Origin of the sequence: Nocardiopsis sp. NPDC058789, from assembly GCF_042745575.1 — a bacterium.
Taxonomy (GTDB): domain Bacteria; phylum Actinomycetota; class Actinomycetes; order Streptosporangiales; family Streptosporangiaceae; genus Nocardiopsis; species Nocardiopsis eucommiae.
This window is the reverse complement of the sequence record NZ_JBHYOW010000002.1, coordinates 131,373-246,715: the sequence shown is the minus strand read 5'-3', so window position 1 is coordinate 246,715 and position 115,343 is coordinate 131,373. Positions and strand designations below refer to the sequence as shown.

The window sequence follows — 115,343 nt, the reverse complement described above, 5'->3', positions numbered from 1 at the left end:
CTGCTCTCGGGGCTGTACACGCCCCAGGAGGGCAGCGTGTGCTGGGACGGCACCGACCTGTCCGGCGTGGACGGGGTGAGCCTGCGCGAGCAGATCGCGGTCATCGCCCAGGACCACACCCACTGGCCGCTGACCGCGCGCGGCAACACCGTGATGAGCAGCGCCCGGTGCGCGGAACGCTTCGCCCGGGCAGCGGCCGCGTCGCGGGCCGACAGCGTGGTCGCCGGCTTCCGGAACGGTTGGGAGACCCTGTTGGACAAACGCTTCGCCCACGGTGTGGAGCCCTCCGGCGGTCAATGGCCCGCCCGTCGCCCTCCACCACCCTCAAACGACGCCTTCGGCGCAGTGACTTCCCTTTCGCCGCGGCGCGCTCCTTCTACCGGGGCGACGACGGGAACGCGGTGCCCCTGCTCATCGCGGACGAGCCCACCGCCGCCATGGACGCCCGCGCCGAGCACGGCTTCTTCGAGTCCGTGCACGCCCACGCCCGCCGCACGGGCGCGGCCGTGGTCCTCATCACGCACCGGCTGGCCTCGGTGCGGATGGCGGACCACATCGTGGTGCTCGAACGTGGCCGGGTGGTCGCCCAGGGCACGCACGCCCAACTGATGGAAGAGGACGGCCTGTACCGGGAGCTGTGGGAGCTTCAGGCCAGCGCCTACCGAACCCCCGCCGTGCCGGAGCCCCGCACCCCCTGACCTGAGGTGGGAGGGGCCCCGCCACCCCGGGCCCCTCCTCGCAGGGGATTCGTTTTGCGCAGTGCCCCGCCGCTCTGTAGGCTGGTCGCAGCCAGGAGGATTCGCCTAGAGGCCTAGGGCGCCGCACTGCTAATGCGGTTGGGGGGCAACCCCCTCATGGGTTCAAATCCCATATCCTCCGCCGGTCAGAAGGGGTTCCTGCCCACGTGGTAGGGGCCCCTTCGTCGTGTCCGGAGTCAGCTGGCGCGGGATCCACGTCAGGCAGCCCCCACCCCCAGCCCCACCGACGACGAACCAGAAACCGCCACCAATCGACATGAGCGTGGCGAGCTCCGTTCTCCGGGCCCCCGAGGACGCTCGGCAGGGCCGCTGGGCGACTGGGGCCGAACTCAGCGGAGGAAGCAGTCCTCGCGTAGGGATCCGGGGATCGGGTTCTGGTGCTGAGACTTGGGGAGCTCGGGGTTCCGACTTTGGTCGGGTGAACCGAACCGCTCGTACGATGTGCGGCGCCGGCCCGCGTCTCTAGCGTCGGAGGCATGCCCAAAGCCGGTCACCTCCCGGTCGGACCATCCGCTCCGACACCGCACTCCGAACGCCTGCTCGCCCCGGACCTGGCACGGGGGATGATGCTGCTGCTCATCGCCCTCGCGCACTCCCGGATGCTGCACGCGGGCGGTCTCTCGTTCACCGCGCCAGCGGGCGGCGGCGCGGTCGACGTCGCCGTCCAGTGGCTGCTCACGTCGCTCGTCGACGGGCGGTCCGCGCCTCTGTTCGGGCTCCTCTTCGGGTACGGCCTCGTGCAGATGACCCGGCGTCACTCCGGGGACCCCGCGCAGGGGCGGCGACTGATCCGCCGACGCGGCCTCTGGTTGGTGGTGTTCGGAGCCGCCCACGTCGTCCTGCTCTACAGCGGTGACGTCATCGGGGCCTACGGTGCGTTCGCCCTGGTCCTCGCCGGGGTGGTGTCCTGGTCCGGCCGTCGGTTGTGGTGGGTGTCCGTGACCGCCCTCGTGCTGGGGACGGCCGCCACCACCGCACTCCAGCTGGTCGCCGGGAGCGACGCGCCGCTGGCCGTGGGAGCCACTCTCCTGGACAGCGCGTTGCTGCGGATCACGGTGCTCCCCCTGCTGCCGGTCGCCGCCCTGTCCGTGGTCCCCTCGGCCCTGATCGGGGTCTGGGCCGCCCGGACGCGTGTCCTGGAACGGCCCGACCTCCACGGGCCACTCCTGCGCCGTACCGTCGTGATCGGGTTCCCCGTGGCCGTGTTGGGCGCGCAGCCGGTCGCCCTCCAGGCCGTGGGTCTGTGGACGCCGAGCACAACCGGGGTCGGTGCGCTGGCCCTGGTCTCGTTCGCGGCGACCGGCATCGTCGGCGGGCTGGCCTTCGCTGCGGCCATCGCGCTCGTCGCGGCGCGTATCGGGGACCGGCGCGGGCCGGTGACGACGGCGCTGGTCGCGTGCGGCCGCCGGTCGATGACCTTCTACATCGCCCAGTCTCCGGTGTGGCTGGTGGCCACCGAACCCTCGCTGCTCGGCCTGGCGGGTGCGTTGGGCGCCGCGTCCGCCGCCGGGGTCGCCGTCGTCACGTGGGCCGTCACAGTGGTCATGGCGGACGTCCTCCGCCGCGCGGGACGGCGCGGACCGGCCGAGGCCCTCCTGAGGTACCTGACGTATCGAACCGCGGAACCCGCACGGACCCAGCCAGCGCCCCTCGGGGCGGAGGCCCCGGGGTGACGCCACGTCATGTGCGGGGGTGACGCGGCGCCACTGTCCCGCGGGTGCCCGGACTGCTTGGATCGGGGTACGGCGGGCCTCCCGGCTCGTGACCGGACCGGACGACGCCAAGGAGGGCACCGCTCGTGTCGGAGACCCCCGGAGGACACGCCCTGATCGCGGAGGACGTCCTCCTCATGCTCTTCCAGCCCGCTTCGGGGACGATCGCGGGTGAGAACGTCCTGTACTACGTGCTGGGCGGCGCGGTCCTCACCGAGCTGGCCCTGCGCGACCACGTCACGGTGCGCGGGTCCGTGGTGCACGCGGGATCCGTGGCGCCGACCGACGAGGTGCTGAGGTCCGCGTGGGACTACGTCGACAGGAAGCCGCACAGTGTGCACACCGTGATCGCCGCGATCGGACCGCGACTCCGGGCCACGCTGCTGGACCGCCTGGTGGAGCGGGGGCACGTCGAGCGCGACGACCGGAGGGCGCTGGGCTTCATCCCCCGAACCGTCCTCACGCTCGGCCGCTCCGGCCGGCACGAGGAACTCTTCGAACGGATGCGTTCCGTCCTGGTCGACCGGACCGAACCCACCGAGCACGTCGCGGCGGTGACCGCCCTGGTGTCGGCCAGCGGGACGCTTCCCCACCTCGACCGGCGGATCCCCTGGAACTCGGCCGTGTTCGGTCGGGCGCAGGAGTTGGAGCGGGGCGACTGGGGCGCGGGGGCGGCGGCCTCAGCGGTGATCCGCGCGAACACGGCCGTCGTCATCAACGCCATGGTCGTCTCCAGCGTGCTCGCGACGCGGTGACCGACCCCCGCGACTCACCGCGCCACAGGAGGTCACGGACCCGACACGCGGCGTAGGTTGACCCCATGCGCGTACTTGTCACGGGTGGGGCCGGGTTCATCGGATCGCGGGTGGCGGAGGAACTCCGCCTGGCCGGGCACGAGGCGGTGACCCTCGACGCCTACCTTCCGCTGGCGCACGCGGGGCGCGAGGGGGCGCCCGTGGACGTCGTGGCCGACGTCCGGGACGGCGCGGCCGTGGAGCGGGCGCTGCGGGGGGTGGACGCGGTCTGCCACCAGGCGGCCATGGTCGGCCTGGGGTCGGCGGACTTCCTGGACGCGCCCGACTACGTGGGCTGCAACGACCTGGGCACGGCGGTCCTCCTGGCGGCCATGGCACGGGCCGGGGTCCGCCACGTCGTGATGGCCGGTTCCATGGTCGTCTACGGGGAGGGCCGGTACACCTGTCCCGAGCACGGCGACGTCCGCCCCGGGCCGCGGGCGGAGGCCGACCTCCGGGCCGGGGTGTTCGACCCCCCGTGCCCCCGGTGCGGGACCGCGCTCGTCCCCGGTCTGGTGCGGGAGGACGCGCCGAGCGACCCCCGGAACGTGTACGCGACGACCAAGCTGGCGCAGGAGCACCTGTGCGCGTCGTGGGCGCGCGCGGTGGGCGGGCGGGCGCTGTCCCTGCGCTACCACAACGTCTACGGCCCGGGCATGCCCCGCGACACCCCCTACGCGGGGGTGGCCTCCTTCTTCCGGTCGGCGCTGGCCCGGGGCGAGGCGCCGCGTGTGTTCGAGGACGGCCGCCAGCGGCGCGACTTCGTGCACGTGCGGGACGTGGCCCGCGCCAACGTGGCGGCGCTGGAGGCGCTGCCGGACCGGGCCGAGGGCGCGCTGTCCGCGTTGAACACCGGGAGCGGCACCCCGCACACCATCGGGGAGATGGCCCGGGCGCTGGCGGACGCGCACGGCGGACCCGCCCCCGTGGTCACCGGCGAGTACCGGCTCGGGGACGTCCGGCACATCACGGCGTCCTCGGACCGGCTGGTCCAGGAGCTGTCCTGGCGTCCGAGGGTCGGATTCGCGGAGGGCATGGCGGAGTTCGCCCGCTCCGAGCTGCGGGGATCGGTCGGCACCGGCGTTCCGGGGTGATGACCGATACGCCCGCGTGTCGTGAGCGCCTTCACTGGCTGTCCCTTTATCGCTTCGTAACGTAACCAGGGTGATCAACGAACCTCACGTGAACGAACCAGCCCCGGTCGACGTGGTGCTCCCCTGTCTGAACGAGGCCGCCGCGCTCCCCTGGGTCATGGAACGCGTCCCGCCGGGCTGGCGGGCGATCGTCGTGGACAACGGCTCGACCGACGACTCGGCGGCCGTCGCCGAGAAGCTGGGGGCCGTGGTCGTCCCCGAGTCGCGCCGGGGCTTCGGAGCGGCGTGCCACGCGGGTCTGTCGGCCGCCACCGCCGAGTACGTCTGCTTCTGCGACTGCGACGCCTCCCTGGACCCGGGCCTGCTCCCCGGGCTGGTGGACCGGGTGCGGCGGGGTGAGGCGGACCTGGTCCTGGGGCGGCGCCGTCCCACCCGCAGGGGTGTCTGGCCGCCGCACGCGCGGGTCGGCAACGCCGCCGTCGCCCGGATGCTGCGCTCGCGGACGGGGGTGCGGGTCCGCGACATCGGCCCGATGCGCGCCGCCCGCCGGTCGGGGTTGGTGGGGCTCGGGATGATCGACCGCCGCTCGGGCTACCCCCTGGAGACGGTCGTGCGGGCCGCCGACGCGGGCTGGCGCATCGCGGAGGTGGACGTCCCCTACCTGCCGAGGTCCGGGGCGTCCAAGGTGACCGGGACCTGGCGCGGGACCTGGACCGCCGTGCGCGACATGACCTCGGTGCTGCGCGAACCGCCGACCGGGGCGCGCACGAGGGAAGGGGAGCGATGAGCCCGGCCACCACGACCCTGCTGGTGATCGCCAAGGAACCGGTCCCCGGCCGGGTCAAGACGAGGCTGACACCGGAGTACTCGCCCGAGGAGGCCGCGGCGATCGCGGAGGCCGCGCTGGCGGACACGCTCGACACGGTGCGCTCGCTCCCGGCGCGACGGCGTCTCCTGGTGCTGGAGGGGCGGCCGGGCCCCTGGCTGCCGGACTCGGGGTTCGAGGTGGTCCCGCAGTCGGGCGGTGGCCTGGACGAACGGATCGCGCACGCGTTCTCCCTGTGTACGGGACCCTCCCTGCTGATCGGCATGGACACGCCCCAGGTCACCGCCGGGCACCTGGCGCCCGCTCTGGCCTCCTGGGAGCACACCGACGCGTGGTTCGGCGCGAGCGAGGACGGCGGGTTCTGGGCGCTCGGGATGGCCGACCCCGATCCCGGACTGGTGCGCGGCGTACCGATGTCCACCCCGCGTACCGGGCGCCTCCAGAGAGCGCGGCTGCTGGACGCGGGGCTGCGCGTGGGCGACCTGGACGTGCTCAGTGACGTGGACACGCCACGGGACGCCGCCACGGTGGCCCGGCTGGTGCCCGGGAGCCGCTTCGGCAGGGCCGTCGGAACGGGGGTCCGGTCGTGAGCGCGCCGGAGACGGGTGTCGGTACCAGGGCGGCCCCGTGGCTGTGCGACCCGTACACCCGGGCGCTGGCCAACGGGCACGGCCCCCTGTACCTGCGCAGGTCCGACGGGTGGATGCTCCCGTTGGAGGTCGAGCGGTGGTGCGGGGAGACGGACGCCGCCGACGAGAGCGTGCTGGAGCGCGCCGAGGGCGACACCCTCGACGCGGGCTGCGGCCCCGGCCGCATGGTCCTCTCGCTCGCCTCCCGGGGGCACCGTGCGCTGGGCGTGGACACGAACCCGGTGGCCGTCTCCCGCGTGGTCGAGGCGGGCGGGCGAGCGGTGCGCGCCTCGGTGTTCGACCCCCTGCCGGAGGAGGGCCGCTGGCACACCGCGCTGTTGATCGACGGCAACATCGGGATCGGCGGGACCCCGTCTGCGCTGCTCGCGCGGATGCGCGAACTCGTGTCGCCCCGGGGGCTGCTCATCGTCGAGACCGCCGACCCGGACGTCCACGAGTGCGTGACCGTGCAGGTCACCGACGGTCGGGGGAAGCCGGGAGCCCCCTTCATGTGGGCGCGGCTGGGACTCCCCGCCCTGCGCTCCTACGCGGAGGGCGCCGGATGGCGGTGGTCGGACTCCTGGCAGGTGCGGGAGCGCTGGTTCGCGGCGCTGCGCGCGCCCCGCTGAACCGTGGTCCGGGCCGTCGTCAGGCCGCGCGGTCCCGGCGCGCCCGCCGGTGCCGGACCGCTCCCACCGCCGCCGAGGCCGCGAAGAGCGCTGCGCTGACCAGGAGCCACCGTGCGGCGAACGGTTCACCGGTCAGTCCCGTCTTGGCGACGTAGGTGTGGGAGGGCCCGAGGATCAGCGGGAGGTAGACCAGGAGCAGGAGCCCGGAGGCGACCGCAGGGACCAGCACGAGGTGCCCGCGTCCGACCAGCCGGAGGGCCCGGCCCACCAGCGTGTAGGCCGGGACGAGGACGAGGTCGTGCAACAGGGCGGCGCCCACGAACCAGAGCGCGATGCCCCACGGGTCTCCCCCGTGCAGCAGGCGCGTGCCCGCGTAGGCGACGAGGGCCAGAACGCCGACCATCAGGAGCAGGTGCCAGGGCGAGGCGCCGTACGCGCGGCGCACGAGCGCGGTCACACCGCACCGAAGCTGAGCCGGGTGACCCACTTGGTGTTGTGCACGCCCGGGCACGCGGGCACGATCACCCGGGCCGGGTACCCGTGGTCGATCGTCAGGTCCGCCCCGTCGACGCGCAGGGCCAGCAGTGAGCGGGGGTCCGCGACCTGGTTGTCGCGGAGCGCGGCGCTGGCGAAGGACCCGGAGGTCTGCGCCGACTCCACGAGGACCCCGGGCGGCCCGTGGGCTCCGACCAGCGCGGCGAGGTCGGCCAGGCGCACGCCCTCCCAGTCGAGGTTCCGTGTGGACCACCCCTCCACACAGGCGATGGGCAGCGCGGACCGGTGCTGGGGAAGGTCGAGCAGCTCCCGCCGGGTGAGCACCACCTCCCGTCCCTCCCCGCGTACGGTCAGCCGCCAGTCGGGGCCGGTGTCGGCCTCGGTGACGCCCGCGTAGGCGGCGGTCGTGTTCACCGGGAATCCGTCGGCGCCCTCTCCGGGCAGCCTCCCGTGCGGAGCCAGGACCGCCGTCGGCCGCAGCGCGCCCCCGAGGCTCTGCCCGACCGTCGTCAGCAGGAGCGCCAGCGAGCCCAGGCCCACCGCGCCGAGCAGGGTGCGGCGCGACGCCGCCGCCGGGTCGGGGTCGGGCGCGACCAGGTCGCCCCGCTCCGCGCGGCCCCGGTGCTCCAGTGCCTGGCGGAGTCCGCGTGCGCGCAGCTCCCGCACCACGGTCGGCAGTTTCAGCACGACGTGGGAGAACAGGGCCGCGACGAACACCCAGGCTCCGTAGAAGTGCAGGGGGTAGAAGGAGCCGGGGAAGAGGTACTCCAGTTGGATGTTGAGGATGCCGGTCGCGAAGACGAACAGCGCGCCGCCCACCAGGAACAGGACGGTCAGGCGCTCGAGCGCTTGGGCGGCGGAGGCGACCGGCGGCCAGCGGAAGAGGAGCGGCACGACCGACCACAGCTTGGCCAGGAGCACGGGGACCAGCGCGATCCCGAGCGTGACGTGCACGCCCTGGGTGAGGCGGTAGAGCCACGGGGGATCGGTGGGCCAAGGGAAGAGGTAGAACCCGAGCAGGCCCTTGTCGGGGGTCTTGTCGTTGGGTCCCAGGTCCGGGTTGTAGGCCGCGTAGGAGAGCAGACCGGTGACGAACAGGATCGGGAGCCCGACGAGCAGGACCGAGCCCAGCAGCGACGTCAGCCACGGACCGCGCGAGGGGCTGCGCCAGAAACCGGGCCGGGTGGGTCCGAAGGGGGGTCCGTCCCGCAGGAGTCCCCGCAGCCGCCCGCCCCGCGCCCCGGGCTCGCCTCCGTCATCGCCCGGGGACACCGGAGGTGTCCCCCCACCCTGGTCGTCCTCGTTCACGCGATCGGTCGCCTCTCGGTCCGACGGGCCGGCTCGCGGTCATGCTAGGCCGCGCCCCTCGGTCAGGGCCGCAACACCGTCCTCGCGGTGTGTCACCCGAACCGCTGGTCAGACCGCATCACACCGGGCTCCGCGACACGCCCCGGCACAACCGGGCCACGGGGGCGCACCTGACCTACGGTGACGGCGTGACGCAGCCCGAACTCCACAGGAGGGTCCGGGGCGGGGCCGACACGGACCGCGCCCCGTTCCGCACCGACCTGGTCGTGGCCGCCCTGGCCGTGCTCCTCTTCACGACCGCCGCCGTGGTCGGCACCCGGATCCAGGACGCCCACGGTGTCCTGTACGTGGCCTGGCCGCCGTTGTACGCGACGTGGCTCCCCCACACCGGCCCCGGCACGTTCCCCGCCCTCGTCCTGGCGGCGGCGGTGGTCCTGTACGGGCCCGTGGTGGCGCGGTCCCTGCCGTGGCGGCCCCTGGTGTGGTCCGTCTGGGGCGCCTCCGTCCTGTGGACCACCGCCCTCGCGCTCGTCGACGGCTGGCGGCGCGGGATCGCCGACCGCCTCCTCTCCCCCCACGAGTACCTGGCCTCGGTCGACCGGTTCCACGACGTGGGCGCCGCCCTGAGCACGTTCACCGAGCACGTGCTGGTGGGGCAGCCGGACAACTGGCCCACGCACGTGGCCGGGCACCCGCCGGGCGCGGTCCTGACGTTCGTCGCCCTGGACCGGATCGGTCTGGGCGGTGGGGCGTGGGCCGGGATCTGGTGCGTGGTGGTCGGCGCCTCGGCCTCGGCGGCGGTCCTGGTGGCCCTGCGCGCGCTCGGCGCGGAGGGCGCGGCCCGCCGGGCGGCCCCGTTCCTGGTCGTGGTGCCCGCCGCCGTCTGGGTGGGGGTCTCGGCGGACGGCTACTTCGCGGCGGTCACCGCGTGGGGGCTGGCACTGCTCGCCGTGGCGGCGGCACCCGGGGCCCGTGCGCCGCGCTCCGCCGCGCTGGCGGCGGGGGTGCTGCTGGGGTGGTCGGTGTACCTGTCGTACGGACTCGTGCTCATCGGCCTCCTGGCCGTGGCCGTGCTCCTGTGCGCGCGGAACGCGCGCCCCCTCCCCTACGCGCTGGGGGGCGCCCTCGCGGTGGCCGCCGCCTTCACCGCCGCGGGTTTCTGGTGGTGGGAGGGGTACCAGCTGCTCGTGGAGCGCTACTACCAGGGGGTGGCGGCGGTCCGCCCCTACGGCTACTGGGTGTGGGCGAACCTGGCCACCGTGTGCGTGACGGCGGGGCTGGCTGCCGTGGCGGGGGCCCGCCGGGCACTGGCCCGGGTTCCGGAGGCGGTGCGGGGACTGCGCCGGGCACCCTCACGGGAGGACGCGGCGGTGGCCCTGCTGGTGACCGCCGCGCTCTGCGCGGTCGCCGCCGCGACCCTGTCCGGGATGAGCAAGGGCGAGACCGAACGCATCTGGCTGCCGTTCGTGCTGTGGATCGTCCCCGCCGTCGCCCTCCTGCCGACCGGCCACCGGCGTGCCTGGCTCGCCGTGCAGGCGGCCACGGCCCTCATGGTCAACCATCTGCTCCTCACCGGGTGGTGACGGCGCGGACCGCCCCTCGGGTTCGTCCCGTGCACCCGAACCGGCCGGGCCGCGCACCGACGACGACACACGGCCTCGCAAAGAGGACTTAAAGCGGCAAAAGGCATGTTTCGGGCTCCCCTCCGAGCGAGCAGGGTCCCCTACGAGACCGAACCCGTCCGGAGGGCACGGGAGCTCCTCGAAGGCTCTGCTCCTGCTTCTGGCTGGGAACACGACCGGAGGGAAACACCATGGGTTACGCGACCACGAACCCCTACACGAACGAGACCCTGGCGACGTTCGCGGAGATCGGGGACGAGGAGCTGGACCGTGCCATCGGCACCGCCCAGAGGACCTTCGAGTCGTGGCGCACCAGGTCCTTCGAAGAGCGCGGGGCGGTCGTGCGGCGGGCCGCCTCGATCCTGCGCGAACGACCCGACGACTTCGCCCGGCTCCTCACGCTGGAGATGGGCAAGCTGTTCGAGGAGAGCCGGGGCGAGGTGGAACTCGCGGCCTCGATCCTCGACTACTACGCGGAGAACGCCGAGGAGTTCCTGGCTCCCGAGAGGGTGGCGACCGAGGACCCGAAGGCCGGTGAGGCGGTGGTCGTCAGCGATCCGATCGGGGTGCTGTTCGGTGTCCAGCCGTGGAACTTCCCCTACTACCAGCTGGCGCGGTTCGCGGGGCCCAACCTCATGGCCGGGAACGTCGTGATGGTCAAGCACGCCTCGATCGTCCCGCAGTCGGCCGCGGCCTTCGAGTCCCTCTTCCGGGAGGCCGGTGCACCCGAGGGCGCCTACACCAACGTCTACGCCAACAAGGACCAGGTCACCCGGGCGATCAGGGATCCGCGCGTGCGCGGCGTCGCCCTCACCGGCAGCGAGGGGGCGGGTTCCAGTGTCGCGGCCCACGCGGGCGAGCAGCTGAAGAAGAGCACCCTCGAACTCGGGGGGAGCGACGCCCTCATCGTCCTGGCCGACGCCGACCTCGACCTCAGCGTCGAACGCGCCCTCTGGGGGCGGCTCAACAACGCCGGTCAGAGCTGCGTGGCCTCGAAGAGGATCATCGTCGTCGAGGAGGTGGCGGACGAGTTCCTGCGCCGCTTCGGCGAGGGGTTCGCGCGGCTGCGGGCGGGTGACCCGTTCGACTCCGGCACGACCCTCCCTCCGCTCTCGTCGCAGAGCGCCGCCGACGACCTCCAGGAACTCGTGGACGAGGCCGAGGCGCACGGCGCGACGGTCATCACGCCGGGCGATCCCGTGCCGGAGCAGGGTGCGTTCGCGCAGCCGAGGATCATCACCGGCATCACCAGGGACAACCCGGTCTACGACAAGGAGTTCTTCGGCCCCGTCGCGCTCTTCTTCCGAGCGGAGGACGAGGACGACGCGGTGCGGATCGCCAACGACTCCACCTTCGGTCTGGGCGGGTCGGTGTTCACCGAGGACGTCGCGCACGGGGCGGACGTCGCCCGGCGGATCGACACCGGCATGGTCTTCGTGAACCACCCCACCTGGACCCGGCCGACCCTGCCGTTCGGCGGTACCAAGAGGTCCGGCTACGGAGAGGAGCTCTCCGCCGCGGGCATCCAGGAGTTCGTCAACAAGAAGCTCATCACCGTGATGCCGACCGGATAGCCCGTCGCGGGGCGCTGAGGGCCGCGCGGCCCCGCGCGGCTCTCCGAAAACCCCACCGGCCACCCCTGTCACCTGGCATCGTCACTTCCTGTGACTGTCATACGACGAGGGGAGAGGTGTCGCGGTGAGTGAGGCTGACGACGTCGCGGTCAGTGTGGGACGGATGAACGGGTCCCCGGTCGCGGGGCAGCGCACGGAGGCGCCCCTGTCGAGGATCGTCTCCTCGGCCATGTTGATCCACGCGGTCTCCGCGATGGTCGAACTGGGCGTGGTGGAGCGGATGTCGGACGGGCCGCGCCCCGTCTCGGAGCTGGCACGGGAGGTCGGGGTTCCCGAGGAGCGCCTGCTCGTGGTCCTGCGCGCGGTGACGGCGGCCGAGCTCGTGGTGCAGACCGCGCCCGGGGTGTTCGCGCTGAGCCCCGCCGGGAACCACCTGCGCCCCGACGACCCCCTGGGCCTGCGCGACCTGTTCCGCATGTGCACGTACGGGGACCTCTTCCAGGCCTGGACCCGCCTGGGCCGGTCGGTGGGCACGGGCCGCGCCGCGTTCGAGATCCACACCGGCAGCGCGCTCTTCGACTACCTGAGCGAGAACCAGGACGCGGCGGAGGTGTTCAACAGGGCCATGAACGCCTCCACCCCCGCCGGAACCCTGCTGCGCGCCGCCGACCTGGAGGACGCCGGGACGGTGGTGGACCTCGGCGGCGGGGAGGGCGCCACGCTCGCCGCCGTCCTGCGGGCCCGCCCCGGCGCGACCGGGACCCTCTTCGACCTGCCGGAGGTGGTGGCGGGGGCACCGGCGCTGCTGCGCGACGCGGGGGTGGACGACCGGTGCTCGGTGGTGGGCGGCAGCTTCTTCGAGGGGGTCCCGGAGGGGGCCGACGTCTACGTGATGGCGCGGGTGATGCAGAACTGGTCCGACCGCGACGCGGTCCGCATCCTGGCCAACGTCCGGGCGGCGATGTCGGCGGGCTCGCGGCTGCTGATCGTGGGCCACCTCCCGGAGCGCGACCGGCCGAGCGCGTTCGTCGAGGCCATCAGCCTGAGCATGTTCGTGCTCTACGGGGCGCCGCTGCGCTCGGCGGAGGAGTACGAGGAGCTGTTCGCCGAGGTGGGCCTGGTCCTGCGCTCCGTGCACCGGGTGCCCGACGGGGAGTCCGTGATGGACGTGCGTCCCGTGTGACCCGTGGGGCGGGTCGCCGACCGCCCCCGCCCCACGCGCCTATCTCGGCTGGAGGACGAGGTGCCCCTGCCCCGGATGGAGACAGGAGGTGTCCCCTCCCAGTTCGACCAGGAGCGGCAGGAGCTCGTGGTAGCAGCACACCGACGAGGGCACCGACAGCACCTCGGGTGTGCTGAGCAGGAAGGGCAGTTCGGCGCGCAGGTAGGACATCCCGGCCGCGAAACGGGCGTCCGGCGCCGCGACACCGCCGCCGACGACCCGGCGGACGTGCTCCTCGCACGCCCGCCGGACCCTCGGGTCCTCCCCGATCCGCCGGTCGACCCGTTCCAGTGCCGACCGGTAACCCGGCAGGTCGACCGTCTCCGACAGGGCCAGGACGCGCACCCTGGCGGGCACGTCGGAGGCCGCCTCCACGGCACGCCGCACACGGCGCCGCACGTCCCGGAGGGCCCGGGCGGTCCTGCGCGCGGCGTGCGCCCCGTCGTCGCCCGACGCCAGGTACATCGTGTCGAGGTGCAGGTCCGCGTAGAGGAGGTCCACGGCGGTGAACCGGTGGCCCGTCCAGGTGAGGAGCTGGGCGAGCCGTTGCTGGCTGAAGTAGCCGTTGCCCGCGCTGATCCCGATGAGGGCGTGGTCGCCGCGCTCCACGAGGAGCCCGCAGCTCGGGGTGAAGGGGCTCGCGCGGAACACGTCCTCGGCGCCTTCCGGAGATCGGATCTCCCCCTCGGGGCCGGGGCCCTGCGGCAGCGTCGACTCAGGCGGATACGGCACCGGGCTCCTCCAGGGCGGCGGCGAGCCGGTCGCACAGCTCGTCGAGCAGCACGTCCAGTTCCCGGTCGGCCATCGCCCCGCACATGACGTCGTCCAGGCTGGCGCGCAGGGCGGTCAGCTCCGGACTGTCCGGGTAGCCGAACCCGGACCGCAGGGCGAGGACACGGCGGGCGGCGTCGAGGCAGCGGAGCGGGCCGTACGCCTCCGGTTCCTCCAGAAGCCCTCTGCCGCTGCTCAGCAGGTACGCCGCGAGCAGCGCCAGCTCCTCTCCGACGCGGTCGTCATTCGCCCCAGTACTCATGGCTGATCACCTCGTTCCGATCGCGCCTCGGCGCGGTCTCGGGGGTTCGGTCCGGGTGCCCGATCGACACCAGGAGCAGTGGCAGGAGATGTTCGGGAAGTCCGAGGAACCTGCTGACGGGGCCCTTCCGGAAGCTGGCGGAGGGACAGCCCCCCAGACCGAGGGCGTGCGCCGCGAGCAGCAGGTTCTGCACGGCCATCGAGACGCAGAGCATGCCCTCGTCCCAGGCGCCGCCGCCCACCGACCGGGAGCGGTCGAAGCAGGCCGCCACGACCAGGGGCGGGCGCTCGATGATGCCGGGAGAGAAGGCGTGCACCAGTTTCAGGGTGCGCGGACGGCGAACGGTGACGAAGGCCCACGCCTGCTTGTTGGACGCGGAGGGGGCCGCGACCATGGCGTCCAGGAGGGGTTCCAGGAGGTCGTCGTCCACGGGTCTGTCGGTGAAGGAGCGGACGGCCCTTCTCGTGGTCAGGACGTGGAGCGCCTGGGAGGCCCGGCCATCGGAGGGGAGCCCCGGTTCTTCGGCCGCCACAGCCATACCAACTCTCTGTAGTGGGTAAAATCCACGGAGTAATATAGCGTGCCGACTGGCCTTGCGGAGGCCGTTGGATCACCCGGCCGACCAGCGGCCGAGGGCAGTCGTCGAAAGGTCCCCGACACCTGTGTCCACTCCTTCCCTCTCTCCGGCGCACGATGGCCCGAAGCCGCTGAGCGGCTCCGCCGTCCGACTCTTCGAGCTGATCACGTACAGCTGGGTGGCGGCCGCGGTCAGCGCCGCCGCCGAGCTCGGCGTCGCCGACGCGATGTCCGCCGCCCCGACTCCGGTCGACGAGATCGCGAAACTGGTCGAGGCCGACCCCGACGCCCTCCACCGGCTGCTGCGCGCCTGCGCCGACCTGGACCTCGTCGAGGAGCTACCGGGGCGCACCTACGCGCTCACCGAACTCGGCCACGCCCTGCGCTCGGACTCCCCCGACTCCATGCGCGGCTACGCCCGCTGGCTGGGCAGCCCGGCCGAGCGCTCCACGATGGCCCACCTGGCCGAGGCGGTGCGCACGGGCGGCCCGGTGTTCGAGACCGTCCACGGAACCCCGGTGTGGGACTACATGCGGAGCAACCCGGCCTCCGCCTCGGTGTTCGACCAGGGGATGACCGACATCTCGTCGCAGCTCACGCGCTCACTGGTGCACGGGTACGACTTCGGTGACACCGAGTGCCTGGTGGACGTCGGCGGCGGGAGGGGGCGGCTCCTGTCCCTGGTCCTGGCGGCCCACCCGCACCTGCGCGGCGTGCTCTACGACCGGCCCGAGGTGGTCTCCCGCGTCGATCCCGCACTCACGCGGGAGGGCGTCGCGGAACGCTGCCGTGTCGAGTCCGGGAGCTTCCTCGACGCCGTGCCGGAGGGTGGTGACGCCTACCTGCTCGCCAGCGTGGTCCACAACTGGAACGACGACGACACCGTCCGGGTCCTCACCCACTGCCGCGAGGCCATGGCGCCCGGCGGGCGGGTCCTGCTCGCGGAGGTGCTGGTGCCGGACGGCCCCGCGCCCGAGCGGACCGCGAAGTTCATGGACCTGAGCATGCTGGTCCACTGTGACGGAAAGCAGCGGACCCGGGCCGAGTTCGCGGCGGTGGCCGAGCGCTCCGGCCTCCGGTTGGAGCGGGTCGTGCCGGGGGCCGTGGCCAGTGTCGTGGAACTGGTGCGCGCCTAGGGCACGCGCGGTTCCGCCGCCTCGGGGCGGGGGCGTCCGGTAACACGTCCCGGTCCGCGCGGACGCCGCCCCCCGGTCCGGTCGTGCACCGGCCGGGAGGGCGGCGTGCCATGTCAGGGCACGTCGGCGGGGGTGAGCAGGGTCAGGTCGTCGCGGGTGGGATCGGGGAGGGCGATGGTGCGCCCCGCCTGACGGGTGATCATCCGCTCCAGGACCTGGCGCGCGTAGCGGGCGTTGCCGAAGGACTCCGTGCGCGGCACCCCGGCGAAGTGCGTTCCGAGCGCGGCGGCGGTCTCCTCCGGGACGGTGAACCCGCCGTCGGAGGCCATGCGCTCCACGATGGCGACCAGTTCGGCGTCGGAGTAGTCCGCGAACTGCACGTGGTGGGAGAAGCGCGAGGCCAGACCCGGGTTGGAGTCGAGGAAGCGCTGCATCTCCGCGTTGTACCCGGCGACGATCACGACCACCTCGTCGCGGTGGTCCTCCATCAGCTTGACCAGGGTGTCCACGGCCTCCTGACCGAAGTCGCCGTTGGCCGCCCCGGACGGGGTGAGGGTGTACGCCTCGTCGATGAACAGCACCCCGCCGCGCGCCTTCTCGAAGGTCTCCAGGGTGAGCTGGGCGGTGTGGCCGATGTAGCGCCCGACCAGGTCCTGCCGGGCCGCCTCCACGGTGTGGCCGGTGGGCAGCACGCCCAGGGCCCGCAGCAGCTGGCCGTACAGCCGGGCGACGGTGGTCTTACCGGTACCGGGCGGACCCGCGAAGACCAGGTGATGGCTGAGGGTGGGCGCGGGCATCCCGATCGCGCGCCGCCGCTCGGCGGCGACCAGCACGTTGACCAGGTCGTTGACGGTGGACTTGACCTCGGACAGACCGGTCAGCGCGTCGAGCTGGGCGCGCAGTCCAGCGACGTCGTCCCCGCCGGGCCCGGCCGTCTGCCCGGCGGCGGCCCCCAGGTCGTCGGCGGTGAGCACGGTGAGTTCGGAGGGGTCGGCGGGCGGGTCCTCCCCGAGTCTGTGCGCCTGGCGGTCCACCATCTCCTCGAAGACCTTGCGGGCCTCACGTCCGTTGCCGAACGCCGGACCCTTGGGCAGCGCCTCGAAGTGCTGGAGCAGCAGCGGGCGCAGGTCCGGGGCGAGGGTGTACTGGTGGACGGCGCCGAGGCGCTCCACGATGCTCACCAGTTCCTCGGCCTGGTAGTTGGGGAAGGTGACGGTCCGCGCGAAGCGCGAGGCCAGGCCCGGGTTCGAGGAGAGGAAGCCCTCCATCTCCGCCGCGTACCCGGCGACGATCACGACCACCTCGTCGCGGTGGTCCTCCATCAGCTTGACGAGGGTGTCGATGGCCTCCTGGCCGAAACCGCCGTTGTCCTCGGACGAGAGCGTGTAGGCCTCGTCCACGAACAGGACACCGCCCCGCGCCTTCTCGAACACCTCGGTGGTCTTGATGGCGGTGGCGCCGACGTACTGGCCGACCAGGTCCGCGCGGGCGGCCTCGACGACGTGCCCGTAGCGCAGGACGTCGAGGTCGGCCAGGACCCGGCCGTAGAGCCGGGCCACGGTCGTCTTGCCGGTGCCCGGAGGGCCCGCGAAGACCAGGTGCCGGGCGACCGGAGGCGACGGCAGGCCCATCTCGGCCCGGTGCCGGGCCATCTTGTTCCGGTTGATGAGCGTCGTGACCTCGTCCTTGACGCTCTCCAGGCCGATGAGCGCCTGGAGCTCGGCCAGCGGCCCCCGCTCCTCGTCGTCCTCCTCGTCGTCCTCGGTGGACGTTCCCGGGTTGGAGTCGACGGGGACGGCGTCGGGCCCGTAGCTGTCCTCGGCGCTGTTGTCCTCGCTGATCAGGGAGGTGGCCTGGACCTGGTCTCCGGCGACGGTCTGGCGGAGTCCCGCCCGGGCGTTGCCGCGCACGGTGCAGCCCTCGAGGACGACGTCCTTCCCGCTGCCGACGAGCACGCCGTCGCCGCCGTTGCCGACCAGTTCGCAGGTGCGCAGGACCGCGCGGGCGCCCGCGGCCACCAGGACACCGTTGCGGGTGTTCTCGTGCGAGCGCACGCGCAGCGCGATGATCTCGCCCTCGGAGTGCACGGCCACGCCGTCGCCGCCGCACTCGGAGGCCTCGCTGTCGCGGAGGTCGAGCACGGCACCGCCGGTGGCGGCGAGCCCGTTCTCCCGGGCGCCGATGACCCGCACGCCGCTCAGTGAGGCCCGGGCTCCGGCGGCCGCGTACACGCCCGTCCGCCGGGCGCGGGTGACCTCGAAGTCCTCGACGCGACCGCCGCCGCCCTCCCAGCGCACACCGTGGCTCCGGGCTCCGGTGACGGTGCCGTTGCGGAGGAAGGGAGCCGCCCCGGAGAGGATCTCGACGCCGGGCCCCGCGGTGCGGCCCACGGTGACGCGGTCGAACTCGGCGGTGGAGTCCTCCGTGACGTGGATTCCGGCGGCCTCCGTGCCGTGCACGGTCAGCCCGCTGAACGCGGTGGAGGAGCGGCCCGTGACACTGACCCCCTCCGCACCGGCGTCCCGGATCTCGCAGTCGCGGAGGTGGCCCTTGGCCTTGTCCTCGGCCAGGACGCCCACACCGCCGCTGCCGGTGACGCGGACCCGCTCCACGCGGGGGTCGGTCCCGGCGCGCAGGACCAGGCCCCGGCCGGTCGGCTGCTCGACGACGAGGTCGCTGATGGTCACGGGGGATCGGGTGGAGATCACGACGCCGTCGTCGGCGCCGCCCCGCACCCGGAGGTCGCTGAGGCCGGTGGCGGCGTGCTCGTCGATCACCACGGCGGCCTTGGTGGTGCCCGAGACGGTGCAGTCGCTGATGTGACCGGCGCCGCTGCCCGCGGCGTACACGCCGTTGGCTCCGGCGTCGCGGATCGTGCACCGGCGCACCTCGGGGGCGCCCTTGTCGTTGATGACGACACCGCTGGTGCCGACGTCCTCGATGACGCAGTCCTCGATGACGCTGGTCTGGGCGGAGGTGACGACGATGCCCGCACCGGCGGAACAGCGCACGGTGCAGCCACGGAGCGCCAGGGCCCCCTCGCCCCGGGCGAGCACCGCCGCCCAGGCGGCCCCCTCGACCTCGCAGTCGGCCAGTTCGACCTGCCCGGCGGCGGCGTCCACCACCGGGGCCTCGGAGTCCCGACCACGCAGGACGAGGCCGGTGAGCTTGACCGCCTCGGCCACGGAGGTGACCGCCGTGCCGGTGGAGCAGAGGATCTCGACGGTTCCGGGGCCCTCGGCGGCCATCAGGGTGACCACGCGCGAGAGCACGAGTTGTTCGTCGTAGCGGCCGGGGGCCAGTGACAGTACGGCGCCGTCACCAGCGCCGGCGAGGGCTTCGCCGATGGTGCGGAACTCGGCTCCGCCGGAGGGGTCGACCGCGCGCACGTGACGGTTCATCGCCTGTCGTCTTCCTTTCTGTGCCCGCGGGCCGGTGAGGCCCGCGGGCTTGTCCTACTCCGCCGGTAAGGGGGTTACCGGCGGCTACTCTCCCGTCAGCGGCACTCGGTCTCGACCACCGACAGGGGGAGCTGCGGGGCCTCTCCGCCTTCGGCGATGGGACCCCTGTTGCGGGCGCGCAGGGTGAACGAGTCCCCGACGTCCTGGAGCTCGGTCAGGGCCCAGTAGCGGCCGTCGTCGGGCTGGGTGACCTCGAAACCGCCGCGGAAGGAACCCCCGGCGTTCTCGCCGTCGAACAGCTCGTAGTGGGTCGGGACGCCGTTGGCCCACAGCGGATCGGGGCCGTTCTGCACGAGGATCTTGACCGTGCAGGTCGAACCGGCGCCGCCGGGCCAGAACGTCCACTCCGCGGAGGTGTCACCGCCGTCGGGGTCGCCGCTCACGGCCATGACATCGTAGCCGTCGTCGCATCCGGCACCGTCGTAGCCCGCGGGCCCCGAGCGCCAGACGCCCTCGCCGTGGATCTGGTAGCGGGCGCCCTCCGAGTCGCAGCCGGGACCGGCCACCGCACGGAAGGGCTCGGGCTCCGGCTCGGGCTCCGGGTCGACCTGGGGCTCCTGCTCCCGGTGGGTCTGGGGCACCGCCTCCTCGTCGGACCGGGGCTCGGAAGCGGACGCGGACTGCTGTTCCTTGACGTCGCTGAGCGGCTCGGACCTCTGGGCGCTGAGCGACTCGGACACCGCGCCGTCGGGGGCGTCGCCCTCGGAGCCGTCAGCGTCCTCGTCCGCCTTGGTGTCGGCCTTGGTGTCGTCCTCGGTGTCCTCCTCGGATCCCTTGCCCTTGCCGGACGCGGGCTCCTCGGACTCCTCGGTGTCGTCGTCCTTGCCGTTGCGCTCGGTCAGGAGGGTTTCGAGCAGCGACCCCTTCTCGACGGTCACGCCCTGGGGCTCGCCGGCACCGCCGGTGCCGTCGCCGCCCGTGCCGTCACCGCCGCGCTCGCCGCCGTCCTCGTCGTCGTCCTCCGTGGCTCCGGCGACCGGAGCTCCGGCGGGACCGCCGGACGAGGGGTCCACGGGCCGCTCGGGCAGGCCTCCACCCGCCGGGCCTCCGCCCCCCGCGGTCGCGGGGTCGGGGGCGGCCCCGGGGTCGGCCCCGGTGTCCGCGCCGGGCAGGACCGGTGCGTTCGGCTGTACCTCGGGGACGTACCCCTGGACGCCCGTCCCCGAAGCGGAGGCGGACGCGGCGGCACTGGACGGGTCAGCGAAGCTGCCCGAGGCGAGGTCGGTCTGGAGCGGTGTCCCGGTCTGGTGCTCCTTGGCCGCGGAGAGGCCGAACGGAGCCGCCACGAGCATCAGACCGGCGATGGCCGCGACCGCGAGGGTCGGACGCCCCGGACGATAGCGTTCCTCGGCCTTCTCGGTGCCCTCGGTGGTCCGGGAGGCGCCACCGCGCAGCGCCAGTGCGGCGAGCAGGGCGTTGCGTCCGCGCTCGGTGCCGTCGGCCTTGGCCTCGGTCGCGGCGGCGGTGTCCGTCGAGGAGGCCGCGGCCGGAGCGGGGACGGGGGCGAGGGCGGGGTTGGGGACGGTCTGGCCTGGGCCTCGCTCGGACGGGGCCCCGATGGCGTCCCTGGCCGTGGCCGAGGGCACCTCCCCCGTCGAGCTCAGCACGGGCCCCGTGCGGTGGGGACCGCGCGGTGCCTCGGTGTTGTCGGTCATCCTTCGTTCTTCCTTTCGGAAACCGGAGGTCCTCCGGCGTATCGGGGGCGGCCGCGAAAAGCGGCGCTGGTGGGGGTGGTCTGTGGGCCCGTCAGGAGGTCGGGTTGAGGGCGTTCATGAAGTTCGCCTGCATCAACGGGTTGACTCCTGTGGTGTTGGGCTGGGGGGGTGGTGCCGGAGGGGTGGGGTGGAAGGCCTCCCTCAGGGCCTGGAAGTAGGAGTCCAGGGCCGAACGGTGGGTGCGCAGGGCGTCGTGCAGCGCGTCGCGGCGCTCCACCAGATCACTCAGCGCCCTCACCGTGTCCTCTGACAGACCTTGGGGGGTACCAGCGGTGTTCCAGAGGTCGCGCAGCCCGTTCAGGGCCTCGCCGTGCCGCTCGGCGGTCTGCTCCACCGTACGGTTCCAGCCGCGGTCCTCGGCCCCGGAACCGAGGTAGTCACGGATCGCCTGGACGCTGTCCGCGGTCTCCGCCGACCATGATCTCGGGTTCAGCTCGGGCCCGAGGGCCAGCAGGTCGGTGGCCTGACGGGCGTGCCCCCGATCCGCCTCGGACCGGTGCAGACCGAGTTCGTTGTCGAGCGCGGTGCCGAGCGCCTTCTCGGAGTCGGCGGCGGCGCCCTGACGCACCGCGACAGTGTCCCATGCCGCGACGGATTCGGCACTCACGCCGGGTGCGATCTGACGAATCTGGTCCAGGCTCAGCCAGACGTCGACTGTCGAGGTCGTGCTCTCCGCCCTCGGCGGGGTGCCGGACTTGGTGTCCTGGGCGACGACCAGGACGTCGACGGGGAAGCGCACCAGGTAGCCGTTCCCCTTGACCGCGGCGTCGGCGTGGGTCTGCACGGCCGAGGTCGACTGCTTCCCGCCGCCCGCGGCCGAGCTCTTGGCACCGGCGTTGCTCGCGCCACCGCCGACGAGGGCGGCGCTCTCGTCGAAGCCGGAGGCCGACTGGTCCACGCCCTTGATGCCGGACATGTCCAAACCGCTGGTGAGCGCGGTCGAGCCCGCGTGGGCGACGGAGTCCTCGTCCCGGTGTGTGTTCTGGTTCTCGCCGCCCGTCGAGAGGTCCTTCACCGAGCCTATGATGCTGGCGCCACCGGGATCGACCTGGGTGAACAGCTTGGTCTCCAGGCCCGGTACGGCGAAGGGCCCCTGTTTGTCCAGCCCGACGAGGGTCGCGCCGTCGCCCGTGGACGAGGAGCCGAACAGCGTGGTCAGCACCTGCTGGTCCACGGCGGCTCCGAGCATGGGCCCGCGCGGGCCGGGGCGCCCCTGACTGAGGTGGTCCACGGCGTTGGTGACGTTCCGGTCTCCGGTGGCGGGCTCCCAGTCCAGGGCGCGCGCCTGGGCGATCACCGCGGCGTCGGCGATGGGGCCGCGCCCGACCGCCTCGACCGGCGGCAGGCTGACCTGCGGGCGGCCGAGTCCACCGAACCAGGCGTCGGAGATGGTCCGCACGTCGACGGTCCCGGGCTCGGTCCCGGGCGCGGGCGCGGGGGGCGGGACCGGCTGCGAGGTCACCGGAGGCGGGGCGGCCGCCGGCGGCTGGCCGGGGGGCGTGGGCTGGAAGGTTCCCGCAGGGTAGACCTCCGTACGGCTTCCCACGTCGGCGTGTGAGGAGAACACCTTCCCGTCCTCCACGGACACGGTGAAGTCGAACCTCGTCGGCGTGTTCCCGGTGGCTCCTGGTGCCTTGACCGTCCGGGACCTCGACTCCGTCTCGGTGTCCGAGGTCAGGTGCGTCTTGGTGGTCCCGCTCTCCAGGCCGGTCCCCGTGTTCGGGGCGAAGGACTGGTAACGGTCCTTCGGGAAGGTCGGGTCCCCGCTGCTGTCGGTCCCGATGGACTGGGTCGGGTTGACCCCTCCGTCCAGCGTGGCGGTCACTCCGTGCTTCTTCTGCTTGCCCTCGGAGTCGTTGTGTTCGGTGGACTGCGAGACCGAACGCTCCGAGGACATCCCCGACTCGACCGGACCGAAGACGGGGCCGCCGTCGGGGCCCAGCTTGAGCAGGATCCACCCGCCCTTGCTGGGACGCTGCTCCCCCATGAACTCGTTGCGGAACCTGACCTCCAGGGCCAGGCCCCCGGTCTGGTACCTGAGGTTGAGGCCCCGGGTGTTGTTCGGTGACAGGGCCGCCCGGATGTCCCGTTGGCTCTGGTCGGTCAGTTCGAGCCTGTTGTCCCGGACCGCCCTGTTGATGCTGTCCAGAGCGGCGGCGGAGTCGATGTTGTTGAGGGCGTGACCGGACCCCTCCCGACCGGGGACGACCCTGATGTCGTCCGGGACCGACCGGGACCGCTCCAGCGCGGAGTCCAGACCGGCGGTCCCCGGCAGGGCCCCCTTCTGGGCGAGGTCGAGGACACGGAAACGGGAGTCGGTCTGCCCGTTCGCGGTGTGATGGGCGGGGGTGACCTCCTCCTGAACCTGACCGTCCTGCTCGGGGTTCCGGTCGTTCCCCTCCTGGTTCTGGGTGTGGTCCTGGTCCTGGGTCTGGGTCTGGGGCTGGGGCTGGGGGGGCGGGTTGCGATCACCCAATCCCTCCGCGGCCGACCCCCGCCTCAGGACGTTGCCGTTCCCGTCGACGGTCTTGCTGAACGGCAGGGAGACCCCGAGGTTCCAACGGGTGCGGATCGTCGTGTCCACGTCGAAGCGGTCGAAGGTCGTGACGTCCACGGTGCTTCCGGGGAGGGAGACCTTGTTCTCCTCACCGAAGGAGGTCGAGTCGCCCTGGGTCTCCGTCTGCTTGGTGGCGAACGGGGTGAAGCCCACGGCGCCCCGTAGCCGGTTGTACCTGGAGTCGGCCTGGTTGAGGGCCGCCTCCCCCTTGAGCCCGACCGTCACGTTGTGGGAGGAACTCTCGCTCGTACCGACGACCCGGTCGGACTCGGCCTTGAAGGTGAGGTCGACCCCGCCGTCGCGCTGCACCCCCGAGATGTGCAACGACTCCCGTTCGGCGTGCACGTTGAGGGACAGGTCGGCGCGTCTGCGCCAACCGTCCTCGAACTGGCCCTGGAGGGGGAGCCCTCCGTCGTGCACGTCCATCTCGTGGGCGGCCAGGGTCCGGGGCGACCCGAGGACGCGCCAGGTGCCCATGACGGCCTCTCCCGACCGGGAGGCGGGCGTGAACCCGGGCGCGGATCTCACGGAGTCCACGAGGTTGTCCAGAAGGCCCGGCGACTCGGAGTGCTTGGGCGCGTGCGGCAGGCTGTCGAGATCGAGGTCGGGCCGGGGACGCGGGCCTCCGCCCCGGTTGTTCTGGGTCTGCTGGTTGTTCTGGGTCTGGTTGTTCTGGTTGCCCTGCTGGTTGTTCTGGTTGTTCTGGGCCTGTTGATCGCCCTGGTTCTGCTGGTTCCCCTGCGTCTGGGTGTTCCCCTGGTTCCCCTGTACCGGCGCCGCTGGGGGAACGTTGTTCGTCGGGTTCGGTGGGCGCAGACGCGCGTCACGTTCCAGCGCGAACCGGTGGTCCTCACCGCGCCCTCGTGCCGCGGCGGCGTCACCGTGCCTGAGCCGCTCGTTGTCGAGCGCCTGGGTGAGCCTCTCCTCCCTGCCGGGCAGGTCCCGCACGGCGTTCACCGACGCGTCGCGGTCGTCGCGAGCGGTGTCCACCGTGTCCCTCGCCTCGTCGGCGCGTCGAGCCGACTCGTCCGCGCGGGTACGGGCCTCGTCGGCCTTCCCCCGCAGATCGTTGGCGGTCTTCTCGCTCTCGTCGGCCTTGCTCTCGGCGGTGTCGGCCCTGGTGTCCTGGGCGCTGGCGTCACCGTCGAGACGCTCGGCGTCCCGCAGGGCATCCCGGGCGTCGTCGCGCTGCTCCCGCATCGCGGGCGGCGTCTCCGAGCGCGGCGGCGTGGTGGTGGCCGCACCGTCGTCGGCGCTCGGCCGGGAGGCTTCCCGGTGGTCCGCCTCGGCCTCCCTGACCGCTTCCACCGCCTCGTCCTTGGCGTCGACGGTCCTGTTCCAGTTGTCGACGGCCGTGCTCAGCAGGTCGTTGGCGGTGGTCTGATCCGTCTGCCCTGGGGCGGGAACGACCAGCGGTGTGAGATCGGGACCGCTGCCGGGTCCCTCCTCCCGCGCCGGACCGCCGGTCGCCTCCCGGAGCGCACTGACGTAGTCCCACAACTGCTGGACCGCGTCGGCCTGGCGCTCCGCCGCCTCCTGTTGGATCCGGGCGGCGTCCAGGCGGTCCTGGACGGCCTGCCGTCGGTCCGCTCCGGCCTGGTTCTCGGCCTTGGTGGCCGCTTCGTCCTTCTTCTGGAAGTCCTTCTGGTCCCCTTCAGCCTTCTTCTCCGCGGTCTCCAGGTTCGTCTCAGCCTCGGTCAACGCTTCCTGACGGTCGACGAGGGCGTTCGCCAGAGCCTGGACCCGGTTCCGCTCCGTCTCGGCGAGGTCCACCGCCCGCCGTGCCTCCTGGGCATCGGCCAGTGCCTGGCGGGCGGCGTCGCGGGCCGCCCTCGCGTCAGCCGAGCGGTCCGTGTTCGGTCCGGGGCGGTCGACTTCCCCCGGGACGGGCGTGGTCCTGGGTCCCTCCAACACGACCCGTGGGCCCCCCGCGTCGGGGCCCGCGCCCTGCGGTGTGACGTCGAGCCGCACGGGGGTGTTGCTGCCGATCGACGCGTCGAGGCGCAGCTCGTAGGACCAGGAGTCCAGGTCACCCTCGGATTTGGAGGACGCCTCGACACCCCCCTTGCGGTTGCCGGAGAACGGTTTCGCCGTCTCGTGCTCGTAGGTGTATCCACCACCGAGTTCGAGCACGCCCTTGGGCAGGCCACCCGCCGTGATCCCGAACCGCGCCTGGAAGGCGGCGGTGATCTCCCCGCCGTAGGCGATGGAGTTCTGCTTGCCTGATCCTTGCGCGGTCGACGCGCCGAGTCCGGAACTCAGGGAGCCGCCGCTGCGGGAGCCCTCGAAACGGGGGGCGCTGAGTTCCCCGCTCAGGTGGACCGTGAGGAAGTCCGAGCCGTCCCGGTCGTCGGTGCGTACCGACGACAACCCGGGGATCGCGCTGACGAAGTCACGCAGGGGGCCGGGGGCGGGCGTGAGTGCGTTGCGCAACCCACCGGTGCGGAGGACGATGTCGACACCGCTGGTCGTCAGGGCGTCGGCCCCCGAGACCGCCCTGCCGACCTGATCGTAGATCTCCAGGGTGTTCTCTGCGCGCAGGTCCGGGCCCCGCCACAGACTCCCCCAGAAGCCCCTTCTGGCTCCCGGAGCCCCGGAGGGGTCGTTGACGAGTTCGGGGTGCAGGGCGAACACCTGTTCGTGGAGCCGCCTGGCCGCGACGGTCATCGGCGAGTCGCCGTTGCCGTCCCGCAGACGGCCGTCGTTCCACTCGGCGCGCACCGGTGCCGCCTCGCCCAGGTGCCGCACGCCGTCCGCCGTGAGGCCGGGAACACTGGGCGCAGCCGGAGGGGTCGCGGCGGCCCGGTTGTCACCACCGCCCGCCAGGGTGCGGGCGTCGTCGGTGGACACCTGGTCGAGGGTGGTCAGGTCCAGGGTTCCCGGACGTACCAGCGGCTGGGGCTGCGGCTGGGACGAACGGTCACCGCGTTCTCCGCCGTTGCCCTCGGTGCTCGCCCCGGTGTCGTCCGTGTTCGTCGTGTTCTCGGCGGCGGGTGGTGCGGGCTGCGGCTCGGTTGTCGTCACACGGTAGGTGCGCTCCACCTGGTAGAAGGCGGAGTCGCCCTTGGCGCCGGGCCCGAACACGCGCTCACTGCCGTACTCGGTGCTGCGCGTGTGCTTCTGCGTGCCCTTGGCCCCGACGACCACCTCGGGTCCGGCGCGAAGGACCACGGACTCCCCGGGGAGGATGCCGCCGAGGAACCCGGCACCCGCCCGGACCTCCTGCTTGTCGGTGCGTGCCGCGCCGAACGTCGCGTTGCCGGAGGACTTGCCGGTGTCCGTGAAGGACGAGTCCTTCAGGTCCGGTCCGACCTTCACGTAGTTGACCGGGCCACCGCTGATCTCCAGGATCTGGGTCCTGCCCTTCGGGTCCGAGTAGGCGAAGCGCAGAACCTCCCCGTTGTCCGCCCGGGGCAGGTTGTCCAGCAGAGTCCGCGGGCTGACGGGGAAATCCGGGGGCAACGTACCGTCGATCAGGCCCAGCGTCTGTGCGAACCGGGGGGCGCGGATCGGCGTCCCGTCTCCGCCGTCGACACGGGAAGCGGGGTCGTCGGTGCGGAACTCCTGCGGGGCGGGCCGGTGGTCCGTCGTGGTCCCCCCGCCGTTGTCACGCAGGTGACCCGGCAGGACCAGGTCGAACGCGTCGTTCAACCGGTCGGAGAACTCGACCCGGACCGGCGGAACGGCGGGTTGCTGCTGACCAGCGGTGTCCTGTCCCGGTGGCTGCTGGACCGAGGGTCGCCGCTGGTCGCCAGAGGCCGCCTCGCCGGGGGGCGGAGAGGGTCGCTGTGGCGGTGGCGCGATGTCCAGGACCGCGTTGACCACGAGGTCGCCGGTGAAGCGGGCGGGATTGTCCCCGTCCACGTCGACCTTGCGCTTGTGGCGGCGCTCAGTACTCGTCTGGTACTCGGTGCCGCGCTGACGGACCGCGAACGACGCCTTCAGACGCGGGGTGATGAGCGCGGCCGTGCCCCCGATCTCACCGATCACGGCCGCGGGAAACGCCGGGTTGACGCTCTTGCGGCTCTGCTGGGCACCGCTGCCCACGGTCTTGGCCCGGTTCTCGGTCGCGTTCCCGGCGTCGACGCGACGGTCGGGCGAGTCCGTGATGTCGCGCCACGTGCGGTCCACCGACAGTTGTACGTTCCCTCGCGGGGGCGGCGTGTTCCGGTCGTCGCCGTCCCCGTCCCGACGGGGATCGTGCACGGGGACGTCGATCGTCTCCCCGGGGGTGGTCCGCCCTCCGCTGATGCGCTCGATGGCCTCGGTGAGCGCCGGACCGTCCGGCTCCACGCCCTGCCGCCGGATCTGGTCGAACAGCCGGTCCCGCAGACCGTCGACGTCAGCGTCGGGGTTCATCCGCATGCCGGAGTAGCCGCCGTGGTCGGCGTTGGGCCCGATGTCCGCGAGGACGTCGAGCACCTCGGCGGTCTCCTGCGTGACGGGCCTGGTCACGGGCGGCGGGTCCGGTGGCGTGAGGTCGGGCGTGACGACGATCTGCGGGGGGTCCTGCCGCGTGGTCTCACCGTCGACCTGCTGCTGCGTGTCGGTCGGCGCCACGGTCCCGTCCTGGACCTGAGGCGGGGGCGTCTCGCCCGTGGTGGTCGAGTTGGTCCCGCGCGGGGTCCGGGAGGAACCCTCGCCCCCGTCGTCGGTGACTCTGGTGCGACGACGCCTACGGCTCCCGTCGCCTTCGCGGTCACGCTGCTCCCCGAGGTCCCGCATCGGATGGCTCTCGGGCCTCCTGCGGTTCCGGCCGCCGCTGCCCCCGTCGTCCCTGCTGCTGCCTCCGTTGTCCCTGCTGCTGCCTCCGTTGTTACGGCTGTTGCGGCCGCCGCCCCCGTTGTTGCTGCTACTTCCGCCGCTCTTGGACTTGAAAGGGTTGAAGAGGGGTGAGGCGGCCCGGTGGTCTCCGCCCTGCGTGGTCACCGGAGTGGGACCGCTCGGCATCTGTGAGAGCGGCGCGTCCATGCCCGCGTCGCGCGCGGTGTCGAGGGCCTGGTCCCAACGCCCGTCCGAGGTCCACTCCCGGACCGTCTGGTCGAAGTCCTCCCGCAGCCGGGGCGGGAGGTCGGCGCGTACCTGGTCGTCACCGCGACCGCGCACACGGCTGTCGTAGGCGGCGCCGAACAGGGCCACGTTGTCGGAGTGGTTCCGGTTCCCGTCGGGGTCGAGCACCTGGGACAGGTCCCGGTGCACGGAGTCGGGAAGGTCGCCCACCCGGGCGGGCGGGTCGTAGCGGGAGGCCTCGTTCGCCTGGGTCTCGATCTGGTCCAGGTAGTGGTTGAGGATCTGCGGAGGCCGGTTGTCGCGCCCGCCGGGCGAGTCCATGTATCCGCCGACCTCGTGGACCGCGCTCGAGTTCGGCGAGTCGCGGAGCACGGCGCGGGGGCGACCGGACCCGTCCTGGGAACGGTCCTGGGACTCGTCGTTGAGACCGATCCGGTGCAGGAGCTCGTGCAGCCAGACGTCGGGGCCGTCGTCCATGCGCCAGTTGGCGGTGTCGCTGCGCCCGGGCAGGTCCGGGTTGTCGCGGACCCAGGACACGTTGGAGTGCGGTCGACCGTCGGGACCGACCGGTTCCACACGGACGTGGAGCTGGTCACCGCTGCCGGGCAGACGGTAGCGCTCGTTGACGACGTCGTTCAACCGGTCCAGGAAGACCTGCTGGGCCGTGTTCGCGTCCGACTGACTGACGTCGGGTCCGGTGTCGAAGTTGATCCGGACCGTCAGTTCGGTGACGTGCGTCGGCCCGTCGGGGCCGGGGTCCGGCAGCGGAATGCGACGCACGTCGAAGCCGCGATCCGCGATCGAGGTGATCGGGTTGTCCTTGCTGGATCCGTGCAGGATCTCGACACCGTCGGTGTCGACGCCGGAGCGGTCGCGGTTGCCCCCCACACGCGTGGGTTCGATGCTGTCCCGGATGTTCTGCCAGTCAGCGGGCGGGCGCATCCGGTCGGAGACGGGGGCCGGGGCGTCGGGGTCGGGACGCGGGCGGGACACCGGTGGGGTGTTGGTCTGGTTGCCGGGCGGGGGCTGACGGCGCCCGTCCCCCGTGGACTCCTGGCCACCCTGCGCGCCGGGGTGGAGCGGCGGGGCCATGACAACGGGCACGGGCGTGCCGTCGGGACGCGCGGTCGACTCGTTCGAGCCGTCGTCCTGGCGGACGGGCGCCCCGGAACCGTCCTCGTCACGCGTGGAGCCCTGGGAATCGTCGTCGTTCTGTCGTCCCTGCTGGTCACCGTTCTGCTGGACGGTCGCGTCGGAGTCCGACTCGCCGGAGGGCCGGTCCCCAAGGGGCCGGACGTCGGCGCCGGTGTCGTCCTGGGAAGTACGGGTGTCGTCCGATCCGGACTCGTGGTCCGTGACCGTCTCGGGACCGCCGTCGCGCCCGGATCCGTTCGGACGGTGGGTATTCGCGTTGCCGTCGCTCGAACCCTGTCCGCCCGCGTTCGGGGACGGCCCGGTCGAGGTCTGGCCGTTGCCGTCGGTGGCGTCCTGGGACCCCTGAGCCGGGCTGTCCTGGTCGGTGGACCGGCCGCCCTGGTCGTCGGTCGTCGGATCCGGTCGGCCGGTGTTGGACTCCTCCTGGTTCGGGGTCTCCCGAACCGGTGCGTCCTGGTTCGGGGACTCCTGAACCGGCACGTTCTGCTCGGGCGTCTCCCGGACCGGCGTGCCCTCAGGGCCGTTCGCGTCCTCGGAACCACCCGACTCCCGCACCACACCGTCACCGGCGGGCTGCTCCTGGACGGGAGACTCCTGGACGGGCGTGTCCTCGGCGCCGTTCTCACGCACCGGGCCGTCCGTGTCCCTGACCACGCCGTCACCCGACGTGTCCTCGACCGGCCGCTCCTGGACGGGAGGGTTCGGGTTCGGGGAATCCTGGGCGGGCTGCTCCTGGTTCGGCGTCTCCCGAACCGGGGCGGTGTCCCCGCCGTTCTCCCGCGCGGGACCGCCGCCACCGACCTCGCCGTCACCCGACGCGTCCTGGACCGGAGGGTTCGGGGTCGGGGTCTCCTGGACGGGGGTCTCCGACACGGGAGTTTCCTGGACCGGAGGAGCCGGGGTCGGATTCGGCGTCTCCTGGACCGGAGGAGCCGGGGTCGAGGCAGGGGACTCCTGGACGGGCGTCTCCTGGACAGGCGTTTCCTGGACGGGAGGGGCCGGATTCGGATTCGGGGCAGGCGTCTCCTGGACCGGAGGGTTCGGGGTCGGGGCAGGGGTCTCCTGGACAGGGGTCTCCTGAGCAGGGGTCTCCTGGACCGGAGGAGTCGGCGTCGGCGTCGGCGTCGGCGTCTCCTGGACGGGAGGAGCCGGGGTCGGGGCAGGGGTCTCCGACACGGGAGGCTCCTGGACCGGAGGATTCGGGGTCGGGGCAGGGGTCTCCTGGTTCTGGGACCCCTCCGCAGGTGTGTTCTCGGGCCCTCCCTGGTCCCCGTTCGGCGTCTCGGGGCCGTCCGCGGCCCCCGCACCCTCGCCGTCACCGGTCTGTTCGGGGGAACGGTCCTGTCCGCCGGTGTCCCGCTCCTGACCGCCGACGACCGGTGCGTCGCCCGGCCCACCGCCCTCCGAGTTCGAGTTCTCCTGGCCACCGCGGTTCAGGTGGTCGGAGTCGTCGCCACCCGTGTTCTCGTCAGCGTTGTCGACGGGGCGGTCGGATCCCCGCCCCGGGGAGTCCTCGGTGGCGGGCCCCTCGTTCGAGCCGTTGTTCTCGTTCGACGGCGGCTCGGGTGTGGCGGAGCCCGTGTTGTCCTGGTCGTTCGTGTCCGACGACTCGGTGGACACCCGCTGGGGCGGCGGCGGAGGAGGCGGGGTCGAGTTCTGCGAGCCGTCGCCCCGCCCGTCGCGCGATCCCCCGCCCGCCCCTTCCGAGGAGGAGTTGTTCGAGCCGGGTCCGTTCGAGGAGGACCCGGAGTCGGACGTGCTGACGTTCTCGTTCCCGTCCGGGGAACCGTCGCCGCCGCGGTGGTCGTTGAGGCCGTCGTCGGTCGGGCTCGGCGTCGGGGTGGGCGGCGGGACACCCTCGGGCAGACCCGCGTTCCTCAGGTGGTCGATGAGCAGCAGCCCGCCCTGGGTGAGGCTCTGCTGGACCGCTCCGGAGACGAGGCCCGAGACACCGGACAGCCAGGTGATGGAGAAGCTCTTCTCGTCGCTGAACAGCAGGTTGAAGAAGCCCTCGCTGAGCATCCCCTGCGCCGCGTTGGCGATGCCCTGGCCACCGAGCTGCGCCAGGAAGTTCTTCCAGTGCGTCCCCACGTCGGAGAGGCCGTCGCGCACACTGGCGGGCACGCCCGTGGTCAGGAAGTCACGCATGTTGGGGTCCAGGCCCCGCCCGTACTTGCTCACCACGTCGTTCAGCGCGTCGTCGAGCCCGTTCCTGCCCCAGTTCCGGGTGAACGCGTCGGCGTACGCGTTACCGAACTCCCGGGCCTGGTCCTTGCCCATCGACCCGCCGAGGGAGTTGGCGAACTGGTCTCCCATGTCGGTGCGGAAGCGTTCGCCGTCGATCGGACGGTTCCACCCGGGCCGGTTGTCCATGCCGTAGGGGCGCAGCAGCTCGTCGCTGTTGCGGCCCATCACACTGCCGATGCCCTCGGGCAGGCCGCCGGGGCCGCCACCGGGGCCGCCCGTCGGGAAGTTGTCGTCGAGATGCTTGGTGATGGAGGGCCCGGTGGTGTTGCCGAGCAGCTTGTTGAACTGGCCGGACAGTGCGCTGCCGCCGAAGACGGCGGCGGTGCCGAACAGACCGTCCAGCATGGCGCCCTTGGCCGCGTCCTCGGTGAGCTTGTGGTCCCACCCGTCGCGGTTGCCCTGGTCGATCTGGATGCGCTGGATCAGCGCGTCGAGGGTGAGCGCGAAGAACTGGCTGATCGCCATCTGCTGGAGCAGCGTGGAGAGCAGCCGGAACATGACCCGCCCGATGACGGTGCGGGCGATCGCCTGGAAGATCGGGATCTTGGCGAGGGAGGCGCCGAAGGTGTACGGCGCCATGGCGATCGCCCAGGCGATCTCCAGGGCCAGCTGGACGAGCTGGCCGATGATCATCCACTTCGCGTACTGCACCTGCGTGCCCGCGTTGTGGACGTACTCCTGGAGACCCCGGGCGACCTTCGTGCCCTCTCCGAGGTAGTTGTTCTGCCCCGCCGTGAACTCGTCCACCGACTGGTCGAAGAAGTCCGCCGCCGTGGCGTCGAAGTTCTCCCGCACCTTGTTCTTGATCCGGATGACGAGCTGCGGGAGCTCGACCTCCAGCTGGTCGGCGGTGGTGCCGTAGACCTGGGCGAGCTCCCACAGCCGTGTCTCGTCGGCGGTGGGCCACTCCGAACCGGTCAGGACCGAGAACAGGTTGCGGAGTTCGGCGGGCAGTTCCATTCCCATGGGAGGTCAGTGCCTCCCGCTGGTACCACCGAGGCCGCCCTGGATCCCGCCCAGGCGCGCCGCGGTGTCGATGCCGTACTGCTCGGAGCGGCCGAACTGCTTGGCGGTGTTGATGGTGGCCTCGGCGGTGTCCTCGAACGCCGTGCCGAGCGTCTTCAGGAAGACCGCGAACCCGTCCCGGTTGGGGACGTAGTTCTTCTCGAACGACTTGGCGACGGCGTCGCCGTCGCCCCAGCACTCACCCAGGGCATCACTCGAGGTGGTGAACCACTGGTCGATCCCCCGCACGTAGGCGGCGAGTTCGTGGATATCGGCACCGTCCCTGGCGACCGCCTCCGGGTCGATGGAGATGCGTTCCGACATGGCCCCTCCTTACTCGTCCTGTCTGTCTGCGTCGTCGCGGCCGGGTGCGGGGAGGGGGAGGAACCCCCTCCCCGCACCCGGCCGTATGTCACCTGGGCGGGTGCACGTTGCCCAGGCCCAGTTCCTCCAGCAGGGCGGAGGGGTCTCCGGCCACCGCCTGCTCACGCGCCGCCGAGTCGCCCGGAACCAGCCCGCCCATGGACGTCGAGACCTGCTGGGCGACGTCGCGCCGGGCTCGTTCGACGACCTCGATGACGGCCGCGGCGAGTTCGGCGGGCGCCATCATCCGGTACTTCTCGGTGTGGAACCTCATCTCAGCGATCTCGCCTCTGGCGTTCACCGTCACGCTGAGCATCCGATCCTTGGACACCGCTTCGGCGGTAACCGACTCCAGGTTTGCGCTTGCCTCCGCCAGCCGCTCCTGGGTCTGACGAAGTTGTTCGAGAGACCTCTCCATCTGACCCTGCAGGGACATGTCCAACGCTGCTCACTCCCTTGTCTTTTCGCGTTCCGGGGCGTCCCAGTGAGGCGGGGCCGCCCCGTGCGGTGGTGCCCCACACCTTCTCGTCCTCGGAGAGCCACGTGGTGCGGCTGCGCTCCTGTCCGCCGCCACCGCCACCACCACCGGCGCCTCCCATGCCGCCCGGAGGCATCATGGGCATACCGGGGGTGCCCGGTGTGCCGGGCGCCCCGGGGGTGCCAGGACCTCCGCCCGTCGTGGAGCCGTCTCCCTGGCCGCCGCCGAAGTTGCCGAACGGGCTGGTCCCACCCGGTCCGTTGCCCCGGCCGCCTCCGCCGCCGTCGGCACCGCCGCCCACGGAACCCGAGTCAGCGCGGGGGGTCATCCCGCCGCCGCCCGACCCCGGGCCGGAGCCGGAGCCGGAGCCGGAGTTCAGGTCACCGGGACCGCCGATACCACCGATGCCGCCGGGACCCGGGTACCCGCTGCCGCCGCCGCTGCCCGAGCCCGGGCCGGAGGAACTCAGGTCACCCGGACCACCGATGCCGCCGGGCGACGGGTAGCCGCTGCCCCCGCCGCCTCCGGAACCGCCGCTGAGGACGGGGGGATCGGGGAGCGAGGGCCGGTCGGAGCCGCCTCCGATCTCACCGGACCCACCCGGAACCGGAGAACCGGGCCCGTCACCGTTGCCGCTGCCGCCGGAACCACCCAGGGCGGGGGGATCGGGAAGCGAGGGCCGATCCGCGTTGCCCGGACCACCGATCTCACCGGTCCCACCCGGAACCGGAGACCCGGGCCCGTCACCGCTGCCGCCCGAACCACCCATGATCGGGGTGTCCGGCAGCCCGGGCCGGTCCGCGTTACCCGGACCACCGATCTCACCGGACCCACCCGGAACCGGAGAACCGGGCCCGTTTCCGCCCCCGCCCGAACCACCCGAGGAGAGGTCCAGGTCGCCCCCGGTGGGGACGCGAGCCGGGGGCGGCGGCACGCTGCCGCCCGCTCCGCCCGTGGAGGAGGAGAAGTCGAGATCACCGACACCGCCCGGGGGCGGGCCCCCGATGTTGGAGGGATCGCCGCTGCCGCCCTCGGCCCGTGAGCCGTCGGGGTTCAGGACGCTCCCGTCAGGTAGCCGAATGCTGCCGTCGGAGAGCCGGGCGCTCCCCTCCGGGAGTGGCGTGCTCCCCTCAGGGATCCGCCCGCTGCCGTCCGGCGGGCGCGTGCTGCCGTCGGGGCTCACGACGGTGCCGTCCGGCAGACGTGTGCTGCCGTCCGGGAGCAGGGCGCTGCCGTCGGGGAGCGGGGTCCCCTGCTCCCGGCGTCCCGAGTTGTTCGAGCCGCCGCCGGCACCACCGCCGCCCAGGCTGCCCATGCCGGGCGCCACCGGTGGCGGGATGAACCCGCCGCCCCCGCCCGAGGAGGAGGGGTCGCCGCCGATCCCGTCGAGGGGGCCTCCGCCGGGTCCGCCCACGCCGTCACCGGAGCCCCCACCACCTCCATCGAAGGTCATCGACCCGCCGACAGGGGTGAGGGGTGGCCCGTCCGGGGTGTCCGAACCGGGCGGGCTCGGCGGACCGTTGAGGTCACCCGACCCGGGCGAGGGCGGTCCGTTGAGCTCGCCCGAACCTCCGGGCACGGGTCCGCCGCCCTCGGGGATGTCCGACCCTCCGCTGTTGGGGCCCTGACCGTTCAGGTACTCCTCGACGATCTCGTCGATGGTGCGGCCGTCGCCCAAGGGCCCGTTGCCGTCCCCACCGCCGCTTCCGTCTCCGCCGCCACCGCTGCCGTCGCCGCCACCACCGCCTCCACCACCGCCGCCCTCACCGCTGCCGCCGTTGAGGTACTCGTCGATGATGTCCTGGATGGAGCGGTTGTCACCGTCACCGTCACCGTCACCGCCCCCACCGCTGCCGTCGCCGTCGCCATCGCCGCCGCCGAACAGCCTTTCGAGGATCTCGTCCACCGAGGGGGGACCGTTCTCGTCACCGCCGCCACCACCGCCGCCACCACCGCCACCGCCACCGGGCGGGGTGACCGTGACGGGAGTGAAGGGCAGGATCTCCGCCGCGGACGTGTTGTAGGTCGTCGAGACCGTGGAGATACCCTCCGTGGCCGCCTTGCGCAGGTCGGCCAGGTTGTCCCACCAGCGTTCCTTGATCTCGGTCTCGAAGGTCTCCCAGGTGGCCTTCTCATCAGTCCGCATACCGCGGATCTTGATGATGCTGTCCTCCCAGGTGACCTTGTCCCGCTGCTCCTCCCACCAGTTGCGGATGGTCGAGCGGGGACTCCGGTCGGAGCTGCTCTGCCAGGTGTTGAAGGCGCCGATCACCGCTTGGAGGTAGGTGGGGTTGGCGGCGAGGCGCGCCGAGTTCACGGCTCCGATGGCCGGTTCGACGTAGGTGGCGATGTTCTGGAACTCGAGGGCCAGCTTCCTGAGGTACCCACGCAGGGCCTCCGCTCCGGCGCCCTCGAACTTCTCGTTGCCCGGCTTCATCTCCTCGGCCAGGGCCCACATCTCGTCGTAGCGGGCGGTGGAGAAGTCCCGGAAGTCGCCGAGGTCGGTCTCGATGCGGCTGAGGACACTGCTGTTGAAGGTTCCCGTCCCGGGACCGGAAGCGGCGTTGAGGATGGTGCGCATCCGGTCGATGAAGTTGCCCCACACCGTGCCGTCGGTGTCCTTGACGGCGTCGTTGATGTGGATACCGGAGTAGACCGCGAAACCCCACTCGTAACCGCCGAGCTGTTCGGCATCGGAGGCCCGGCTGTCGAAACCGAACCACTCGTCCGCGCTCTTGGGGTTGTTGACGTTCCAGAAGTAGTTGCTCAGCCAGTTGGTGTCCTTCACCGCCTGGGCGGAGCCCATCGGAGGGGCCGATCCCTTGTCGTCCTCGTCGGCGAAGGCGTTGATGGCGTGGGCCATCTCCTTGACCTCGGCGGTACCGTCGGGCACCGCGGGGTCGGTCCCCTCCTTCTCGGGGAGGTCCTCGTCAGCCATGGAGTTTCCTCAGGGGCGGGTTCGTGGGGCGAAGGGGTGCTCGGGGGGACGCAGCGGACGGACGCTGTGCCGAGGGCCTCGGCTCAGGACGACTCGGGCGTCTCGTTGGGCGAATCGTTGGAGCCGTTGCCGCCGCCACCGTTACCGCCACCGCCGCCACCGCCGCCCGTGGGCGCACCGTTGGACATGATCTGGCCGACCTGGGTGGCGTCCAGCTCCGCGTCGGACTCCAACTCCTCGTAGGTGATGGCGCTGTTCCGGATCCCGGCGGACATCCCGACCAGGCGGGTCTCCAGGTCGGTGATCAGGGTGGTGAACTGCGACAGCACGGTGCCGACCTCCGAGGAGAGTCCGCCCGCGTAGTCAAGGAGCTTCGGATTCCCGAAGGGCACGTTGGGTGCGGAGGCGCCCTCGCCACCCGGGTAGAACTCGGCCGCCTGCGTCTTGATCTTCGAGACCTTCTCCCGAAGCGGATCGATGTGCGCCGTCTGCAACGTCTTGAGGTAGTCCAGCGTGACCTTGGTCTTCTCCTCTGACACGTCCTGCCCCGTCCTCTCCTGTCCAGCTCTTCGTCAAGCCGCGGTGCGGCGTCATCCGGTGTGGTGCGGTGTTCCCTCGGCCGCGGCGCCGCCGGACCGGCTCAGCGACCGCGGCCGAGGGTGCCGGTCAGCGGCGGGCGTTCCAGTTCCCGGCTTCCTGGAGGTCGCCGCGCCGGTAGCGCTCGGTGATGTCGCCCAGGGAGACCTGCGCGTGGCCCAGCAGCGCGCGCATGTCGGCGACGTTGCGCCGCCAGGACAGCAGCCGCTGGTCGTACTGCTCGGAGGCCTCACCGATCCAGTCGGACTTGACGGCCTGGACCTTGGCGTCCAGCTCGTTGATGGCCTGCTCGATGATGTCGGTCTGCTTCCGCAGGTCGATGCCCGCGTCGTCAGCACCGCTGTACTTGATCTCGAATCCGTCCACGGGTATGGCTCCGGTTTCTCTCGATGGTGCGCCCCCGGTGGCGGAGGCGTGCGAATCGGGTGGGGGGTCGGATCAGGTCAGCGAGCGACGTCGGCCTGGTTCGGGTTGAGCTGGGTGATCCAGTTGGCGGACAGCATGTTCTCGTCCTCCATGGCGTGGAAGTTGCGCTCGGTGCCGCCGAGGATGCCGATCATGTCGTTCATGTCGTTGGTGATCAGGCGCAGCTCCTCGAGCCACTTGACCAGCGCGGTGTCGTACTGGGTGGCCGCGCCGCCCTGCCAGTTGCCGCCGAGCAGGTCCCGCACGCCGTCCACGCTGGTGTAGACGCCGTTGCACGTGGTGTGGGCCGTCTCCATGGCGTCGCGGCCGGTCCGCATCGCCTGGTCGGTACTGCGCATCATCGACATGGGAGTCTCCTGGTTCTGTGGGGCGTCAGTCGGAAAGGCACCGGGGTTCCCCCGGTTCCGCGAGGGCGCCGACGGGTTCCGCGGCGGCCTGCGGGGTCAGGTCGGGCCCCGTGGGCAGCAGGTCCAACAGGGCGGTGGAGACCGCGGAGGCCCCGCCGGGGGCGTAGCCCAGCGTCTCGGCGGCCTTGGCGTCGGGCACCGGGTACTTGGCCCCGGTGTCGGTGACCAGGAAGTAGGAGCCTCGCAGCGCCGCCCCTCCGGCCGGGGCCGCTCTGACCAGGCCGCCCTCCCCGGACGGGATGTCGATGAGGTCGGGGGCGGTGCAGGCGGCCCTGCTGCCCGCCGGGGGCCGCGCGGCGCGGCCGCCGATGTCCGCCGGGGAGGTGAGCGCGAGCGCCAGGGCTCCGTCTCCCTGGTCGATGACGCACAGCGCCGCGCCCTGGGGGTCGGTCAGCGGCGGCGGTGTGGCGGGCAGGCCGTCACCGGTCACCGGCTCCTCGCCCGACAGGTGCGAGCGCAGCTCGTTGACGGTCAGCTCGACCGGCGCCGCCTCACCGCCCCCGTAGGCCTCCTCCACCGTGAGCGGGTGGCCCAGCAGCAGACGGGCGTGCGTGGCGTCGGTGGGGGTCAGTCCGTCCCGGGTGAGCACGTAGAACTGCTCGGCGCCGCCCTCCGTGGCCGGGACGCTGAAGACCTGTCCCACCCGGGTGTCCGCACCGCTGACGCGCGGCCCGTCCTCGCCCCGGCCGTCGACGTCGAGCGCGGAGAGCGCGGGTCCGGCGGGCACGCCGTCCAGGACGGAGGCAGCCACGGGGTGGGGCACCGCGGTGCCGTACCCCAGGGACTCCAGGGCACCGTTCTCCTCGTCGATGGCGAGGCGGTTGCCCTTCCACAGCAGGTGGACCCCGCCGCCCGGCCCCCGGACGAGGACGCCGTCGTCCGCCTCGACGGGGAAGCCGAACGGCGACCGGCCCAGGGTGAGCGAGGTGAGGGTCTCGACGCCGTCCCCGGTGTTGACGGTGGTGGCGCACACCTGCCAGACCATGGGGCCCTCCGCGTCGGCGGCGGGAAGTCCGTCGGGGGCCCCGGCGATGCCCAGCGGGGATCCGACGGGGGTGCCCTCCAGCGAGTCGGCGGCGACCTGGACCGGCTTGGGGTTGGACGCCAGCAGCAGGGCCGAGGCCTGGTTGGACACCGGCCAGAGCACTCCGTCGGAGAAGACGTAGCGGCCCGCGCCGCCCTTGACGGCCACGAGGGTCCCCTCGTTGCGCCACGAGGTGGAGCCGCCCGGGAAGATCAGGCCGAAGACGAGGAAGCCCACACACAGCAGCACCGCGAGGATCAGCCCGATGAAGGCGCCGTTCCGGGTACGGCGCAGGGGTTCCTCGGCCGCGTCCGGCGCGGCGGCGGCCATGGCCGTGGAGAGACGGCGCACCATGAACGAGTGCGCCTGTACCTGGTCGCGACGGGTCTGCATCAGACCACCCGCCTTCCGCTACGCGTCATCCGCCGATCCCCCTCATCAACGCCAGCAGCCCGAGGTTCCCCGGGATCAGGCACACGAGGACGATGGCAGCGAGGCTCTGAATGAGTTCCCCCGCCCGGCCCCAGTGCGGGATGGGGCGGGTGCCCGGCACGGACCAGGCGGCGAGGAGCAGCCCGAGTGCCGCGACCAGCAGCAGGCCGAACAGCACCATGCGAGCGGTGTCACCGCCCACGAGGCCGCCTCCCACGGCCATCGCCACCAGCCCGTACACGCCGGAGGCCAACAGGCACACGCGGTGCCACACACCGCTGAGCCCCCGCGACTGGAGCAGCAGGATCAAGGCGACGCAGACGCCCGCGGTGGAGGCCAGTCCGCTCGGGTGGGCGGCCAGCACGGTCATCGAGACGGCGCACACCACGGCCACGATGGCGAGCAGGGCGCCGAGGTAGTGGTCGGCGCGCTTGGTGCGCGTGCGCACGTCGCGGGCCGGGTGGGGGTCGATGTACTCACCGAGCTGGCTGACGCCGTCGGGCAGCGGAGGCAGGCGCATGCCCGCCAGGCGGAAGGCCAGGGCCGGGGCGAACGAGCAGAGCAGCAGCACCAGGGCGGCGGCCGAGACGGCGACTCCGGGCGGCGGGGCGTTGTCCCAGAACATGAGCAGGGCGCCGGCGGCGGCGGTGAACAGGGCCGTGCCGATGATGGCGGTGAAGAACGGCAGGCAGGCGGCGACGGCGGCGATCGCCAGGACCGCCGCTCCGGTCGCCGTCGAGGCGCCCGAGAGCATCCGCGCCCCGATCAGGGCGTTGCTGGGGTCGCCGCCCGGCAGGGTGGATCCGGCGAAGGCCATGAACAGCACGGCGGAGCCTCCGGTGACGGCACCGGCGACGGGCGCGTCGAAGGCACGGGCGGCGGCCCCGGCCGCGAGCAGCAGAAGCAGCGCCGTGGCGGCGGCGGTGGTGCCGGCGATCCAGGTGGGGCCGAGCAGCATCAGCAGGGCGAGGGCTCCGGCGAAGCCCACCGCGGCGGTGCCGGTCAGCGTGCGCCTGGCGACGCGCGGCCCCCACCCGTCGGCGCGCTCGGACAGGGTGTCGGACACGCCGTCGACGAGGTCGTCGAAGTGGATCTCCGGCATCTGGTCCGCGCGTTCGCGCAGGTAGAGGGTCTCGCCGTCGGTGAGGCCGAGCGTCTCCGCGGTCTCGGACTCGTCCAGCGGGGGTGAGCCCAGTCGCTGGAGCACCCACCCTCCGTGTTCGAGTCCGCTCTCGTCGAGGTCCTCGTTCTCGTTCTCGGCGTAGAGCAGGAACGTGGGCAGCAGCTCGGCCAGCGGCAGGTCGCACGGAACGGCGATCTCGAAGGAGGCGTTGGGCGCGCGCACGACCAGGCGGCAGAGATCGGCGGAGACGACGTCCGACATCGGTCCTCCTCGCTGGACGACAGTGGCTGGGTCGGATTACGGGTGGGGGATAAAGACACCCGTGGAGGGGGAGAAGGGCCGGGCTGCGCCATTCCTCGGCGGAACACCCGGGGGCAGGGGCACGGCGCACCCGAACTGGAAATGCTGGGATAGAGTAGCATCACTTCCGGAATTCCGGTCATGACGTTTCGGAAAACTCTGGCTCGGAGATACCTTTGCTCATTTGAGCGCCCCGGCCCCGCCCCGGAGACCGAATCCGGCTCTGGGGTTCCTCCATTCGAGCCCGTCGGAATTACCCCCCGGTCGGTCCGCCCGGCGCCCCTGGTTCGAGAACCTTCTGACCAGGGGAAAGAGAAGGGACACGCTGATCAGCACCATCCTCGTCCGCAGGCCGGCGCGTCGACCCGGCCCCGAGCCGCCCGAGGGCGAGCTCTCCCTCCAGGAACCCCCGGTCCTCCCTGAGCAGGAGAACAGCATCTCGGGGGTCTTCATGTACCTGCCGATGGCGCTGAGCTCGCTCGCGATGGTGATGATGTTCATCCGGCCCGGCGGGGGCGGCGCCCTGGGCACTGCCATGCCCTTCATCGCGGGCGGCATGATGCTCGTCGGAGCGGTGGCGATGGTGGGCGGCCAGATCCTGCGCGTCCGGATCGAACGCAGCCGTCGGCTCTCCGGCGACCGCCGGGACTACCTGCGCTATCTCGGCCAGATGCGCGGCCGGGTGCGGGAGGTCGTGGTCGCCCAGCGTGAGGCCCGCGCGTGGAACGGACCCGACCCCGACGCCCTGTGGTCGCTGGTGCGTACGAGCAGGCTGTGGGAGCGGCGCGGGGCACACGACGACTTCGCGGAGATCCGGATCGGCGTGGGCGAGCAGCCCCTCCAGACGCGCATCGCCCCGCTGTCGACCAAGCCGGTGGAGGACCTGGAACCGCTCTGCGCGCACGCGCTGCGCCGTTTCATCAACGCCTACGGCACCGTCGCGGACTTGCCGGTCTCGCTTTATCTACGGGGATTCGCGCATCTGGGTCTGCGCGGTGAAACCGAAACCATCCGTGCAATGGTGCGCGCACTCGTGGGACAGGTCACAGTTTTTCACGCGCCGGACGAATTGCGTGTGGTCGCCTGTGTGAACGATGAGCGAATGGCGGACTGGGAATGGATGAAATGGCTCCCCCATTGCATGCACCCGACGGAGCGGGACGGTGCGGGGCCCGTCCGACTGATCGCCTCCGACGCCATTGAGCTGGAAAGACTCGTCGGTCCCGAGCTCGCGGACCGGCCGCCCTTCGACCCTCAGGCCGTGCCCGGGCGTGACGAGCCGTTCACCGTCATCATCGTCGACGGCGGATCCGTGCCGCAAGGTTCACGATTGCTCAGCGGAGGCTTTCGCAACGCGATCGTGATCGAAGTGGGCATCGAGCGCATGTGGGACGGGGCGCCTCACACACTCTCACTACGGGTCGAAAAGGATTCCATGGAGATGTGTGAGCTGGACCGTTCCGGGCGGGAATCCTTCTCCCACCTCGGTCGGCCCGACTCCCTGGACCTCCCCCGGGCCCGCTCCCTGGCCCGTATGATGGCCCCCTACCGCGTCAGCGTCGCCGCAGACGTGGTGGAACCGCTGACCACCGACTTCGACCTCACCACCCTGCTGGGCATCCCGAACCTGCACACCTGGGACGCCGCCCGCGAGTGGGAGCGCGAGCGCCCGGAGAGCCGCCTCCGGGTGCCCATCGGCATCGCGGCCTCGGGGGCTCCCCTGGAACTGGACCTCAAGGAGTCGGCGCTGGGCGGGATGGGCCCGCACGGGATGCTGATCGGCGCCACCGGTTCCGGCAAGAGCGAGCTGCTGCGCACGCTCGTGCTGTCCCTCGCGCTCACCCACTCCTCCGAGAAGCTCAACTTCGTCCTGGTGGACTTCAAGGGCGGCGCCACGTTCATCGGCCTGGACGGGCTGACCCACACCTCGGCGCTGATCACCAACCTGGCCGACGAGACCTCCCTCGTGGAACGCATGCAGGACGCCTTGCACGGCGAGCTGATCCGCCGCCAGGAACTCCTGCGCTCGGCGGGCAACTTCAGCTCGGTGCACGAGTACGAGAAGGGCCGCCGGAGCGACCCGACCATGGAGCCCATGCCCACGCTCTTCGTGATCGTGGACGAGTTCAGCGAGCTGCTCGCCGCCCACCGGGACTTCATGGAGCTGTTCGTCATGATCGGCCGTCTGGGCCGAAGCCTGGGCGTGCACCTGCTGCTGGCCTCCCAGCGGCTGGACGAGGGCCGCATGCACCAGTTGGAGAGCCACCTCTCCTACCGGATCGCGCTGCGCACGTTCTCCGCGATGGAGAGCCGCGGCGTGCTCGGTGTGGCCGACGCCCACCAGCTCCCCCCGGCACCGGGATCGGGCTACCTCAAGTCCGACACCGAGGAGCTGACGCGGTTCAAGGCCGCGTACGTCTCGGGCCCCTACCGCGCCAAGCGCCGCGCGGCCCGGGCGTCGACCGCCGCCCGCGAGATCACCCCGTTCCTGCCCGGGTACGTGGCCGGGCCGCCCGCCTCACCCGTGGAGCCCGAGCCGGAGCCGGTGGAGGAGTCGGACACGAGCCTGCTGGAGACCGCGCTGGAAGCGGTGCGCGACGTCGGTCCGCCCGCACGCCAGGTATGGCTGCCTCCCCTGGACCAGGCCCCCACCGTGGCGGAGATGCTGCGGTCGGCGGGCGCGACCTCGCTGCCCGCGTGGGGTGCCGAGCCGGTGCTGTCGGTGCCGGTGGGCCTGGTGGACCGCCCCTTCGAGCAGCTGCGCACCCCGCTCACCGCCGACCTGCGCGGCGCGGGCGGGCACACCGCCGTCATCGGTGGTCCGCAGAGCGGCAAGAGCACCCTCCTGGTCTCGCTGATCACCGCGCTGGCGCTCACCAACACCCCGGAGCAGGTGCAGTTCTACATCCTGGACTTCGGCGGCGGCACGCTGCGCGGAGTGGCGGACCTGCCGCACGTGGGCGGTATCTGCGGGCGCATGGACCTCGAACGCGTCACCCGTACCGTCGCGGAGATGACCGCGCTGCTGGGGCGCCGCGAGCAGTTCTTCGCGGAGCACGGCGTCGACTCGATCAGCGCCTACCGGCGGCGTCGGGCGGCCGGGGAGTTCTCCGACCAGCCCTACGGTGACGTGTTCCTGGTCATCGACGGCTGGGCCACGGTGCGCTCGGACATGATCGACCTCATCGCGGAGATCACGCAGATCGCCCAGCGCGGCCTCAACTACGGCATCCACCTGATCGTGGCCTCGCCGCGCTGGGCGGACGTGCAGTCGAGCCTGCGTGACCTGCTGGTCACCCGGTTCGAGCTGCGTCTGGGCGACGCGGTGGACTCCGCGATCAACATGCGCCAGGCCGAGAAGGTCCCCCGGATCCCCGGTCGCGGCCTGACCGCCGAGTACAAGCACTTCCTGTCCACCCTCCCCCAGATGGAGGAGGGGCCGGAGGCCTCCGTGGCCGGTGTCGTGGAGGCGGTCAGAGAGCGCTGGGACGGCCCGTCCGCTCCCCAGGTGCGGCTGCTGCCCCTGTCGCTTCCGGCGTCGGACCTGCCGCCCCCCGAGGACGGCCCGAAGATCGCGCTGGGTCTGGAGGAGCGCCGTCTGGAGCCGCTGTGGCACGACTTCTCGGTGCTGCCCCACATGCTGGTGGTGGGTGACAACGAGAGCGGCAAGACCAACCTGCTGCGCCTGGTCACCCGCACCATCCGGGAGCGGTACAGCGCCACCGAGGCACGCGTGGTCGTGGTGGACCCCCGACGCGGTCTGTTCAACGCGATCCCCGAGGAACAGCGCCTCGGCTACGCGGTGACCGGTGAGAGCGCCCGCGAGATGATGATGGCGGCGGCCGCGGCGCTCAAGCCCCGGCTGCCCGGCCCGGAGGTCACTCCGGAGCAGCTGCGCGAGCGCTCGTGGTGGACCGGGCCCGAGCTGTTCGTGGTCATCGACGACTACGACCTGCTGAGTTCCTCGGGTGGTGGCGGGCCCCTGTCCCCGCTCATGGAGATGCTGCCCCACGGCGCCGACATCGGGTTCCACCTGATCCTGGCGCGCGGCGCGGGTGGTTTCAGCCGTGCCATGGGCGAGCCCGCGCTGCGGATGCTCATCGACGCGAACACCCCCAGCATGGTGCTGTCCTGCCCGCCCTCCGAGGGCGTGCTGTTCGGATCGCTGCGCCCGCAGCGTCTGCCTCCGGGGCGTGCGCTGCGCTTCGACCGGCGCGACCCGGTCAAGGTGCAGTTGGCGCTCGACCCCGAGACCGAGGAGGCGGACGCCCGCGGCTGACGGGTGTCCGTGGAGTGGCCCTGACGATGAAGCGACCGCCGCGCGGTCGGTGGAGAGGAACGGGAGGCCCCGTGTCGAACGGAGCGGAACGGAAGCGGCTTCGGTTCGGGGCTGGGGTGTGTCTGACGGCCGCGCTGTTCCTGGTGGCGGCCGCGCCCGCGGCGGCGGACCAGGTCGCGCCCGCCCTGCCCCAGGTGGCACCCGAACTGGTGGGGGACGAGTGCGTGCCGTCCTCCGAGGAGACGGTGGACCAGGAGCTGTGGACCGAGAACGCCCTGGGCCTCCCCCGGGCGCGGTCCGCCTCCTCCGGGGCCGGAACGACCGTGGCCGTCGTGGGTTCGGCGGTGGACGACTCCTCCGCCGCCCTCAAGGGGGTGGTGGAGGGGGCCGGTGAGGACTGCACCGGGTTCGGGACCTTCCTGGCCGGGATCGTCGCCGCCCGGCCCCAGCCGGACAGCGGCCTCGTCGGGGTGGCCCCGGAGGCCCGCGTGCTGTCGGTGCCGGTCACGGACGACTGGGGCGGTGCCGACGCCGACGCGGTCGCGGAGGGGATCACCGACGCGGTCTTCGGCGGAGCGGACGTCGTGCTGGTGGGCGTCGCCGTCCCCCTGGGCAGTTCCGGGCTCGAAGCGGCGGTGGACACCGCCGTGGAGGAGGACGTCCTGGTGGTGGCGCCGTCCACGGCCATGGTCCAGCGGGACGCCTACGCGGCGGTTCCGGCGACCCGGAGCGAGGTGCTGGGGGTGACGGCGACCGGTACGGAGGGCGCGCCGCTGATGCCGCCGCCCGCCACGGCGGACGGTCGTATCTCGGCGCCCGACCTCAGCGCGCCCGGCCAGTCCGTGATGAGTCTGGCGCCGGGCGGGGACGGGCACGCGGTCGCGGAGGGGGACGCGGTCGCGGCGGCGTTCGTGGCCGGTGTGGCCGCCCTGGTGCGCTCCCACGATCCCGGGCTGAGCGCGGCGCAGACCGCCGAGCGCCTCGTGCTGTCGGCCTACCCGGACGCCGGCGCCGCCTTCGGGACGGGGTTCCTGGACCCGGTGGGGGCGCTGACCAGACAGATGGGGCCGCGCTCGGGGGACGCGGTCGAGGCCGAGCAGTTCGCCCTGGACCTGCCGAGGGAGCCCACGCGCGGTCGTGTCATGGCCGTGGTCGGCGGCACCGCCCTCCTGGTGACGATCTGCGCGGTCGGGGCGGCCGCCGTACGCCGTCGCAGGGCCAAGGCCGAGGCCGCCGCGACAGCCTGAGACCGCCGCGCCCGCGCCCCGACCCGGGTGGGGGCGCGTCCGGTGGTGTGGGGCAAAGAACAGGGCAACCTGTGGTGCGGGACGTTTGGGTGGCCCGTCCACCGGCCAGGCCGGGAGGAGAACCACCAACCACAGGGGGAACTCCCATGGCCCAGAACACTCCGTCCCTGCGCGTCTTCGCCTCACCCGGCCGCTACGTCCAGGGCCGGGGCGCGATGGAGCGGCTCGGCTCACTGGTCGGAGGCGTGGGAAGCAGGCCGCTGGTCCTCACCGACGACGTCGTGCGGGGGCTGGTCGGCGCGACACTGGAGCGCTCCTTCGCGGAGGCCGGGGTGCCGCTGACCTTCGAGCGGTTCGGGGGTGTACCCACCAGGACCGAGTCCGAGCGGGTCGGTGAGGTCATCCGGTCACAGGACCACGACGTGATCGTCGGTCTGGGCGGCGGCGCCGCGATCGACGCCGCGAAGGCCGCGGGCGCCAACGCCGGAGTCCCCTGGGTGAGCGCCGCCACGGTGGCCTCCACCGACGCCCCGACCTCCGCCCTCTCCGTGGTCTACACCGAGAAGGGCGCCTTCGAGTCCTACCGCTTCTACGACCGCAACCCGGCCCTGGTGGTGGTCGACACCCAACTGGTGGCCCAGGCTCCCACGCGGTTCCTGGCCGCCGGGGTGGGCGACGCCCTGGCCACCTGGATCGAGGCCCGGGCCCTGCGCGGCACCGACGCCACGAACATGGTGGAGGGACGTCCCACCCGCGCGGGCACCGCCCTGGCCCGGCTCTCCTGGGACATCCTGTGGGAGTCCGCGCTCCCGGCGCTGGACGCCGTGGACCACGACCTGGTCACCCCGGACGTGGAGGCGGTGGTGGAGGCGACCACGCTGCTCTCCGGCCTCGGGTTCGAGTCGGGCGGCCTCGCCGCCGCGCACGCGGTGCACGACGGCCTCACGGCGGTCGACGAGACCCACCACCTCGCGCACGGCGAGAAGGTCAACATCGGTTCCCTCACCCAGCTGCTGCTGGAGGGCGCGCCCACCTCCGAGGTGGAGGAGTTCGCGGAGTTCACCGCCAGGGCGGGTCTGCCCACCACCCTGACCGAGGCCGGGCTGGGGAAGGCCGACGACGCGCTGCTGGACCGGGTGGTCGCGGCCGCGACGGCCCCGGAGGAGACCATCCACAACCTGCCGTTCACCCCCTCGCACCGGGACGTCCGGGACGCGCTGCGCGCGGTGGAGGGGGTCGGCCGCCGGGTGCGGAGGCGCGCCGGTCTGGGTGAGCCCCGCGCGCCGAAGGGCTGAGCCCGGCCCCCGCGACCCGCCGTCGAGCGGGCCGCGGGGGGACACCCCGGCTCGGGCCCCGCCGGTACGGGCCGGGGTGCTTCGGGCCTCCCGGCTCCGGCCCTGCTGCCTAGTTCAGGCCCTTGCGGGTGAGGAGGGGGCCCATCCCGGGCTCGCGGCCGAGGAAGTCGGTGACCGCCTCCATCGGGTCGACGCTCCCGCCCCGGGACAGCACCTTCTCCCGGAAGCTGTCGCCGCCCGCGCGGGTGAGCCCGCCGTGCTCCTTGAACCACTCGACGCTCTCGGCGTCCAGCACCTCGCTCCACACGTAGGAGTAGTAGCCCGCGCTGTAGCCGTCGTCGGAGAAGATGTGCTGGAAGTACGCGCTCCGGTACCGGGGACGCACCAGCGGGTGCAGTACACCGGCCGTTTCCAGGGCACGCGCCTCGAAGGCCGCCGGGTCCTCGACGGTCTCGCCGGGGGCCAGGCGGTGCCAGGCCCAGTCGAGCAGCGCGGCGCCCAGGTACTCGAAGGTGCCGAAGCCCTGGTTGAACTGGCTGGCGGCGGTCAGCCGCTCCACGAGTTCGGCGGGCACCGGCTCACCGGTCTCGTGGTGCCGCGCGTAGTGGGACAGGACCTCCGGCCACAGCGCCCACATCTCGTTGACCTGTGACGGGAACTCCACGAAGTCACGCGGCACGCTGGTGCCCTCGACCCGGGGGAACCGGACCGCGGACAGCAGGCCGTGCAGGGCGTGGCCGAACTCGTGGAAGGCCGTCTCCACCTCGTCGAACGTGAGCAGGGTGGGCCCGGAGACGGGCTTGGCGACGTTGAGGTTGTTGACCACCACCGGCCGCTCGTCCAGCAGGTACGACTGGTCGACCAGGTTGTGCATCCACGCGCCGCCGCGCTTGGTCGGGCGCGCGTACGGGTCCAGCAGGAACAGGCCCAGCGGGGTCCCGTCGCCGTCGAACACCTCCCACGTGCGCATGTCGGGGTGGTAGCCCGCGAGGTCCGGGCGCTCGGTGAACGTGACGCCGTAGAGCAGGGTCGCCGCGTGGAGGACGCCGTCCTCGATCACCCGGCCGAGCTCGAAGTAGGGCCGCAGCACGCTCTCGTCGAAGTCGTAGCGGGCCTTGCGGACCTGCTCCGTGTAGTACGGCCAGTCCCACGGCTCGATCTCGTGCCCGGCGTGCTCGGCGAGCACCCCGGCCTCCTTCTCGACGTTGCGCAGGGCCGGGCCGACCAGCTGGCCGAGCCGCTCCTCGACCGCCTCGACGGTCTTCGCCGTCTGGTCCGCGACCTTGTAGGCGGCGTGGTCGGGGTAGCCCAGCAGCCGGGCGCGCTCGGCGCGCAGCTCGGCCATGCGGGCGCCGATCTCCAGGTTCTCCGGGGCCCGCTCGGCGCTGAGGGTGTACAGGCGCTCGCGGGTGGCCCGGTTGGTGAGCTGGGCCAGCGCGGGCTGCACAGTGGTGTTCAGCAGCGGGAGGACGTACTCGTCGCCCTGCCTGATCGCGCTGATCCGGGCCTCGTCCAGGCCGTCGAGGTCGGAGACGTCGGTGGTGACCAGGGCGGACTCGCCGGTGGCGCGGACGACGTTGCGGGAGAACTCGGTGCCGAGCTCGGCCAGGCGCGCGTTGAGCTCGCGCAGCCGCTCCTGCTCCTCCTCACCGAGGTCGGCCCCGGCGTTGACGAAGTCGAGGCGGTACCGCTCCAGCAGCCAGGCCTCCTGCGGGTCGTCCGTGCTGACCTGCTGGATGCGCGCCCACAGGTCGCGGTTGAGGGAGATGGCGTCCCGGTGCCGGGTGGCGCGGGGTGCGACCTGCTTCTCGATCTCACGGATGCCGTCGGTGGCGTCGGAGCTGGTCAGCGTGTTGAGCACGACCTCCACCCGCCGGAGGGTCGCACCGGAGCGCTCCAGGGCGGCGATGGTGTTGTCGAAGGTCGCGGGCTCCGGGTCACGGGCGATCGCGTCGACCTCGGCGAGGTGTTCGGCCACGCCCTGTTCGAAGGCGGGCAGGAAGTGCTCCTCGCGGATCGCCGCGAAGTCGGGAAGACGGTAGGGCAGTTCGCTGGGGGACAGGAACGGGTTGACGGTCAAGGGGTGGTGCTCCTCGGTTCTTGAGGGTGGACGCTCGTGCCGTTCTACCCTGCCGCCGAGCGCCTGTCACCCCCTTACCCAGGGCTGACGGCCCGTCACCGGGTCCGGGTCCCGCGCTGTTCTGGGGCGGGTCCGGCCTGGGCCGCGCGGGCGCCTCGGGGCCTCGTCCCGCGCAGGTCCCCGCCCCCTGGTTGGATGGTCGTGACCCAGCGCACACGGAGGTGTCAGTTGACCGAGACCACGGGTGTCCCCGGCCCCTGGGGGACTCGCCCGCTCCTCCGCTCGGCCCTTCCGCCCACCGGTGATCCCGACCTGCGGGGCCCCCTCCACTACGTGTGGTGGCTGATCGCCTCCCAGCCGTGGCGGGTGCTGCGGGGCTCCTTCTACGGCACCCTGTGGATGCTCGGGCTGGTGTTCCCGCCCTATCTGCTCGCCCGCGCCATCGACGACGGCCTGCGCGCCGAGGACTCACACGCCCTCGTCCTGTGGGCCGGGATCGCCGCGGTCGCGGCCGTGGCCACCGCGACCGTGTCGATCCTGCGACACCGGACGATGTCCCTGGTCAGGACGGACGCCGCGCACCGGACCATGCGCGTGCTCACCCGTCACTCCACGGTGCTGGGCGCGTCCCTGTCCCGCCGGGTCTCCTCGGGTGAGCTCTCCACGGTGCAGGCCTCGGACGTCCTGCGGATCGCCAACATCCTCACCCTGACCGGACCCGGGGTGGGATCGGTCGTGGCCTACGCGGGCGTCTCGGTCCTGCTGTTCACCATCTCGCCGCTGCTCGCCGTCATCGTCGTGCTGGGAGTCCCGGTGCTGGCCGCGGTGGTCGGCCCGCTGATGGGGCGGCTGCACGGCCACCAGACGGTCTACCGCGAGCACCAGGGGCGCACCACCGCGCTGGCCGCCGACATCGTGTCCGGCCTGCGGGTGCTGTGCGGGATCGGCGGCAGGGAGCACTTCGCCCGCCGCTACGAGGACCGGTCCAGGGAGCTGCTGCACCAGGGCTACCGGGTCAGCGAGACCACCAGCTGGTTCCACGCGGTCAGCGCCTGCCTGCCGGTGGTCTTCCTCGGGGCGGTCACCTGGGTGGCCGCGCGTCTGGCGGTGGACGGGCAGATCACCGTGGGCGAGACCGTCGCCGTCTACGCCTACGTCGCCATCCTCATCCTGCCGGTGTTCTTCCTCATCGAGGGGGCCAGCGCCGTGATCGAGGGCCTGGTGTCCGTGCGCCGGACCCTCCGCCTGCTCACCCTCGACCCCCCGCCCACCGGCAGCGGCCGGGACCTGCCCGGCCCTGAGGAGGGCGCGGAGCTGGTCGAACCCGTCTCCGGGGTGCGTGTCCCACCGGGCCTGACCACCGCCCTCGTCTCCGCCGACACCGGGGCCGCGGACGTCGTTGACCGGCTCGGCCGCTACACGGCCTCCGACACCCGGTGGGGCGGGATCCCGCTGCGCGACGTGGAGATCGGGGAGGTGCGCCGACGCGTCCTGGTGTCCGACAACGAGTCCTACCTGTTCGCCGGGGCGCTGCGCGAGGTCCTGGACCCGCACGGCGACCACACGGACGCCGAGATCGGGACCGCCCTGCACGTGGCGGGCGCCGACGACGTGGTCACCTCGATGCCGGACGGGCTCGACTCCGCCGTCGAGCCGCAGGGCCGCAACCTCTCCGGCGGGCAGCGCCAGCGGGTCCGACTGGCCCGGGCCCTGCTCTTCGACCCCGAGGTGCTGCTGCTGGTCGAACCCACCTCCGCCGTGGACGCGCACACCGAGTCGACCATCGCCGAGCGGCTGCACGAGGCACGGTCGGGCCGCACCACCGTGGTCGCGGGCACCTCGCCGCTCCTGCTGGACCGGGCGGACCTGGTGGTCCTGCTCGTGGACGGGCGGGTCACGGCGGTCGGCACCCACGGGGAGCTGCTCGACCGACCGGACTACCGGACGCTGGTCTTCCGTGGGGCCTCCGACGACGAGAACGGCCGGGGCGGCGCCGACGACGAAGGGACCCCTCGATGAACCACGCACTCCCGGTGGCGGACCGCGCCCAGGTCCGCCGGGATGCCCTCCTGCTGCTGCGCGCGGAGCGCGGGCGGGTGGTCCGGGTGGTCCTGCTGACCTGTCTGGCCACCGGCGCCGGGCTGGTCGGCCCGTATCTCCTGGGCCGGATCGTCGACAGGGTTCAGGCGGGTACCGCCACCCTGGGGACGGTGGACCTGCTCGCCGCCGGCGTGCTCGCGGCCGCCTTCGTGCAGCTCCTGCTCACCCGGTACGCGCGCCGAGCCGTCTACCGGTTCGGGGAGGACGTCCTGCGGCGCCTGCGTGAGGACTTCGTGGGACGTGTGCTGTCCCTGCCGACCCGGGTGGTGGAGCGCTCGGGCACCGGCGACCTCACCACGCGCGTCTCCGCCGACGTGGGGAACGTGGGCGCCAGCCTGCGCGGGGCTCTGCCGGAGATCAGCATGGGCCTGCTCCAGATCCTGGTGCTGGTGGCCGCGATCACCTGGCTGCACCCGCTGCTGGGGCTGTGCGCGCTGCTCGGCTTCCCCCTGGTGTGGCCCGCCGCTCGCTGGTACCTGAGGCGTTCCCGCGAGACCTACCTGGCCGAGGGGACGGCCCTCTCCACCGCGTTGGAGGGCACCACCGCCACCGCCGAGGGCGGTCGCACCGTGGAGGCCCTGAGCGTCCAGGCGGACCGCCGTGGGGTGACCGACCGGGACGTCGGCGTCCTGTACCGGGCCCGCCGGGGCAGTCTGCGGCTGCGGTCGGTGCTGTTCCCCGTCGCGGAATCGGTCTTCGTGCTGCCCGTCTCCGTCACCCTGCTGGTGGGCGGAGCCCTGTACCTGGACGGCGGGATCGGCCTCGGCACCCTGGTGACCTGCCTGTTGTACGTGCAGCAGATGGTGGACCCGATGATCGGCGTCACCCAGCGGCTCGAGGAGCTCCAGCGCGCCGGGGCGTCGTTCGCCCGGCTGAGGGGCGTGCAGCGGCTGCCGGAGGAGTCGTCGGACGGGGGTCGGCTTCCGGCGGACGACCGGATCGAACTGTCCGGTGTCCGCTACGCTTACGTGCCCGGCCACGACGTGCTGCGCGGGATCGACCTCAGCGTGCGCCCCGGGGAACGGCTGGCCGTGGTGGGGCCGTCCGGGGCGGGTAAGACGACCCTCGGCCGTCTGCTGTCGGGGGCGGACGCGCCGGGCTCCGGGCACGTGTCGCTGGGCGGGGTGCCCGTCTCCGAGCTCTCCCCTGGGGTGCTGCGCGAACGGATCGTCCTGGTCAACCAGGAACACCACGTGTTCACCGGAACCCTGCGGGAGAACCTGGCGATCGCCGCCGCCGAGGGCGCCGACGTGGACGACGCCGCCCTGGCGCGCGCCCTCGACGCCGTGGACGCCGACTGGGCGCGAGAGCTCCCGGACGGCCTGGACACCCGGGTGGGTTCGGGCGGCGAGGCCCTGTCCCCGGCCCGGGCCCAGCAGGTGGCGCTGGCCCGCGTGGTGCTGCTGGATCCGCACACGGTGGTGCTGGACGAGGCCACCTCCCTGCTGGACCCGAGGACGGCGCGGCACACGGAGCGGTCGCTGGCGGCGGTACTGGAGGGCCGGACCGTGATCGCGATCGCGCACCGGCTGCACACCGCGCACGACGCCGACCGGGTGGCCGTGGTCGTGGACGGGCGCGTCACCGAGCTGGGCTCGCACGACGAGCTCATCGCGGCGGGCGGAGCCTACGCCGCCCTGTGGAGCTCCTGGCACGGCACCGACTGACCGCCGTACCCCTCCCCGGCCCGCGCACCTTGGGCGGGGCGGGTTCGGGACGGTGGCCTCGGCGGCACCACGGCCGGATCAGGCCGGGGTGAGGAACTCCAGCCGGTTGCCGTGGTTGTCGAAGGTGTGGAAGCGCCGGTGGCCCGGGAGGTTTTCGTCCCAGGTGATCGCGTATCCGGCCGAGGTGATCCGCTCCGCGAGGGTGTCGAGCTCCCGGACGAGGATGCCGGGGTGGGCCTTGCGCTGGGGGGTGAAGTCCTCTTCCACTCCCAGGTGGATCTCCAGACCGTCCGCGCGGACCCACAGGCCCCCGCGCGCGGCCAGGGCCGGGGGCTTGGCGACCTCGACGAAGCCGAGGACGTCCACGTAGTAGGACCGGCACGCGTCCTCACCGCCCGGGGGCAGGCAGATCAGGACGTGGTGCAGGCCGAAGCCGAACCCGGTGGAGGTGTCCGGAGCCGTGTCCCGGGGGTCGGGGTGGGAGTCAGCCATACTGTCGCGTCTCTCTTGGGGGAACGGGTCGGGAGGATCACCGGGAGGGGCTCTCAGTCGAGGATCCCGTTCCCGGTACGGGCCCGCGCGAAGATCTGGCGGAAGGCCAGCATCGCGAGGGACAGCCAGCAGGCGGCGGCCAGGAGCATCAGCCCCACGGAGGCCAGGACGGTCACCGCCGGGGCGCCCGCCTCGACCGCCCGCACGGCGGCCAGCCCGTGGGTGACCGGGAGGGTCTGGGCCACCCACTGGAGCGGGGCGGGCCAGAACGAGACCGGTACCATCGCGCCGCAGATCGCCGTCACGCTCACCGTCGTCACGGTGCTGATCACGTTGCGGGCCTCGGAGAAGACCAGCGCGGCGGAGGCGACGAGCAGCGTCATGCAGTAGGTGGACAGGCAGGTCAGGATGACGATCCCGACCAGCAGGGGGACCTGCCACCACGTCCAGCCGATACCGAAGAACGGCGGGACGGCCAGCAGGGCGATCGAGGTGGTCACCATCGCGGAGACCGGCATCTCCAGGCTGCGACCGAAGTAGTGCGGGCCGGGTTCGACCGGTGACGCCGCCAGCAGCCCCATCGTGCCCGCCTGGCGGTCCCAGCAGGTGGAGGCCACCGCCAACATCGCCTCGGCCACGCAGAGGGTCAGCGCGGCGCCCAGGACGACGTAGCGGGTGTACTCCGGATCCCCGACGAGCGCGCCGACCGCGCTGTAGAAGACCACCTGGGACAGCAGCCGGACAAGCCAGCCGAACAACCAGGTCCGCCACGTGTAGAAGGCGTGGAAGTCGGCTCGGGCGATGACCGCGCTGTGGAGCACCGTGCGCGCGGCCCGAACGGGCGAGATCACCGTTCTTCCCCTCATCAGACGCGGGCCAGGGTGCCCTCGGCGCGGGCGCGCCGGAGGAAGCGGACGAGCGTGTACGAGCCCACCGCCAGGGCGAGCGCCCCCAGGGCCAGGACGGTGAGCAGACGGAGCGCGACCGCCTCGACCGGCGCGGGCGTCAGTGAGTCGCGGAACAGGTCGGCGGCCCAGGACAGGTACAGCACCCGGCTCACGCCCTCGACCCAGCCGGGGTAGAGCGCCACCGGCACCATCACCCCGGCCAGCAGGAACATGGGCATGGACAGGGTGTTCTGCACGATCCTGGCGTTGGGCGTGGCGAGGAACAGGGCCGAGAGCGCGCTGGCCGTGGCGGCGGTGCCCAGCGCGGTGGCCACCATGGCCAGGAGGAACACCACCGGATGGTGGACGGTGATCCAGTGGCCGAAGCCCAGTCCCGCCACCAGGACCGCCAGGGCGAAGGCGGGCAGCGAGACGAGCATCGCCCCGCACAGGCGCCCGAAGACCAGGGACGGCAGGGCGACCGGGGAGGCCACCAGCGGCTCCAGTCGGCCGTTCTCCCGGTCCTCGCTGATCATCTCGCCGGAGAACATCAGGGCGGCGGTCCACAGGGACATCAGGGTGGGGGCCACCACGGCGTAGGCGGCGAGGTCGGACCGGCCGGAGTACAGGACCATCGACATCAGCACCGCCGTGGTGAACGGGGTCCCGACCAGGGTGAAGTAGGTGTCGGCGCTGCGGGACATGGCCCGGGTCTGGAACCCGAAGCCCAGGGCGAAGGAGATCGGCAGCCGCCTCACCGGTCCACCGCCATCCCCCGGTCGCCCACCAGGTGCAGGTACACCTCTTCCAGGGTGGGGCGACTCAGGGAGACGTCGCGGATCTCGGCGTCGACCAGCGCGCGCTGGACCGCCAGCGTGGCCCGCGGGGTCTCGGTCTCCACCCGGGTCAGCCCGTCCTCGGTTCCGGTCACCGACACCACGCCCGGCAGGGCGCCCAACCGCTGCCGGAGCGGTTCGGGGACCCCGCGCGCGTCCACGCGTTCGTAGGCGGAGACCAGGTCACCGACGGTCTCCGGGGTCTCGGTCATCACCAGTGCGCCCTGATCGATGAGGGAGACCCGGTCGCTGAGCGCCGCCGCCTCGGCCATGTCGTGCGTGGTCAGCAGGATGGTGGTGCCGCCGCTGCGCAGCTCCCCCACCAGGGTGCGGAAGTCGCGTGCGGCCACCGGGTCCATGCCCACGGTGGGCTCGTCCAGGATGAGCACCCCGGGGTCGGAGACCAGCCCTCGGGCCAGGTGGAGCCGCTGCTTCATGCCCCGGGAGAACCCGCCGACCCGGTCCCTGGCGCGGTCCGCCAGGCCCACGCGTTCGAGGAGTTCCTCGACCCTGCGGCGGCGCCGGGCCCCGCTCAGCCCGTAGACCGAGGCCCAGAAGGTGAGGTTCTGCCGTGCGGTGAGCCGGTCGTAGGCGCCCTTGTCCCCGCCGAAGACGATCCCCAGGGAGCTCTTGACCCGTGCGGTGCCGGTGACGACGTCGTGTCCGAGGACCCGGACGGTTCCGGAGGTGGGGAGCAGGACCGTGGAGATGATCTTGCACAGCGTGGTCTTGCCCGCGCCGTTGGGGCCGAGGAGCCCGTGCACCTCGCCTTCGGGGACCTCCAGGTCGATCCCGCGCAGCGCCTCCAGGGGGTCACGCCCCTTGCGCTGGTAGACGCGCCTGAGACCGCTGATGTCGAGGGCACTCACGTGCTGACTCCTCCGTGGGGGTGGGGGCGGGATCGGAGCGGGCAGCCGTGGGCAGGGGCGCGCCGTGGGGGAAGGGCACGGGTCAGACGGTAGCCGAGGACGCCTCCCCGGGGTCCGACCGGGGCTCGCGGCGCGCGCCTCAGCACGTCGCGGCAGGCCCCGTGTCCACGGTCGGGCCGGTGCGGAGACGTACCCGAGAGCGCCGGTCCGCCGTTCGACCGGGCCTCACGTGAGGGCGCCCCGGGTCGTCGCGGTCGGGGTCCCCTAAGGAGCGGGGTCCGGGCGCGGGGACGGACGTTCGTGGATGAGCTCCAGGCCGTCGATGTCGTCCCACTGCTCGCCCACGTGCTCGAAGCCGAACCCGGCGATGGTGGCGTTCGAGGCCGCGTTGTCCGGCCGGATCGAGGCCCGCACCACGGCGACCTCCGGCTCCGCGTCGGCCCGGCGGAGCAGTTCGGTCAGGATGGCCCGCGCGTAGCCCCGGCGCCGCAGCTCCGGCACCACGGAGTACCCGATCTCGACCATCCGGCGCTCGTCCGGCGGCCCGTGGAACCCGGCGTGGCCCACCGCCACTCCGTGCTCGTCGTCCACGACCACGCTGGTCAGCCACCCGGCGCGGCTGGGCACGGCCTGGATCTGACCGAGGCGGTAGCGGCTCAGCCAGCGCATCTCCTCGGTGGCGAAGTGCTCACCGAGCTCGACGCCCACGTGGGCGCTGGCGGTCACCGTGTCCCCCTCCGCGAGCGCGGCGAGCACGGGCTCGGTCATCTCCACCAGCCGCACCGTGGGGGCGGTGGAACGGGGCGGCGGGGAACTCGGCGCGTCTGTCACCCCTCCATCCTTTCCCGGCCGCACGGTCCGCACAACGTGTTTCCCCTTTCCCCTGCCTCTGAGCACCGGTTTCGCACCGACCGTCACCGGTCTCCGCGACGATGGGAGCCCGTCCGCACACCGCTTCGAGGAGCACCCATGACCGACCTCCACCGCTGCGCCTGGGCCCGGAACGCCTCCGAGCTCATGACCGAGTACCACGACCACGAGTGGGGGCGGCCCTCACACGACGACACCTACCTCTTCGAGATGCTCGTCCTGGAGGGCGCCCAGGCCGGTCTCTCGTGGTCGACGGTGCTGAACAAGCGGGAGAACTACCGGAACGCCATGGACGGCTTCGACGTCGAGCGGATCGCGGCCTACGGACCGGCCGAGACGGACCGGCTCCTCGCCGACCCCGGCATCGTCCGCAACCGTCTCAAGGTCGCCTCCGCCGTGCGCAACGCCCAGGCCTTCCTGCGGGTCCGCGAGGAGTTCGGCGGCTTCGACCCCTATCTCTGGGGGTGGGTCGAGGGCACGCCGGTGGTCAACGACTGGACCGTCCCGGAGGAGGTGCCGGTGACCACCGCCCTGTCCGACCGGCTCAGCCGGGACCTCAGGAAGCGCGGCTTCAACTTCGTGGGCAGCACCATCGTGTACTCCTACCTCCAGGCGACCGGAGTGGTCGACGACCACCTCCGGGGCTGCCCGGCCAAGCCCGCCTGATCCTTACCGTACGCTGTACTGTACGCACTACGGAAGGATGCGCCTTGACCTTTCTCATCGCCGGAGCCACCGGCACCGTCGGCCGCGAGATCGTCCGGCAGCTCGTCGCCGCCGGACACCCCGTGCGCGCGCTCACCCGCGACCCCGAACGCGCCCGCGTGACCGAGGGCGCCGAGGCGGTCCGGGGGGACCTCACCGACCCCGACTCCCTCATGCCGCACCTCACGGGGGTCGAGGGCCTGCACCTCATCACCTTCGGCGGAGACGACTACGCGCCGCTGGAGACCGGGCCGCGCCTGGTCGAACTGGCCGTGGACGCGGGCGTGCGCCGGGTGACGGTGCTGTCCGACTTCCACGAGGGCGGCGTCCAGGAGGCCCTGCGCGCGAGCGCGCTCGCCTGGACCTTCCTCGACCCGGTCGAGTTCATGTCCAACCTGCTCTCGCACGCCGAGGAGATCCGCAGCGAGGGCCTGATGCGGGTGTCCCGCGACCAGCCGAGCGCCATGGTGCACGAGGCCGACATCGCCTCGGTGGCGGTCAGCGCCCTCACCGAGGACGGCCACGGCGGACGGTCGTACCCGATCAGCGGTCCGGAGGCCCTGACCCCCGCCGAGCAGGCCGAGCGGCTCTCCACCGCGATCGGCAGGGAGGTCGCGCTGGTCCGCCTCGGCCCGGACGAGACCGCCCGGCGCCTGCGCGCCGAGGGACACGACGAGGAGTACGTGGCCTTCGCCCTGGACCTCGCGGCCAACCCCCCGGAGGTCGGTGGGCAGGTCCAGGACACCGTCCTCCGTGTCACCGGCCGGCCAGGCCGCACCCTGGCCCAGTGGGCCGCCGAGCACGCGGAGGAGTTCACCGCGTAGCACACCCGAGAGCACCGACCGGGCCTGACACCCGCCCCCACCAGGCGGGCGCCTCCTTCCCCGGCCCGTCGGGCCCGCTCCGCCTCCCGGGCGACCCCGTTCACGAACGTGCCACACGAGCCTGGCCCCCGCCAGGACCCAGGAACACCGCATCCACCTGGGAGGACGCATGCCCCCAAGAAAACCTTAGGCCATAAGGAATTAATCGGTCCCGGCCGGGCGTTCCCTCTCCGTACGCCGTACTGTACGGCGTACGGAGAGAAGGGAACCCATGGCTTCCACAGCACGTCCCGCCGTCAGCGCGCGGGGGATCGGCCGCAGGTTCGGGACCGCGTGGGCCCTGCGCGGGTTCGACCTGGAGGTCGAGCGGGGCAGCGTCCACGGACTCCTCGGACCGAACGGAGCCGGTAAGTCCACGGCCGTCCGGGTGCTCACCACCCTGATCCGCGTGCACGAGGGCACCGCCGAGGTCGCCGGACACGACGTGGCCACCCAGGGCGCCCAGGTCCGGCGACGGATCGGTCTGGTCGGCCAGAACGCCGCCGTGGACGAGATCCTCAGCGGCCGTCAGAACCTGGAGCTCTTCGGCCGCCTCCACCACCTGGGCGCGCGCGCCGCCACCCGCCGGGCCGACGAGCTCCTGGAGCGCTTCGGCCTGTCCGACACCGGGAGGCGCCCGGTCGGCACCTACTCGGGCGGGATGCGCCGCAGGCTCGACCTGGCCGCCGGGATGGTCCTGAGCCCTCCGGTGATGTTCCTCGACGAACCCACCGTCGGCCTCGACCCGCGCGGCCGGGACGAGGTCTGGTCCGCCGTGCGTGACCTGGTCGGCACCGGCACCACCGTCCTGCTGACCACCCAGTACCTGGAGGAGGCCGACCGGCTCGCGGACCGGATCTCGGTGATCGACACCGGCCGCGTGATCGCGGAGGGCACACCCACCGAACTGAAGGCGAGGATCGGCGGCGACCGGATCGACGTGGTCGTGCGCGACGAGGGCGTCCTGGCCGAGGCCGCCGCCCTGGTGGAACGGGCCACCGGGCACACCGTGACCACCAGCCCGGAGGAGCGGCGGCTCAGCACCGAGGTGGACGATCGCGCGGCCTCCCTGACCAGGGCCGTGCGCGCCCTGGACGAGGGCGGCGTGGCCGTGGCCGACGTGGTCCTGCGCGCCCCGAGCCTCGACGAGGTCTTCCTGCACCTGACCGCCCCCGCACAGCGGGACACCACCACGGAGGTCCAGCGATGAACGACACCGCGCGCACCCCCGCCCCGCACGTCGAAGCGACACCTCTCGGCCCCCTGTCACGCCTGGGATGGGCTGCCGTTGACGGATGGACGGTGGCGCGACGCGACGTCCTCCACTGGTGGCGCCAGCCGTGGGAGCTGCTCTTCGGGCTGCTCTTCCCCGTCCTCATGGTGCTGATGTTCGTGTACCTGCTCGGCGGCGCCATGTCCGTGCCCGGCGGTGGTGACCACACCGAACACCTCATGCCCGGCATGTTCGCGATGGTCATGGTGTTCGGCCTCGGGGAGACCGTCACCGCCGTGACCACCGACGCCACCCGGGGGATCACCGACCGGTTCCGGTCGATGCCCATGGCCGCGTCCGCCGTCGTGGTCGGACGCTGCCTCGCGGACATGCTCAGGTCCACGATCACCCTGACCGTGCTGGTCGGGTTCGGAGCACTCGTGGGCTGGCAGTGGCACGGGAGCACGGGCGCCGCCCTCGCCGGGTTCGGGCTGCTGCTCCTGCTGCGGTTCGCCCTGGTGTGGGTGGGGATCCACGTCGGCCTGGTGATGCGCGGTCAGGGCGGGATCGCCGTCATCCAGACCCTGGAGTTCCCGATCGGCTTCCTGTCCAACGCGTTCGTGGCCACCGCGACCATGCCGGTGTGGCTGGGCACGGTCGCGGACTGGAACCCGATGTCGTCCACGGTGGCCGCCGCGCGCCAGCTGTTCGGCAACCCGACCGTGGCCGGGGAGTCCTGGATCGCGCAGAACCCGCTGCTGATGGCGGTGGTCTGGCCGCTGGTGCTGGTCCCGGTGTTCGCGCCGCTGTCCGTGCACCGGTACCGCTCCCTGGGCGGCTGACTCCGCCCCCGCCCCCGCGTCCCCTCCGGCGCGCGGGGGCGGGGTTCCACGGACGTACACTGACCCGTACGCCCTACGGACCCAGTACCAGGACGGACCGATGTCCCCGCAGAACAGCAAGAGTGGCGATCCCGCGCGCAGCCTGGCCCTGCTGTGGCGCACCCAGGAACCCGCGAGCCGCCGCAGGGGGAAACCGGGGCTGAGCGTCGACCGGATCGTGGTCGCCGCCACCGAACTGGCCGACGCCGAGGGGCTCGACGCGCTGTCCATGCGCCGGGTCGCGGAGGCTCTGGACGTGGGCACGATGTCCCTGTACACCTACGTCCCCGGCAAGGGCGAGCTCATCGACCTCATGGTGGACGCGGCCTACGCCGACCTGGACACCGGCGACCGGTCCGGCACCTGGCGGGAGCGCCTGCACCGGATCGCGCACGCCAACCGCGACCTCTACATCCGCCACCCGTGGATGCTCCAGACCGTCACCACGCGCCTGCTCGGCCCGAACCTCATCGCCAAGTACGACCACGAGCTCTCCGCCGTGGACGGTCTGGGGCTGAGCGACGTCGAGATGGACTCCACGGTCAGCCTGGTCAACGGCTACGTGGAGAGCACGGCGCGGCAGACCGTCAACTCCGAGTGGCTGACGCGGGACTCGGGCATGGACGACCAGCAGTGGTGGCGGACCGCCGACCCCCTGCTGGCCGCACTGGCCGACGAGTCCCAGCACCCGACCGCCGCCCGGGTGGGCGTGTCGGTCGGCACCACCCACCGGGCGCTCTACGCGGCGGACCACGAGTTCACCTTCGGCCTGGAGCGGGTCCTGGACGGCGTGCAGGTCCTGGTCGACGCCCGCTCCGGTACCGACCAGGTCGGGATGCGTGGGGGCCGCGCCGGTGGCGACGGAGCCGTCACCTGAGCGGCCACTCCCCCGCTGTGCGCTGCCACGCGAGCCGCGCGGCCTCGCACAGCGGGGTTCGCACCGGGGTCGGCCGTCCGGGCCTCCGCCTCAGCGCTCCAGCGCCGCGGCCGCCCGCGCGAGCTCGGTGACCTCGTCCCAGCGGCCCTCACCGACCAGCGCGGCGGGGGTCAGCCAGCTCCCGCCCACGCAGCCCACGTTCGGCAGCGCGAGGTAGCCCTGGGCGCTCCGCGCGGTGATGCCGCCGGTGGGGCAGAACCGGACCTGCGGCAGCGGACCGGTGAGCGACTTCAGGAAGGCCGTCCCGCCGGAGGCCTCGGCCGGGAAGAACTTGAGCTCGGTCAGCCCGAGCTCCAGCAGGGCCATCGCCTCCGACACCGTCGCCACCCCCGGCAGGGCGGGCAGTCCGGTGTCGGCCATCTCCCGGGCGAGGGCCGGGGTGCACCCGGGGCTGACGAGGAAGCGCGCGCCCGCCTGGGCGGCGGCGCGGGCCTGCTCGCCGTTGACGACGGTCCCGGCGCCCACCACGGCCTCCGGCACCTCCTGGGCGACGCGCTCGATGGCGTCCAGGGCCGCCGGGGTCCTGAGGGTGACCTCGATGCCGGGCAGGCCGCCCGCCACCAGGGCGCGCGCGAGCGGCACAGCCTGGTCCGCGTCCTCGACCACCACCACGGGCATCACCGGTGCGAGGTCGAGCACGTCCGCACCTGAGCGGGGGATCGTCGTCATGGCTGTCTCCAAGTGGTCAGTGGGTACCGATGGTGAGAGTGGGCGGCGGACCCGGGGCCCGTCCGGGCTCAGTGGCCGAAGACCCCGGCACCGGTCTCGGCCGGGCCGACCGCCCCGCGCAGGGCGGCGAACAGTTCGCGTCCGGTCCCGGCGGAGGAGTCCACCGTGGGCCGGGCGTCCTCGCGCCCGTCGAGGTCGGCCAGGACCTCCAGTGTGCCCCGGACCGCGTCCAACCGGATGGTGTCGCCGTCCCGGACCCTGGCCAGCGGGCCGCCCGCCTCCGCCTCGGGCGAGACGTGGATGGCGGCGGGCACCTTGCCCGAGGCCCCGGACATGCGCCCGTCGGTGACCAGCGCGACCTTCTGCCCCCGGTCCTGGAGGACGGCCAGCGGCGGGGTCAGCTTGTGCAGTTCCGGCATGCCGTTGGCGCGCGGCCCCTGGAAGCGGACCACCGCGACGAAGTCCCCGGTGAGCTCACCGGCGGCGAAGGCCGTCTGGAGTTCGGCCTGGTCCGCGAAGACCCGCGCGGGGGCCTCCACGACGTGCCGCTCGGACGCCACGGCGGACACCTTGATCACGGCGCGGCCGAGGTTGCCCTCCAGCATCCGCAGTCCGCCGTCGGGGGCGAAGGGGTCGTCGGCCGGTCGCAGCACGGTCGTGTCCGCGCTCTCAGTGGGTCCGTCCACCCAGGTCAGCTCGCCGCCCTCGGTCAGTTCGGGCACCCGCCGGTAGTGGTCCAGGCCCGGTCCGGCGAGGGTGCGGACGTCCTCGTGCAGGAGCCCGGCGTCCAGCAGGGTACCGATGAGGAAGGCCATGCCACCCACCTCGTGGAAGCGGTTCACGTCGGCGGCGCCGTTGGGGTACATGCGGGTGAGCAGCGGCACGGCCTCGGAGAGCGCGGCGAAGTCGTCCCAGGTCAGCTGGATCCCGGCCGCGCGGGCGATGGCGACCAGGTGCAGCGTGTGGTTGCTGGAGCCGCCGGTGGCCAGCAGCGCGACCACCGCGTTGACGACGGCCTTCTCGTCGATCTGCTCACCGACCGGGGTGTGGTGCTCGGTCAGGGCCGTCAGTCCCAGCACACGGCGTCCGGACTCGGCGGTCAGGGCCTCGCGCAGCGGGGTACCGGGCTGCTCGAAGCTGGCCCCGGGCAGGTGCAGGCCCATGACCTCCATGAGCATCTGGTTGGAGTTGGCGGTGCCGTAGAAGGTGCAGGTGCCCGGTGAGTGGTAGGCGGCGGACTCGGCTTGGAGCAGCTCCGTGCGGCCGACCCTGCCCTCGGCGAACTTCTGGCGGACCCGGGCCTTCTCCTTGTTGGGCAGACCGGAGTGCATGGGGCCGGCGGGGACGAACGCCACCGGGAGGTGCCCGAAGGAGAGGGCGCCGATGAGCAGGCCGGGCACGATCTTGTCGCACACGCCGAGCATGAGGGCGCCGTCGAACATGTCGTGGGAGAGCGCGACGGCGGCGGACATCGCGATGACGTCCCGGCTGAACAGGGACAGTTCCATCCCCGCCCGGCCCTGGGTGATGCCGTCGCACATGGCGGGCACCCCGCCCGCGAACTGGGCGACGCCGCCCGCCTCCGCGACCGCCTTCTTGATGACGGCCGGGTAGGTCTCCAGCGGCTGGTGGGCGGAGAGCATGTCGTTGTAGGCGGAGACGATCGCCAGGTTGGGGGTGACGTCCCCGGCCAGGGAGAGCTTGTCACCGACCCCGCAGGCCGCGAAGCCGTGCGCGAGGTTGGCGCAGCCCAGGGAGGTGCGGGCCGGGCCCTGACCGACCGCCTCGCGGACACGGGCCAGGTAGGCGGAGCGGGTCGGGGCGCTGCGCTCGGTCAGTCGCCGGGTGACCTCGTCGATCACCGGGTGGACGGCGGCGGGCGTCCCGGTGCCGGGGGTCGCGGTGCCGGGGTTGTGCGCGGTCATGCCTGCTCCTCTTCGTGCCACGTGTTGCCGGAACGGCCGATGAGCCGCTGCGCTCCTGCGGGACCGGAGCTTCCGGCGGGGTAGGTCTCGGGGGGTGAGCCGAGGCCGTTCCAGGCCTCGATGACGGGGTCCACCCACCGCCACGCGGCCTCGACCTCGTCGCGGCGCATGAAGAGGGTGGAGTCCCCGGCCAACACGTCCGTCAGCAGCCGCTCGTAGGCCTCGGGAGAGCGGGTGGCGAAGGTGTCGGCGAAGCTGAGCTCCAGCGGGACCGGCCGCAGCCGCAGCGCACCGGCGCCGGGCGTCTTGGCCAGCATGGTCAGGTGTATGCCCTCGTCCGGCTGGAGGCGGATGACGAGGCTGCCCGCTCCCGAGGCGGTGGCCCCGGGGAAGATCGTGTGCGGGACGTCGCGGAAGCGGATCACGATCTCCGAGCGGGCGCGCTCCATGCGTTTGCCCGTGCGCAGGTAGAAGGGGACGCCCGCCCACCGCCAGTTGGCGACCTCGGCGCGCAGGGCCACGAAGGTCTCGGTGTCGCTGGTCGCCGGGCCGCCCGCCTCGTCCAGGTAGCCGAGGACCTCCTCGCCCTGGACGGTCCCCCGCGTGTACTGGCCGCGCACGGTGTGCTCGGAGACCCGGTCGCCCGTGATCGGTCTCAGGGACTGGAGGACCTTGAGCTTCTCGTCCCGGACGGCGTCGCGGTCGTAGCTGGCCGGGGGCTCCATGGCGGTGAGGCAGAGCAGCTGGAGCAGGTGGTTCTGCACCATGTCGCGCATGGCGCCGGAGGAGTCGTAGTAGCCGCGCCGCCCGCCCACGCCCACGGTCTCGGCGGCGGTGATCTGCACGTGGTCGATCCACCGGGCGTTCCACAGGGGTTCGAGGAAGACGTTGGCGAACCGCAGGACGAGCAGGTTCTGCACCGTCTCCTTCCCCAGGTAGTGGTCGATCCGGTAGGTGCGGGACTCCTCGAAGACCGCTCCCACCTCGTCGTTGACCGCCTGGGCCGAGGCGAGGTCGCAGCCGAGCGGCTTCTCCATGACGACGCGGGACTCGGGGGTGACCAGGCCCGCGTCCCGGAGCCCCCGGCAGATGGCCCCGGAGATCATCGGCGGCACGGCGAGGTAGAAGACGCGGTCGCGGCCGGGGGTGAGGGCGGCGGCGAGGTCGGTCCAGCCGGAGGGGTCCCCGCCGACGTCGACGGTCACGTGGGAGATGCGGCCGAGGAAGCGCCGCAGGACGTCGGGCTCGACGACCTGGACGGCGCTGTGGCCCCGGACGGCGGAGGAGGCCTTGTCGCGCAGGTCGGCGTCGGTGAGCCCGTCCCGCGAGACCGCGACGACCCGGGTGTCCCCGCCCAGGTGGCCGTCGCGGTCGAGGAGGTAGAGGGAGGGGAGGAGTTTACGCATCGACAGGTCACCGGTTCCGCCGAAGACCACCAGGTCGGTGGGGCTGGGCGCGGGCTGCTGCGGCATTCGTGGGGCTCCTGCGGGAGGGGGACGTGCGAGGGGTGGGGCGGGGGTGGGGGGAGGAGACTGCGGCGCGGGGGCGAGGGGTGCTGTCCGGGGTCCGCGGTCCGGTTTCGACCCTAATCCCACTATGGTAAAAATCCAAGCACACTTCCTAACATTAATTTACATAAGTGCACGAACTTCAAGCCACACCGTCGAGTGAATGGTTGAATGACAGGCATGGCCAGAACCCCCGGACGCTTGTCCTCCACCGCCACCAGCGGCCACATCCTGGAGATGATCCGCACCGGCAGCGCCACCAGCCGTTCCGAGATCGCCCGGGCGACGGGGCTCTCCCGGCCCTCCGTGGCCCTGCGGGTCACCGAACTGATGGACGGCGGACTGGTCACCGAGGGGACCCGCGCCGCCTCCAGCGGGGGCCGCCCGCCCACGCTCCTGGAGTTCAACGCCGCCAGCGGGCTGATCCTCACCGCGGCCCTCGGCATGGCCCGCAGCCAGGCCGCCGTGTGCGACCTCGACGGTCGGGTGCTCGTACGCGCCCCCGGTTCGCCCCGCATGGAGCTGGGGCCGGACGCCACCGTGCCCTGGCTCCTGGACACCTGGTCGGAGCAGATCGCCGGGCTGGGCCGCTCCCCTGAGGAGGTGCGCGGGGTGGGCATCGGGCTGCCCGGAACCGTGGAGTTCCACGCGGGACGGGCCGAGGACCGCCCCTTCCTCGGCAAGTGGGCGGGCGTGGCCCTGGGCCCGCTGGTCGCCGAGCGCTTCCCCGTCCCGGTGACGGTGGACAACGACGTGAACGTCATGGCGCTCGGTGAGCACATCGCTGGCGGGCACGGCCACACCGACGACATGGTCTTCGTGAAGGTCTCCACCGGGATCGGCGCCGGGCTGGTCTCCGGCGGGCGCCTGCTGCGCGGCGCCCTGGGCGCGGCCGGGGAGATCGGCCACGTCCCCGTGCGCGACGGCGGCGGCCTGCCGTGCCGCTGCGGCAACACCGACTGCCTGGAGGCGGTGGCGGGCGGGCGCAGGCTCCTGGTCGAGGCGGCCGAGCGGGGCCGTGAGGTGGCCGGACTCCAGGAGCTGGTCGCGTTGGCGGCGGAGGGCGACCCGGTGGCGGTCACACTGGTGCGCGAGGCCGGGCGGCGGCTGGGCGAGACCCTGGCGGGCGCGGTCAACCTGCTCAACCCGGAGCTGATCGTGCTCGGCGGGGACCTCTCGGAGGCCTACGACCACCTGGTGGCGGGGGTGCGGGAGGTGGTGTTCCAGCAGTGCACCGCCCTGGCCACCCGCCAGCTGAGGATCGTGGCGAGCACGCTGTGGGACGACGCTGGAGTACGCGGCTGCGCGGCGATGGTCAGTGAGGAGATCCTGTCGCCGGAGGCCGTGAACGAACTCCTCGCGGGCTAGCCCCGTCGTCCACAGGCTGTGGACAGCGGATGTTTACCTGGATCGGGGTCGGGCAAGCGGTAGGGAGGACGAACTGTCGATCCTGCCCCCATCTGCCCTGACCTGCGAAGGCGCCGCGCCAGCGAGCGCCCGATCCGTCATGACACTTGACAACGAGTACCGAACTGCCGAATAGTCACGCACCCGAGTACCGGCTGGCACTCGAACACCCTCCGCCACCCCCGCACCCCGCCGCCCCCGTCAACACCGTGGCCATGTCCCGTGCGGACCACCGCCCGGAAAGGTCTCCCGTACACATGCTGCTCGACAACCCCGCCGTGCTCGTCGTGATCGGCGCCGGTATCAGCCTCGTCACCAGCGTGGTCGTGACCGCGCTGCACTCCCGGCAGATCCGCCGCGCCGAACTGCGCACCGGCACACGCACCTCGGCCCGCAACCTCACCAGCGCCTTCATCGCGGAACGCGACGGCGACGGCGACGGCACCGACTTCCTGCGCGAGGCCGAACTCACGGTCATGTCGATGACCGACCGCAAGGCCCGCGAGCGGCTCAGCGAGGTCGTCCGTCTGCTGCGCGAACACGACCTGCCCGAGGTCCAGCAGCTGAGCGGGGTCGGCGCCGCCTCCGCCAAGCGGGTCCTGTGCGACCACGCTCTGGAGGTGCTCGGCGCCCACCTGCGCGCGGACCGACTGCCCGAGGTGCCCGCCCTGATGCGCAAGATGCTCAGCGTGGAGGAGGAGGCCCTGAGCATCCACTCCGGTGAGACGCCCAAGCCCAGCGCTCCCATCGAGAAGAGCCAGGTCACCGCCCGTCCGCGCCACACCGGTACCGCCAAGGCGGCCGGTGGTTCCGGAAGTACCGCCCGCAGAACCACCAAGAGCGCGAAGACCGCCGCCAAGCCGAGTGGCAAGGGCCGCACCACGACCGCCACCGCCGAGGAGCCGGAGAAGAAGGAGAAGGAGAGCGGTTTCTGGGACGACTGATCCCGCCGTTTCGGACAGCTCACCTCCCCCGGGCGGCGAAGACTCCCAAACCCCTACAGGGTGGGAGATCCAGCCCAAATGGTGCCTCACCACCAATAATCCGCGTTTCACCGGCGCGTCGAACACGGCTCACGGGGGAACAGATGAGACAGTCAGACACGAAAGCCGCATACGACTGCCGCCCGGCGAAGGAATTGCCCGGCGCAATTGTGGTCAGGAACCGCGCGCATGGACAACCCGAGCACGCACTCAGCGAGATATTCACCTAGGATCACTGCCACGCGCAGGTTCCGGTGTACTTGGCGATCCCTGTCCGCTGGCGTCCCGGCTTTCCCCCCAGCCTCGGGACTCTCTCTCGGCGACTTTTCGGTCAGGATTCCGGTCAGCCCGCGTGTTTCCCCCGCGCGACCCCCGCCCTCCCCGGACTCGGGCCCGTGACCCTCCAGGGTCGGTGTCCGGCCGTTGGCACGCCCAGCCGTCCGAACCCACCGAGATTGTCACGATGCCCGCTGACGAGAACCCCGCCGACTCCGGCGCGGACCTGACACCAGACGAGAACTCCGAGCCCTCTTCCCAGGTTGAGGGCACCAAGGGGACTGCGGCGGACTCCGCCGAGTCGGATGTGGAAGGGCTGGACGTGAAACGGGACGAGCCACACGAGAACGGCTCCGCGGCCGACGAGCCCACCGGCTCCGGAGCCGCCGACGAGCCCACCGAGCCCGAGACTCCCACCGGGGAGGCTCCGGCCGAGAACGAGCCCTCAGCCGACTCCGACGAGGCTCCGGAGACCGTCGTCATCGACGTCGACGCACCGGTCGCCACCGGGTCCGGAGCGGAGGACGGCGCCGAGGCCGACCCCGACGAGCCCTCCGAGGAGGACTCGGTCCAGGGTGCGCAGGCGGCGGACCGGGAGAAGGACGGAGAGGCGGACGGGGGCGACGCCGTCAGCGCCGCCTCGCCCGCGCCGGACACCGGGGACGAGGACCGCTCGGAGCCGGAGGCCGGCGCCGCCGCCGGGAAGGACGGGGACCAGGACGGGGATGACGCCGCCAGCGCCGCCGCTCCCGTGCCGGGCACCCCGGAGGCAGGGGCCAAGGACGCCCCGGTCACCGACGCCGGATCGGACGCCAAGGACGGGGACGCCCCGGGACCGGACGGTTCCGAGGACGGTGCCACGGCAGCCGCCGCTCCGGTCAAGGGGAACAAGCGCAAGCGCGGCCGCCTGCGCAGGACCGTCATGTGGACGTCCGCGTCCCTGGCCCTGCTCCTGGTGCTCGGGGTGGGCACCGCCTACGCCTACTACCACTCCCTGCGCTCCGGCATGGTGCAGCACGACATCGAGGCCCTGCTCGGAGACGAGGAGCGGCCGGACAAGATCAGCGACGCCGTCAACATCCTCTTCATCGGGTCGGACGGCTACGAGGAGGACAGCCCCGCCTACTCGACCGAGTTCGAGGGCGAGCGCTCGGACTCCCTGATGCTCGCGCACATCTCGCCCGACAACCGCGTCTCGGTGGTCAGCTTCCCGCGCGACTCGCTGGTGCAGCTGCCCCAGTGCGACGCGTACGGGCAGACCGAGGGCACCTACGGCTACTTCGGCATGATCAACGCAGCGATGTACCACGGTGGACCGCCCTGCGTGGTGAGGACGATCGAGACCCTCACCGACATCCGGGTCGACCACTTCGTCCACCTGAGCTTCGCGAGCTTCCGCGACGTCGTGAACGCCATCGGCGGGGTGGACATGTGCATCCCCGAGCCCATGGAGGACCGCAGGTCGAAGCTCAGCCTCGACGCCGGTGACCAGACCCTGGACGGCGACCAGGCACTGTCCTTCGTCCGCGCCCGCTACGACATCGGTGACGGTGGCGACATGGGGCGCATCGACCGGCAGCAGATGTTCCTGGCCGCGCTCGCGGACCAGGTGACCAGCAGCGACGTGCTCAGCAGCCCGTCCAAGCTCAACGGCATCCTCCAGGCGGTCGCCCAGCACAGCGCCACCGACCGCGAGCTGTCACTGGACCGAATGCTCTCCATCGCGGTCACCATGGCCGACGTGGACCTGTCCGACATCGCGTTCCACACCGTTCCCTGGTACCAGGCGCCCTACGACCCCAACCGGGTCATGTGGCACGAGGAGGAGGCCGACGAGCTGTTCGCCGCCGTGCGTGAGGACCGCCCGCTGCCCGCGCTGCTGGCCGACGACGCGCCCGCGCCGCAGGAGTCGCCCATGGACGAGCCCACACCGGTCGATCCCAGCCCGGAGGGCAACGCGGGCGGGGCCGAGAGCGACGCCTCGTCGCCCGAGCCGTCCGCGCGTCCGGGCGAGGGGCGCGACGCCACGTCCAACCCGTGTCAGGACGGGCTCGGCTTCGGCACCGGCGAGGACGACGGCTGGTAGCCACGCGCCAGGGATCCGTTCACGGGAGAGGGCCTCCGTCCGCGCACAGCGACGGAGGCCCTTCTCTGTGCCCCGGACCGTCGAGCCGCCATCGCAGACCACACGTGCGGGACCGACGCGTCCCTCGCCTGACCGCTCCAGCCAGACAACGGAGTCCCGCTGTTCCACGGGACCCGGCCCGCACACGCGGAGGGCCCCCGTCGCGAACAGCGACGGGGCCCCTTCACGCCCCTGTGGGATCCGGCTGTTCCATCGGAACCGACCCGGGCACGCGGAGGGCCCCCGTCGCGGAACAGCGACGGGGGCCCTTCGTGCCCCTGGCAGGGCAGGTGCCCCGGGCGGCGGGAACTCTGACTTTCCGCTGGTACGTGCCGGGAAACCCCCACAGTCCCCACTGGCACCACCGTCAACGGAAGTGGTTCCGCTCACCGCCCGAGGCGTGGTGCGCCCGCCACGACCGACGGGCGCACGTTCGTGGGCCTACAGTCCGAGCGGCAGCTGGGAGGTCAGGTCACCGGTCGGCAGCTCGCCCGTGGGGAGCTCGTTGGTGGGCAGCTCCGAGGCGAGGGGCAGCGGGGCGACCTCGGGCTCGCCCAGCTCCGGCAGGCCCTGGACGTCGACCAGGCCACCGGTGCCGATCGCTCCACCGGCCACGTCGGCGACGTCGCCGGCCTCCATGGCGCCGACCTTCTCACCCAGGCCCGAGGCCCCGTGGAGGCCGCCGTCGAGGGCCGGGTCCACGAGTTCGAGGCCCTCGACGCCGGACATCGGCAGGGTCTCCTCGATCCCCAGGCCGTCGACCGCGCCGCGGACGTCGCCCACGGTGTCGGTGACGGCCTGCTCGGTGGCGCCCACCACCTGGAGCTCCGAGGGGGCGGACATCGGCAGGGTCTCCCGGACGTCCTTCGGCAGCAGGGTGGTCAGGCCGCCGGTGAGGTCGGCGTTCTCACCCGCGTCCAAGCCGACCGGCTCGCTCATCGGGACGGTCTCGCCCAGCTGCTGGACGGGGGAGTCCAGGCCGACCACATCGAGGCCGGGCTGGTGCAGGCCCTCCTGCGCCCGGGTGCCGAGCTCCGTGACGGTGTCCTCGACGACGGCGGCGCTGGGCGCGCTCATCGACACCGGCAGGCTCCCGCCCCCGAGGCCGTCGAGCAGGCCGGTCCCGCCGAGCAGCATGGAGATCGGGTCGACCGCGCCGCCGGCCTCGCTCAGCGGCAGGGTCTCCGTGGCCTTGCCGAGGTCCAGCGGACCGACGTTGCCCGCGTTGTCCTGACCGGCCGTGACCGGGGTGTCGGTGCTGACGGTGTCGCCGACGACCGTCCCGACGGGGTTGTTCTGGTGCTGGACGTCGGGCTGGGCGGAGATCTCGCCGGGCTGGACCTTCACCAGGTCACCGAGGGGCGTGGCGATCCCCTCGGTGAGGGCGCCGGGAACCTGGTTTCCCAGGTCGCCCAGGGGGAGGGCGTCCGTGGCACCGCCGAGCGTGTCGGCTCCGGCGACTCCGACGCCGAGGGCGACGAATCCGGCGGTGCCGGCGGCCACCAGCAGGGTCCGAGCAGAGGTACGGGCGGTGTGGAACATGTGAGTCCTTCCGGAGTGAGCGTGTGTTCTGTTCGAGGGGGCGCGACGGAGCGGGTGTCGTGCCCCGTCGCGTCGGACCGTCTCCCTGGCCAGGGGCGTCGGTCCTGAGGGTGGTACTGGCGAGCTCTCCGGTCGGTGAGCCCCTGCGTCCCTGGTGCGGGCGAGCGGGTTCGATCCGGATTCAGTCGGTCGGTCTGGCGGACCACCGGCTGACGTGAACCTCGCGTTCGAGGTGCGGGGTTCACGTCAACCCCCAGAAGGTCACCGAGTGCTGGTGCCGCTGGGAAGGGTGTGGCTGGAGAAGCCGTGCCGGGCTGGTCGCGTGCGGCGCGGGACGCTCAGGGCGTACGGGCGCGGGACGCGGTCCGGTGGTCCGCTAGTCCGGAGAGAAGGTCGGCTCGTCGGCGGACTCGGCGGGAACCGAGCGCAGGACGTGCCGGGCGGCCTCGAACAGGCCGGGGGCGGGCGCCGGGGCGCCGGTGACGGGCAGGAACCCGGCGACGGCGGGCGCGAAGGCGGTGCCACCGGACGCGGGGGCGGTGCCGCCCGCGATGGTGGTGAGCGCCTCGGCGGAGCGGGGGGCGGTGTCGGTGGACCGGTCGCGCTCGGTGGCGTCCCCGGCCCGGTGTTCGACGGAACCGCGTTCCTGGGCCGCGACCAGGGCGTCGGCGGCGGGCCTCTCGGCCACCGCGCGCCGCTCGTCCGGGGCCTGGACACCGGTCTCGCGGTCGTCCTGACGGTCGTCGGCCGAGGGGTCCTCGTCCTCGGGGACCCGCACGGGTTCGGTGACCCGCGCGGTCTCCGGGGCGACGAGGTCGGTCAGGTGGTCGGGGCGCGGGAGGGAGGTCTCCCGGACCGCGTCCCGGACCTGCTGGACGGGTTCGGAGGCCTCGGCCTCGACCGCACGCGCGGTCTCCGAGGCGCCGTCGACCGCCTGTGTGGCGTGCTGGGTGGCGCGCTCCCCCACGGTGGTGACCGCGCCGCTGAGCGAACCGCCGAGCGTCTCGGTTCCCGTCACCAGTCCGGTGCCTCCCACCACGCCCGCGGTGAGCGGGTTCTCGGCACCGGGCAACTCCGAGGAGTGCGCCGGGGCCGCGGAGACGAGCCACACGGTGAACAGGACCCCGGTGACCAGACCGGCGAGCGTCAGGGCCCGTCGGATCGGTTCCGGGCACACGGCGAGGCGGACGCCGATGGCGCCGACCGTACCGTGGTATCCAGACACCGGGGGCTTCCTTCCGCCGAGTGAGCCGGTCCGCTCCGGTGGGGCACCGGGTGACGGAGGCTCGTGGTGTTCGTGTGGGGGCCCCCGGAGAACAGGGGTGCGGGGGCAGTCGACACGAGGTCACAGAGTGCCTTCCTGCGCCAACTGAACGTGACGTTAGCATGAATTGCCGGGCCGCTGTCCTCGATTGCGGGGGAATTCCCGGCCCCTCGAACAAGCTTCCTAGCAGCAAGATGTGGCAAACCGGGAAAAAACCAACGACAATTCAGGTATTAGCCCTCAACCCCTCAACGGCTCTGCGGAGGTTGAACCACACATGACCAAGATCCCCCAGAGCCACCGGTGGTCCCCGAAGTCCCTGGACGAGCTCCTCGCGGATGTGCACTCCCAGATGAACCCGGGGCTCTCCGCTCAGGGGAGGATGCACTCTCTGCTCCAGGCGGTCCTGGACATCGGTGGCGATCTGGACCTGGCGACCGTACTGCGGCGGCTCACCGAGGCCGCCGCGCACCTGGCCGAGGCCAGGTTCGCCGGGCTGGGCGTGATCGGTGAGGACGGCGGTTTCACCGAGTTCATCCCGGTCGGGTTCACCCAGGAACAGGCCGAGCGGATCGGCCGGTTCCCGCACGGCAAGGGCGTGCTCGGCACGCCCTCGTTCGAGCAGGCCACGCTCCGCCTCTCCGACCTGCGCGACCACCCGGACTTCGGTGGGTTCCCGGAGGGCCACCCGAGGATGTCGAGCTTCCTCGGGGTGCCGATCCAGGTGCGCGGCGAGGTGTTCGGCAACCTGTACCTGACCGAGAAGGAGAACGGCGGGGAGTTCGACGAGGAGGACGAGACGATCGTGACCGCGCTGGCCACCGCCGCCGGTGTGGCCATCGAGAACGCCCGCCTGTACGAGGAGACCCGGCTGCGCGAGCGGTGGCTGGCCGCCTCCACGGAGATCACCACCCGGCTGCTGTCGGGGGCCGACACCGACGAGGTGCTGGCCTACATGGCGGCCCAGGCCAGGGAGATCGCCCGTGCGGACACCGCCGTGGTGATGCTGCCGGATCCGCACGCGCGCGGGCACCTGTTCGCGGAGTTCGCGGACGGTCCGATCGCGCAGGAGATCCTGGGGACCCCGGTGGAGATCCAGGACTCCTCCTGCGGCTGGGTGTACGAGACGGGTGAGGCCGAGGCCATCCCCGACCTGCGCCAGGCCAACTGCCCGATGCTCACCCACCGCGGCTACGGCCCCGGGCTGCTGGTGCCGCTGGGGACCCCCGGCAACACCCGCGGGGTCCTGCTGCTCGGCAAGCTCTCCGACAGGGCGCCGTTCGACTCCAACATCAGGCGCATGCTGCACTCCTTCTCCGTGCAGGCGGGGGTGGCGCTGGAGCTGGCCGAGGCACGGCGGGACAGCGAGCGGATCGTGGTCCTGGAGGAGCGGGACCGGATCGCCAAGGACCTGCACGACGTGGTGATCCAGCGGTTGTTCGCGTCCGCGATGACCCTCATGAGCACGGTCCGGCTGATCAGCTCGACGGAGGCCGGGGAGCGGGTCCAGCGCACCATCGACGAGCTGGACGGCACGATCCGGGAGATCCGGTCGACCGTCTTCGACCTCCAGCACCCGCCCAGCCGACGGGACACGTCGCTGCGGGGGCAGATCCTGCGGTTGGCGGAGAACACGGCGCACAGCCTGGGCTGCCACCCCGGGGTGAGTCTGGACGGACCGATCGACGCGTCCGTCCCCGACGAGGTGGGCGAGCAGCTGCTGGCGGTCCTCGGGGAGGGACTGACCAACGTCGCCCGGCACGCCCGCGCCACGGAGGTGCACGTCTCGGTGACGGTGGAGGAGCAGTCGTCCACCGGTCGCCCCACCACCCTGGTCCTGACCGTGACCGACAACGGGGTGGGACTCCCCGAGGGGGGCCGCCGCAGCGGGCTGCGCAACCTGGACCAGCGGGCCCAGGCCCTGGGCGGCGGCTTCAGCGCGGGGCGGGGCGAGGACGGCGGCACGGTGCTGGTGTGGAGGGTTCCGGTTCCGGAGGCCGACCCGCAGGGGTGACTCTGGGGCGGTGCGGATCCGGCGGCGGCCCGGTCCCGGGGAACCGGGGCCGGGCCGCCGTGCTCCACGGGCCGGGCGGACCACGGGCCGCCGTGGCTGTCCGGCACTGGGTGGTCATCCGCCCCGGGCCGGGGCGGCCGTGATCCACGGAGCCGGGGGCGGACCGTGGTCCGCCGTTCCGTCCACGCCGTGAGTGGGCTCAGGCGGTGGCCGTAAGCCGCGCCCGTCAGGCGGTACCGAGGGCCTCCGTGGGGTGCTGGGCGGCGGCACGCAGCGCGGGAACGATCCCGGCGACCGCGCCGATGGCCACCGTCGCGACCACCGCGCCCGCCCCAGCCCACCAGGGCAGGGAGACCGGCCAGCCGCGCAGCAGCGCGTACCCCGCCGTGGCGAGGGAACCCAGCAGCACCCCGAACACCCCGCCCAGCGCGGACAGGGCCATCGCCTCCACCAGGAACTGCCCCCTGATGTCGCGGCGGGTGGCGCCCAGGGCGCGGCGCAGACCGATCTCGCCCCGGCGCTCCAGGACGGAGATGACCATCGTGTTGGCCACTCCCACCCCGCCCACCAGCAGGGCCACCCCGCCCAGACCGAGCAGCAGCCCCTGGAAGGTCTGGTCGGCGGCCTGCTGGGCCTCCAACGCGTCCGACGGGCGGGACACCCTGACCTCGTTCGGCTTCTCCGGGTTGGCGTTGCGGCCCACCTCGTCCCGGACCCGCTCCACGTGCTCGGGGTCGATCCGCACGTACACCGTGGAGGCCTCGCCCTTGGCGCCGAGCACCTCCTCCGCGACCCTCTGGCCGACCAGTGCCGCGTTGTCCAGCTCCGGTGCCAGCTCCGATCGCTCCAGCACGCCGACCACGGAGAAGTAGGTGTCTCCGATGAGCACCAGCGTGTCCGGGGTGATCCGGTCGACCCCCAGGCGACCGGCCGCCGACGCGCCGAGCACGACCGCCGGGTGGTCGGAGGTGGCCCCGTTCAGCCACGTGCCCTCGGCCATCTCGGCCCGGACGGCCTCCAGCAGGTCGAGGTCGACGCCGTAGGCGGCGATCCCGCCGGACTCGGCGCTCGGGACGAGGTCGCTCCGGTAGACGTTGGCGCCGCTCACCTGCTCCACCTGGGAGGTGTGCTCCACCTCCGGCATCCGGTCGATCCGCCCCCGCGCCTCCTCGGGGAGCTTGGCGGCCTCACCGAAGAGGTTCTCGCCCGGAGTGACGGACAGCAGGTTGGTGCCGAGCCGGGCGATCCGCTGGTCGAGTTCGGCCTGGCCGGAGGAGGAGACCCCCACCACCGCGACCATCGCCGCGATCCCGATGGCGATGCCCAGAGCGGAGAGCACCACGCGGGTGGGCCGGGCGCGCAGCCCGCTCGACCCGGTCCGCAGGCGGTCCACCAGGGAGAGCCGGGCGGGGCGGAGCGGTGACCGGCGGTCGCGCCACCAGCGCGGGAGCCCCCTCACCGACCCGCCTCCGCCCGGTTCCGGGTGCCTTTCGAGCCCGGGGCGGCGCCCGGCGTCGGAGAGCCCTGCGAGCCCCGTGGGCCAGTCGGGGTCCGTGCGTCACCTGTCTCGCGTGGGTCCCCCGGCTCGTCCGAGGCGCCCGATCCCCGCAAACCACCTGAGGCCTCTGGGCCACCCGGAGCCCGTGGGCCCCCCGGCTCGCGTGCGTCACCCGCCCCGTGGAGCTCACCTGCCCCCCGTGGGTCTCCCGACTCTCGCGAGGCACCGGAGTCCGCGACCACGCGGCCGTCGCGCACCTCCACCCGGCGGGGCAGGGAGTCTGCCAGCTCCCGGTCGTGGGTGATGACCACGACGGTCACCCCGTCCTCGTTCAGCTCCCGGAGCACCCGCATCACGGCCTCACCCGAGGCGGTGTCCAGTGCCCCGGTGGGTTCGTCGGCCAGCAGCAGCGGTGGAGAACCCACCACGGCCCGCGCGATCGCCACCCTCTGCTTCTGCCCGCCGGAGAGCTCGTGCGGACGGTGGTGGGCCCGGTCCGCCAGCCCGACCCGTTCCAGGGCCCTACGGGCCCGCCATACCCGGGTCCGGGCGGGCACACCGGCGTACAGCAGCCCGTCGGCCACGTTGTCCACGGCGTACACGTTGGGCGCCAGGTGGAACTGCTGGAAGACGAACCCGATCGTCCGCGCCCGGAGCGCGGCGAGCTGGTCGTCACCGAGCTCCCCGACGTCGTAACCGAACACGCGCACGCTCCCGGAGGTCGGGGCGTCCAGGGTGCCGAGCAGGTTGAGCAGCGTGGACTTCCCCGACCCCGAGGGGCCGACGATCGCGAGCATCTCCCCGCGCTCCACGCGCAGGTCCACCCCGTCCAGCGCGCGTACCCCGCCCGGATAGTGGCGGCTCACCCCGGTGAACTCCACGGCGGTCATTCGGGGACCACCACCTCGGTACCGGCGTCGACGCCGTCACCGGTCACCTCCACCAGCCCGTCGGAGAACCAGCCGGTCTCCACCGGCACGTCCCGCACCGTTCCGTCGCCGTCCACCACGGACAGCCCGTAGCCGCCGCCGGAGAGGGCGATCAGCGCCCCCACGGGAGCGGCGAGCACGTCCTCACGCGACTCGCCCTGCGCGAGGACCTTGACCGGCGCCTGGTCCAGGAAGCCCTCGGCCCCCTCGGCGTCCGCGTCCAGGGAGACCAGCACCTCCACAGTGGGCGAACCCCCGCCGCCACCGCCGGGCTCGTCCTCCTCCACCTGGGCCACGTCGCCCACGGACTCCACCTCTCCGGTGACCGTCTGGCCGTCCGGCATCTCCACGGTGACCTCGTCGCCCTCGTCCACGAGGTCGCGGTCGCCCACCTTCAGGTCCACCCGGACCACGCGTCGGGTGGACGCGGTGGTGACCAGCGGCGTCGCGGGGCCCACGTTCTCGCCCACCGCGGCCTCGTGTCCGGTCACCCGGACGGGGCCGGAGGTGTACCAGATCTGGTGCGGCTCGACCGTGCCCGTGACCTCCATGCCGTCGGTGTCCCGCTGCCAGCGCTTCACCGCCTCGGCGGTGAGCCAGGTGTACTCGTCGTCCACGGTGAAGCCGCCGTACCCGAGCTCGGAGAGCGCCTGCTCGAACTGGCGCACGTCCGGCCCCTTGGAGCCCGGCTCCAGGGTCCGGTAGGCGGGTGTGTCGCCCCGCAGCAGGACCACGGGGCGGCCGTCGACCTCCCAGACCCGCTGCCCGGCGGAGCGTTCGGCGCCCTCCTCGGGGAGCCAGGTGAGCACGCCGTCGGAGCGCGCGAAGAACGAGCCGCCGCCCGCGTACCCGAGGACGCCGTCCAACCGTTCCTCCCGCAGGAGGGTGGTGCGTTCGACCGAGGCGGTGGCGCCGGGGGCGGTGGTCTCTTCCTCCTTGGCTCCCTGGGGCCAGCCCCAGACCGTCACCGCCGCTCCCGCGCACAGGACCGCGAGGCTCAGGAGCGCCGCCGCCAGCCACACGAACCCCTTCCCCCGACGGGGCCGAGGCGGCTCCTCGTCACGGGTCTCCTCCTCGGGAAGGAGGTCGGTGTCCGTGCTCACGAGTCGCCCTCGACGGATTCGAGTTCGACGCCGCCGCCCTCTTCGGCACCGGTGCAGGTGCTGACCGCCGCCATGTGCTCGTCGTCGTCGGGCTCGATCGGGATCCCGAGCCCCATTCCGGGTTCGGGGTCCGGGACGTCGACGCCGTTCTCCCGCAGGCACTCGGCGATCCGGAGGTCGATCTCGAACTGCTCCTCCTCGGAGGGCGCGTTCTCGTCCACGGGGAGGAGCGACTCGCACTCCTCCATGGCCGCCATCATCTCCTCGTCGGGCTCCTCCATGGTGGGGAGGGAGATCATGCCGCTGTCCGGGTCGGGGTCGGGCATGTCGAAACCGGCGTCGCGCATGCAGGCGGCGTAGTCGAGCATCGCCTCGTCCATGGACTTCTCGGGGGCGGCCTCCGGGTCCGCCGCGTCGTCACCGCCGAGGGCTCCGCAGCCGGTGAGCAGGAGCCCGGCCGCCGCCGTGGCCACGGCCGTGAGGGTCAGTGAGCGCATGTGGTCCTCCTGGTCCGGGCGCCGGTAGGGCCGACGCCGCTGGGTGGGTGCACGGCACATGTCAGCGGGAGCGCGGTTAGCCGGTGGTTAGGGTCCTGCGGCCCCCGGTCGCCCGGTCGCGGGGGCTTCGCGGGGTTAACCTCGGCCTAACCGGGCGGTGGATAGTGCTGGTCAGTCGGGAACGCCGACGATCGGCTCGGGGCGAGGGGAACGCATGCGCATTCTGGTGGTCGAGGACGAGCCCGACCTGGCGGAGACCGTGGCCGAGGGGCTGCGCGGTGAGGGCATGGCGGTGGACGTGTGCCACGACGGCGACACCGGCCTGGAGATGGCCACCGTGCACGACTACGACGTCGTCGTCCTGGACCGCGACCTGCCGGTGCTGCACGGGGACCAGGTGTGCCTGCGGATCGCGGAGGACCCCGGGGTGCAGGCGCGCGTGCTGATGCTCACCGCCGCCGGTGGTCTGGAGGACCGCGTGGACGGGCTGGACCTGGGCGCCGACGACTACCTGGGCAAGCCCTTCGCGTACCTGGAACTGGTGGCGCGGGTGCGGGCCCTGGGCCGTCGGGCGCGTCCGGCGGCGCCGCCCACGCTGAGCCGGGCGGGCCTGGTACTGGACACCACGCGGCGGACGGCGTCCCGTGACGGGCGCGCGCTGTCGCTCTCCCCCAAGGAGTTGGGGGTGTTGGAGGAGCTGCTGCGCGCGGACGGTGCGCCGGTGACCGCGACGCACCTGATCGAGAAGGTGTGGGACGCCCACCTGGACCCGTTCAGCGGGGTGCTGAAGGTGGTGGTGCACGGGCTGCGCCGCAAGCTCGGTGCGCCCGCGGTGATCGAGACCGTGCCCGGCCACGGCTACCGGATCTGACGTGGCCGCGCCGCACTCCGCCGTCTCCGGCGTGACGCGTCGATGGCTGGACCGGTTCGCCAGCCTGACCCTGCGGACGAAGCTCGCCCTCGTCTACACGGGGGTCTTCGCCGTCGGCGGGGCGCTGCTGCTCTCCGCCAACTACGCGATGGTCTCCGCGAGTCTGGAGATGCGGGGGGTGGAGCTGTCCACGACGGCGGCGCTGCCCACCAGCGATCCGGCCGAGACCCTCGTCATTCCGGCTCCGACCGTTCCCGCGCCGACCGGCGAGGGCGGGGAGCCGGGAGAGACCGGGGAGGCGGCCCCGACCACCGACTGGGTGGCGACCGGGGCCGAGCCCCTGGCCGTCCTGGTGGACGACTACCAGGTGGGGGTGTTGTCGGACCTGCTCCTGAACTCGGTGCTGATCCTCCTGGGCGTGACCCTGTTGGCGGCGTTGGCCGGGTGGGTGATCGCGGGCGGGCCGCTCCGGCGGCTGCACCGGGTGACCGACGCGGCGCGCACCCTGTCCGAGCACGACCTGCACAGCAGGTTGGACCTGAGGGGGCCCGACGACGAGTTCCGGGAGCTGGGTGACACGTTCGACGGGATGCTGTCCCGGTTGGAGCGGGCCTTCGACTCCCAGCGCCGGTTCGTCTCCAACGCTTCGCACGAGCTGCGCACGCCGTTGTCGGTGCAGCGTGCGGCGCTGGAGGTGCCGTTGGCCCAGGACCGGGTCCCGGACGATCTGCGGCCGACCTTCCGCCGGGCGTTGGATTCGGTGGCGCGTAGTGAGGCGCTGATCAGCGGGCTGCTGTTGCTCGCGCGGTCCGATCGCGGGCTGGCGCGGACCGAGGAGGTGGACCTGGCCGAGGTGGCCCACGGTGTGGTGGCCCAGCACGCGGGGGCGGCCGAGGAGGAGGGGGTGGACCTGCGGGTGGACGCGGAGCCCGCTCCGGTGGACGGCGATCCGGTCCTGTTGGAGCACCTGGTGCGCAACCTGGTGGAGAACGCCGTTCGGTACAACGCCACCGACGGGTGGGTGGAGGTGCGGGTGCGCACGGCGGCGGGGCGCACGGTGCTCAGGGTGACCAACTCCGGGGCGGAGGTGGGTGACGCGGAGGAGCTGTTCGAGCCCTTCCACCGTGGTGACGCGGCACGGTTGCACCGGGACCGGCCCGGGAGCGGGCTCGGATTGTCCATCGTCCGTTCGATCTCGACGGCCCATGGCGCCAAGGCCACCGCGAGGGCACGTCCGGAGGGGGGTCTGGTGGTCACGGTGGGTTTCCCGGAGTTGTGAGCCGGGTGGGCCCGTCCACCGCAAGGAGGTCCCGCAGCGCCGGGTACACCGGTTCCGAGGTGCGACGGCGATGCGGTGACCTGCGGCGGAACGGCCGCGGAGACGCAACTCACCGTGACGAAAATACGCAACGAAAGCCGACCCCTGCTGCTGGGGCGCTCCCGGCGGCGGTCGCCGTAACGTTTCTCCACCGGGTTATCCACAGGCTGGGGACAAAAACAGGTCCGGCCACTCCTCATCGGCTTACGGTCGATGGCGCGAACCTGAATATGGAGAGGGAACCGTGGTTACTGTGGAGTCATCTCGTTGCGCCCCCAGGTAACGGAGGAGCCCCTCGATGCGTTGTGGAAACTGCGGACGGGATCAGTCCGTTGCGGTGAGCAGGCGTGGTAGTTCTCTGATCGAGTCGATGATCCAGTCCGTGTCAGCGCGCACCTCCGGCTGATCCGCCCACAGGTATCCCCAAGGGCCGCGACGGATCAGCGCCGACCGCAGCCCGGCTTCACGAGCGGGAAGAACATCGTTGTCACGGTGGTCACCGACATACACGATCTCCTGGGGTTCCCCGGGGGCCATGGCGATGACGCGGGCGAAAAAGTCGGGGTCGGGTTTGGCGACGCCCCACTGTCCGGACGTGGCGATGGCCTCGACCGGAAGGTTCAACTCTTGGAGGAGCTGTCCGGCACGGGCAGTCTGGTTTCCGGCGACCCCCACCCAGAGTCCGGCGTCCCGCAAGGCCTGTAGCCCGGGTCGAACGTCGGAGTAGAGGTCCACGTCCTCGATGAGCTCCCCGCGGCCGGCGTCCTCACGTCGTTGGCGCTCTTCGGCGAGATCGAAGCCTCGACGGAAGTAGTCGAAGGTCTCCGCGTTGTTGCGCCCCTCGGCAGTCACAGCCCCCAGTACGGCGGAGAAGGTGTGGAGGGGGACGTTGAGCCAGTCAGCCCACCGCGCCCATTCCCGAGTGTCGTCGATGAGGGTCTCGCCGACGTCGAAAACCACGGAGCGAATCATGCTTGTCCTGCTCTTTCCAGACATGACGTGCGTCTCTCGGCGTTCAGCGTGGGACCAGCGACGGGTCGAGACATCCGCCCATGTACGCGCTGGCCAAGCCGGGGCCTTTGAACACCGCACATAAAGCGAACGGTACCCACGGGAAAACTCACACGAGATGAGCAGCCTGAGTAGCCTCCTCAGTCCCTAAGCGCTTCAGCGAGGTCCCCTGCGGCGGGGTGTCCGTCGAGGTCATCCACGAGGTGGAACAGCCGGGCGCGTGTGTTCGCCCGCAGGGACCCGGCCGGGACCGTCTCCAGGACACTCATCCCCAGAACGGAGGCGTTGCGCGGGTCCCTCCTGGTCGCGTAGGTGCGGGCGAGGATCGTCGTGGCCGCCGCCCACCCCGGCGAGCCCACGCGTTTCAACCGGATCGACGTCTCGGCGTGTCGGGCGGACTCGCTGGAGTCATGGTCGAGGAGGGCCTCGGCCAGGTGTTGGTGGAACTCGGCGCGGTCGAATCCGAACCGTCCTGGCTCCTCGCGGTCGGCTGCGTCCATGTGACGCCGCGCCGTGGTGATCGCGTCGTCGAGCCGTGCCCGATCCCCGAGGGCAGCCAACGGCCGAAGTCGGCACCACGCGGTGATCTGAGCACGCTGGAGGTCGTCGTCAGCGAACGCCTCCGCCTGGTGGGCGAGCTCCAGAGCCTCGGTGCGACGGTCCTGGGACATGGTGACCATGGACTGGGCGCCGAGCGCCCACGCGGCCAGGCGGCGTTCTCCCAGTTCCTCACCGACTCTCGCGGCGGTTCCGAAGTGGATGAGCGACGCGGGGACGTCACCGGTGTGGTGGCCGAGACTGCCCAGGAGGCCGGACAACCATCCGACGACCCGTCGCATGTCCATGGAGGTGGTGTTGCCGTTGATGAGCAGGGAGCGGCAGCGCGCGACTTCTGCTGCGAGCACCCGTGGTGGGTAGTCGCTGTATCGGGCCGCGTAGAACTCCACGGCGCGCTCAGCCAGATCGACCGTCCCGGCACCGGGGCCGTTCAGGGCGATGCTGTCGGCGACCGCGGTGAGGTCGGGGTAGGCGTCGGGCTGCATGGGGCCCTCCTGTCGCGGGTGCGGTGTGAGGTGACCGTACCAACCGGTGAGGCCTCTGAGCTGAGGGATACCCAAGCGTGCCCCGCAGGTACCGGCCGGGGTCGGACATGTGGCGACGCCAGTGGTCCACCATCTCCAGTTCGGCCCACGTGGTGCGACGTGCAGACCAGGTCGCGCCCATCCTCGCGCGACCAGGGCGCCCCACAGGGGTCCCTGCGGGTTCACGGACAGGACCCCCTTTTCTGGGCGTGACTACAGCGGGAGCTCCGCGATCGTGAGATTGAGGTCGCGGATCATGACCTCGCTCAACTGCCGGAGCTGGACCTCGGTCACCTTCGCTCCGTGGAGCGAGGCCAGCCCGGACAGGTTCGACAGGTCGCTGCCGCGCAGATCGGCACCGGACATCTTGGTGTTCTTGATGTCCACGGCGAAGGTGCAGTCGTCGAAGACCGCATCGCGCAGGTCGCTTCCGATGATCTCGGTTTCCTTGAAGGAGCAGCCGACGAACGCCACGTCACCGGTGACCTTGACCTGCTCCCAAGTGGAGTAGTCGAACTGGCAGTCCTCGAAGAGCACGTCAGTCATCGACACGCGCGCCAGGGACACTGCCATCAGCCGTGAGCCGGTGAACCGGCACCGGTTCAGGGTGATATCGACCAGACGGTGTGAGGTCAGGTCGAGGGAGGCGAAGTGGGTGTTGGCGACCTTCTCCTCCTCAACCGGGCTGAGGTAGGGCCAGGCGCGCACCTCAGGCTCGTCGTCGCTGGGCAGGAGCACTTTCGCACCCCGGATCTCGGCGGTCTGCACAGGGGTCCCCTACTTCTTCCAGTTGTCCCACGTCGAGCGGTTGTCCCAGGGGCCCCCGCCGACGTTGTCCCAGGTGTCGCGGTTGTCGAACAGCCCCACGGGGGTCGTCGGTCGGAGCCGGTCGATCAGGTCGGCGGTCCGCTCGGATGCTTCAAGTCCGGTCAGAGTCGTCATCGGTCACACTCCCATCTTCTCGCCCAGAGCGCGGACGAGTTCCTGTTTGGCGTTGCGGCAGTAGGTGGTTTCGGTGGTGGTGAAGCGGCCGGTTTCGAAGTACTTGTTGGAGGCCTGTCCGCCTTGGCAGAAGGTGAAGAACTCGCAGGTTCGGCGGCATTGGCGTATGCCGTCCAGGTGTTCGCCGACGTAGGCGGTGTTCGGTGCGCGGGTGAGGATAGTGGGCAGTTGCTCGTTCAGGACGTTGCCCAGGGCGAAGTCGTCGTAGTGGGCGTTCTTGACTCCGAGCAGTTCCGGGGAGAGCACGACCACGTCGCCGTTGGTGCCGATGGTGGGGATGAGGTCGAGCAGGGCGGTTTCCCACCGCTCCTTGTGTCCGGCTCTGACGTCGGCCAGGTAGCCCAGGAGTCGGTCAGCTTCGCGGACGCGGAGGGTGCTGCCGTTGTCGATGTGGTCGAACATCGTGCGCCAGAAGCGGCGGACGTGGGCGGGGTCGATGTCCTGGCGGGTGTCGTTGGCGCCTTCGAGTTCTTCGATGTTGAAGCCGACGCTCTTGGCTCCCAGGCCCTCGAAGAAGTCGAGCAGGGCGTGGGGGTGGGTGATGGTCTGTGCGGTCACGACACAGATGGCGGTGAAGTCGATCCCGCGGGCTCGGAGGTGGGAGATGCCGCGTTCCACGCGGGAGAAGGCGGGTCGGTTCGACCAGTCCACTCGGGACAGGTTGGCCGCCGCCGGGCCGTCGATGCTTACTCCGACCCGGAAGTCGTATTGGGTGAAGAAGTCGCACCAGGCGTCATCGATGAGGGTGGCGTTGGTCTGCGCGCAGTGACGGATCCGGCCTTCTCGGCGCAGGGGCTCGAACGCCTCCACGAGGTCGCGGAAGTGCTCGCGGCGTGTGGTCAGGGGTTCGCCTCCGTGCCAGACCACATCCACGACCTCGCTCATGTTCTGTGAGTCGATGCCGACGGCGAGGGCTCGGGCGACCTCGATCGGCATCTCGGTGCGGGTCTTTCGCTCGTGGACCGGCAGGTAGCAGTAGGAGCAGTTGAGGTTGCACAGCGTGGTGGGTTGCAGGATCACCGAGTGGAAGTGGGGGGCTAACACGGCACCCTCTCTCTAAGGAGGTCAAGCGGGAGGCCAAGGAGCGGCACTTGCTGTCGAAGGAGCAGAGACATCGGCGCAACGGTCTCGGACGTTGACGGGCGGAGCCCGACGCATGTCGGGCCCCGGTCTGTGGGTGGTTCAGGTCAGGAAGCTGATCTGGTGGGTGAGGTTCTGGCCCACGATGTCCAGAGAGTTGAGGCCCAGGTGCAGGGTGGAGCTGATGGCGGTGGCGGGCCATGCCCACCAGGGGCGGGGCGCCCTGTGACGGCCCCGGGGAAGAGCGGGTTCCGGTTCGGGTTCGGCGGGGGAAGCGGCCTCGGCGGCTTCTTGTGCGGCTTGTTCGCGGTGGTGGCGGGCCACCGTGACCCAGTGCGGGAGGGGACCGTTTTGCAGCATGTACGCCACTCGGGGGTTGTCGCCCATCTGACGCAGGAGACGTTCTTGTCGGTCCTGGTGGGTCTCGGTCCAGGCCGACGCCGATTCCAGGGCCGGGACTCCTGGCCGGAGTGAGCGTGTGTTGGTCCGGGGGAAGCGGTGGCCTCGGGGTGCAGTCAGGACCGACCGGATCTCCTCCCTGACCTGGGGCCGGTTCATCGGACACCACCACAGGTGACCCCACCAGAGACCAGGGTGGGGTGGGTGAATTCGGCCCAGATGACGGTGCCGAGCCCGGCGCAGAACGGGAAGTCCAGCACCGGCCGGAACCCCCACCGCGTAGCGAGGTGGTCGAGGATGAGCAGGCCGCGTCCGCGTTCGGCGCGCTCCCTCTGCTGGCGGGTGCGCCTACGCGGGACCTTCGGAACGGTGTCCGTGGTGGAGCTGGTGCGGGTACCGTCATCGATGATCGAGATCCGCACCGTTCCCGGCCGGGGCAGGTCCAGGGTGCGGACCACCCTGCCGTCGGGGTCCTGTCCGGAGCGGGAGTGTTCGCAGGCGTTGGCGAACATCTCGCTCAGACACAAGACCATGTCTTCCCGAGCCTCGACCGGCAGGCTGGTCATCCGGTCCAGGTCCACGGTGAGGTCGGTGCGGACCTGGCTGGTCTGGGAGAGGTGCCCGGGGTAGACGCGGCACTCCCACCGGGACTCGTTGGGTGGGCTGTTCGTGTGGTTGAGGGCAGGGGTGTGCGGCACAATGGCCATGTCGGCAATTCGCTTTCTTAAGCAGGGGTGGTTGTCGGCCTGCTCTGGGGGTGTTGCTGCACCCGCCAGAGCTTTTTTATGGAAGAGCTCGGGGCCTCTCAGGCAGCGGGCGGAGGTTCCGGATCACTCCGGTGAACACCGAGGTGGCGGTGGGCGAGCAGTCGGAGGAGTTCGGTGCGGTTGGGGGCGGTGATGCGCTCGTAGGGGTCGCCGTCGCCGGACCATCCGAGGGGACGCCGAGCCACGAAGGTCTCGCCAGGTGCCGTTCCCTCCACCGTCATCGACCAGTGCTTGTGCAGCAGAGCGCAGAGCACGTGCTCAGGGATCGGCAGCGACTCCTGCTTCGGGACTGTGCCCGCTACTGGCCTGTTGCCGGGTACCCGGGTGGGTGCGGGGTGGTCGTGGATGGCCTGGTCGATCAACCGGACCGCCAGTTCCCCATCGCTCTCCTCCCGCGCGATCCGCAGAGCCTCCAGGACCAAGGGGAGGCGGTTGCGCAGGGTGTGGTTGTGCCACACGTCCACCTGCGCCGGAGTCAGATGAGTCGGGGCGGTCAGGGCCTCCTCGGCCACCGCCAGCAGGTCCCGGGTGTCCACGTCCAACATCACTGCTCTCCCTCGATCCGGGACCACGGGTTATCGGTGAGGTCGTAGGAGAGGTGGAACCAGACCTGTCGGAACTTCGGGTTGCCGTTGTCTCCCCACCGATCCGCGAGGGCGTCGATGAGAGCGAGCCCTTTGCCCTTCGCGCTCCCCGACGCAATCTCCTGGGGAGTCGCGGCAGTGAGCGGGCCGGGGGCCATGGGGTGCCGGGTGCCCTGGTCCTGACAGGTCAACGTCATCCCCATCGCACCCCGGTCGACGGTCAGTGAGTAGGTCTGGCCGTGCTCACTCGACAGCGAGTGCGCGATGGCGTTGTTGGCCAGCTCCGAGCCGAGCAGCGTGAACAGGAACCGGTAGTCCTTGCTCCGTTCGGCTGCGCTGGTGTCCAGGAACGCGCGAACCAGGGGCATCAGGCTGGGGAGCCCGGCGAAGGCGTACTTGCGCTTACGGAACGGCGTGCCCACCGTGCGGGAGAAGTAGTGAGCGTGGAACGGCTTGATGAAGCTCGCCAACGGGACCATGGCCTCGCGGGCGGTCAGTTCGGGGGAGAACACGCTCACGTAGCCACCACCAGACGCCGCAGCCCGGACAGGACAGCACCCAGGACCTGCAAGGGGACGGAGTCGATCGGCCTCCTAGGCGCAGGGACCAACGGACCACGAGAGCAAGACGTGGTGCGCCGGGGAGGGTTAGCGGCGAAGGCCCGCACACGCGCGGCCTGCCTGGGACGACGGCGATGGAACGCCACGGACACGAGATGGCACACACATGCCAGCGCGGAGAGATTCAGGGAACGGGGCGCCACGGGCACACACCTCCGGTACGGACAGTGCCGGATAGGAAACCGACAGAGAAGGTCATCAGGATCGACACCGCGTGACCGTGACCGCCAAGCCAGATCACGCGGTGCCGCGCTTGGGCCTCACGTGCTCAGGCACACTGGTTGTGTGACCGCCGACCGCTCCACCGCCCACAAGCCGACGAAGCAGCGTCGACTTTATAGGGGCTAAACCCTCGCGTGTGACGACAGTAACCCCCTCTTTCGCTCAGCGCAATAGGGGGGCTAAAGTCCGCAGTGGAGCACCCGAGATGAGGATTTGCCATGGATGCACGGACATTGCATGAAATTGCCGCCATGCCCGACCCACTAGAGAGAGCTCGCGCGGCCTCCTCCGCCATGAGCAGCCTTCAAGGCCAGAGCGTTGAACTCTCCCGAATCCGTCGAGCTGCGATCATCGAGGCGCAGCAAGGCGGCATGCGACAGGAAGACATTGCTCGCCAGTTGGGAGTCTCGCCCGGACGGGTGTCCCAGATGAAGAAGGCAGGTGCCGACTCAGCGCACAAGGCGCCGACAGGACCCGTGGACCCACGCCCTCGAGTGTTGGTGCAGAGGGCGCTGCCGACTCCGCCGAGCACACGGGGGTCCAAGAGCCTCTACCTCACAGAGGCCCAACAGCAAGGTCTGACGCCAGAGCGGAAGATGCTGTTCGTCGGACAGGAACCCGCGAACGAGCATGTCGCCCTGGGTCTTCGGGTGGAGCCCGGTGCGCCCGTGATCGCGAGGCGGAAGATGTTCTGGGCCAACGAGGTTCCGGTCAGGATCTCAACGTCCTACTTCCGGGTGGACGTAGGCGAGAACACCCGACTGGATGGAGAAGGCTTCGTCCTGCCAACACTCCAAGCCGCCATCGAGGACTTGGGGCACGAGTTCGGGCATGCCTCGGAGACTCTGACGGCCCGGCCGCCCACACCCTACGAGGCCGACCTTCTCGACATCCCGGGTGAGTGGGTGGTGCAGGTTCTCCGCATCAGCTACTCGACCAAGGACGTGCCGATCCATGCGCTGGAGACGATCTGCGCCGCCACCCGACACACCTTCCCCATCGGCCAGGCAGTTGGCTCGGACCAGTTCTGACCGATACGAGAAACGGCCCCGACCCGAGTGGTCGGGGCCGCTCTACGTTCCTGGCGAGTTCCCGAGCGCACTGCGCCTCCCGGCTCTGAGGTGAAGCAAGGTCGCTTGTCCACAGCTACACACGGCGTGGCAGCGGGCGAGACCGGTGTATGAGTCAGTCAGCTCCCCGACCATGAGCACCCCTTTTCCCGGCTGCGAGCGGCAGGTTGCCGCCCTGCCGGTCCCCCGCCCCTACGTTCCCCGTGTCCCCGGTGGCACCGCCTCCACCTCTTCAGTGGAAGCCACCGTCAGCAACCGGATCCCGTGCGCGGCGACCAGCGCGCACCCGACGGCGACCACCCCGCCCAACCAACCGCCCGCGTAGGTCTCCCCCATGAGCGCCACCCCCACCACGGCGGCCGCGACCGGGTTGGCCAGCGTGGTGATGCCCAGCGGCGCCCCGAGATCCATCCCCTGGTACGCAGCCTGGGCGAGCAACAACCCGAACACGGCGATCACCGCCGTCGCCGGGCTCGACGGGTGCGTGAGCCCCGCCAGCACACCCTCACCAAAGGCCCCAACGGCGGTCTTCACCGTCGCCGCCGACACCCCGAACGCCACCCCGGCCGCACCCGCGAGCAGGTAACTCCGCCAGGCCCGCGACGGCACCCGACCCGCGACCCACGCGACCGCTCCAAGCAGGACCACCGCCCCGACCCCCACCAGCACCGAGTCCCCGTAGGACAGGACCCCGCCATGGTCCCCGGTGACCGTGACCGCCAGCAGCACCCCGAGCGCCACCATCGTGTACGCCGCGCCCCACCACTCCGCGCGGCTCACCCTCCGGTGGGCGAGCCGCGCCGACCACGGGATACCGAGCACCAGCACCAGCACACCGAGGGGCTGCACGACGGTCAACGGCGCGAAGCTCACCGCCGCCACCTGGAACCCGGCGCGACCACCGTTGAACACGAGGGAGATCCACCAGAGGGGGTGCCGGAGCAGCGCTCCGATCTGGTGTCCGCCGGTCAGCGGCTCGGGTACGCGCACGGCGAGTCTGCGCTGCGCGACAGCGGCGGCCGTGTACGCGCAACAGGACATCACTCCGAAGGCGACCCCGAGCCACAGGCCGTATGACAAAGGGGACATACGTACCATGATCCCGCAGCGCGACCCCCTGAGTACAGCGGGATCACACCCGACTTTCGTTGGGGGCGGCCCCTCGGTACAGGGCGGACACCACACCTTCGATGTCGGGCTCCCGCAGCGTCAGGTCGGCCACCTCGTGCCCCGCCGTGACCCGGGAGATCACCCGCGCCGGGTTGTCCGCGAGCTCCAGCCACTGGCGAGGCCCGTCCACTCGCACCGTGACCGCCCCCTCCACCTCGATCGCGGGCGCCGGAGCCGCCAGGTCGACCACCAGCACACGCGGCGTGGGCACCGTGGCGCGCAGCTCCGGCAGGCCCCCGTCGAAGGCCAACCGTCCCTTGTCGATCACGATCACCCGGTCGCACAACCGCTCCACGTCCCCGAGGTCGTGCGTGGTGATGAGGATGGTGGTACCCCGCTCCCGGTTGATCCGCAGCAGGAACTCCCGGATGGTCGACTTGCTGACCACGTCCAGGCCGATGGTCGGCTCGTCCAGCACCAACAGTGGCGGCGCGTGCAGCAGGGCCGCGGTGAGGTCCCCGCGCATCCGCTGCCCCAGGCTCAGCTGGCGGACCGGGGTGTCCAGGAAGGGCTCCAGCTCCAGGAGCCCGGTGAGTTCGGCCAGGCGCTCGGCGTGGACGTCGGCGGGAACCCGGTACAGGTGCCGGGTGAGGCTGAGGCTGTCGCGCAGGGGCAGGTCCCACCACAGCGTGGTGCGCTGCCCGAACACGACGCCGATGTCCCTCGCCAGCCGGGTGCGCTGGCGGGACGGGTCCCGCCCGACCACCCGGACGCTGCCCGAGGTGGGGGTGAGGATGCCGGTGAGCATCTTCATGGTGCTGGACTTCCCCGCCCCGTTGGGCCCCAGGTACCCGACGATCTCCCCCCTCCGCACGGAGAACGTCACGTCCCGGACCGCGCTCACGGTGCGCCGGGTCCGGCGCAGGAAGGGACCCTCGGAGACGACGAAGTCGCGGCCGAGGCCGGTGGCCTCGATGATCGGCTCGGTCTCGGCTCCGGACCCGCGGGGCAAGCTCGGCGCGGCGGTCTCGTCGTGGGTCCCGACGGTCCCTGTGTCCTCCTGGGCCCCAGTGGCCGCGACGGTCTCGACGGCCACGGTGGTGGGTTCCTCTGTTCCTTCTGCGGTCATCGGTCAACTCCCGGTGGATCGGTAGTGGCGGAGCCCGAAACGCCACAGCAGCGCGGCTCCGGTGCAGGCGAGTACGGCGATGACCGGGCCCGCGTGGCGCAGGGCCTCCGGCATGCCGAGGGGGTCGGGTCGGTCGAGCACGAGCAGGGCGGGCTGCCAGCTGATGAAGGCGAGCGGCACCACGTACGTCACCGAGCGGACGATCTCCCGCCCGTAGATCGCCAGCGGATACTCGCTGAGCGCCTGCCCGCCGTAGGTGAGCGAGTTGGCCGCCTCGCGGGCGTTCGCGACGAAGAACTGGAGGCAGGCCGTGGCCACCCAGATCGCGCCGCAGATCAGCACCCCGGAGAGCATCATCACCGGCAGCAGGAGCACCCTGCCGGGCGTCCACTCCACGTCGATGTTGGCCAGCGCGATCCCCAGCACCACGAGGGCGGGGACGACCTTGCCGAGGCGGCGCGGGGAGAACTCGTCCGCCGCCAGCTGGACCAGCGGGGACACCGGGCGGACCAGCATGGCGTCGAAGGAACCGGCCCGGATGTGCGAGCCGAGGCGTTCGACGGCCCCCATGAACATGTCAGCGATACCGAAGGCGCTCGCGGCCAGCCCGAACACCATCAGCCCCTCGTACACCGTGAACCCGGCCAGCGTTCCGGCGTGCCCGAACACGATCACCACCGCCCCGACCTGGGCGAGCACGCTCACCGTGACGGCGAGCGACATCAGGAGGAGGGAGGCCGGGTACTGGGCGAAGGCGCGCACCCAGATCCAGGCCAGCCGGTGGTAGTCCTGGACCGGCCGGAGGACGGCCCCGGCGGCGTGGACCAGCGGGTTCCCGGTCGCACGGACCCGGGTCGGTGTCTCAACCACCCTGGATCACCACCCTGCGCGTGGCCCGGCCGGTCAGCCAGGCGGCGAACACGAGCAGAGCGACCGCCCACCCCGCCTGCAACGCCAACCCGCCGAACGCGCCGCCGCCCGGCAACGAGTCCTTGCCGAGCAGGATCTCCGCCGGGATCTGCACCATCGACGCCCACGGGAGATACCGCAGCACGTCCGCGAGCGCGGGCGGGAACAGGGCCAGCGGGAGCAGCATCCCGGCGGCCACCGGAGCGACGAGGCCGCTCGCCGTCCACAGCCCCCGGGAGTCCAGCAGCCAGAAGCCGCTCAACGAGCACAGGTAGCGCAGCGCGAACCCGATCACGGTGGCCAGGACCGCGGAGAGCAGGACCGCCACGACCTGGACCGGGCTGCCCGGCAGGACCACGTCGAAGAGGAGGAGGCCGACGCAGAAGGTCGGTACGCCACGGAAGAGGAACGTGAACGTGGCCCGGCCGAGGTCCTCCGCCATCCACCAGCCCAGGAGGGAGACCGGGCGGAGCAGGTCGGTGGCGACCTCGCCGCCGCGCACGCGCTCCGCGAGGTCGAGGGAGGGCGCGGTGTTGACGATCATCGTGACGGCGATCAGCGCCTGCCCGACGAACACCTGGGTCACGGCGTCACTCGCGTCGTAGCCGTTGATCTCGGGACGGGCGGCGAACACGGCCAGGAGCACCATGGCGTTGATCGCGCCGAAGACCGCGTTGGTGAGGGCACCGGCGACGAGCGCGGCGCGGTAGGTCGAGTGGCGGCGCAGCCCTCGGGCGTACACCGCTGCGTGGACCCGCAAGGGGGCACACTCCTTTCGGTCGGTAGGGGGTGGGGGAGCCAGGGTCGGGGCACGGGAGCACGGGATCGGAGACGGGGTCGGGGGCGCGGTCAGGGCTGGCGGGATCGTGAGGGCTCAGGGTCGTCGGGAGGGCTCAGGCCGGGTCGGGGGCGGGCGGTCCGGGGTGCCCCGGCCCGCCGGGGCAGGTGTCGGAACGGGCGCGGGGTCAGCTGCCGGTGGAGCGGTACCGGCGCAGGCCGAACCGCCACACCTGGGCCGCCACCAGTGCGAGGGCGACGGCCACGACGGGTCCGAGGAAGCGCAGGAACCCGGGCAGGCCCGTCGGGTCGGGCCGGTCCAGCAGGTGGAGCGCGGGCTGCCAGCTCACGAAGGCGAGCGGCACCACGTAGGTCACCGACCGCACCAGACCGCGCCCGTAGATCGCGATCGGGTACTCCGTGAGCGCCTGCCCGCCGTAGGTGACCGACTTGGCCGCCTCCCGGGCGTCGGTCGCGAAGAACTGGAGACAACCCGCGATCAGCCACACCGAGGTGCAGATGACCACGCCCGAGGCCAGCAGCACCGGGAGCATGAGGACCCGTTCGAGGGTCCAGTCGATGTCGCACATGACCAGCGCCACCACCAGCACGACCAGGGCCGGGACGATCCGGCCGAAGCGGCGGGGCGAGAACTGGTCGGCGGCCAGCTGGACCAGCGGCGACACCGGCCGCACCAGCATGGTGTCGAAGCTGCCCGTGCGGATGTGCTCCCCAAGACGGTCCACCGAGCCCGTGAGCAGCTGGGCGGCGCCGAAGGAGAACGCGGCCAGCGCGTAGACCAGCAGGCCCTCGTACACCGTGAACCCGGCCAGCGTCCCCGCGTGCGCGAACACCACCACGACGGCACCCATCTCCGCCAGCGAGGCGAGCGTGACCCCGAAGGTGAACAGGGACAGCGCCATCGGGTACTGCGCGACCGCGCGGGTCCAGGTCCAGGCCAGGCGGGCGTACGTGCGCGGTTCCCGGGCGAGGTCGTGGAGCGGGGCGGGCAGGCCCCGCCTCCTCGCGGAGAGCGTGTCAGCCACCCTGGACCACCACCCTGCGCGTGGCCCGGCCGGTCAGCCAGGCGGCCAGGGAGAGCAGCGCCACCGCCCACCCCGCCTGCAACGCCAACCCGCCGAGCACGCCCCCGCCCGGCAGCGAGTCCTTGCCGAGGAAGACCTCCGCGGGGATCTGCACCATCGACGCCCACGGCAGGTACCGCAGCACGTCGGCGACGCCGGTGGGGAAGAGCGTGAGCGGGAGCAGCATCCCGGCGAGGACCGGCCCGGCCGGGCCCATCACGGCCCACACACCCCGGGTGTCCATGAGCCAGAACCCCACCACCGAGTACAGGTAGCGCAACGCGAAGCCCACCACGACGGCCAGCACGAACGAGAGCAGGGTGAGGAGCCAGCGGACGGGGTCACCGGGCAGGGCCAGGGTGAACAGCAGGGCGCCGACCGCGAAGGTGGGGGCGCTGCGGAAGGCGAGGTCGAAGGTGGCCCGGCCCATGTCCTGGGCCAGGGTCCAGCCGAGCAGCGGCACGGGGCGGAGCAGGTCGACGCCGACCGCGCCCGTGCGGATGCGCTCGCTGAGGTCGAGCGCGGGCCCCATGATGGCGAGCGGCGCCAGCAGCGCCTGGGCCACGAAGACCTGGGTGACGGCGTCGGTGGCGTCGTAGCCGTTGATCTCGGGGCGGGCGGCGAACAGCGCGAGCAGCACCATGGCGTTGATCGCGCCGAAGACCGCGTTGGTGAACACCCCGGCGACGGTGGCCGCGCGGTAGGTGGAGTAGCGGCGCAGCCCCAGGGCGTACACCGCGCAGTGGACACGCACGGGCGTGGCTCCCTGGCAGTCGGAGAACGTGCAGAAACGTCCGCTCTCCACGCCCTCGACGGGCGGGGAGACACGGGTTCGGCACGTCCCTGGGCCGGGAGGCCAGGTCCGGGTCGCCGCGAAGGAGCGACGTTAGCACGGTGTCCGGCGGGCCGCCACGCCTTCGCGGAACTCAGCCGCGACCGGCGAGGGGCATCTCCCGGGCCATCACGGTGACGGTCGGCACGCTGACGTCCAGGGGCAGGGAGACGATGTGCGCGATGGTGTCGGCCACGTGCGTGACGTCGATGGTGGGTTCCGGACGGACCGAACCGTCGGCCTGCAACGCGTTGGCGCCGAAACCGGTGGTCATCGCGGTGGCGGCGTTGCCGACGTCGATCTGGGTGCAGGCGATCCCGTGACCCCGCAGGTCCAGGTTGAGGGAGGCGGTGAGGCCGCTGATCGCATGCTTGCTGACGGTGTAGGCCACGCTCGACGGCCGGGGGACGTGCGCGGAGATCGAGCCGTTGTTGATGATCCGCCCGCCGCCGGGGGTCTGCTCCTTCATCATCCGCGCGGCCTCGCGGGCGCAGTTCAGCGAACCCGTGACGTTGGTGTCCAGGACCTCGCGCCAGGCGTCGTCCTCGATCTCGTCCACCGACGCGGCGGGGCCGAACACCCCGGCGTTGTTGAAGAGGACGTCGACGCGGCCGAAGCGTTCCCGGACCGTCCCGAAGAGCGCCGCGACCGACTCCGAGGAGGTCACGTCCGCCTCGACCACCACCGCTCCGGGGCGCTCCCCCGCCGTCTCCTCCAGGGTCTCCCGGCGCCGCCCGGCGAGCACCACGGAGTGGCCGTCGCCGAGCAGTCTCCGGGCCGTCTCCCGGCCGATCCCCGCGCCCGCCCCGGTGATCACGATGACCTTGTGGTCGTTGACAGCAGCACCCACGGTCGGCTCCCTCGTTCGGTTCGGCGGCCCGCCGTGGCGCCGCCAGCTGGAGACTACCGACACGGGACCCGTCGGGTTGTCCACAGCCTGTGGACAACCCGACGACACCCCCCGCCCCGGCCCGGGACCCGGGCCCCGGGCAGAGGACCGGGTCAGATCCCGTCCGCCGCCTCGAAGAACCAGGCGATCGAGACGGCCCCGGGGTCGAGAACCTCCCGGGCCCGTTCCCCCAGGTAGCTGGCCCGTCCCCGGTGGGCGACCATTCCGCTGGTGGACTCGGCCCCGGCCCGGGCGGCCACGGCCGCCTCGCGCAGGGCCTCCCGCCAGTGCGGCGACCCCGTCGTGGCGAGCGCGTGCGTCGCGGGGACCATCGCGTCGACCATGGTCTTGTGGCCCACCTCCGCCTTACCCAGCCGCCGGACGGCACCGGTGGCGGTCTCGAAGGCCCCGGCCAGGTCGGGGACGGTCCAGGAAGCGGAGGGCCCCGCACCGAGGCGACCGAACCACAGGCCGAAGAGCGGACCGCTGGTGCCGCCGGAGGCCAGGAACGTGTCCGAGACGGACTGGAAGACCGCCGCCGGATCGTCGCCGTCCAGGTTGGCCCGGGCCCGCTTCAGCGCGGAGCCGATGTTCCAGCCGAAGTCGCCGTCCCCCGCCTGCCGGTCGAGCTCGGTGAGCTCGTCGGCGTCGGCCACCACCCGGTCCGCGAAGGCCAGCAGCCAGGCCCTGGCGTCCGCACCGGTGAGTTCGTTGTCGGACATGGTCGTTCCTCTCACCAGGCCAGTGCGGGGGTCCGCACCGGCGCGTCCCAGAGCTTCACCAGGTCGTCGGTCAGCGCGGTGAGCGTGATCGACAACCCCTTCATGTCCAGCGAAGTGACGTACGGCCCCACCAGCGACCGCGCGAGGGTCACGCCCCTGCCGTCGAGGACCCTGCGGGTCTCCCGGGCCGCCACCCCGAGCTCCAGGCCGTGGGTGGCGCCGAGCCCGTTGACGATCGCCAGGACCCGGTCCCCCCGCCTGATGCCCACGGACGCGACGAGCGGGTCGACCAGGCTCTCCACCAGGGCGGCGGCCTCGGTGGCGGCCCGGGTCTCGATCCCGCGTTCGCCGTGGATGCCCACGCCGAACTCCATCCGGCCCGGCTCCAGCTCGAAGGAGCGCTTCCCGGTCATCGGGTTGGTGCAGGCCTCGAAGGCCACGCTGAGCGTGGCGGACCGGGCCACCACGTCCTGGCCGAGCGCCCGCACCTCGGAGAGGGGCGCACCGGCCTCGGCCGCCGCACCGCAGACCTTCTCCACCGCCACCACCGCGGCGGTGCCCCGGCGCCCGGGACCGCCGTCGTCCTCCTTCTGGGTGGCGAGGTCGTCGTCGACCAGCACCTGCTCGACCCGGTGGGTCTCGGCCAGGAGCTCGGCGGCGATCGAGAAGTTGAGGACGTCGCCCGTGTAGTTCTTGACGACCATCACCGTGCCCTCCCCGGCGTCCACCGCCCGGAGGGCCGCGCGCACCTGGAGCGCGGTGGGGCTGGCGAAGACGTCGCCGGGCACGGCGGCGTCGAGCATCCCGGTGCCCACGAACCCGGTGTGCAGCGGTTCGTGGCCCGATCCCCCTCCGGACAACAGCGCGACCTTGCCCGTGGCGGGTGTGCGCCGGGTGACGAAGAGGGGGTCGGTATGGACCTCGACCAGCCCGCCGTGGGCCTCGACCAGCCCCTCCAACGCCTGTGGCACCAGGGTCTCGCGTTCGTTCATGAAGAACCGGCTCATGCCGCCTCCTGGTTCGGGAATCCCTCGGCCGGGGACCGCGCCGCGCGGGGCGCCGCCTCCCACCTCCTGCCTACCCAGTTCTGGCCGATCGGCTGGCCGGTCGGCCGATGCCCCGCACCGACCGGCTGGCGAAGACTGCGACCAGACTCCCAGGCGTGCCACGAAAAAGAGGGGACCCATCGACATGTCGGCAACTACAGGGGTCGGGCCACCCACCCGAGCCCCACGCAAGCTGGCGCCCGACCTCGCGCGCGGCGCCATGCTCATGCTCATCGCGATGGCGTACGCGGGGGTGTACGTCGGGGGCGGGTTCGGCACGGACGTCGCGGGCGACCCGTTCCGGGACCGTGCGGCGTCACTGTTCACCACGCTCTTCCTGGACAACCGGGCCTTCCCGATGTTCGCGATCCTCTTCGGCTACGGGATGGCCTGGATGGTCTCGCGTCAGCTCGCCAGGGGCACGTCCGAGCGGGAGGTCCGGCGCCTGCTGCGGCGGCGCGGCGGCTTCCTGCTGCTGTTCGGCTTCGTCCACGCCTTCCTGGTCTTCCCCGGCGAGATCCTCACCTCGTACGGCCTGGCGGCGCTGGTCACCGGCTGGCTGCTGTTCCGCTCCAACAGGGCGATCGTGCGCGCGGCCGTGGTGTTCGCCGTGTTCTACGTGGTCACGGTGCCGCTCGCCATGGTCGGCATGGCCGTGGCGGGCGGGTCGGACGCCGCCGACGAGTACGGGCTCGTCCCCGGCTACCTCACCGCGGGGGACTGGATCGAACGCCTGGTCTTCCTGCCGTTCGGTCCGCTGTTCATCGCCTTCGCCTACCCCCTGCTGATCCTGGTGGTGCTCGGCTACCGGGCCGGTCGGGCCGGCCTGCTGGACGACCCCGCCGCACACCGGGGCTTCCTCACCCGGGTGGCGGTCGTGGGCACCTCGCTGTCGGTGCTGGGCGCGCTGCCCGTCGCGCTGACCGTGCAGGGGCTGCTCTCCCCGGGGGCGCTCACCGAGGGCCTGGCCATGGGCCTCCAGGTACTCAGCGGCGTGCTCGGCGGCGCCGGGTACGCGGCGCTGTTCGCCCTGTGGGGCATCCGTCTGGAACGCCGGAGCTCCCCGCTGGCCAGGGCCGTCGCCGCGATGGGTCAGCGCTCGCTGACCTTCTACATCCTGAACTCCGTGCTGGTCGCGGTGGTCCTCCACCCGGACCTGCTCGGTCTGGGCACCCGGGTGGGCGGCTTCGGCGCGCTGCTGGTGGCGGCGCTGGCCTGGTCGGTCAGCCTGGTGCTGGCGGCCTGGCTGGAGGTCCGGAACCGGCCGGGTCCGCTCGACCAGCTGATGCGCCGCTGCGTCCACGGCGGGCGGAGGGCCCGCGGACCCGCCGCCGCGGAGGAGCCCGCCCGAGGCGACGGCTGAGGTCGGACGGGGGTGGGGGCCGTGCCGGGTCCTCCCCAGTGACCCGGGGCCCGCGCCACCCCCGTCGCTCAGCCTGAGCCCGCGCGCGTGCGCGGCGGGCTCAGGCGAGTTCGCGGTCGGACGGCTGCCCGGAGACCGAGACGCGCAGCACCGTGGGCAGCCGGTCCAGCCCCAGGGAGGCCCGCAGCCTGACGAGTCCGTCGTCGCGGCACCGCCGCCACACGGCGACGGGGTCGGCGTCCTCCGCCAGGACGAGGTCCAGACGCAGGCAGGGCTCGCGCGGCGACTCGGTCAGCTGGGCGCGCCCCCTGCGCACCCCCGGGTATCCGCCGACCTCCCTGGCCAGGGCGGAACAGGCGGCGCGGGCCGCGACGTCGGTGCGGCCCCGCTCCCCCTCGTCGAGGCGGAGCGAGGGCACCCGCGCGGTGCGCCCCTGCACGACCAGCCAGCGCAGGGCCAGCACCGCCACCACCACGGCCAGCCCGGCCGCCGCGTACGGGACCCACGGCGCGGACAGGTGCGGGGCGAGGAGTGCGCCCACGGATCCGAGGGTCTCCCCCGAGGCTCCCGGAGGGAGGAGGTCGAAGGGCCCGTACGCGAGCAGGGGGACGGTCGCCCCCACGGCCGTCAGCACCACGCCGACCAGGGCCAGCCCCTGCCGGTTCCCCCGGGCGGTCCGACGTGCGGCACGGTGCGGGTGGCGCCTCACCGGAGTCCCCCTTCCACCCGGCGGATCCTGGCGCGCACGCGTACCGGACGGACGGTGTCGAGAGCGTGCAGGCGGTCCCGGACCAGGCCCTCCACCCGCTCCCGGAGTCCGGTGTCGACCGGCGCGGGAGCGCGGACGGTGATCCGCACGGTGCGTCCCCGGACACGGGCGCGGGCACCGGTGACCCCGCCGACCTCACGGGCGGTGGTCTCGGCCAGCTGGCACAGCCCCCGCCGGGACAGGCCGACGACGAGGTCCTGGTCGTCGGTGCGCAGCACCATGTGGCTGCCCTGTCCCGGCACGAGCGCGGTGAGCAGCAGGAACAGACCGACGACGGCGGTGACCGCGGAGGCCACGAGCATCTCGGGGCCGTCCCAGTGGACTCCGGCGGCCGGCTCGGCGACCCGGTCCAGCGGGACGATCCGCAGCGGGCTGCCGACCAGTGTGGCGATCAGCTCGGCGGCGGCCACCCCCGCGACCAGCGCCGTGACGGCACTGACCAGGACGGCGGCGGTGGACCGCCGGGGCCGGAAGGTACGGACCGCGACGCGGCGGGCGGCACGCTCCCCGGCCCCGGAGGCGGGCGGGCGGGCCGGGTCGACCACCGTGGCGCTCACCATCGCGTGTCCTTGCCCGAGCGCTCGCGGGAGAAGAGCGGCGACAGGTCCGTCTCCCCCGCGTAGGCGCGTCCGGCCAGGAACCCGACCGCCCCGAGGAGCAGGACCAGGAGGAAGGCCCCGAACCCGCCGAAGTAGGCCACCAGGCCGAGGAACGACCCGTAGGCCAGTCCGACGATCGACCACATCGTTCGTGCTCCTTAACTGCTGTGAGAGGGGACGCGCGTCAGCGGACGCGCGGCTCGGACGGGGTCTCCGGGGCCTCGTCGTCGGGCAGGTGGATGTCGTCGACGGTCACGTTGACCTCGGTGACCTCCAGGCCGGTCATGCGCTCCACCCCGGCGATGACGTTGCGGCGGACCACCCCGGCGAGGTCCGGGATGGAGATCCCGTACTCGACCACCAGGTTGATGTCGACGGCGGCCTGGGTCTGGCCGACCTCGACGGAGACGCCGCGGGCGGCGGCGTTGGTGGAGGTGGAGCCGGGGATGCGCTCGCGGACGGCGTCGAAGGCCCGCGCCGCTCCCCCGCCCATCTGGTGGACGCCGCGCACCTCACGGGCGGCCATCCCCGCGATCTTGGCGACCACGTGGTCGGCGATGTCGGTGCGCCCGTGCTCGCCGGAGCGGGCGGGGCTCCGGTCGGTGCGCCCGGACGAAGTGGTGTCCAGGGCGGTCGGGGCGGGGGCCTCGTGGATGTCGGTGCGGGCGGTCGCGGGGTCCTTGGCTGCCATGGGGTGCTCCTGCGGATCGGTACGGACGTTCGACGCGGCCCTGCGTTCTTTCGGGCCGTCACATGGAGGACACGGGCGGAGGGCTCCGGCTCACGCACGTTTCTATGTGACCTGCACCACACTAGACATCGCGGCGTCCTTGCGTAAGGTGGTCACCTTCTGACCACAGGTAGTTGACCCGGCCTCGGGAGCTGGACCCCGCAGATGCACACGGACACCGCACTACCGGAGAGCGTGCTCGTGGAACGGGCACAGGACGGTGACGACCACGCCTTCGAGGCCCTGGTGCGCCGCCACCAGGACACCGTCTACCGCATCGCCCTGCGCACCCTCGGCGACGCCGCCGAGGCCAGGGACACCGCGCAGGAGGCCCTGATCACGGCCTGGCGCAGGCTGCCGGACCTGCGGGACCCGCAGGCGTTCCCCGCCTGGCTGCACCGGATGGTCGGCCGTCTCGCGCTGAACGCCCTGCGCGCCCGCCGCCCCGAGGACCCCGCCGAGGAGGACCACTCCGAGCTCAGGGAGCGCGGCGCGGGCCCCGTGGACCGGGCCCTGGCCACCGACCTGCACGAGGCCCTGCGCGCGGCGCTGGCCGGTCTGCCGCCCCCGCAGCGGATCTGCTGGGTCCTCCGGGAAATGGAAGGATTGGGTTATGAGGAGATAGCGGAGATCGTCGACACGACCCCGACCGCCGTACGCGGGCGCATCCACCGCGCGCGTACCCATCTCGTGGAGGCGCTCGAACCATGGCGGTAGAACCGTCCGACGACCACGAACGGCTGCCCTGCGGCACCTCCGCCGACACGCTCCTGGACCACCTCCGGGCGGGCACCGTCACCGACCACGAACGGACCTGCCCGCACTGCCGGGCCGCCGCCGAGGAGTTCCGGCCCCTGCTGTCGGCCCTGGGCGCGGCACTGGACGACGACCGTCAGGTCACCGCCCCGCCCGGGCTGCTCGACGACGTCATGAGCGTGGTGCGCGCCGAGGGCCGTTCCCGGAGCACGATCCGGCTGCCCCGCACCGGCGGGGACGGAGCCCCCGGCGACACGCGCGTCCGCCACTCGGCGGTCTCCGCGATGCTGCGGGCCCGCGTGGACCCGGCCGGGGGACTGCTCCTGGGCCGCTGCCGGATCGAGGAGACCTCGGAGGGGCTGGTCGTCGCCGCCACCGCCCGGGTCCTGACCGGCACCGTCATCCCCGAGGCCACCGCGTCGGCGCGCCGTGACATGAGCACCTTCGTCGAGGACCGCCTGGGCCTGCGGGTGGCGCGGATCGACATCGACGTCACCGACGTCATCGACCTTCCCTGAACCACCGCAGCCCGCCTCCGGCCGAGCCGGTCACCGAGCCCCCGTCGGGTCAACTCGGCCGAACCGTGAACGCCACGCGCCCGAGGGGAGTAGACACTCTTCCAACACACGGCTCGGGAGAGCTCCGGTGGTGAACAGGGACGGGGGGGACGGATGGCCCGTGTGCTTCGACGACGCCGTCGACGCGGGGCCGGTGCGGGTGCCCCCGCGCCGGATCTGCGCGACGAGGGCGGGCTCCAGGCGGCCTACGACGCACACGGGCCCGAGCTGTACCGGTTCGCCCTGCGCCAGCTCAGCGACGAGGTGGCGGCGCAGGACGTGGTCCAGGAGGTGTTCCTGCGCGCGTGGCGCGCGGCGGACCGCTTCGATCCGGAGCTCGCCAGCCTGCGGGTCTGGCTGTTCGCCATCGCCCGAAACGTCCTGGTGGACGAACTTCGTCGCGCCGCCAGGAGGCCCGTCCCCATGGCACCCAGCGGGAACGGGCGGCTCCCGGACCGCTCCACCGGGCGGAGCATCGACGAGCAGGTGATGCAATCCTGGCTCGTGGAGGAGGCGCTCCAACGGATCGGCCCCGAGCACCGGGCCGCCCTCGTGGAGACCTACCTGCGCGGCCGACCCTACGCCGAGGTCGCCGCCGAACAGGGCATTCCGGTCGGCACCCTGCGCAGCCGCCTCTTCTACGGGCTCAAGGCCCTGCGCGTGGTCATGGACGAGATGGGGGTGCGCGAATGAGCAGGGACTCCCACCGGGCGGTGCGTGACCTCCTGGGCGCCCACGCCCTGGACATGCTCGGCCCCGAGCAGCGCGCGGCGGTCTCCGCACACCTGGACGGCTGCGCGGACTGCCGTGCCGAACTCGACTTCGTCGCCCCGGCCGCCGCGCTCCTCCCCCTCGCCGACCCCGACCGCGCGTCCGAACCGCCCGCTCCCCCTCCCGAACTGGGAGAGCGCGTACTGGCGGGGGTGCGCGCCGAAGCCGCGCCGCGTGCCCGCGCCGGGAGGACCCGAGGGCTCGTGGCCGCCTGCGCCGTCGCCCTCCTCGTGGGAGTCGGCGCGGGGATGGCCGGCGGCCACGCGGTCTTCGCCCCGGACCCGGTCCCGCTGGAGAGCGTGGCCACCACCGTGTACGGCGGTGACGTGGACGCCGAGGCCGAACTGGTCCCGCACACGTGGGGTGTGGAGATCCGACTGTCCGGCACCGGGTTCGAGGCGGGGCGGACCTATCGGGCCACGCTCTTCGACGAGGAGGGCGCCGAGCATCCGGCGGGTGAGTTCGTGGGGGTGGGCCCCGACCCCATGGTGTGCAATCTCAACAGCGCGTTGCTCCGTGAGGACGCGGTGGGGTTCGAGATCACCGATGAGGACGGCGTTGCCGTGGTGAGCTCCTCGTTCTGAGGACGGCGCGGGGGCCGGGGCGGGAGAACGCCGCGGTGGCCCCGTCCCCCAGGCCACCGCGGCTCCCTCATCGCGACACCGTCACCGCGACTCCCTCACGGTGCGTCCGAGCGCTCTACCCGGGCCGGCCGTATCCGCGGTCCGCGTCCTTGAGCTGGCCTCGGATCGCACCGGCCGGGAAGTCGGCGGTGTGGGTGTCGGCGTAGAAGCTCGACGGGTCGTCCTCGATCTGGGCCACCGTGAAGCCCGCGCCGGTGTCGTTGCCGTCGTCGCCCTCCAGACCGGTGGTGAACGGCCCCCGCATGCAGCCGGAACTGCGCAGGCCTCCCCGGCCGTCCCTCTCGGGGTCCGGGAACGCCAGGCGCGGCGGGCCGAACTCGCCGTCGGCCGCCTGGTGGATGTGCGTGGCCGTCTTGGCGGGGCTCAGGTAGGGCGGAGTGACACCGAAGAACCTGATGTCGTAGCAGATGACGTCCTCGGCGCTGTTGAGCCGGAACCTGAAGGAGCCCCACGCGCCCTCCTCCCCGGGGACGGGGGCACCCTGGTTGTCGACCACCATGTCGGGGGTGGCCACGACCCGGAACTCGCTGGTGAACACCTCCGGCTCGGGGACCTCCTCACCGGCGTGCGCGGCCGTTCCCGGTGCCGCCGCCAGGAGCCCGGCGACCGCCGCCGCGAGAGCTCCGGTCGTGATCCGCCTCGTTGCTGTCCTCATGCTTGGGAATCCCCCTGTCGCCGCCCGCGAGCCCTTCGCGGACCCAGGTGAATACGTCCGCCCCCTCCCTTCCGTTCACCCGGAGTCACCAAGCCTGCACAAAATCGTGACTGAGGTCACGCTCCGTCGTTACCGGGAGGACACAGAACGAAGGACGGGCGCAACCTGGGCCTGCGACCTTCGGTGCATGGACGCTTTCAGTGGCAGCCATGCGAACGACGACCGTCACGGATTCCTCGGCCGTGAGGTGCTGGAGTTGGGGACCCTGCTGTTCGCGGCCGGGGCGGCCCACCTGCTGGTGGTCTCCCTGGGGCACAGCGACAGCGGGGTCCGGGCCCTGATCGTGCTGGGGTCCCTTCTCCTCGCCTTCTCCGCCCTGCACCGCTGGCGCAGGCACCGCCGCCGGTCACCCGTGAACACGACCACGGCACCTTTCCCCGACCGCACCCGTTCCCCCGTCGAGGACCGGCTCTGGAGCGTGCGGGTCACCGTCGCCGACGTGCCGGGCGGACTCGCCGCCCTCACGGGCCGGTTCGCGGCGCTCGGGGTCGACATCCGCCTCATGCAGGTCCACCCCGACGGCACCGACGCCGTCGACGAGTTCTTCGTGACCGTGCCCCCGAACGTGGACGAGGCGGACCTGCGCCGCGCCGTGCGGGACGCCGGGGGCCGTCGCGCCGTGGTGCGCACCGCCGACGTCCACGAGCTCAGCGACACCACGAGCCGCACCCTCACCCTGGTGGACGCGCTGGTCACCGGCGCGACCACGCTCGAACGCTGCCTGATCGCCCTCGCCGCCGCCCACGAGGTCCGCCACGTGGGGCCACGGCAGATCCAGCGGAGCGTGGAGGGCGCGGGACCGGGAACGTCCGGGCCACGGGAGGAACTGTCCGGCACCGTCATGACCCTGCCCGCGCCCGGCGGTGGCTCCCTGACCGTGCACCGTGCGGGGCTGCCCTTCACTCCGGTAGAGTTCGCCCGCTGCCGAGCCCTGGCCCAGGTGGCCCGTTCCCTGGCGGAGGCACCGCTGGGTCGGTGACCGCACCACCGCCGACGGCACGGGTGCCCGCACCGACCGGGCGGGGACCCTGGACGCTGTCCGCGCGCCGACATGGTCGGCGGGGCCGGGTGCCGGACCACCACGGGTCCCGAACGGGGCCCGTACCCGGAGCGAAGGGCACCACCATGACATCGGCACTCCCCGGCGCCTGGAAGCTGCTGGAGGCGGGGGACGCCCCGGCCGCCGTGAGCTCCTTGCGGCACGCCTCGGACGACCTGCCGCTCGCGGACCTGGCCGCGTTCGCCTCAGCGGTCGCCGGGGCCCTGGGCCTCGACGACCTCTCGACCGCCGCCGGGGCGCTGAGGGCCGATCCCGACAGCGCCCAGGCCTGCTACGACTTCGGGTTCGAGTGCCTGGAGGTCGGCGCCCCGCACCTCGCGGTCCCGGCCCTGCGCGCGGCGCGTCGGCTCGCCCCGACCGCCGCCCCCGCCCTGTGGGAGCTGGTCTCGGCCCTGGAGGACCAGGAACGGCACGCCGACGCGGTCCGTGAGCTGCGCGCCTGGGAGGACGGCCTGCCGGACTGGCCGGGCGGCTACCTGCTCGCGTACAACTCCCTGTGCTCCGGGGACGTGGACACCGCGCGGGAGGTCCTCGACCGCCTGTCCACCCCCGAGGACGACGGCTGGGACCTCGCCCACGACCGTGTCACCCGCATGGTGGAGCGCGCCGGTGCGGCCAGGGCGGCGGGGCCCCTGGACGGCCGTGACCTGCGCGGCTGGCAGTTCGCGCTGACCGGGGCGCTGCTCGGGCAGATCTCCCCGTTCGGGTTCGACGAGGGGATGAACGGCCGCTACGCCCACCTGGGCGACTCCTACGAGGCGTGCCGGAGCGGGCTCCGCGACCTCACCACGGTGCTGGAGGCCACGGGAAGCCGACCGGACGCGGTCATGCCGCTCCCGGACCGCTCCAGCCGCGTCCTCGGCCTGGCCGCCGCCCGCGTGCTGGGCCTGCCCGTGGTCCCGGTGGACCCGGAGCGCTCGGACGCCCTGGTGGTCGCCTACGACCTCAACGACACGGAGCCGGACCTCGTGCGTGATCTGGTGCCCCGGGCCCCCGGACAGGTCCTCTTCGAGCACGCCTCCTGCTGGACCTCCCCGCCCGGGGTCACCGCCGACGTGGTCTCCGTGCTCCACCAGAACGTCGCGTCACCGTGGGGCGAGCACCTCCGGGTGGTGGACGACGAGGTGGAGCGCGTCCCCGCCGACGCGTCCCCCGAGGAGGAACTGGCCGAACGCGTCGTCGCGGCCGGTGCCGAGGACCCGGCGGACCCCGCCCTGCCGACCTTCGCCGGGGCCGTCGCGGGCCTCTGGGCCCGGGGGCCGCGCCTGCCCGTCTCCACCTCCGGCCCCGTGCGCAGCTCACGCTTCGAGTGACCCTCCGCACGAACGACCGCCGCCCCGATTCCGGGACGTCGGCTGACTTGTGGGTAAATGGAACCTATGGTTTCCCCCCGATCACACTTCGCAAGGAAGACCCTCCGCACTACGACCCTCACCCTCGGGGCGGCCTGCGCCCTGGCGGTGGGCTCGGCGCTGCTGGCCACACCGGCGCACGCCGTCCAGGCGGCCCCCGCCCCGGCGTCCTCCCCCGTGGGAGTGACCTCGGACCTGCGCACGGGTGACTCCGGCGCCCAGGTGAACGCCCTCCAGGAAAGACTGTCCGAGCTCGGCTACTGGATCGACGGTGTGGACGGCGAGTTCGGCCCGCACACCGAGCAGGCCGTGATCGCCCTCCAGAAGGCCGCCGGAATCGACCGCGACGGGATCGTCGGCCCCGCCACCCGCACCGCACTCGACGAGGGCACGGTGCCCTCGGCCACGAGCTCGGGCACGGCGGTGGAGATCGACCTCGAACGCCAGTTGCTGCTGGTGGTCGTCGACGGCGCGGTCGAGAAGGTCATCCACACGTCCACCGGCTCCGGTCAGCCCTACGAGGGCTCGGACGGCTCCGAGCGGATCGCCACCACGCCGACGGGCGAGTACTCGGTCTTCCGTGACGTGGACGCCTGGGACCCGGGTCCGTACGGGGCCCTCTACCGTCCCAAGTACTTCAACGGCGGCATCGCCGTGCACGGGTACCCCAGCGTCCCGGCCCAGCCCGCCTCCAAGGGGTGCGCCCGCGTGAGCCTCGCCGCCATGGACTGGCTGTGGGAGCAGGGCCACATGGACGTCTACTCCACCGTGGTCGTGCGCTGACCGATCCCCGCCCCCTCCGCCCGTGTCGGCTCGCCCGTCGCGGGTAGGAGGGGGCTCGTGCCCTTCCGCATCGCCACCGCCCCGGGACTCCCCGACCGTCCGAACGAGGACTTCGCCGCCGCGACCGCCACGGTCGCGGTGCTGCTCGACGGGGTGAGCGCCCCCACCGACCTGGACGACGGATGCTCGCACGGGGTCGCCTGGCACACCCGGCGCCTGGGGTCGCTGCTGCTCGCCGGACTGGACGGGGGCGCCGCCCCGCGCGAGGCCCTGTCCGAGGCGATCACCACCGTGTCGTCCCTGCACGAGGGGACCTGCGACCTCGGCGTCCAGCAGACGCCCTCGGCCACGGTGGTGGCGGTCCGGATCGGGGCCGACCACCTGGAGTACCTCGTGCTGTCCGACTCCGTGCTGCTCGCCGAGGGCGACGGCGGGGTCCGCTTGGTCGCGGACACCACGCTGGACGACCTCCGTCCCCGGGTCGCCCCGGGGACGCGTGTCCGCGATTGGCGCAACGTCCCGGGCGGGTTCTGGACGGCGGGCGCCGACCCCCGCGCCGCGGAGGAGGCCGTGGTCGGAACGGCTCCTCTGGGCCCCTTCGTCGCGATGACCGACGGCGCGAGCCGGGCCGTGGAGGTGTTCGGGGACCTCTCCTGGGAGGGCGCGTTCGCGCTGGTCCGGCACCGGGGGCCCGAGGCCCTGGTGCGCCGGGTCCGTGAGTTGGAGGCGGCTGATCCCTCCCGCCGTCGGTTCCCTCGGGGCAAGGTGCGGGACGACGCCACCGCCCTCTGGTGGGCCCCTGAGTCTCTTCAGATTACGGACACCCAAAAATAAGGGGTTTCGGACGCCGAATCTGGTGAAAAGGAAAGATCATTTTCGAGTGGAGCCCAAGTGAACTGGGATAAGAATGTTCCCGGCATTGCTGACGTTTTCATTGGGACCAGCGATGACCGGAAATCCGTTTTCTGAGAGAACTTCCCAACCGAACACGGCGCCACGGGGCCGTCACCTCGAAAAAGAGACGTACGCCTCGCATGGACGCGGACACCAGGCGCTTTCGCGTTTCGCCTTCTTCGGGTAGATTCCCTGCAACCGGCCGGTCAGCGTTCCCGCCACGACGCTCCCTCTCAGACGGTCGGCTCTCTCAGATCCCCCCTTGTCCGTGCCCGTGACCCACGGGCACTGGAGAGTCTTTCCATGACACAGGCCGTCGTCTCGACCGCCGAAAAGGAGACCGTGTGAGTGTCCCGGGCCTCCTCGAACCGACCGGACCCAACCGCACACCACACCTGGCCGGTTGGCTGGACCACGCCCCCTCCGAAACCATGAGCCTCCCCGTCGATCCCGTCGAGAGCGTGCGCCCCGAGCCGGTGCGCCCCAACCCCATGGACGCGCGGACCCCCGCCGAGTTCCTCCTCACCATGCGCCGCTACCTGTCCTGGGCGGGCGGCTGGTCGTACCTGGAACTGGAGTACAAGTGCGGAGGCGTGGTCAGCGCCGCCAAGTTCCAGCGTGCGCTGGAGGGCTCCGACCTGCCCGGGTACGTGTTCCTGATGGCCTTCGTCACCGCCTGCGTGGGCACCGACGAGGGTGAGCGACTCCGCTGGGCCACCTCCTGGCACCGCCTGCGCCGCGCGGCCCGCGCGGAGGAGGACGCCCGCGCGAGCGTCCCGAGACAGGACGAACAGCCCCAGCACTGACCGGCCGGAGCGGTCCGGTCCCGGTGCCCCGGCCCGGCCGCGTTCCGGGCCGGGGCTCCCGCCTGCGCGTCCGGACCGGTGACATCCGCGCCGCGCGCCCCTCGCGAGCCATCCCGTGCGGTCCGCACGGGCCGTCACCGCGCGCGTGCGCGCCCCGGCACGCGCTCGGACGGTGAGGGGCAAAGGGTCGCGGTGGCCCGGGCCCTCATCACCGGTCCCCGGGCACCCCGTCACGCTCCGGCCGCCACGGACCCCCATCGCCCACCCCCGACACCGGTACCGGCACACCGGACCGCCGTGGCTAGGCTGGGGGGATGTCGGAGACCGGGGCGCGGCCCGAGGGCGGGCCACCGCCGGACACGGCACCGCTGAGCGGCGCCGCCTGGCCCGGTGATCTGCGCCCCTACCAGTGCGAGGCCCTCGCGGAGGTGGACCGGCGCTGGGCGGACGGGGCCCGGCGGACCTGGATCGTGCTCCCGCCCGGCTCCGGGAAGACCCTCGTCGGGCTGGAAGCCGCCCGCCGTCTGGGCCGCCGCACCGTGGTCCTGGTCCCCAACACCGCCATCCAGGGGCAGTGGATCCGGCACTGGGAGGGGTTCACCCGGCCCGAGGGACGCACCGCCGGGAGCGGCCGGGACCTCGGGCACGCCGTCAACGTGCTCACCTACCAGTCGCTGGCCGTCTTCGACCCGGACGCCGAGACCGACGAGGAGGGGCGTTCGGCCACCCCGGTCCGCGACCGGCTGCACGCCAACGGACGGGCCCTGGTGGACGCGCTGCACGACGCGGGTCCGCTCACGCTCCTGCTGGACGAGTGCCACCACCTCCTCCAGGTGTGGGGACGCCTGCTCTCCGAGATCCTCGACGAACTCCCCGACACCCGCGTGGTCGGGCTCACCGGAACCCCCGCCGCGAGCCTCACCGCGACGGAGCGGGACCTCGTCGACCGGCTCTTCGGCCCGCCCGTGACCGGGGCGTCCATCCCCGCTCTGGTCCGGGACGGATACCTCGCCCCGTTCGCCGAGCTCGTGCACGTCACCGGACCCACCCTGACCGAACACGAGTACCTGGCCGGGCAGGCGGAACGGTTCGAGGAGATGTGCACGGACCTGCTCGCCCCCGGGTTCGCCACCACCGACTTCCTGCCCTGGCTGGACGCGCGCTTCGTCTCCCGGGAGACCCGGGAGGGCGGCCGGGTCGGGTGGGGTGACCTGGCTGTGCGGGAGCCCGAGCTCACCGACGCGGTGCTGCGCCTGCACCACCGGGGGCTGGTGGCGCTGCCCGAGGGGGCGAGGGTCCACGAACGGCACCGGCACCCTCCCCGGGCGGAGGACTGGACGGCGCTGATCGGTGACTACGCCGGGAACTGCCTGTCCCCGGACTCCGACCGGGAGGCCCGTGAGCGGATCCGCGCCGCCCTGCCGTCCGTGGGCCACCACCTCACGCGCGACGGTGTCCGTCGCGGCACCTCCCCGGTGGACCGGGTCCTGGCCCGCAGCGCCGCGAAGTCGCTGGCCACGGTGGAGATCCTCGCCGCCGAGAAGGACGCCGTGGGCCCACGGCTGCGGGCACTGGTCCTGTGCGACCACGAACGCGCGTCCGCCCGCGCCCCCGCCGCGCTCCGGGGCGTGCTTCCCGACGACGCCGGGTCGGCCTGGCTCCAGGTGAGCCAGCTCGCCGCCGATCCGCGCACCTCGGCGCTGGATCCGGTCCTGGTCACCGGCCGCACCGTCGCGACCGGGCCCCGCACCGGCGCGGCGCTCCTGGAGTTCGCCCGGGCGGAGCTGCCCGGGGTGGAGCTGGCCCTCCGCGAGGTCGACGGCCTGCACTCCGTCGAGGGGGCCTGGACCTCACGCTCCTGGGTGGGCGTGGTGACGCGGTTCCTGGAGTCCGGCGGCGCCCAGGTGCTGGTGGGGACACGGGCGCTGCTGGGTGAGGGATGGGACGCACGCGGTGTGAACACCGTGGTGGACCTGACCACCGCCACCACCCCCACCTCGGTGGTGCAGAGTCGGGGGCGGGCGCTGCGGCTCGACCCGGAGTGGCCGGAGAAGGTGGCGCACACCTGGTCGGTGGTGTGCGTGAGCCACGAGCACCCGCGCGGCGCGGCCGACTGGAGCCGGTTCGTGCGCAAGCACGAGGGGTATCTCGGTGTGGGCGCCGACGGCGAGGTGATGAGCGGGGTCGCGCACATGGACCCGGAGCTCTCCCCGTACGAACCGCCCGAGGACCCGGTGCGGGTCAACCGCCGGATGGCCGGACGCGCGGCCGACCGCGAGGGCACGCGGGCGCGGTGGCGTCTGGGCTCGGGCTACGCGGACCTGGTGCTGCCCACGCTCCGGGTGCACGCGGGGCGGGCGGTACCGGCGGATGTGCCGGAGGCGGGCCTGGACCTGGCACCTCCCGAGCCGCCCGAGGTGCTGGTGGGGGACCAGGTGATCCGACCGGAGCCGGTCGACGCACCGCCCGCCCGACGCCTGGCACCCACCCTCGTCGCGGGGACGATCGCCGCGCTCTGCCTGGCGTTCGCCTCCTTCGGGCCCGGGTCCCACGGCCCCGCGCCGCTCGCGGTGGCCGCCGGGTTCGGTCTCGCGGCCCTGGTCCACTGGTGGCGCGACGCCCGCCGGGTGCGCGGGGAGACCCTGCGCAGGCGGCGGGAGGCCGCTCGCGTCCGCGCGGCGGCCCGTGAGCCGGTGGGGACCGCGCGGTACGCGTGCGCGGTGGCCGACGCGCTGCGCCGGGCGGGCCGCTCGGCCACCGGCGCCGAGGGGGTCCGCGTCCACGTGGACACCGACGGCGTGTACCGGTTCACGCTCACCGACCCGGGTTCGGCGGAGCTGTTCGCGGAGTCACTGGACGAGGTCCTGGGGCCGTTGGTGGGCGACCCTCGCTACCTGATCCCCCGGTACGTCCCCAGCGACCGGGAGGGGGGCGGAAGCGGTGCGGGTTCCGGGGTGACACCGACGGACGCTACCGTGCCGGTGTTCCACGCGGTGCCCTCCGTCCTGGCCCGCAACCGGAAGGGCGCGCTCGCGTTCGAGCGGGCCTGGCGTCGGTGGGTGTCCCTGGGCTCGGTGGTGCACACCCGCTCCGAGGAGGGGCGGGTCCTGCTCGCCGCCCACGTCGGCACCTCTCCGCTGGAGGTGACCACGGCCCGCCGCCTCACCTGGGAGTGACACCGGCGGCGCGGGTGAGCGGGCCGACGGTTCTCCCCGGGCTCAGGGGGCTGGGACCGCCCGGCCACGCACCCCCGACGGTTCTCCCCGGGCTCAGGGGGCTGGGACCGCCCGGCCACGCAGCCCCGACGGTCCCCCCTGAGACGACCACGGCCCGCCGCCCGACCTGGGCGTGGGACGACAGGTGGAGCGCGGGGGCGCCCATCTCACGGTCCGCACGGGGCCGGGGACGGTGGTCGGCGCGGCGCCGGAGCGCGTTCCGGGAGGCGACCGTCCGTTCACCCTCTGACCTGCGACGGGAACGCTTGGTATCGGGGCCGCCCCTTCACCCGGAGGTCACCGGAAGTTGGGGCCCCCCTCGTCCCGGGATGGTTGGCTTCGCCTGTTCCCCCACCCGCGAACCCCAGGAACCCCCATGCGCAGATCCCTCACCGTCTCGGCCGCCCTGGCCCTCGGCCTCACCCTGGCCGCCCCCGTCCACGCCGACGAGGCGACCTCGTACGGTGCTCCCGAGGCGACCGGGGCCGTCGAGCTGTCCGCCCTGGGCACCTACCACGCCGACGTCTTCGACGCCTCGGGCGCGGAGATCGTCGCCCACGACCCGCGCACCCAGCGCCTGTTCGTGGTCAACGCGGCCGCCGCCGTGGTGGAGGTCCTGGACGTGTCCGACCCCGAGCGGCCCGAGAAGCTCTTCGACCTGGAGACCGCGGGTGTCCGGGCGGCGGACGGGTCCGTGGTGGAGCGGGGCGGGGCCGCCAACTCCGTGGCGGTGCACGGGAACGTGGTGGCCGTGGCCGTGGAGGCCGCCGACCGCACCGACGACGGATGGGTGGTCCTCTTCGACACCGGCGGCAGGGCCGTGAACGCCCTGCGGGTCGGCGCGCTGCCGGACATGCTGACCTTCACCCCCGAGGGCCGCACCCTGCTCGTCGCCAACGAGGGCGAGCCGAACGACGACGTCACGGTCGACCCCGAGGGCTCCGTGAGCGTGATCCCGGTGAACCGCAGGCCCGCCGCGCTCACCCAGGACAACGTGCGCACCGCCGACTTCCGTGCCTGGGACGAGGGCCGCGAGCTCCACCCGGACGTGCGCGTGTACGGCCCGGACCTGTCCACCGGCGAGGCCGGGACGCCCGGGCGGGTGGCGCGCGACCTGGAGCCCGAGTACATCGTGGCGGACACCAACCACAGCGCCCACGTGGTGCTCCAGGAGGCCAACGCCTTCGCCGTCCTTGACCTGCGTCGGGCGGAGTTCACCGACATCGTCCCCTTCGGCACCAAGGACCACATGGAGCCCGGGAACGAGCTGGACGTGTCCGACCGCGACGGCGCGATCACCCTCGCGAACTGGCCGGTCCGGGGCATGTACCAGCCCGACGGCTTCGACAGCTACCGGTGGCGCGGGCAGACCCTGCTGGTCACCGCCAACGAGGGCGACGCCCGCGACTGGGACGGCTACTCGGAGGAGACCCGCCTCAAGGACCTGGAACTGTGCGAGGACGCCCCGGGCGTCCGGGAGTTCCTGGAGGACAACGACCGGGGGATCGGGACCGTCGAGGAGCTGACCGCCGACCACAACCTGGGACGGCTCTCGGTCAGCACCGCCGAGGGGCTGAGCGAGGACGGTTCCTGCCACGAGGAGATCCGCTCGTTCGGCGGGCGGTCCTTCTCGATCTTCGGCGCTGACGGCGAGCAGCTGTTCGACTCCGGTTCCGACTTCGAGCGGATCACCGCCGAGGCCGCGCCGGAGTTCTTCAACTCCAACCACCGCGAGAACACCTTCGACGGCCGCAGCGACGACAAGGGCCCCGAGCCCGAGGGGGTCGTGCTGGGCGAGGTGCGGGGCCGCACCTACGCGTTCGTGGGCCTGGAGCGCGTGGGCGGGGTGATGGTCTACGACGTCACGGACCCGCGCGCCGTGACCTTCGCCCAGTACCTCAACAACCGCGACTTCGCCGAGGACCCGGCCGGCCGCGAGGCCGGTGACCTGGGCGCGGAGGGTCTGACCTTCATCAGCGCCGGTGACTCCCCGATCCCCGGGACCCCGGTGCTGGCCGTGGCCAACGAGGTCTCCGGCACGACCACGCTGTTCCGGATCGACTAGGGGTCAACAGGGGGACGTCGTCGGGGGGGGGGGGGGGGGGGGCCCCCCCCCCCCGCGGCCCCGCGGGGTGGGGGGGGCTGAGTTTTTGGCGCCCACACGGGTTGAAGGGGGGGGGGCTGCGGGGGGTGGTGG

93 protein-coding genes, 1 tRNA gene and 1 pseudogene (1 of these 95 only partly in view) are annotated in these 115,343 nt (G+C 72.4%); 41 read left to right on the top strand and 54 right to left on the bottom strand.

All coding sequences use genetic code 11. The features are described from left to right. The 8 genes from ACFW3L_RS03230 to ACFW3L_RS03195 form a co-directional block, all read left to right on the top strand. Positions 1–609, top strand: the end of a protein-coding gene (locus ACFW3L_RS03230) for an ATP-binding cassette domain-containing protein (protein WP_378735790.1). 1,296 nt of this gene lie to the left of the window's left edge; 609 of the gene's 1,905 nt are visible here — the last part of the coding sequence; its start codon lies off the left edge, out of view; it ends in the stop codon at positions 607–609. Between the two features lie 183 nt (positions 610–792). Beyond that, positions 793–879: transfer RNA gene (locus ACFW3L_RS03225), tRNA-Ser, on the top strand. A 355-nt stretch (positions 880–1,234) separates the two neighbouring features. Continuing rightward, entirely contained in the window at positions 1,235–2,431 is a 1,197-nt protein-coding gene (locus ACFW3L_RS03220) for a DUF418 domain-containing protein (RefSeq protein WP_378735788.1), read from the top strand. A gap of 125 nt (positions 2,432–2,556) precedes the next feature. Beyond that, positions 2,557–3,225 (top strand): GPP34 family phosphoprotein, encoded by a 669-nt coding sequence (locus ACFW3L_RS03215; protein ID WP_378735787.1) that lies wholly within the window; start codon positions 2,557–2,559, stop codon positions 3,223–3,225. Positions 3,226–3,290: 65 nt separating this feature from the next. Next, on the top strand, positions 3,291–4,358 hold the full coding sequence (locus tag ACFW3L_RS03210) for an NAD-dependent epimerase/dehydratase family protein (RefSeq protein ID WP_378735785.1): 1,068 nt from the start codon (positions 3,291–3,293) through the stop codon (positions 4,356–4,358). An 88-nt stretch (positions 4,359–4,446) separates the two neighbouring features. Further along, on the top strand, positions 4,447–5,145 hold the full coding sequence (locus tag ACFW3L_RS03205; RefSeq protein WP_378735783.1) for a glycosyltransferase family 2 protein: 699 nt from the start codon (positions 4,447–4,449) through the stop codon (positions 5,143–5,145). Then, positions 5,142–5,774, top strand: coding sequence for a DUF2064 domain-containing protein (locus tag ACFW3L_RS03200; protein WP_378735781.1), 633 nt, complete (start codon positions 5,142–5,144; stop codon positions 5,772–5,774). Before ACFW3L_RS03205 ends, ACFW3L_RS03200 begins: the two co-directional genes overlap by 4 nt. Then, positions 5,771–6,442 carry a class I SAM-dependent methyltransferase gene (locus tag ACFW3L_RS03195; protein ID WP_378735779.1) on the top strand — a complete coding sequence of 224 codons (672 nt, stop codon included), beginning with the start codon at positions 5,771–5,773 and terminating at the stop codon, positions 6,440–6,442. Before ACFW3L_RS03200 ends, ACFW3L_RS03195 begins: the two co-directional genes overlap by 4 nt. 19 nt (positions 6,443–6,461) lie before the next feature. Here the strand turns inward: ACFW3L_RS03195 and ACFW3L_RS03190 are convergent, their stop codons facing one another. Both ACFW3L_RS03190 and ACFW3L_RS03185 read right to left on the bottom strand, forming a co-directional pair. Further along, entirely contained in the window at positions 6,462–6,899 is a 438-nt protein-coding gene (locus ACFW3L_RS03190) for a hypothetical protein (protein ID WP_378735777.1), read from the bottom strand. Further along, positions 6,896–8,209: a molybdopterin-dependent oxidoreductase gene (locus tag ACFW3L_RS03185; protein WP_378735775.1), complete on the bottom strand. Its 1,314-nt coding sequence runs from the start codon at positions 8,207–8,209 to the stop codon at positions 6,896–6,898. Before ACFW3L_RS03185 ends, ACFW3L_RS03190 begins: the two co-directional genes overlap by 4 nt. 224 nt (positions 8,210–8,433) lie before the next feature. Here ACFW3L_RS03185 and ACFW3L_RS03180 point away from each other — a divergent pair, with 224 nt between their 5' ends. The 3 genes from ACFW3L_RS03180 (at position 8,434) to ACFW3L_RS03170 (ending at position 12,624) form a co-directional block, all read left to right on the top strand. After that, complete coding sequence (locus ACFW3L_RS03180) at positions 8,434–9,828, top strand: hypothetical protein (RefSeq protein ID WP_378735773.1); 1,395 nt, start codon at positions 8,434–8,436, stop codon at positions 9,826–9,828. A 230-nt stretch (positions 9,829–10,058) separates the two neighbouring features. Then, complete coding sequence (locus ACFW3L_RS03175) at positions 10,059–11,441, top strand: NAD-dependent succinate-semialdehyde dehydrogenase (protein WP_378735771.1); 1,383 nt, start codon at positions 10,059–10,061, stop codon at positions 11,439–11,441. A gap of 124 nt (positions 11,442–11,565) precedes the next feature. Beyond that, positions 11,566–12,624, top strand: coding sequence for a methyltransferase (locus tag ACFW3L_RS03170; RefSeq protein ID WP_378735769.1), 1,059 nt, complete (start codon positions 11,566–11,568; stop codon positions 12,622–12,624). Positions 12,625–12,663: 39 nt separating this feature from the next. Here ACFW3L_RS03170 and ACFW3L_RS03165 read toward each other — a convergent pair whose 3' ends face one another. From ACFW3L_RS03165 to ACFW3L_RS03155, 3 genes are read right to left on the bottom strand one after another with little or no spacing between them, the layout of a single operon-like run. Beyond that, positions 12,664–13,395: a tRNA-dependent cyclodipeptide synthase gene (locus ACFW3L_RS03165; RefSeq protein WP_378735767.1), complete on the bottom strand. Its 732-nt coding sequence runs from the start codon at positions 13,393–13,395 to the stop codon at positions 12,664–12,666. Then, a complete protein-coding gene (locus tag ACFW3L_RS03160) occupies positions 13,379–13,696 on the bottom strand; it encodes a DUF6092 family protein (RefSeq protein ID WP_378735765.1) in 318 nt (105 codons plus the stop codon). Before ACFW3L_RS03160 ends, ACFW3L_RS03165 begins: the two co-directional genes overlap by 17 nt. Then, positions 13,677–14,234, bottom strand: coding sequence for a nitroreductase family protein (locus tag ACFW3L_RS03155; protein WP_378735763.1), 558 nt, complete (start codon positions 14,232–14,234; stop codon positions 13,677–13,679). Before ACFW3L_RS03155 ends, ACFW3L_RS03160 begins: the two co-directional genes overlap by 20 nt. 124 nt (positions 14,235–14,358) lie before the next feature. On the opposite strand from ACFW3L_RS03155, the gene ACFW3L_RS03150 reads away from it, so the two are divergent. Then, positions 14,359–15,408: a methyltransferase gene (locus ACFW3L_RS03150; protein WP_378735761.1), complete on the top strand. Its 1,050-nt coding sequence runs from the start codon at positions 14,359–14,361 to the stop codon at positions 15,406–15,408. A gap of 113 nt (positions 15,409–15,521) precedes the next feature. Here ACFW3L_RS03150 and ACFW3L_RS03145 read toward each other — a convergent pair whose 3' ends face one another. The 11 genes from ACFW3L_RS03145 to eccD all read right to left on the bottom strand — a co-directional run bounded on the left by ACFW3L_RS03145 (position 15,522) and on the right by eccD (position 40,607). Next, a complete protein-coding gene (locus ACFW3L_RS03145) occupies positions 15,522–18,809 on the bottom strand; it encodes a right-handed parallel beta-helix repeat-containing protein (RefSeq protein ID WP_378735759.1) in 3,288 nt (1,095 codons plus the stop codon). A 95-nt stretch (positions 18,810–18,904) separates the two neighbouring features. Then, complete coding sequence (locus ACFW3L_RS03140; RefSeq protein WP_378735757.1) at positions 18,905–20,524, bottom strand: hypothetical protein; 1,620 nt, start codon at positions 20,522–20,524, stop codon at positions 18,905–18,907. 91 nt (positions 20,525–20,615) lie between these two features. After that, positions 20,616–32,519, bottom strand: coding sequence for a hypothetical protein (locus tag ACFW3L_RS03135; protein ID WP_378735755.1), 11,904 nt, complete (start codon positions 32,517–32,519; stop codon positions 20,616–20,618). A 6-nt stretch (positions 32,520–32,525) separates the two neighbouring features. Continuing rightward, the gene (locus tag ACFW3L_RS03130; RefSeq protein WP_378735752.1) at positions 32,526–32,882 is read right to left on the bottom strand and encodes a hypothetical protein; all 357 of its coding nucleotides are present in this window, start codon (positions 32,880–32,882) and stop codon (positions 32,526–32,528) included. Between the two features lie 88 nt (positions 32,883–32,970). Further along, complete coding sequence (locus ACFW3L_RS03125; protein ID WP_378736182.1) at positions 32,971–33,276, bottom strand: YbaB/EbfC family nucleoid-associated protein; 306 nt, start codon at positions 33,274–33,276, stop codon at positions 32,971–32,973. Then, the gene (locus tag ACFW3L_RS03120) at positions 33,197–36,337 is read right to left on the bottom strand and encodes a hypothetical protein (protein ID WP_378735749.1); all 3,141 of its coding nucleotides are present in this window, start codon (positions 36,335–36,337) and stop codon (positions 33,197–33,199) included. Before ACFW3L_RS03120 ends, ACFW3L_RS03125 begins: the two co-directional genes overlap by 80 nt. Before the next feature lie 83 nt (positions 36,338–36,420). Beyond that, on the bottom strand, positions 36,421–36,876 hold the full coding sequence (locus ACFW3L_RS03115) for a hypothetical protein (RefSeq protein ID WP_378735747.1): 456 nt from the start codon (positions 36,874–36,876) through the stop codon (positions 36,421–36,423). Positions 36,877–37,003: 127 nt separating this feature from the next. Further along, positions 37,004–37,306, bottom strand: coding sequence for a WXG100 family type VII secretion target (locus tag ACFW3L_RS03110; protein WP_378736180.1), 303 nt, complete (start codon positions 37,304–37,306; stop codon positions 37,004–37,006). Positions 37,307–37,377: 71 nt separating this feature from the next. Next, positions 37,378–37,707, bottom strand: a complete 330-nt coding sequence (locus tag ACFW3L_RS03105; RefSeq protein WP_357766083.1) for a WXG100 family type VII secretion target — start codon at positions 37,705–37,707, stop codon at positions 37,378–37,380. A gap of 25 nt (positions 37,708–37,732) precedes the next feature. Continuing rightward, positions 37,733–39,184, bottom strand: a complete 1,452-nt coding sequence (gene eccB, locus ACFW3L_RS03100) for a type VII secretion protein EccB (protein WP_378735745.1) — start codon at positions 39,182–39,184, stop codon at positions 37,733–37,735. 25 nt (positions 39,185–39,209) lie between these two features. Then, positions 39,210–40,607: a type VII secretion integral membrane protein EccD gene (gene eccD / locus ACFW3L_RS03095; RefSeq protein WP_378735743.1), complete on the bottom strand. Its 1,398-nt coding sequence runs from the start codon at positions 40,605–40,607 to the stop codon at positions 39,210–39,212. A 367-nt stretch (positions 40,608–40,974) separates the two neighbouring features. Between eccD and eccCa the strand changes: the two genes are divergently transcribed. The 3 genes from eccCa (at position 40,975) to ACFW3L_RS03080 (ending at position 47,467) form a co-directional block, all read left to right on the top strand. Further along, positions 40,975–44,925, top strand: a complete 3,951-nt coding sequence (eccCa, locus tag ACFW3L_RS03090) for a type VII secretion protein EccCa (RefSeq protein ID WP_378736178.1) — start codon at positions 40,975–40,977, stop codon at positions 44,923–44,925. Between the two features lie 71 nt (positions 44,926–44,996). Continuing rightward, a complete protein-coding gene (locus tag ACFW3L_RS03085) occupies positions 44,997–46,172 on the top strand; it encodes a S8 family serine peptidase (RefSeq protein ID WP_378735741.1) in 1,176 nt (391 codons plus the stop codon). A 146-nt stretch (positions 46,173–46,318) separates the two neighbouring features. Further along, a complete protein-coding gene (locus ACFW3L_RS03080; protein WP_378735739.1) occupies positions 46,319–47,467 on the top strand; it encodes a glycerol dehydrogenase in 1,149 nt (382 codons plus the stop codon). 109 nt (positions 47,468–47,576) lie between these two features. Here the strand turns inward: ACFW3L_RS03080 and ACFW3L_RS03075 are convergent, their stop codons facing one another. Next, a complete protein-coding gene (locus ACFW3L_RS03075; RefSeq protein WP_378735737.1) occupies positions 47,577–49,547 on the bottom strand; it encodes a M3 family metallopeptidase in 1,971 nt (656 codons plus the stop codon). A gap of 228 nt (positions 49,548–49,775) precedes the next feature. Between ACFW3L_RS03075 and ACFW3L_RS03070 the strand changes: the two genes are divergently transcribed. Beyond that, the gene (locus ACFW3L_RS03070; RefSeq protein ID WP_378735735.1) at positions 49,776–51,566 is read left to right on the top strand and encodes an ABC transporter ATP-binding protein; all 1,791 of its coding nucleotides are present in this window, start codon (positions 49,776–49,778) and stop codon (positions 51,564–51,566) included. Further along, complete coding sequence (locus ACFW3L_RS03065; RefSeq protein ID WP_378735733.1) at positions 51,563–53,314, top strand: ABC transporter ATP-binding protein; 1,752 nt, start codon at positions 51,563–51,565, stop codon at positions 53,312–53,314. The genes ACFW3L_RS03070 and ACFW3L_RS03065 overlap by 4 nt, the downstream gene beginning before the upstream one ends. Positions 53,315–53,392: 78 nt before the next feature. Here the strand turns inward: ACFW3L_RS03065 and ACFW3L_RS03060 are convergent, their stop codons facing one another. The 5 genes from ACFW3L_RS03060 to ACFW3L_RS03040 all read right to left on the bottom strand — a co-directional run bounded on the left by ACFW3L_RS03060 (position 53,393) and on the right by ACFW3L_RS03040 (position 57,229). After that, positions 53,393–53,806, bottom strand: a complete 414-nt coding sequence (locus tag ACFW3L_RS03060; RefSeq protein WP_378735731.1) for a glyoxalase — start codon at positions 53,804–53,806, stop codon at positions 53,393–53,395. Between the two features lie 53 nt (positions 53,807–53,859). Then, complete coding sequence (locus tag ACFW3L_RS03055) at positions 53,860–54,657, bottom strand: ABC transporter permease (RefSeq protein WP_378735729.1); 798 nt, start codon at positions 54,655–54,657, stop codon at positions 53,860–53,862. A 14-nt stretch (positions 54,658–54,671) separates the two neighbouring features. Continuing rightward, positions 54,672–55,451: an ABC transporter permease gene (locus tag ACFW3L_RS03050; RefSeq protein WP_352387929.1), complete on the bottom strand. Its 780-nt coding sequence runs from the start codon at positions 55,449–55,451 to the stop codon at positions 54,672–54,674. After that, positions 55,448–56,398 (bottom strand): ATP-binding cassette domain-containing protein, encoded by a 951-nt coding sequence (locus ACFW3L_RS03045; protein WP_378735726.1) that lies wholly within the window; start codon positions 56,396–56,398, stop codon positions 55,448–55,450. Before ACFW3L_RS03045 ends, ACFW3L_RS03050 begins: the two co-directional genes overlap by 4 nt. Positions 56,399–56,662: 264 nt before the next feature. Further along, entirely contained in the window at positions 56,663–57,229 is a 567-nt protein-coding gene (locus ACFW3L_RS03040) for a GNAT family N-acetyltransferase (RefSeq protein ID WP_378735724.1), read from the bottom strand. A gap of 138 nt (positions 57,230–57,367) precedes the next feature. Here ACFW3L_RS03040 and ACFW3L_RS03035 point away from each other — a divergent pair, with 138 nt between their 5' ends. The 5 genes from ACFW3L_RS03035 to ACFW3L_RS03015 all read left to right on the top strand — a co-directional run bounded on the left by ACFW3L_RS03035 (position 57,368) and on the right by ACFW3L_RS03015 (position 61,807). Next, the gene (locus ACFW3L_RS03035) at positions 57,368–57,934 is read left to right on the top strand and encodes a DNA-3-methyladenine glycosylase I (RefSeq protein ID WP_378735722.1); all 567 of its coding nucleotides are present in this window, start codon (positions 57,368–57,370) and stop codon (positions 57,932–57,934) included. Between the two features lie 44 nt (positions 57,935–57,978). Continuing rightward, the gene (locus tag ACFW3L_RS03030; RefSeq protein ID WP_378735720.1) at positions 57,979–58,797 is read left to right on the top strand and encodes an NAD(P)H-binding protein; all 819 of its coding nucleotides are present in this window, start codon (positions 57,979–57,981) and stop codon (positions 58,795–58,797) included. A 271-nt stretch (positions 58,798–59,068) separates the two neighbouring features. Then, complete coding sequence (locus ACFW3L_RS03025; RefSeq protein ID WP_378735718.1) at positions 59,069–60,046, top strand: ATP-binding cassette domain-containing protein; 978 nt, start codon at positions 59,069–59,071, stop codon at positions 60,044–60,046. Then, positions 60,043–60,891 carry an ABC transporter permease gene (locus ACFW3L_RS03020; RefSeq protein ID WP_378735714.1) on the top strand — a complete coding sequence of 283 codons (849 nt, stop codon included), beginning with the start codon at positions 60,043–60,045 and terminating at the stop codon, positions 60,889–60,891. The genes ACFW3L_RS03025 and ACFW3L_RS03020 overlap by 4 nt, the downstream gene beginning before the upstream one ends. A gap of 100 nt (positions 60,892–60,991) precedes the next feature. Next, complete coding sequence (locus ACFW3L_RS03015; protein ID WP_378735712.1) at positions 60,992–61,807, top strand: TetR/AcrR family transcriptional regulator; 816 nt, start codon at positions 60,992–60,994, stop codon at positions 61,805–61,807. A gap of 90 nt (positions 61,808–61,897) precedes the next feature. Here ACFW3L_RS03015 and eda read toward each other — a convergent pair whose 3' ends face one another. From eda to zwf, 3 genes are all read right to left on the bottom strand, one after another. After that, a complete protein-coding gene (gene eda / locus ACFW3L_RS03010; RefSeq protein ID WP_378735710.1) occupies positions 61,898–62,536 on the bottom strand; it encodes a bifunctional 4-hydroxy-2-oxoglutarate aldolase/2-dehydro-3-deoxy-phosphogluconate aldolase in 639 nt (212 codons plus the stop codon). A gap of 68 nt (positions 62,537–62,604) precedes the next feature. Further along, positions 62,605–64,461: a phosphogluconate dehydratase gene (gene edd, locus ACFW3L_RS03005; protein WP_378735708.1), complete on the bottom strand. Its 1,857-nt coding sequence runs from the start codon at positions 64,459–64,461 to the stop codon at positions 62,605–62,607. Further along, positions 64,458–65,933: a glucose-6-phosphate dehydrogenase gene (zwf, locus tag ACFW3L_RS03000; RefSeq protein WP_378735706.1), complete on the bottom strand. Its 1,476-nt coding sequence runs from the start codon at positions 65,931–65,933 to the stop codon at positions 64,458–64,460. Before zwf ends, edd begins: the two co-directional genes overlap by 4 nt. Before the next feature lie 216 nt (positions 65,934–66,149). Here zwf and ACFW3L_RS02995 point away from each other — a divergent pair, with 216 nt between their 5' ends. From ACFW3L_RS02995 to ACFW3L_RS02985, 3 genes are all read left to right on the top strand, one after another. Further along, positions 66,150–67,337, top strand: coding sequence for an ROK family transcriptional regulator (locus tag ACFW3L_RS02995; RefSeq protein ID WP_378735703.1), 1,188 nt, complete (start codon positions 66,150–66,152; stop codon positions 67,335–67,337). A 296-nt stretch (positions 67,338–67,633) separates the two neighbouring features. After that, on the top strand, positions 67,634–68,320 hold the full coding sequence (locus ACFW3L_RS02990; RefSeq protein WP_378735701.1) for a hypothetical protein: 687 nt from the start codon (positions 67,634–67,636) through the stop codon (positions 68,318–68,320). A 502-nt stretch (positions 68,321–68,822) separates the two neighbouring features. Continuing rightward, positions 68,823–70,721: an LCP family protein gene (locus ACFW3L_RS02985; protein WP_378735699.1), complete on the top strand. Its 1,899-nt coding sequence runs from the start codon at positions 68,823–68,825 to the stop codon at positions 70,719–70,721. Positions 70,722–71,201: 480 nt separating this feature from the next. On the opposite strand, the gene ACFW3L_RS02980 is transcribed toward ACFW3L_RS02985, so the two are convergent. Continuing rightward, positions 71,202–72,302: a hypothetical protein gene (locus ACFW3L_RS02980; RefSeq protein ID WP_378735697.1), complete on the bottom strand. Its 1,101-nt coding sequence runs from the start codon at positions 72,300–72,302 to the stop codon at positions 71,202–71,204. A gap of 376 nt (positions 72,303–72,678) precedes the next feature. After that, entirely contained in the window at positions 72,679–73,527 is an 849-nt protein-coding gene (locus ACFW3L_RS02975; protein ID WP_378735695.1) for a hypothetical protein, read from the bottom strand. Positions 73,528–73,843: 316 nt separating this feature from the next. On the opposite strand from ACFW3L_RS02975, the gene ACFW3L_RS02970 reads away from it, so the two are divergent. After that, the gene (locus tag ACFW3L_RS02970; RefSeq protein ID WP_378735693.1) at positions 73,844–75,580 is read left to right on the top strand and encodes a GAF domain-containing protein; all 1,737 of its coding nucleotides are present in this window, start codon (positions 73,844–73,846) and stop codon (positions 75,578–75,580) included. Positions 75,581–75,806: 226 nt separating this feature from the next. Here the strand turns inward: ACFW3L_RS02970 and ACFW3L_RS02965 are convergent, their stop codons facing one another. From ACFW3L_RS02965 to ACFW3L_RS02950, 4 genes and pseudogenes are all read right to left on the bottom strand, one after another. Further along, positions 75,807–77,039, bottom strand: coding sequence for an ABC transporter permease (locus tag ACFW3L_RS02965; RefSeq protein ID WP_378735691.1), 1,233 nt, complete (start codon positions 77,037–77,039; stop codon positions 75,807–75,809). A 263-nt stretch (positions 77,040–77,302) separates the two neighbouring features. Beyond that, positions 77,303–77,968, bottom strand: a pseudogene (locus ACFW3L_RS02960) (ABC transporter ATP-binding protein); the annotation flags it as partial. Then, positions 77,965–79,110, bottom strand: a complete 1,146-nt coding sequence (locus ACFW3L_RS02955; RefSeq protein ID WP_378735689.1) for a peptidoglycan-binding protein — start codon at positions 79,108–79,110, stop codon at positions 77,965–77,967. The pseudogene ACFW3L_RS02960 and the gene ACFW3L_RS02955, both read right to left, overlap by 4 nt. Further along, on the bottom strand, positions 79,107–79,607 hold the full coding sequence (locus tag ACFW3L_RS02950) for a hypothetical protein (protein WP_378735687.1): 501 nt from the start codon (positions 79,605–79,607) through the stop codon (positions 79,107–79,109). Before ACFW3L_RS02950 ends, ACFW3L_RS02955 begins: the two co-directional genes overlap by 4 nt. A gap of 214 nt (positions 79,608–79,821) precedes the next feature. Here ACFW3L_RS02950 and ACFW3L_RS02945 point away from each other — a divergent pair, with 214 nt between their 5' ends. Then, on the top strand, positions 79,822–80,478 hold the full coding sequence (locus ACFW3L_RS02945) for a response regulator transcription factor (protein WP_378735685.1): 657 nt from the start codon (positions 79,822–79,824) through the stop codon (positions 80,476–80,478). A 1-nt stretch (position 80,479) separates the two neighbouring features. Beyond that, a complete protein-coding gene (locus ACFW3L_RS02940) occupies positions 80,480–81,757 on the top strand; it encodes a sensor histidine kinase (protein WP_378735683.1) in 1,278 nt (425 codons plus the stop codon). Between the two features lie 363 nt (positions 81,758–82,120). Here ACFW3L_RS02940 and ACFW3L_RS02935 read toward each other — a convergent pair whose 3' ends face one another. From ACFW3L_RS02935 to ACFW3L_RS02895, 9 genes are all read right to left on the bottom strand, one after another. Beyond that, on the bottom strand, positions 82,121–82,756 hold the full coding sequence (locus tag ACFW3L_RS02935) for an HAD family hydrolase (protein WP_378735681.1): 636 nt from the start codon (positions 82,754–82,756) through the stop codon (positions 82,121–82,123). Between the two features lie 191 nt (positions 82,757–82,947). Then, positions 82,948–83,850, bottom strand: a complete 903-nt coding sequence (locus ACFW3L_RS02930; RefSeq protein WP_378735679.1) for a hypothetical protein — start codon at positions 83,848–83,850, stop codon at positions 82,948–82,950. Between the two features lie 252 nt (positions 83,851–84,102). Continuing rightward, positions 84,103–84,657 (bottom strand): pentapeptide repeat-containing protein, encoded by a 555-nt coding sequence (locus tag ACFW3L_RS02925; RefSeq protein WP_378735677.1) that lies wholly within the window; start codon positions 84,655–84,657, stop codon positions 84,103–84,105. Positions 84,658–84,666: 9 nt separating this feature from the next. Further along, positions 84,667–84,831, bottom strand: a complete 165-nt coding sequence (gene amcA, locus ACFW3L_RS02920) for a multiple cyclophane-containing RiPP AmcA (RefSeq protein WP_378735675.1) — start codon at positions 84,829–84,831, stop codon at positions 84,667–84,669. Positions 84,832–84,834: 3 nt separating this feature from the next. After that, on the bottom strand, positions 84,835–85,935 hold the full coding sequence (gene amcB, locus ACFW3L_RS02915; protein WP_378735673.1) for a cyclophane-forming radical SAM peptide maturase AmcB: 1,101 nt from the start codon (positions 85,933–85,935) through the stop codon (positions 84,835–84,837). 138 nt (positions 85,936–86,073) lie between these two features. Further along, positions 86,074–86,358 carry a hypothetical protein gene (locus ACFW3L_RS02910; protein ID WP_378735671.1) on the bottom strand — a complete coding sequence of 95 codons (285 nt, stop codon included), beginning with the start codon at positions 86,356–86,358 and terminating at the stop codon, positions 86,074–86,076. 167 nt (positions 86,359–86,525) lie between these two features. Next, positions 86,526–87,077: an ATP-binding protein gene (locus tag ACFW3L_RS02905; RefSeq protein ID WP_378735669.1), complete on the bottom strand. Its 552-nt coding sequence runs from the start codon at positions 87,075–87,077 to the stop codon at positions 86,526–86,528. A 98-nt stretch (positions 87,078–87,175) separates the two neighbouring features. Then, positions 87,176–87,682, bottom strand: a complete 507-nt coding sequence (locus tag ACFW3L_RS02900; protein WP_378735667.1) for a hypothetical protein — start codon at positions 87,680–87,682, stop codon at positions 87,176–87,178. Further along, on the bottom strand, positions 87,682–88,239 hold the full coding sequence (locus ACFW3L_RS02895; protein ID WP_378735665.1) for an ATP-binding protein: 558 nt from the start codon (positions 88,237–88,239) through the stop codon (positions 87,682–87,684). The genes ACFW3L_RS02900 and ACFW3L_RS02895 overlap by 1 nt, the downstream gene beginning before the upstream one ends. Before the next feature lie 752 nt (positions 88,240–88,991). Between ACFW3L_RS02895 and ACFW3L_RS02890 the strand changes: the two genes are divergently transcribed. Continuing rightward, positions 88,992–89,594 (top strand): GntR family transcriptional regulator, encoded by a 603-nt coding sequence (locus ACFW3L_RS02890; RefSeq protein ID WP_378735663.1) that lies wholly within the window; start codon positions 88,992–88,994, stop codon positions 89,592–89,594. Positions 89,595–89,825: 231 nt separating this feature from the next. Here the strand turns inward: ACFW3L_RS02890 and ACFW3L_RS02885 are convergent, their stop codons facing one another. The 9 genes from ACFW3L_RS02885 to ACFW3L_RS02845 all read right to left on the bottom strand — a co-directional run bounded on the left by ACFW3L_RS02885 (position 89,826) and on the right by ACFW3L_RS02845 (position 98,093). After that, on the bottom strand, positions 89,826–90,722 hold the full coding sequence (locus ACFW3L_RS02885) for a DMT family transporter (RefSeq protein ID WP_378735661.1): 897 nt from the start codon (positions 90,720–90,722) through the stop codon (positions 89,826–89,828). A 43-nt stretch (positions 90,723–90,765) separates the two neighbouring features. Then, entirely contained in the window at positions 90,766–91,872 is a 1,107-nt protein-coding gene (locus tag ACFW3L_RS02880) for an ATP-binding cassette domain-containing protein (protein ID WP_378735659.1), read from the bottom strand. A 3-nt stretch (positions 91,873–91,875) separates the two neighbouring features. Continuing rightward, positions 91,876–92,742: an ABC transporter permease gene (locus tag ACFW3L_RS02875; protein ID WP_378735657.1), complete on the bottom strand. Its 867-nt coding sequence runs from the start codon at positions 92,740–92,742 to the stop codon at positions 91,876–91,878. Further along, positions 92,735–93,541 (bottom strand): ABC transporter permease, encoded by an 807-nt coding sequence (locus ACFW3L_RS02870; RefSeq protein ID WP_378735655.1) that lies wholly within the window; start codon positions 93,539–93,541, stop codon positions 92,735–92,737. The genes ACFW3L_RS02875 and ACFW3L_RS02870 overlap by 8 nt, the downstream gene beginning before the upstream one ends. Before the next feature lie 205 nt (positions 93,542–93,746). Next, complete coding sequence (locus tag ACFW3L_RS02865) at positions 93,747–94,604, bottom strand: ABC transporter permease (protein ID WP_378735652.1); 858 nt, start codon at positions 94,602–94,604, stop codon at positions 93,747–93,749. Further along, positions 94,597–95,397, bottom strand: coding sequence for an ABC transporter permease (locus ACFW3L_RS02860; RefSeq protein ID WP_378735650.1), 801 nt, complete (start codon positions 95,395–95,397; stop codon positions 94,597–94,599). Before ACFW3L_RS02860 ends, ACFW3L_RS02865 begins: the two co-directional genes overlap by 8 nt. 172 nt (positions 95,398–95,569) lie before the next feature. Further along, on the bottom strand, positions 95,570–96,325 hold the full coding sequence (locus tag ACFW3L_RS02855) for an SDR family oxidoreductase (RefSeq protein WP_378735648.1): 756 nt from the start codon (positions 96,323–96,325) through the stop codon (positions 95,570–95,572). Positions 96,326–96,477: 152 nt separating this feature from the next. Next, positions 96,478–97,086: a DAK2 domain-containing protein gene (locus ACFW3L_RS02850; protein WP_378735646.1), complete on the bottom strand. Its 609-nt coding sequence runs from the start codon at positions 97,084–97,086 to the stop codon at positions 96,478–96,480. An 11-nt stretch (positions 97,087–97,097) separates the two neighbouring features. After that, positions 97,098–98,093, bottom strand: a complete 996-nt coding sequence (locus tag ACFW3L_RS02845) for a dihydroxyacetone kinase subunit DhaK (RefSeq protein WP_378735644.1) — start codon at positions 98,091–98,093, stop codon at positions 97,098–97,100. Positions 98,094–98,277: 184 nt separating this feature from the next. Between ACFW3L_RS02845 and ACFW3L_RS02840 the strand changes: the two genes are divergently transcribed. Further along, positions 98,278–99,495, top strand: coding sequence for a DUF418 domain-containing protein (locus tag ACFW3L_RS02840; RefSeq protein WP_378735642.1), 1,218 nt, complete (start codon positions 98,278–98,280; stop codon positions 99,493–99,495). 100 nt (positions 99,496–99,595) lie between these two features. On the opposite strand, the gene ACFW3L_RS02835 is transcribed toward ACFW3L_RS02840, so the two are convergent. From ACFW3L_RS02835 to ACFW3L_RS02820, 4 genes are read right to left on the bottom strand one after another with little or no spacing between them, the layout of a single operon-like run. Next, the gene (locus ACFW3L_RS02835; RefSeq protein ID WP_378735640.1) at positions 99,596–100,204 is read right to left on the bottom strand and encodes a hypothetical protein; all 609 of its coding nucleotides are present in this window, start codon (positions 100,202–100,204) and stop codon (positions 99,596–99,598) included. Next, entirely contained in the window at positions 100,201–100,824 is a 624-nt protein-coding gene (locus ACFW3L_RS02830) for a DUF6286 domain-containing protein (protein ID WP_378735638.1), read from the bottom strand. Before ACFW3L_RS02830 ends, ACFW3L_RS02835 begins: the two co-directional genes overlap by 4 nt. Continuing rightward, a complete protein-coding gene (locus ACFW3L_RS02825) occupies positions 100,818–101,009 on the bottom strand; it encodes a hypothetical protein (RefSeq protein WP_378735636.1) in 192 nt (63 codons plus the stop codon). Before ACFW3L_RS02825 ends, ACFW3L_RS02830 begins: the two co-directional genes overlap by 7 nt. 38 nt (positions 101,010–101,047) lie before the next feature. Next, entirely contained in the window at positions 101,048–101,554 is a 507-nt protein-coding gene (locus ACFW3L_RS02820; RefSeq protein ID WP_378735634.1) for an Asp23/Gls24 family envelope stress response protein, read from the bottom strand. 204 nt (positions 101,555–101,758) lie between these two features. Here ACFW3L_RS02820 and ACFW3L_RS02815 point away from each other — a divergent pair, with 204 nt between their 5' ends. The 4 genes from ACFW3L_RS02815 to ACFW3L_RS02800 all read left to right on the top strand — a co-directional run bounded on the left by ACFW3L_RS02815 (position 101,759) and on the right by ACFW3L_RS02800 (position 104,261). Then, on the top strand, positions 101,759–102,310 hold the full coding sequence (locus ACFW3L_RS02815; RefSeq protein ID WP_378735632.1) for an RNA polymerase sigma factor: 552 nt from the start codon (positions 101,759–101,761) through the stop codon (positions 102,308–102,310). Continuing rightward, positions 102,301–102,867 carry a hypothetical protein gene (locus tag ACFW3L_RS02810; RefSeq protein ID WP_378735630.1) on the top strand — a complete coding sequence of 189 codons (567 nt, stop codon included), beginning with the start codon at positions 102,301–102,303 and terminating at the stop codon, positions 102,865–102,867. Before ACFW3L_RS02815 ends, ACFW3L_RS02810 begins: the two co-directional genes overlap by 10 nt. Before the next feature lie 153 nt (positions 102,868–103,020). Further along, a complete protein-coding gene (locus ACFW3L_RS02805) occupies positions 103,021–103,599 on the top strand; it encodes a sigma-70 family RNA polymerase sigma factor (protein ID WP_378735628.1) in 579 nt (192 codons plus the stop codon). Then, positions 103,596–104,261, top strand: a complete 666-nt coding sequence (locus ACFW3L_RS02800) for a zf-HC2 domain-containing protein (RefSeq protein ID WP_378735626.1) — start codon at positions 103,596–103,598, stop codon at positions 104,259–104,261. The genes ACFW3L_RS02805 and ACFW3L_RS02800 overlap by 4 nt, the downstream gene beginning before the upstream one ends. Positions 104,262–104,376: 115 nt before the next feature. On the opposite strand, the gene ACFW3L_RS02795 is transcribed toward ACFW3L_RS02800, so the two are convergent. Next, the gene (locus tag ACFW3L_RS02795; protein WP_378735624.1) at positions 104,377–104,976 is read right to left on the bottom strand and encodes a CHRD domain-containing protein; all 600 of its coding nucleotides are present in this window, start codon (positions 104,974–104,976) and stop codon (positions 104,377–104,379) included. Positions 104,977–105,163: 187 nt separating this feature from the next. Here ACFW3L_RS02795 and ACFW3L_RS02790 point away from each other — a divergent pair, with 187 nt between their 5' ends. The 7 genes from ACFW3L_RS02790 to ACFW3L_RS02760 all read left to right on the top strand — a co-directional run bounded on the left by ACFW3L_RS02790 (position 105,164) and on the right by ACFW3L_RS02760 (position 115,211). Then, complete coding sequence (locus tag ACFW3L_RS02790) at positions 105,164–106,015, top strand: ACT domain-containing protein (protein WP_378735622.1); 852 nt, start codon at positions 105,164–105,166, stop codon at positions 106,013–106,015. A 146-nt stretch (positions 106,016–106,161) separates the two neighbouring features. Next, positions 106,162–107,409 (top strand): hypothetical protein, encoded by a 1,248-nt coding sequence (locus ACFW3L_RS02785; RefSeq protein ID WP_378735620.1) that lies wholly within the window; start codon positions 106,162–106,164, stop codon positions 107,407–107,409. A gap of 66 nt (positions 107,410–107,475) precedes the next feature. After that, entirely contained in the window at positions 107,476–108,231 is a 756-nt protein-coding gene (locus ACFW3L_RS02780) for a peptidoglycan-binding protein (protein WP_378735618.1), read from the top strand. A 57-nt stretch (positions 108,232–108,288) separates the two neighbouring features. Next, positions 108,289–109,065 carry a hypothetical protein gene (locus ACFW3L_RS02775; protein WP_378735615.1) on the top strand — a complete coding sequence of 259 codons (777 nt, stop codon included), beginning with the start codon at positions 108,289–108,291 and terminating at the stop codon, positions 109,063–109,065. Positions 109,066–109,469: 404 nt separating this feature from the next. Beyond that, positions 109,470–109,931, top strand: coding sequence for a hypothetical protein (locus tag ACFW3L_RS02770; protein WP_378735613.1), 462 nt, complete (start codon positions 109,470–109,472; stop codon positions 109,929–109,931). Positions 109,932–110,245: 314 nt separating this feature from the next. Continuing rightward, on the top strand, positions 110,246–113,107 hold the full coding sequence (locus ACFW3L_RS02765; RefSeq protein ID WP_378735611.1) for a DEAD/DEAH box helicase family protein: 2,862 nt from the start codon (positions 110,246–110,248) through the stop codon (positions 113,105–113,107). A gap of 415 nt (positions 113,108–113,522) precedes the next feature. Continuing rightward, the gene (locus ACFW3L_RS02760) at positions 113,523–115,211 is read left to right on the top strand and encodes a choice-of-anchor I family protein (protein WP_378735609.1); all 1,689 of its coding nucleotides are present in this window, start codon (positions 113,523–113,525) and stop codon (positions 115,209–115,211) included. Positions 115,212–115,343 lie beyond the last annotated feature (132 nt).

Excerpts from the sequence above, each read along its gene's own strand:
- ACFW3L_RS03220 (WP_378735788.1), top strand. The coding sequence starts at position 1,235 with ATGCCCAAAGCCGGTCACCTCCCGGTCGGACCATCCGCTCCGACACCG.
- ACFW3L_RS03210 (WP_378735785.1), top strand. The coding sequence starts at position 3,291 with ATGCGCGTACTTGTCACGGGTGGGGCCGGGTTCATCGGATCGCGGGTG.
- ACFW3L_RS03200 (WP_378735781.1), top strand. The coding sequence starts at position 5,142 with ATGAGCCCGGCCACCACGACCCTGCTGGTGATCGCCAAGGAACCGGTC.
- ACFW3L_RS03175 (WP_378735771.1), top strand. The coding sequence starts at position 10,059 with ATGGGTTACGCGACCACGAACCCCTACACGAACGAGACCCTGGCGACG.
- ACFW3L_RS03160 (WP_378735765.1), bottom strand. The coding sequence starts at position 13,696 with ATGAGTACTGGGGCGAATGACGACCGCGTCGGAGAGGAGCTGGCGCTG.
- ACFW3L_RS03155 (WP_378735763.1), bottom strand. The coding sequence starts at position 14,234 with ATGGCTGTGGCGGCCGAAGAACCGGGGCTCCCCTCCGATGGCCGGGCC.
- ACFW3L_RS03145 (WP_378735759.1), bottom strand. The coding sequence starts at position 18,809 with ATGAACCGTCACGTGCGCGCGGTCGACCCCTCCGGCGGAGCCGAGTTC.
- ACFW3L_RS03140 (WP_378735757.1), bottom strand. The coding sequence starts at position 20,524 with ATGACCGACAACACCGAGGCACCGCGCGGTCCCCACCGCACGGGGCCC.
- ACFW3L_RS03135 (WP_378735755.1), bottom strand. The coding sequence starts at position 32,519 with ATGGGAATGGAACTGCCCGCCGAACTCCGCAACCTGTTCTCGGTCCTG.
- ACFW3L_RS03130 (WP_378735752.1), bottom strand. The coding sequence starts at position 32,882 with ATGTCGGAACGCATCTCCATCGACCCGGAGGCGGTCGCCAGGGACGGT.
- ACFW3L_RS03120 (WP_378735749.1), bottom strand. The coding sequence starts at position 36,337 with ATGGCTGACGAGGACCTCCCCGAGAAGGAGGGGACCGACCCCGCGGTG.
- ACFW3L_RS03105 (WP_357766083.1), bottom strand. The coding sequence starts at position 37,707 with ATGTCGATGATGCGCAGTACCGACCAGGCGATGCGGACCGGCCGCGAC.
- eccB (WP_378735745.1), bottom strand. The coding sequence starts at position 39,184 with ATGCAGACCCGTCGCGACCAGGTACAGGCGCACTCGTTCATGGTGCGC.
- eccD (WP_378735743.1), bottom strand. The coding sequence starts at position 40,607 with ATGTCGGACGTCGTCTCCGCCGATCTCTGCCGCCTGGTCGTGCGCGCG.
- ACFW3L_RS03080 (WP_378735739.1), top strand. The coding sequence starts at position 46,319 with ATGGCCCAGAACACTCCGTCCCTGCGCGTCTTCGCCTCACCCGGCCGC.
- ACFW3L_RS03065 (WP_378735733.1), top strand. The coding sequence starts at position 51,563 with ATGAACCACGCACTCCCGGTGGCGGACCGCGCCCAGGTCCGCCGGGAT.
- ACFW3L_RS03060 (WP_378735731.1), bottom strand. The coding sequence starts at position 53,806 with ATGGCTGACTCCCACCCCGACCCCCGGGACACGGCTCCGGACACCTCC.
- ACFW3L_RS03035 (WP_378735722.1), top strand. The coding sequence starts at position 57,368 with ATGACCGACCTCCACCGCTGCGCCTGGGCCCGGAACGCCTCCGAGCTC.
- ACFW3L_RS03025 (WP_378735718.1), top strand. The coding sequence starts at position 59,069 with ATGGCTTCCACAGCACGTCCCGCCGTCAGCGCGCGGGGGATCGGCCGC.
- ACFW3L_RS03020 (WP_378735714.1), top strand. The coding sequence starts at position 60,043 with ATGAACGACACCGCGCGCACCCCCGCCCCGCACGTCGAAGCGACACCT.
- ACFW3L_RS03015 (WP_378735712.1), top strand. The coding sequence starts at position 60,992 with ATGTCCCCGCAGAACAGCAAGAGTGGCGATCCCGCGCGCAGCCTGGCC.
- eda (WP_378735710.1), bottom strand. The coding sequence starts at position 62,536 with ATGACGACGATCCCCCGCTCAGGTGCGGACGTGCTCGACCTCGCACCG.
- edd (WP_378735708.1), bottom strand. The coding sequence starts at position 64,461 with ATGACCGCGCACAACCCCGGCACCGCGACCCCCGGCACCGGGACGCCC.
- zwf (WP_378735706.1), bottom strand. The coding sequence starts at position 65,933 with ATGCCGCAGCAGCCCGCGCCCAGCCCCACCGACCTGGTGGTCTTCGGC.
- ACFW3L_RS02995 (WP_378735703.1), top strand. The coding sequence starts at position 66,150 with ATGGCCAGAACCCCCGGACGCTTGTCCTCCACCGCCACCAGCGGCCAC.
- ACFW3L_RS02990 (WP_378735701.1), top strand. The coding sequence starts at position 67,634 with ATGCTGCTCGACAACCCCGCCGTGCTCGTCGTGATCGGCGCCGGTATC.
- ACFW3L_RS02985 (WP_378735699.1), top strand. The coding sequence starts at position 68,823 with ATGCCCGCTGACGAGAACCCCGCCGACTCCGGCGCGGACCTGACACCA.
- ACFW3L_RS02980 (WP_378735697.1), bottom strand. The coding sequence starts at position 72,302 with ATGTTCCACACCGCCCGTACCTCTGCTCGGACCCTGCTGGTGGCCGCC.
- ACFW3L_RS02970 (WP_378735693.1), top strand. The coding sequence starts at position 73,844 with ATGACCAAGATCCCCCAGAGCCACCGGTGGTCCCCGAAGTCCCTGGAC.
- ACFW3L_RS02950 (WP_378735687.1), bottom strand. The coding sequence starts at position 79,607 with ATGCGCTCACTGACCCTCACGGCCGTGGCCACGGCGGCGGCCGGGCTC.
- ACFW3L_RS02945 (WP_378735685.1), top strand. The coding sequence starts at position 79,822 with ATGCGCATTCTGGTGGTCGAGGACGAGCCCGACCTGGCGGAGACCGTG.
- ACFW3L_RS02930 (WP_378735679.1), bottom strand. The coding sequence starts at position 83,850 with ATGCAGCCCGACGCCTACCCCGACCTCACCGCGGTCGCCGACAGCATC.
- amcA (WP_378735675.1), bottom strand. The coding sequence starts at position 84,831 with ATGACGACTCTGACCGGACTTGAAGCATCCGAGCGGACCGCCGACCTG.
- ACFW3L_RS02910 (WP_378735671.1), bottom strand. The coding sequence starts at position 86,358 with ATGGGCGACAACCCCCGAGTGGCGTACATGCTGCAAAACGGTCCCCTC.
- ACFW3L_RS02905 (WP_378735669.1), bottom strand. The coding sequence starts at position 87,077 with ATGGCCATTGTGCCGCACACCCCTGCCCTCAACCACACGAACAGCCCA.
- ACFW3L_RS02900 (WP_378735667.1), bottom strand. The coding sequence starts at position 87,682 with ATGTTGGACGTGGACACCCGGGACCTGCTGGCGGTGGCCGAGGAGGCC.
- ACFW3L_RS02890 (WP_378735663.1), top strand. The coding sequence starts at position 88,992 with ATGAAGAAGGCAGGTGCCGACTCAGCGCACAAGGCGCCGACAGGACCC.
- ACFW3L_RS02885 (WP_378735661.1), bottom strand. The coding sequence starts at position 90,722 with ATGTCCCCTTTGTCATACGGCCTGTGGCTCGGGGTCGCCTTCGGAGTG.
- ACFW3L_RS02880 (WP_378735659.1), bottom strand. The coding sequence starts at position 91,872 with ATGACCGCAGAAGGAACAGAGGAACCCACCACCGTGGCCGTCGAGACC.
- ACFW3L_RS02850 (WP_378735646.1), bottom strand. The coding sequence starts at position 97,086 with ATGTCCGACAACGAACTCACCGGTGCGGACGCCAGGGCCTGGCTGCTG.
- ACFW3L_RS02845 (WP_378735644.1), bottom strand. The coding sequence starts at position 98,093 with ATGAGCCGGTTCTTCATGAACGAACGCGAGACCCTGGTGCCACAGGCG.
- ACFW3L_RS02840 (WP_378735642.1), top strand. The coding sequence starts at position 98,278 with ATGTCGGCAACTACAGGGGTCGGGCCACCCACCCGAGCCCCACGCAAG.
- ACFW3L_RS02830 (WP_378735638.1), bottom strand. The coding sequence starts at position 100,824 with ATGGTGAGCGCCACGGTGGTCGACCCGGCCCGCCCGCCCGCCTCCGGG.
- ACFW3L_RS02825 (WP_378735636.1), bottom strand. The coding sequence starts at position 101,009 with ATGTGGTCGATCGTCGGACTGGCCTACGGGTCGTTCCTCGGCCTGGTG.
- ACFW3L_RS02820 (WP_378735634.1), bottom strand. The coding sequence starts at position 101,554 with ATGGCAGCCAAGGACCCCGCGACCGCCCGCACCGACATCCACGAGGCC.
- ACFW3L_RS02815 (WP_378735632.1), top strand. The coding sequence starts at position 101,759 with ATGCACACGGACACCGCACTACCGGAGAGCGTGCTCGTGGAACGGGCA.
- ACFW3L_RS02810 (WP_378735630.1), top strand. The coding sequence starts at position 102,301 with ATGGCGGTAGAACCGTCCGACGACCACGAACGGCTGCCCTGCGGCACC.
- ACFW3L_RS02805 (WP_378735628.1), top strand. The coding sequence starts at position 103,021 with ATGGCCCGTGTGCTTCGACGACGCCGTCGACGCGGGGCCGGTGCGGGT.
- ACFW3L_RS02800 (WP_378735626.1), top strand. The coding sequence starts at position 103,596 with ATGAGCAGGGACTCCCACCGGGCGGTGCGTGACCTCCTGGGCGCCCAC.
- ACFW3L_RS02795 (WP_378735624.1), bottom strand. The coding sequence starts at position 104,976 with ATGAGGACAGCAACGAGGCGGATCACGACCGGAGCTCTCGCGGCGGCG.
- ACFW3L_RS02790 (WP_378735622.1), top strand. The coding sequence starts at position 105,164 with ATGGACGCTTTCAGTGGCAGCCATGCGAACGACGACCGTCACGGATTC.
- ACFW3L_RS02785 (WP_378735620.1), top strand. The coding sequence starts at position 106,162 with ATGACATCGGCACTCCCCGGCGCCTGGAAGCTGCTGGAGGCGGGGGAC.
- ACFW3L_RS02780 (WP_378735618.1), top strand. The coding sequence starts at position 107,476 with ATGGTTTCCCCCCGATCACACTTCGCAAGGAAGACCCTCCGCACTACG.
- ACFW3L_RS02765 (WP_378735611.1), top strand. The coding sequence starts at position 110,246 with ATGTCGGAGACCGGGGCGCGGCCCGAGGGCGGGCCACCGCCGGACACG.
- ACFW3L_RS02760 (WP_378735609.1), top strand. The coding sequence starts at position 113,523 with ATGCGCAGATCCCTCACCGTCTCGGCCGCCCTGGCCCTCGGCCTCACC.